Origin of the sequence: Methylobacterium sp. 092160098-2, assembly GCF_028920805.1 — a bacterium.
GTDB lineage: Bacteria > Pseudomonadota > Alphaproteobacteria > Rhizobiales > Beijerinckiaceae > Methylobacterium > Methylobacterium fujisawaense.
On the sequence record NZ_JAQPZJ010000001.1, the window covers coordinates 631,504 to 746,846 of the forward strand.

Consider the following 115,343-nt stretch of genomic DNA (forward strand, 5'->3'; position numbering starts at 1 on the left):
CGCGCCCTCCCGCCGCTCGCTCCTGCGCACCGGACTCGGCGGCGCGGCCGCCGTCGCGCTCGGTGCCCCTGCCGTGCACGCGGCGCCGCGCGATGTGAAGATCAGCATGCAGCGCTCGTCGGTGCTGTTCACCGTGCTCAAGGTGAAGGGCACGCTGGCCGAGCGGCTCGCTCCGCTGGGCTTCACGCCGACCTGGCACCTGTTCACCAGCGTGATCGAGCCGATGAATGCCGGCGCGGTCGATATCCATGCCGACGTGGCCGATGCGGTGCCGATCTTCACCCAATCGGCCAAGGCGCCCCTCACCTTCTACGCCCGGGAGCGGGGGGCGCCTTCGGCCGAGGCGATCATCGTGCCGGATGAGTCGCCGATCCGCACCATCGCCGATCTGAAGGGCAAGACGGTCGGCGTCTCGCGCGGCTCGGGCAGCCATTACGTGCTCGCCGCCGCGCTGAAGCGCGACGGCCTCACGCTCGGCGATATCACGCCCGCCTATCTTCAGGCGCCGGAAGGGGCCGTGGCCTTCGAGCAGGGCCGCCTCGATGCATGGTCGATCTGGGATCCGTTCCTGGCCTTCGCGGCGGCGAAGCGCCCGGTGCGGGTCATCGCCGACGGCAGCGGGCTCACGAGCTATCACCGGTACTACCTCGTCAACGATAGCTTCGCCGCCGCGCAACCGGAGGTGGTGGCGACTGTCTACCGCGCGCTCGCCGAGGCCGGCGCGTGGATGAAGGCGAACCCGGTGGAGGCCGTGGCGCTGCTGGCTCCGATCTGGGGCGACCTGCCGCCCGCCGTCGTGGCCGCCGCCAACAGCCGCCGCACCTATGCCGTCGAGCCGGTGGAGCGGGCGCAGCTCGGCGAGCAGCAGGCCATCGCCGACGTGTTCTACGAGGCGAAACTCATCCCCCGCCGGATCGACGCCACCGCCGTGCCGATCTTCGCGATTCCTCCCGGCCGGGGCTGACGCCATGACGGGTTCACCCCGGTTCGGCATCTGGGCCGCCGTCCACGGCTCCCGCGCCGCCCACCACGATCCCGACGAGCCGGACGATGCCAGCTGGGAGCGCAATCGGGCCCTGGTGCTGGAGGCGGAGGCGCTGGGCTTCGACGCGGTGCTGGTCGCACAGCACACGATGAACCCCTACGATCCGCAGCGCGATCAGCTGGAGGCCTGGACAGGAGCGGCGGCGCTGGCGGCCCTGACCCGGCGCATCGAGATCATCGCGGCGATCAAGCCCGGGCTTTACCACCCCGTGGTGCTCGCCAAGATGGCGCTGCAGATCGAGCATATCAGCGGCGGCCGCTTCGCCCTGAACCTCGTGAATGCCTGGAACAAGGCCGAGTTCGAGCGAGCCGGGCTGCCCTTCCCGGCCCATGACGAGCGCTACGCCTACGGCCGCGAGTGGATCGGCCTCGTGGACCGGCTGATGCGCGGCGAGCGCGTGACCGTCCAGGGCCAGCACTTCCAAGTGGAGGAGTACCAGCTCCGCCCGGCCGGGACCTTCCGGGCGCGGCCGAGGATCTATCTCGGCGGCGAATCCGAGCCCGCCCGGGCGCTTGCCGCCGACCATGCCGATGTCTGGTTCATCAACGGCCAGCCGCTCGCGGAGGTCGTGGCGCTGATCGAAGTCGTCGCCCGCCGCCCTGCCCCCAATGGCCCCCTGCGCTACGGCCTCTCGGCCTTCGTGATCGCCCGCGAGACCGATGCGGAGGCGCAGGCCGAGCAGGACCGTCTCCTCGACCTCGCCCAGCGCGACGCGGCCCTGCGCGCCGACACCCGGGCCCGCACCGATGCCGCGAGCGTCATGTTCGCCAAGACCGATGCGGCCGCCTCCCGGCATGTCGGCACCAATGGCGGCACCGCCGCCGGGCTGGTGGGCAGCTACCAGACTGTGGCCCGCCGTCTCCGCGACTTCCACGCTGCCGGCATCGACCTGTTCATGCTGCAGTTCCAGCCCTTCGAGGCCGAGATGCGCCGCTTCGCCGCGCAGATCCTGCCGCGCGTCCGCTGATCCGGAGAGAGTCGATGAGCGGCCGTCAATTGCACCTCAACGTCAATGTGCTGCATGCTGGCGTCTACCCCTCCGCGTGGCGGCTGCCGCAGAGCCAGCCGGATGCCTTCCTCGACCTCGACCACTTCGTGCGCGTCGCCCGCATCGCGGAGCGGGGCAAGCTCGACGCGGTCTTTCTGGCGGACACGCCCGCCATCAACGACCGGATCGACCACCGGCCCTTCAACGCCCTGGAGCCGACCGTCTTGCTCGCCGCGCTGGCCACCGCGACGCGCCATGTCGGCCTCGTGGCCACCGCCTCGACGACCTACAACGAGCCGTTCAACCTTGCCCGCCGCTTCGCAAGCCTGGACCTCGTCAGCCGGGGCCGGGCGGGCTGGAACGTGGTGACGACGGCCGATGCCGCCGCCGGACGCAATTTCGGCTTCGCCGGCGCTTCGGAGCACGGGGCACGCTACGCCCGGGCGCGAGAATTCACCGATCTCGTCCACGCTCTGTGGGACAGCTGGGAGGACGATGCGTTCGTCGGCGACAAGGCGAGCGGCCGGTTCATCGACACGGCGAAGGTCCATGCCGTCGAGCACCGCGGCGCGCATTACACCGTTGCCGGGCCGCTGACGGTGCCGCGGAGCGCGCAGGGTCGCCCGGTGACCTTTCAGGCCGGCGGATCGGAAGACGGGCGCGAACTCGCCGCCGCCACCGCGGACGCGGTGTTCTCCCTGGCGCAGACCGTTGAGGACGGCATCGCCTACGCCCGGGACCTGCGGGCGCGGGCCGCGCGATACGGACGCCGACCGGACGCGCTCGTTATCCTGCCGGGCCTCGCCACGGTGATCGGCGCGACGGAGGCCGAGGCACGCCGCCGCCAGGACGAACTCTGGGACCTCGTGCCGGTGGAATACAGTCTCGCTCGTCTTGCCGGGACGTTGCGCCTCGACCCGTCACGGCTCGAGCTCGACAAGCCCCTGCCGGAACCGCTCTCCCTGCCGCCCGACGCCAACCACACGATGTTCCTCGGCACGCTCGCCCTCGCGCGCCGGGACCGGCTGACGGTCCGCCAACTCCTGCGGGCGCTGGGCGGCGGCGTCGGCCACCGCATCGTCGTGGGCACGCCGGAGGCGATCGCCGACGACATCGAGGCCTGGTTCCGCGCGGGCGCGGCAGACGGCTTCAACCTGATGCCTGACGTGCTGCCGGATGGTCTGGAGACTTTCGTGGACGCGGTCGTCCCGATCCTCCAACGGCGCGGCCTGTTCCGCCGCGACTATACCGGCGCGACCCTGCGCGACCATCTCGGCCTGCCACGGCCGGCGAGCCGCTTCGCCGCCACGTACGCCGCGGCTTCGGCATGATCAAGTGCAGCAGCATCAGGCTGAGAGAATTCCGCTCTCGATCTTCCCGACGACACGAGAAGCAAGACCTACCAACATGCGAAAGTTCGACAGTCGATACTCTTGATGCCGCGGAGCACTGAGCGATAAGAATATAAGCATTATCGTTCAAGAATTTTCTTCGAGAAGCGTGCGCCGTGCCCCAATACTCCCGTCGTCTTTTCCTGTCTGGCGCGCTGGCCCTGAGCATGGCGCCGGCGCGCGCCGCGACGGCTCCCCTGCGTGTCGTGGCCTCGTCCGTACCGCATGCGGAGATTCTCGAGTTCGTCGCCGACAAGCTCGCCCCCGACCTGCCGCTCAAGACCATCGAGATCTCGGGCGATCTCCGCCCGAACGCCCTGCTGCGTGACGGCGACGCCGACGCCAATTTCTTCCAGCACGTGCCCTTCCTCCGCTCGGAGGAAGCCGCGATGGGGGTGCGCTTCGCCGTCGTCGCGGCGGTGCATATCGAGCCGCTGGGATTGTACAGCCGCCGGGCCAAGTCGCTCGCGGACGTGCCGGCCGGCGGGACCGTCGCCCTGTCGAACAGCGTGTCCAACACCAGCCGAGGCTTGTCGCTGCTTCAGGCCAACGGCCTGATCCGTCTGCGGGCGAAGGACGCGGGCGTGAACGCGACCTTGGACGACGTCCTCGAGAATCCGAAGAACTTCCGTTTCGTCGAGATCGCGCCGCCGCAATTGCCGCGCTCCCTCGATGACGTGGCGATCGCGGTGATCAACGGCAATTACGCACTGGAAGCGGGGCTGGAGCCCGCACGGGACGCGCTGGCCCTCGAACGCGCCGAGGGCAACCCGTATGCGAACGTCCTCGTCACGACCGAGGGTTTGGCGAAGGATCCGCGCATCCAGCGTCTTGCAACGCTGCTGACCTCGGCCGAAGTCGCGGCGTTCATCCGCAGCCGCTACCGCGGCTCCGTGATCCCCGTCCGGAATTCATGACCGACCACGGTTGCGGGACGACGGAGGTTCGGTGCGGGGGCAGTCCGGCCTCTGCCTCGGCGCCGGCGTCCGCGCCCAGAATGCGCCCAGGGAATTCCGGATCGGCTACCAGAAGTTCGGCCTCATCGTCGCCGCCCGGCAGCAGGGCCTGATTGGAAAGCGGCTCCTATCGCGACTTCGCATCGCAGGTCGCGGCGTCCGTCGGAGACCCATCGGGGGACCGGCGCGGTCGCCCCGTAGACCGCGACGTCTTCGGTAAGCAGAGCCGTCCTGCATGCCGGTGACCACGATCCCACCGTCTCCGCGCCCACCGATCGACTCCGATGGGCGGAGGGCTCTCGGAGTGACCGCATTCGATGCGGTGCGCGTCGTTCGCAAGGACATGCTCGGGTCGCAGGCGGCTCCGCGCATTGCCCAACCGATCGGGTTTTGATCTAAGCGCTGCAGGGTGGCCGCTCCGTGAGGAGCAGCGGATTTGCGAGCCCCGCGATCGTGCTGACGGGCGCCTCGCAGGCCCGGCCTTCGGCGTGGCCGGGGCGACAGGTGTGCTGCCCGGCTCGCAGCTCTCCAGCGGCACCGGCCGGGGGTGGGTATACCGTCCGTCAGCCGATTTCGGGCATGGATGGCGGCCTCCCATCGACCACACCAAACGGAAGGGCTGACGCCACGATGCGAACGATCGTTTATGCCGACGGCGGTTGCGACCCTAACCCCGGGCCAGGTGGTTGGGGGGTCGTCGTTGCGGCCCCGGACGGCACGGTCGAGCTGTGCGGCGGAGAACCCGGTACGACGACCAACAACCGCATGGAGCTGACGGCCGCGATCAAGGGTCTCGAGCATTTCCCGGCCGGAGCCGCGATCGAGATGCGGTGCGACAGCCAGTACGTCGTCAAATCCGTGACCGAGTGGATGCGCGGGTGGAAGGCGAAAGGCTGGCGCACGACGACGGGTGACGTGAAGAACGTCGACCTCATGAAGCGCCTCGACGAACTGAACGCGGCGCGCGACGTGAAATGGACCTGGGTCCGGGGGCATGCCGGCGACCGTCTCAATGAGCGCGCCGACGCTCTCGTCCACCGAGGCCGCCGCGAAGCGAAGCTCGGCAAACCCGAATCGCGGACCCATGCTGCGCCCATACCTGCCGCGACCCCCGCATCGGCTTCGCCGAGCCAGGGTGCGGACCTGCGCGTCGATCTCGCGCTGGGTCTCCAGATCACGCGCGCCGCAAAGGCGGCGGGCGTCACGCCCGACGCTCTGGTCGACGATGCGATCCGCTTCTACCTTGAGATCGGGCCTCGCGAGGTCGCACGCCTGCGATCAAGCCGGGCCTAGTGGCCGAGGCCGATCCAATTCGCCTTGTGGATGTGTCCGCGGATGAGCGCGATCGCGGGGTCCTTGAACTCGCCGACATGACGCCGGCTGCGACGGGCCTGCGCGACATTCATCCCGCGACGCTGCCGAAGCTTTACCTCGACTCGCAGGGGCACGGGGATGGTCGGCTACGGCGTGCAGGCGGCCGTCGAGACGGAGCGTCTGCTGTTCGCCGCCCGCGCGCTCAAGCGCGGTGACCCGGTCGTCCTCGGCAATCGGCCCGCCCGCAAGGTCGGCGGTCTTCGCGCGCCTATCGAGGCGGACGGTTGCTCCACCGACAGGCCGACTTTTTCGGCTTCAATCCGATCGGACTCGTCTTCGCCCCGCTCACGGCCAGACCACGCGCCGAAGCAGCCCGCACGGTCAGCGCCTCCTCGGACACCATCAGACGCCCGTCCTCGGGCGCTTCTCCACGGCCGAGTGCCGCAACCTTCCCGCGGCCGCAGGCTCCGATGCTGACGATCCGGCCAGATCAGATGAAGCGCTAGTCCGGCGCCGAACGCGGATGAAGCTCCCTGTATCGCGCGATGGCTGCCCGCGTGTTGAACAGCAGGCGATCCGGACCGAGTTCCTGATCGAGGCCAGCGCGCCGCACCATGTCGAGGACGCTCGGATTGAGGTCCACGAGCCAGACCGTCACGTCGGTCCGCCGTACGCCCTCCTGCAGCATCTGCAGCGCCGAATACTCGATGTCTGGCACACGGCTGAGGTCGAGGGCGACGACGCGCGGCGCACGGTCGGCGACGAGCGCCCGGATCCGATCGGCCACGTTCTGCGCGTTGGCGAAATAGAGGCGGCCTTCGGGACGCAGGATCAGAAGGCCCTCGAACGTCTCGTCGTCGGGGTGCTCGGGAGACAGGGGGCGCAGGACATCGGCCCCCCGCTTGCGGGCAATGATCGAGACCCGCGGATGGGCGGTCTGGAGGGCAAGGCCGAGGAGCGAGAGCACGATCGCCACGACAATGCCCTGGAGTGTTCCAAAGACGAGCACACCGAGTGCCGCCACAATCGCCCAGCGGAATTCCATGTGCCGTACGTGGTAGATGGCCCGGAACTCCTCCGGCTGAATGAGGCTGGCTGAGTAGACGATGACGATCGCCGCGAGGGTCGCCTGCGGCAGGAGACTGAGGATCGGAGCCAGGAACAGCATCGTGGCGAGAGCCGCCCCGGCCGTCACGAGCGAGGCCACTTGTGTCCTGCCGCCAGCGGCTCGGACGACACCGGTCTGAGACGTTCCGCCGCCGGCCGGCATGCCCCCGAGCAGGGCTCCCCCCAGGTTCGCCAAGCCCGTGGCGACCAGTTCGCGATTGGCATCCAGCGGCGGATCGCCGGGCCTCACGAACGCCCGTGCCGCGGCGATGCTCTCCGTGAAGCTCATCAGGGCGATGCCCATCGCGCCCGGCAGGAGTGCTTGAGCGAGCGCTGGGTCGGGCAAGCTGAAGGAGGGCAGGCCCTGCGGGATTGTCCCGACGGTCGACACGCCCGCGGCGCCGAGATCCAGCAGCCATGAGGCAATGAGGGCAGCCGCCACCGTGACCAGAGGGGCTGGCGCGTGCGGTTTGAGCCATTCCATCCCGACGAGCACGGTCAGCGTGGTCCCTGCGACGGCCAGGGTCGGAAGGGAGGTTGCGGGCAGGTGCTGAAAGAAGCTCACCACGTCCGCAAGGAAGGACTGTTTCGCGACGTGCAGCCCGAGGAGCTTGGGAGCTTGATCCAGCAGGATGACGGCTCCGATGCCGGCCTTGAAGCCCGTGAGCACCGGCAGCGAGATGAAGCTGGCGACGAAGCCCAACTTCAGCAGTCTGGCGGCGAGGAGCAGAACCCCGACCAGGGCCGTCAGCGTCGCCGTCGCGGTGGCGAGCTTCGCCGGATCGCCGTCAGGGACCACGCTGCCGAGTTCTGCCGCGGTCAAGATGGCCAGTGTCGTCGTCGAGCTGACGCTGAGCACGCGGGACGAGCCCAGGAGACCGTAGATGAGCGCGGGAACGAAAGCCGTATAGAGACCGACCGCTACTGGCAGTCCAGCCACGGTGGCGAAAGCCATCGCCTTGGGCAGGACGACGGCCGCAGCCGTAAGGCCTGCCACCACGTCGAGCCGAATCTCCCTTGGCGCGTCTTTCCGGACTGGATGTGGCGTCGAACCGAAGTCCTTCATGTGCGCTCCTCCGCGCTCGGCGTGGGCACGAGGATCGATTCTACCAGTGCTTCGGAGATTCCCGCACAAGACGCTGCGCAGCTTCGGCCGGATTCTTGTCTTGAGAACATTCCTCAATTGAGTAACGGATCGCGTTCGATCCGCGAAGTCGGGCGTGGTGAAGACCGAGATTGTCGCGCTGGCAGCCGACAGCAGCATCCGCCACGGCCCGCGTCGATGGTTCACCTCGGTCTCGACCAGGCCGATCCCCGTCTCGGCGAGGCGCTCGGTGTCGCGGTTGCCCACGTCTTGCGACCCTCGGCCGGACTGGCAGACGCGGCCGCCGCCGGATCGCGACCCGCGGTGCAGACCCTGCGCCGTCGGACGATGCCGGCCAGGCCCCTCCCCCGCATCTGTTGGGTTATCCGTCACCAATGGGACGTCCGTTGTCCCGCTCTCTGCTCTAACTGGGGCGATCTTCGTGCTCTCAGAGATAGCTCAATGCCGGCCATCTCCCGGATCGTTTCAGCCGTACCATCGAACGGCAGGCCATCCAGAGGGGAATGCTGACAGCGGCGGCGATGAGCCAGAGCGCCGCCGGTGAGCCAGCCTCGACCCGTCCCGAAGCCCCAACCAGACCGACCGTCGCGGCTCCATCATACAGGAGACGCAGGAGCGCAAGGTGGAGCAGGTAGAAGAACAGCGGCGCGCCGCCGAAGACGCGCAGCCAGCCGACGAGCCGCGCCGGAACCACCTCGAACAGCGTCAGCAGGCAGAGGCCCAGCCCGAGCGTCAGCAGCAGGAAATCGGCGGACGGCGGGTACTTGGTCAGATTGACGAAGGACAACGCGGTGGCGAGGGGCGTGCGGCCTGGCTGCCACGCCACCGGTTCGCCGTAACCGTTGAGCGCGCGCAGGACGAGGAAGGCGACGAGGGCGGCCGCCCCGAGCCCGGCGAGCCAAGCGCGACGGCGCGTTTCGTTGACCGCTCCCGTGAAAAGCGGCCCGAGTGCGTAGCCTGCCGCGATCACGCCGATCCAGGGCAGGAGCGGGTACGAAGTCCGGGCCACGCCGCCCCAGGGCAACGCGATCATCCCGCGCTGGTGCAGGATGGACCAGAGCACGTAGCCCGGCTCGTCTGCTTGGAGCACGAGCCCGTCGAGCAGGTTATGACCGAGCATGAGCGCCAGGGCTCCGGTCACGAGGAGAACCCGCGGCAGCCAGAGCAACGCGGCCAGCGCCATCATGCACAGGCCGATCACCCAGATCACCTGCAGATAAAGGATCGGCGGCCAGAAGCTGCCGGCCCAGGCGACATTGACGAGCGTCACTTCCAGCAGGATCAGGAGCAGCCCGCGCTTGAGCAGGAAGGCGGCGGTCGCTCGCGGACCGTGCTTCTGCCCATAAAGGCTGGCCGAAAGGCCGGTGAGCAGGATGAAGAGCGGCGCGCAGAGGTGTGAGGACGCCCGCGTCAGGAACAGGTCCGGCGGCGTCGCGGCGAGGTCCATGGGGTCTCGGACCTGCGCATGAAGGTAGAAGAACTCGCGCACGTGGTCGACGAGCATCAGGAGCATCACCAGCCCGCGCAAGGCGTCGATCGAGAGGATGCGCGGCGGGCGCTTCACGTCCGTGGTCGTCACGACTGGTCCTCAAGACGGCAAAGCAGATTTGGGCGCGCGGCCGGGGTCCAGACGGTGCCCCCGCGGAGCATGCAGAAGCCGCGACGGCTCAATCCGCCGGCAAATCCCACCGGGGTGTACGGCCGCTCGCGCACGAGAGCCGCCAGTCGCCGCTTCGACGCGTGCCTGGACCGTTGCGCGCGGAGCGACGCGGCTCGAAGTTCTGCATCGCCGGGCCGCGTCTCAAAATCCGGGCGGGCAGCCGACGTCGCGACAGCGCTCATACGGACCATATCGCGAAGCGGCGGAAGGCCAGCCCGGCCAGAGCCAATGCCACGCCCCACAGGGTGAGCGCACTGAGCGCGGCCTGCCATCGCGCTGCGTCTGCCGCCATCACAGTCGGAAAGCGCGGCACGGCATCGTAGGCGTCGAAATCGAGGCGCGCCGGGCAGCCTGCGCAGACGGCCGCCGGCCGCACCTCCTGCGCTAGGATGCGCGGTTCGAAGAAGGCGCGCAGGCTCCGGCGGTACTCGGAGGCTGCAGCGAGAAAGGCGGCGTGGCGGGCGGCGTCGGTGCCCGCCGCCGTGTCGAGCGCGAGGGCGAGCGTCGTCGCCGGAGACAGAAGAGCCAGGCGTGCGCTCCAGGCCGCGGCGCCCTCGGCGCGGGCCTGCATCCCTGCGCGGTAGGGGGCGAGCGTCGTCTCGTAGAACGCATCCCGGGCCAGCCGCTTGATTTGCGGCGTCTCGCGCAAGTCGGGTCGGTCCGTGGTGCCGGGCAACCGCGCCGTCAGCCATGTGGCTGTGACTTTCGCCGCCTCGTCGCCCCGGTAGAAGGCATCCTGAACTTGGCGGCTGGCGTCGATGGCGGCGATCCGCGAGGGGGGCGGCGCCAGTTTGTCCACCGCGAGACCAAGGAGGGCCGGCAGGACAACGGTCACGCAGGCCCAGGTCAGCACGAGGATCGTCAGCGACGCCACCGCCCCGCGCCAGAGGCTGGCGGCGAGGGCACAGGCGGCGACCCAGAGCACGACATAGGCGCAGAGCGCGGCGGCCAAGAGGGCGAGGGTCGTGGCCCAGCCCGGAGGGAGGTCCCGCCATCCCGCCAGCGCCAGGGCCAACGCCGTCCCCCCGATCACGGCGGCGACGAGGATGAGCGCTGCCGCGCCGAACTTCGCGCCCGCGACGATCCGGGGGTGTACGGGCTGGGCCGCGATGAGGCGGAGGATCCCGGCATCCTGCTCGGCGGCGAGGCGCGTTCCCGCGATGGCGATCACCGCCAGGGGAACGAGGTAGATGAGGACGAAGGCGAGGTCGAAGGGCCCGAGCCTCAGCGCGGCGGAGGATCCCAGTTCGTAGGCCGTGTCCTCGAAGACGGTGCTGAAGCCGAAGCTCGTCTTCATGACGGCGGGCTGGATCTCGCTCTGCCCCGCAGAGAGCACGGCCAGGGGTGTCGGCGGCTTCACGGCGTAGGCGGCGAGGAAGTAGTGCATGTAGCCGAAGGCGTGGGTCGGATCCTGCCAGTAATTAACCGTGATCGCACGCGGCACGGCGTAGCGGGCGGCGGCCTCCTTAGCGTCCCGGAGGGAGCGCGCGGCATCGTCCGAGGCTTGCGCCATCGCGGCCCGTTCGCCCGCCACACGCTGGGCACCGGTATGGCCCCCCAGGCAGAGGGCCGCCAGGAGCGCGGCGAGGATCGCCCAGGTCAGCCGCTCGCGAAGGATCAGGCCCAGTTCGGTCCACAGCAGTGGGAGAAAGCGCGATTGGCTCACGGGGCCAGCCTGCGGATCAGGGGGATGCTCCCGGCGGCGAGCAGCGCCAGCCACAGACCGAGCAGGAGGGCCGGGACCCGGATCTCGGCGAGGGACCGCGACAGCGGCAGGGACGCAAAGGCAAAGGGCGGAATTTCGCGCCACAATTCCGGCCCCGCCAGCATGGCGCGCCCGTCGCGCTGTGGGTTGTCGCGGATCTCGGCATTCATGCGCTCCGAGATCGCCCGCCGGTAAGCCTCGGCAGACCAGACGAAATGGGCGTGCTGAACGAAATCGGTCCCCGCAAGGCCTTCCGACACACGCTGGAGGGCGACGCGCGGCGAGAGCAGGCCCGCCCAGCCGAACGCGGCATCCCGCGTAGCCAGGGCCGCGAAGAAGGCCCCGAGTTCCCGGTCGTAGACCGCGAAGGCATGGTGGTCGTTCTCCACCATCATGATGCCACGCAGATCCACAGGGAGTTCCTGCGGATCGCTCACGCCGTAGCGGGCGAGCGTCGCCTGCGCTCGCGCATCGCTGGCTTCGGCGGATTTATGGGGACGCAGGTCCCCGTCGATCCGCAGCCGGGTCTCGCGATAGGACGGGGCGGGCGAGACCATCTCCATGCCTGCAGTCGCGAGCCGTGGCGCGACGAGGCACAGCGCGATCCAGACCGCGAGGGAGATCGTCAAGGCTCCTCGCGCCGTGCGGGCCAGCAACGAGGCGATCATCGCGATGAGCAGGAAGACGGCACCGTAGAGGGCCTGCACCGCGACCCAGACGAGGAGGCGCGGCCAAGCCTGCCAACCCGCGGTGCCGAGGCTCGCAATGGCCACGCCGCCGAGCGTGAGGAGGGGCAGGCAGACCAGGACCGCAAGGACGAGGTTCAGGGCGGCGAAGCGGGCGGCAAAGAGTGGGCCGGGCGGCGCGCCGTTGCCGAGGGCGAGGCGCAGGGTACCGCGCTCGCGATCCGCCGCGAAGGCGGCAAAGCCGAGGAGAAGCGCCACCAGGGGAACAACGAGGCCGACGACATCGGAGACATCGGAGAGGCCGGCCCGGTCGAAGGGGCCGGCATCCTGCACGGCGCGGTAGACCGCATCGTTGAACAGGTGCGCCTCGATCCGCACCATCCGGCCCGTATAGGGCTCGGTGCCGGGATCGAGGATTGAGAGGGGCGACGAGGGGCGAAACACCCACAGGCCGTAATGATCGGCGGAATGCGGGTTCTTGGCATCCTGCCCGAGCCAGCGGGCCCGCTCTGCGGCCGTGACCCGCGCGACCTCGGCACCGTAATCGCGGGCGGATTGCCAGGCGCCGAGGCCCGTGACCATCAGGAGCAGGACGAGCAGGCCGCCGATCCAGCGGACGCGCGCGTCCCGCCACAGCAGCGCCAACTCCGCGCGGACGCGCCTCACGTGACCGCCCCCGACAGGCGCGCGATGTAGAGGCGTTCCAGATCGGTGTGCGCCCAGCGCCTCGGATCGATCTCCTCGGCGACGCGCCCGCCCGCCAGCACGCCGACCCGGTCGGCCATCTCGCGCACGCGGTAGAGGTCGTGGGTCGCCATCAGCACCGCCGTGCCGCGCTCCGCCGCCGCCCGCACCGTCCCGGAGAAGGCCGCCGCCGCCGATGGGTCGAGGCCGGATGTCGGCTCGTCGAGCAGCAGCAGCCGGGTCTTTCGCGCGAGCGCGATGGCGATGCCGACCTTCTGGCGCATGCCCTTCGAATAGCCGGAGGCGGGCCGCGCCCAGGCCTCAGGCGCCAGCCCGGCCGCCGCGAGATGCGTCTCGGCCTCCGCCCGATCGATCGCGAGACCGGCGAGGGTCGCGAAGTAACGGAGATTCTCCAATCCCGATTGCCCCGGATAAAGGGCCACCTGCTCCGGGATGTAGGCGGTGCGCGCCCGGGCAGCGATGGGATCCGTCCCTGCATCGATCCCGCAGACCCGGACCTCCCCCGCATCGGCCTTCAGGAAGCCAAGGATGAGGTTGATCGTGGTGGTCTTTCCGGCACCGTTGGGACCGAGCAGGGCATAGACCTCACCCGCGCGCAGGGTGAGGTCGAGACCGCTGAGGGCGGTCCTGCCTCCGAACTGCTTGACGACGCGGCCGAGCGCCAACACCGGCTCAACCGCCATCAGAACCGCACCGTCACGGAGCCCGTGATGCGACGGGGCGAGCCCGGATAGACGCGGAATACGTTCAGTGAACTCTCATAGTAATCGGTGTCGAATATATTCTCGATGTTGAGCGCCACGCGGGCGTTGCCGAATTTGTAATAGGCCAGCGCATCGACCGCGATGAAGCCCGGCAGGGTGAAGCCGGACCCCGCCGCGTCGCCCGCCCGCTCGCCCACGCCGCGCACGCCGCCGCCGATCCCGAAGCCGCGCCACGCGCCTGCTGGCTCGTAGACCGCGAGCAGGCTGCCGGAGTGGCGGGGCACGTTGACCAGGGGGGCGCCGACCGGAAGCACGTTGTCCTTGGTAACGCGGGCATCGGCATAGACGTAGCCGGCCAGGAGCTTCAGTTCCGGCGTGATCTGTCCTTGAGCCGTCAGCTCAAAGCCCTGGCTGCGCACGGCGCCGGCCGCGAGGGAGAAGCCGGTATTCGCCGGGTCGGGCGTGAGCACGTTCTCCCGCTCCACGCGGAAGGCGGCGGCGGTGAGGAGCAAATTGCCGCCGAATAATTCGGACTTGGCGCCGACCTCGTAGCCGAGGCCGGTCTCGGGCGGCAGCGCCGTGCCGCGCGTGACGGCGGCGGCGTCGGTGCCGATATTCGGCCGGAAGCTCGTGCCGACATTGGTGTAGAAGGCGAGTTCCGGGATCGGCCGGTAGACCAGGCCCGCCCGGGGCGAGGCCGCGACCCGCGACTGGTCCACTTGGCTGCGCACCACGCGCTCGCGGAAGCTCTGCTCGAAGATGTCGAGCCGAAGGCCGATCAGCGCCCGCCATTCCGGGCTCAGGACGATCTCGTCCTGCGCATAGAGGCCGGTATTGGTGATGCGCTCGATATTGTTGCGTGGGATGGTGATCGGCGGCAGCGCCTGTCCGTAGACCGGCGAATAGATGTCGAGGGCGAAGGGGCTCGTGCGGAAGTTCGAGCGCAGATAGACCGTCCGGCTGTCGGTGCTCTCCCGGTCCATGCCGAGGAGGAGCGTGTGGCCGATGCCGCCCGTATCGAACCGCCCGATCAGGTCGGCCTGACCGACCGCCACGTCCCAGCGATAGTCGCGCACGTTGCGGTCGCGAAAGACGGTGCGGTTGTTGGCGGCGATTCCGCGGATCTCCGCCGATTCCCCTTCCAGATCGCCGGTGTTGAAGTAAGCGGCGAGCCGCATCTGCCAGTTCTCATCGAAGCGATGATCGACGCGGACCTGCAGCGAATTGTTGTTCTGGTAGGTGCTCTGACCGGGCTCGCCGAGGAACCGCGAGAGCGGCAGGAAGCCGAGCTGGCGATTGAGCGCGATCACGCCCCGGTCGAAGACGATGCGGTTCTTCACGAACTCGGTCTCGACCGTAACGCGTGTGTCCGGCGTGACCTGCCAACTCACCACTGGAGCCACGAGCAGCCGGTCGCTGTCCACGAAGTCGCGGAAGCTGCCGGCCCCCTGTGCGGCGAGATTGAAGCGATAGAGGACCGTCCCGTCCGCGTTCAGGGCACCGCCGGCATCGATGGTGCCGCGGGTCAGACCGAACGAATCGACCTGATTGCCGAACTCGACGAACCGTTCGGCGGTGGGTTGCTTGGTGATGAGGTTGACGAGCCCGCCGGGATCGCTGCGTCCGAACAGGGCCGCCCCCGGTCCCTTGAGCACCTCGATGCGTTCGATGTTCTGCGCGTCGGGCGGAGGCGGGGTCCCGCGATTGAGGGGGAAACCGTTCTTGTAGATCTCCGAGGTCGTCACACCACGAATGGCGTAACTGAAGATCGAGAGACCCCCGAAATTGTTCTGCTGGGCGACGCCGGGCAGATAGTTGAACGCCCGGTCTACGCGGGTGGCGGCGAGGTCGGTGATCGTCTCCCGCGGCGCCACGGACACGGCCACCGGCACGTCGATCTGCGGAGTGGCGGTGCGCGTGGCGCTGACGGCCGTGCCCGCTCCGTATCCCGGCGTCGGGCCGATCAGGCCGATGGTGCCGCGCCCGGAGGCCGTCGTGCGGCCGGCACCCTCCCCGACCTGCTCGACCGAGAGTTCCTCCAACGTCACGCTCTCCTGCGCCCGCACGTCCTCGATCGGAAGCCCGGCCGAGAGGACAGCGGCGAGCGCCAGCCGCCGACCGCGATGCGGAGTCCGCGGACGACGCGCTGATGGCGCTGAAAACCGCGCAGGCTCGCCGAGAGACGGACGTTCGGAGGTCGCCACCACACACTCGCTGTTGCCGGGTGGAGGCCACGGGGATACGGGCAGCGTCGCCCACGAGACGGCGACACCGCGCGCTCCGCCGGGGCACCCCGCCCGAGGGACGTCATCGTGCCGAAGGCAGGTCTCCTGGCTCACGGGTCAAAGCGCCCGCCGGACCTTCCCAGTGCAAGCACCAGTGGTCATCGGTGGCAGGCGCTCGCCGCTCACAGTTGCGGGGGCAGCTTCGGATTCGCTCCGAAAAGCGCACCGAATTCCCGTCTTAGCTCCGGGCCGGGACCCGAAGAACCTTGGCCGGACGATATTCGCCACCGGCGCGCATCCGGTCAACGGGCCTGACGAACTTTGTAACAGTGTTACGTTACGTGTGGCGCTATGGACACAGTCCGATCCCCAATGGAATGCACGGCTCTCACGTTGCGGTGATGGACCGGATTGGGCTCGGACGACGCGGGTCCGAATGAGATCGGCGGGCCGATGGCGGCTGGATATGCGCCATGCTGAACCGAACGGACGAGCGGTCATCGACGCCCTGTTTCATGCGCCGCTGGGCGCCGAGCGTCTCAGCTGAATGGAAATCCGATGGTCCGCTCTTGGCATCGTGTTGCTGACTGTCGAACGCGCGGCCCGAGCTCATGATTCGGCATACGGTCCTTCGGTGACCCGCTCCATCTCAGGGCCGGCCTTGCCGTCCAGCCGTGGATCGCGGCATGCGTCATCGCCGTGGTCGCGGTGGCCCCGTGCCAAAACTTCTCGTTCGGCACGAACCCGATACCCTGACCGGCTGGCTTTGCACCAGGCACATGCTCTCGATCGGTTCGGTTCAAAGCCAGCCGGTCAAGTCAGTCGTGCATTTGCGGTCGCTCGATCGCCCCTACATCTTCCGCTCGCGATGGATACGCTTCTTCTTCGGAAGTGCCTTGTGACGGCCGATGGTGACCCTGGCTTCCGACACCGTCGGTCCGGCCAGCGCCTTGCCCGGTGTGGGGCCAGCGGCCGTCGCGTCCGCGAACGTCGCGAAGGTCAACAGGGGTAAGGCGGCCAGCGCCGCGCGAAGAGCCCGGATCGTGTGCATAAGCGTTCACTCCTCTGTCTGTGGGCGCCGGGCCGTTTCCGGGGCCGGCCGGATGCGACGAGCGGTCTTCGGTGTGAAGGTGCTCCCCCGGAATCGGGCCGGTCCGACTGCGAAGTGCCGCGCCGATCATGCGCGTGAACCGGTGTGAAGAGGCTCGGGCAGAGGCCCATTTAGTCTGACAAGATATCGTCGATCTGCAACGCGCAAGACTGATAAATGGAACACATGCTGTATTTATATTAAATAAATATAAGACATAAATCAATATAGGCGCCTTGATTTTGATCAAGTTCTGCGAGCTCTGCCACGCGACGGAGCGTTCCGGCTGCGTCAGACGCCTTCGAGCAGTCGGTCGAGGTCGAAGGACGGACGCCGGCCTAGATCCGGCCCATGATCGGTCAGGAACGTCGCGGCGCTCCGGCGTCCCTCGTCCCGAAGCATCGTCAGGAATGCCCATTCCGCATTGAGCTTCGAGGACGAGCCCAGCTCGGCGACAACGTCGCTGGCGATGCGGTGCATGCGCATGGCCGCCCATCGTGCGCACTCGGAATTGTCCGTGGGCGCGACCTGCCGCAGCAAGGCCATCATCCGCAGTTCCTTGAGCAGGACCGCGTTGAAGGAGATCTCGTTGAGCCGGTTGAGGATCTCCCGGGCCGAGGTCGGCGCTTGTCTGCGCTCGACCGGATTGACCTGCACGATGATCGTATCGCGCGACTCGCATTCGCGGACCAGGGGGGTGATCGTCGGGTTTCCGGAATAGCCTCCATCCCAGTAAGAGGCACCGTCGATCCGCACCGCCTGGAACAGGGTCGGCAGGCATGCCGAGGCGAGGAGCACGTCGGCCGTGACCTCGGCGTTGCGGAACACCCGGCCCCGGCCCGTATGAACATCCGTCGCGGTGACGAAGAGCTTGATCCGGCTCCGTGCGATGCGCTCGAAATCCAGCCGCGAGTCCAAGATCTGTCTGAGCGGGTTGAAGTCGTGCGGATTGAGGTCATACGGGGAGAAGACCCGCGCCATCAGGTCCGCGGCCAGATACAGAGGCGCGGAATCGAGCGTCCAGCGGCCCAGTATCACGTCGAGCGGGCTGCGCTGCAGCGGGCTGAACCGGGCCGCGCGCGAGACGGCGTCCCAGAAGGTCTGGAGTGCCGCGCGCGCACCGGTGGCCCCGTCCCGCTCGTAGCCGTCGATGAGGACGGCTGCGTTCATGGCACCGGCCGACGTCCCGGAAATGCCGTCGATGCTCAGCCAGGGCTCCTCGAGCAGGCGATCGAGGACCCCCCATGTGAAGGCGCCGTGCGCGCCGCCGCCCTGCAGGGCCAGATCGATCAGGACCGGATCCCGCCCCCGCCTGCCCGCCGTGATCGCCTCATCCGACATGGGACCGATACCCTCATCCCGTGAGCACCTCTTCCGTCGCCCTGCCGCCATCCCGGACCGCGACCGGCTGCGGAGCAAGAGCGGCTTTCGCCGTCTACTCGGCGACCGCCTCGCCGGAATCGGCCCGATACGGGTCGGACTGCACGCGATTGGCGGCGCCGCGCACCTTGGTGCCGGGCAGGATCTCGAATCGCGGGTCGAACGTCACCATCGTGGCGGCCAGCCGGCTCAGGATGCCGGCGTCGCCCTCGACCTGCGCGGTCCCGTCGGCGATCTGCGCCTCCAGGGTCTTGGCGCCGATCATCGTCTGCTCAAGATCCGACCGGTTGATGGTCAGGGTGAGATCGGGCTTCTCGGCCTGGAACCCCGCGATGTTGGTCAGCGTCGCGTTTTCCAATTCGACGATGAACCGCTCGCCGTTGTCCGGCGTGATCAGGTTGATGGTGAAGCGCATCCCCTCCGCCTTGCGGCTGTCCATGCGGATGCCGAGAAAGTTCAGGAAGAGCTCGGTCGGCATCGCCCGCACCACGTCGGGGCTGCTCGAACTGGCCGTCGCGCCTTCCGGAATGCCGGAGCGCAGCTCGTAGGCGCCAGCCAGGAAGCAGTTGCGCAGGCCGGGATTCTCCTGCTGGTAGCCGATCTGCTCGAAGATGTCGGCGAGGAGGTCCTTGGCGGCCTGGTTCTGCGGCTCGGCCTGGACGAGCTTGTTCACGATCTCCTGGGCCAGCAGATACTGGCCCGCGTCGTGCAGCCGCTTTCCCCGGGCGAGGATCGTCTTTGCACCGCCCATCATGTCGACGTAGAGGGGGGCGCTCTCCGACGGGGCGAGCGGAATCAGCGTCGCCGGGTTGCAATCCCAGAATCCGAGATAGCGCTGGATCACGCCCCGGCTGTTGTGCTCCGGCGACCCGTGATAGCCGCGACAATGCCACGTCTGCTGTAGGCTCTGCGGCAGCGCGTAGACCTTGTGGATCTCGTTGATCGTCACGCCCTGGTTGGCGAGGTGGAGCACCTGATTGTTCATGTGGGCGTAGAGGTCGCGCTGCGCCCGCAGAACCGCCTGGATCCGCGCATTGCCCCAGCGGGGCCAGTGGTGGGAGGCGAACATTACCTCGGCCTCCCGGCCGAACCGGTACAGCGCCGCGTTGATGTATTTCGACCAGTTGAGCGGATCGCGCACCGGGGCGCCGCGCAGGGTGTAGATGTTGTGCAGGGACGCGATGACGTTCTCCGCCATCCAGAGCGCCTTCCGGTCCGGGATGTAGGTGTTCATCTCCCGCGGCGCTTCCGTGTTCGGCGTATTCTGGAAGACCATCGGGATGCCGTCGACCTCGAAGGTCTCGATCGGCTTCTCCACGTAGCGCGTCGGGGCGATCAGGCCTGTGGTGCCGGCCGAGACGCGCTGTCCCAGGCCCTGTCCGACATAGCCGTGCGGCGCCGCCGGCAGGAGCAGCCCGTACTGGTAGAACAGCCGCCGGTTCATGGCGTTGCCGGCGTAGACGTTCTCCGCCACCGTATGGACGAGGAAATCGGCCGGCGCGATCACCGGCACGGCGCCGGACCGCACGTCGTCCTCCTTGAGGATCCCGCGCACGCCGCCCCAATGATCGCCATGCGTATGCGAGTAGATCACGGCCGAGATCGGCCGCCCCTCGCCCACATGCGCCTGGAACAGCGCCCAGGCGGCGCGTGCAGTCTCCTGGCTGACGAGGGGGTCGAACACGATCCAACCCGTCCGCCCCCGCACGATGGTGAGGTCCGAGAGATCGAACCCCCGGACCTGATAGATGCCGGGGACGACCTCGTAGAGCCCGTAATTGTTGTTGAGACGCGAGATGCGCAGCAGAGACGGATGGATACTGTCGAATCCGTCCTGCTGCTCCAAGAACTGGAACTGCTGCATGTCCCAGGCGACGTGACCATCGTCGGCCCGGATGATCCCGTCGGCCATGGGGGCGATCAGCCCGCGCCGCTGCTCCTCGAAATCCGTGTCGTCCGCGAACGGCAGGCGCGTGCGGGCCTGCCGGAGCACGGCGCGGGTGAACGACGACGGCGGTTTGCCTTTCGGGTGGAAGTGCTCCGGACCGGCGGATGCAGCCGGGGATTCCCCGTCGTCCGCGGCACGCGCTTCCGCCAGGAGGCATCCGGCTGCGGAGAATGCGGCTCCGACAGCGGGAAGAGTCTTGATGAAGGCGCGGCGCGTCGACATCGGTCTGCTCCATCCCGGACGCGGTGGCTTGCCGTGGGACGACCGGGTCGCCGGGCGGCGGCGGCCGGATCCGGTCATCGGCGCACCAGTCAGCGCCAGGCGCAGACCCGTCGTCCGCGTCGCCACCAGCAGACCCTGCGGCGGCGCCGCCGCGGGACGACGACGACGGCCTGTGCTTTCTCGACGGGCGCGCCGCTCGGATCATCGAGGGGCTCGATTCTCAGGGGCGCGGCGTAGACGGCACCCGGCACCATGAGCAGGCCCGCAGCCGCCAGGGCGGCGGACGAGAAACTGCCCAGCACGGCACGACGATGCATCGGTTCCATTGCCATCCTCCGGCTCGTGGTCTGATGTCCCTGGCTCTGCCACCCGATCCCGTCCGCGCCGACGGAGATCGGCGCTCACCCCAGCGGCTCAACGGGTCGCCGACCCGCTTCCGGGCGATGCGAGCGCCGGCGCGACCGGCGGCGGGCCGAAGAGGCCGATCCACGCCCATGACAATCCCGCGGCTATCAGGTCGCAGGACACGAAGAGGCCGATCGCCCACAGGCCCGAATAGGGCCATTGCGCAATGATGGCGGCGCCCAGGAGCATCGAGAGCAGGGCGAACAGGATCACCGTGGCGCGCGACAGCTGCGTCGTGTGGACGATGGCCCAGAGCGCGCGCGCCACGCCGGAGGCGATCAGGGTGAGCCCGAGGACGAGCGTGAGGGCGAGCGACGCTTCGAGGGGGCGGAAGACGGCCCAAAGACCGCCGACGAGGTAGAGCAGGCCCGCGAAGAACCGAACGACGCGGGATCGCCACGCTTCGACCTCCGACGGCTTGGCGAGCGCCTCGGCGATCTCGGCGATCCCGGCCGCGATCAGGAGGACGCCGTACCAGAGCGTGCTGACGATCGTGAGGCTGACCACCATGAAGAGGCCCACGATGCCGAGGATCAGCAGCAGGCTGCCGACCGCGAGGAGCCATCCGCGGGCACGCCCCGCTCCGGTCTGCAGCGTTCCAAAGGTGACCGTTCCGCCCATACGACACCTCCCGTCGGACCCGTGGATGAGGAGGCGGTCCCCATTCCGTCCGATCACCTCCGATTGAATCGCCCGTTCGATCGGAACGGCGTTGATTCAAATCAAAGGCGCGGGTCCCCGTTCTCGACGGCCCGGGCGTCGATCGACGGCTCGGCATGCCCTGCGCAGCACGGGAGAAACTGGCGGATCGACCGAGGCGCCGCGCCGAAGAGACCGGTGCCGGCGACCAGACCCGCGATGCGAAATTGATCTAGCTCAAATCGAGGCCCCTCCCTTCGCGGCAGGATGCGGTCCGGCCCTGGATAATCCGATCCGCTCGGTCGGGCGGGCCACGGAAATGTCGCCTCGCCTGACCGCAGGAGGTTCCATGGATATCCGCAAGTGCGCGGCCGAGGCCATTGGCACGTTCTGGCTCACCTTCGCGGGCTGCGGGAGCGCCGTCATCGCGGCCGCGTTTCCGCAGGTCGGAATCGGCCTCCTCGGCGTCGCGCTCGCCTTCGGCCTGACTGTCGTCACCATGGCCTATGCCATCGGGCACATCTCGGGCTGCCACCTCAATCCGGCGGTGACCTGCGGACTCGCAGCCGGAGGCCGGTTTCCGGCCCACGACATCCCGGCCTACGTCATCGCCCAGGTCGTCGGCGGCCTCGTCGCCGCGGCTGTGCTCTACGCCATCGCCAGCGGCGCGCCGGCCTTCTCCGTCGAGAAGGGCTTCGCCGCCAACGGCTATGGCGCGCATTCGCCGGGGCAATACGCGCTGACCGCCTGCCTCCTGACCGAGGTCGTGCTCACCATGATGTTCGTCTTCGTCATCATGGGCGCGACGCACGGCAAGGCCCCGGTCGGCTTTGCGCCGCTGGCCATCGGGCTGTGCCTGACCCTCGTCCACCTCGTCGGCATCCCGGTCACGAACCTCTCGGTGAACCCGGCGCGCAGCACGGGACCGGCGGTCTTCGTCGGCGGATGGGCCCTGACCCAGCTCTGGCTGTTCTGGGTCGCCCCGATCTTCGGTGGGGTTCTCGGCGGGATTCTGTATCGCTGGCTGAGTGAGGAGCCCTCCGTCCAGGTGACCGGCATCTCTCCCCCGGCCCCGGCAGAGTGAGAGCACGAACCGCTCGCCGGGAATCAATCGATAACTTTGCTGAAGAACTATATTTGCTGTCTCTCTTCGCGACGGCGATCTTTGCGCGCGGCGCGCCATCGCGATGCGCTGAACGTGACTTGGCCGGACGACCCGGGATGTTCCTCCCTGCGCCGGCCTTCGCCAGTCGAATCGAAGGCCGGCGCGATCCTTGATCGGACACCGGGAACCGCGCCTCAGTGGCTCGCGATCTGTCACGCGACGGGACAGGCCCCCCGGTCCGAACACTTCGTGTCTTTCCGTCCGCCAGACGGATCGGTGCCGCGCGCGCTCAACTCCGGGATCTAGGATCGATCTCGAATCCGCGCCGCGGTGCATCCCATCTTGTCCGCTCAGGCCATGGCTACGATGCGGTCCTCGACGGCGCGCACGCCCGGCACCGACCATGCGGCGCGCTCGGCCGCATCGCGCTCCGCCCAGGCCGTCACGGCACCCTCCAGAATGACCCGGTCGCCCGAGACGGTGACCTTGATCGCGTCGGCCTCGAACAGCGCGCTCCGCCGAAACGCCTCCAGGATCTTGTCCTTGACCGCCCCAGGTGGAACGCGCGGTTCGATCGCGATCCGGTTGGTGACGCCAAGCACCCCTGAGAGCTGCCGCACGACGGCCTCGGCGGATCTCGACTGGTAACGCCAGGGCACGGCGCCCGTCAGGGTGATCCAGCCGCCGCTCACCGTGACCTGGATGGCGTCCTTCGGCAGATGCACCGACCAGTCGATGATCGCGAGCGCCCGGGCGGCGATCTGGTCGTCGGCCACCTTCTTCGCGTCGGCGTAGCGGACCGCGATCTCCTGCGCGATGGCGCGCACGCCCCGGACGCGGCGCACGGCGCGCTCCGCCTCCACCTTCTCGGCGTAGCTGCCGACATGGCCGGTGAGCGTCACCACCCCTTCGGAGACGGCGACGCCGATATCCCCGGCGTCCAGGCTGGGGTCGAAGTCGAGTTCGTCGAGCACCGCCCGGCGCAGGTCCTTGTCGGTCATGGCGTTCCTCCTGAGGCGGCGCGGGCCGCGCGGCTCCCGGTCAGGCGGCGCCGGCCGCCTGATCCATCAGAAGGCCCTCGCGTCGCGCTCGCTCGAGCACGAGCCGTGCGGCCACCCGGGCTCGGCCGGCGCGCAGCCTGCTGTCCGGATGGCCCTCGCGGAGCGCCTGGCGGGCACGGGCCCGGAACCAGTTGGCATTCGCGATCGCCGTGGCCCGGCGTTCGGGCTGATCGATTCCGCGGGCCTTTTTCAACGTTGCCATCGTCTTCAGCATTCCGGTTCGCGCGACACCGAGAGCCTGTCCATCGTGGCGCTGGCGGCGCTCTTCGTCTGTCGAAGCGGTGAAGCAGTCGACCGCGGCACACATTGATCAGGATCAACGCTGCCGCATCCGTCTCCGGCATCAAACTCTCAAGCCAGGAGGAGGATCGCGATGTCGCCATCGGATATTCGACTCGCTGTCGAAGCCCACAGAGAGGCCCTCGACGCATTGACCGGATTCTTGTCCGAGTTTCCTATGATTCCGCGATATCTTGTCGAGAATCATATCGCCTTCGAAGTTGCCCACCGCATCCGATCGGGCGTCAGATCGCGCGATCGTCTGGTGCGTTACGGGATCGAGGCGGTTCTGACGGACAAGTACTGAGCGGCGGACCGGAGCCGCATCAGGGGTGGACCGTGTCGGCGAACCCAGATTTGCTCAGGCGCGCGGCGGTTCAGGCTCGCCGCGCAGGGCCGCCACCGTTCCGGCGAACCGGTCAAGGAGGACGGCGCGGCGCAGCTTCAGCGTGGGGGTCAGGAGGCCGTCCTCGACAGTCCAGGGCGTCCGCAGCAGACGCACCGCCCGGACCCTGGCAGCGCGGGGTCCGTCATGCAGCGCCGCGGCGATCCGATCCAAAGCGGCCCGTCGGGCGCGCGCGTCATCGAGGGCGTCCTCCGCCGCGGGATCGAGACCCAGATCCTGCGCAAGCTGCGTCCACATCGCCGCATCGACCACCGCCAGGACCGACAGCCGCGCTTCGCCCTCGCCCAAAACCATGGCCTGACGGAACAGGGGATCGCGCAAGATCGCGGCCTCCACGGCCTCCGGCGAGATCTTTTCGCCGGTCGACAGGACCATCATCTGCTTCAGCCGGCCGGTGATGCACAGATCGCCGTCCTGCAGCGTGCCGAGATCGCCCGTATACAGCCATCCGTCACGCAGGACCTCGCCCGTGAGGTTCGGACGGCGCCAGTACCCGAGCATCACGCCTGGCGAGCGCACAAGGATTTCCCCCGAGGCCGCGAGGCGGATCTCCATTCCGGGGAGTGCGGGGCCGACCCGGCCCGGGCGCGTGGCGCCGAGCCGGAATCCCGTGACCGCCGAGGCCGCCTCGGTCAGGCCGTATCCCTCGACCAGGGGCAGACCGAGGCTGAGGCAGAACCGGGCGGTATCCTCCGGAAGCACGGCGCCTCCAGAGACCGCGAGCCGCAAACGACCGCCGAACGCGCGGCGGATGGGGCGCCCCACCATGCTGCGCAGCAGGAGGCCGAGTACGGTCCGGGCAAGGCCGAGCCGCCGTCCGTCCCGCCGGGCCGCGAAGAGCGCCCAGCCTCGGGCCAGGGCTGCGCGCAGCAGCCAGCGCGTCGGCGGCGTCCGCTCCGCCCGTTCCGTCACGCTGTGGCGCAGACGTTCCAGCACGCTCGGGACCACCAGCAGGATGGTCGGGCGTGCGAACAGGAGGTCCTCCTGGAGATTCGCCACCGATCGTGCGAACACGACGGGCGCTCCGAGGATCAGCGGCAGATAGCACCCGACCACACGCTCGAAGATGTGGGCGAGGGGCAGATAGGACAGGAACACGTCCCGATCCGAGCCGGGGTTGCGGTCGAGAACAGCCTGCGCGACCGCCAGCAGATTGCGGTGCGAGAGCATCACGCCCTTCGGGCGACCGGTCGTCCCCGACGTGTAGACGATCGTCGCGAGGGCATCGGGGTCGCGCCCGGCAGGAGTCAGCACGGATCCACGCGCCCCTGCGAGCCAGAACCGCAGGCTCTGCAGGCGCGGATCGGAAGGTCGGGTTCCTCGCGGCTCCTCGAGCGCGATCACGCGCTGAACTCCTGTGCGCAGCTGGGCGCGATCGCCGAGGCTGTCCCATTGCGCCGCCGTGCGGACGACGACGATGCGGGCGCCGGAATCCGCCAGGATGTCGACGGCGTTGGCGGGAGCGTCATCGGGAAAGAGCGGCACCACCACGAGGCCGAGCGAGAGCGCCGCATGATCGAACGCCACCCACTCGATCCCGTTCGGCAGCCAGAGCGCGACCCGTGCGCCCGGTTCGAGCGCCTCGCTGGCCAGGGCGGCCGTCCGTTCGGCGACCCGCTCGGCCATCTCGGCCCATGTGATCGCCGCGAAACGTCCCTCGGCAGGATCGTGTGCCACGTAGGCCACCGCCGTCGGCCGGCGGGTTGCCTGGGCTCGCAGAAGGCTGGGGATCGTGCCCGTCGAGGCGTCCGCTGGCGGCTTTGCGCAGATCCGTGTCTCGGAGCGGCCCGACATGATCATTCCGGAGCCGGCTCGACGGGCGGCGGCACCGCTTCCCGGGAGAGGTCCGGCTCGTTGCAGCGGGCGAGAATCGCCGCGCGCGCCCGATTGCGCAGGCGGATCGCGGCGTGGAAATCCTCGCCGTCCGGGGCGATCGGCGCTCCGACATGGACGTGGATCACGCTCCGCCGGGGGAACCACTGATCGGCCCGCAGCGCCGACCGCGTGCCCGTGATCGCGACCGGCACGATCGGGGCACCCGCGCGGCAGGCATCCAGAAACGCACCGGGGTGGAAGCCGAGGAGGCCCGGGGTCCGGGTAAAGGTGCCCTCCGGGAACGCGACCACCTGCTCGCCATCGCGGATGCGCCCGACGATCGCCGCCGCGTCGGCGATACCCGCCACGGTACCCCGGTGGACGAAGGCGGTTCCCAGCCGCCGCAGGAACGGCCCGGCGATGCGCTGACGGGCCAGCTCCTGCTTGGCGAGGAAGACCGGCGTCCCGGGCAGCACGGCCGCCAGCACGGCGCCGTCGAGATAGCTCGCATGGTTGGCGACGACGACGGCGCCGCGGCTGACGGGCTCGCCCGATACGGTCAACGGTGTCCGCGTGACCCGGAAGAAGACACGCAGGCCCGTCCGGAGGGCGGCGAAGCACCAAGCGCGCTTCGGCAGGACGAGCACCAGCGGCCATAGGATGGCACCGATGACGACGAGGGCGCCCCACCAGGACGCCGCATAGGCTGCCTCCGACCAGAGCCGCCCGATACGGCGCAGCCGCGCCGCGGCCCCCGCGACGGCGAGCCGGACCAGCTGCGTCCGCAGGGCGGCTTCCGGGCGGCCGAGTTCGCCTGCCGCGTAGAGCGACCGCGTCGCCGCGCGACGGATCTTCCCGCTCGACGTCTTCGGCAATGTGCGGGGCGGACACAGAACGATCACGTCGGGCGGCTGCTCGATCACGCCCGTCGCTTCCCGGGCCAGGGTGCGGCGCAGCTCCTCCAGGGCCGCGGCACCGGTGAGGCGCGTCTCGGCGGCGAGGATCAGCCGCTCCGTCCCGGTTCTCGGGTCGGGGCTCGCGAAGGCCGCGACACAGCCCTTTCGGACGCCGTCGACCGCACCCGCCACCTCTTCCAGCTCGTGCGGATGGATCTTCCGACCGGCCCGGATGATGATGTCCTTGGTACGCCCCGTCACGAAGACGTCGCCGCTCGCCAAATAGGCGAGGTCGCCGCTCTCGAGCCAAGCTCCGTCGAACAGGGCGCGGGTGATCTCCGGACGCCGGAAGTAGCCGGTCGTCGCGGAGGGACCGTTGAACTGCAGCCGCCCCTCCCGGCGCTCCGGCACCTCGCGCCCGGCCTCGTCCACGATCCGGATCTGATGGCCGCGCAACGGATGCCCGCAGGCGGCGAAGGCGACGGCCCCCGGAGCGCCAGGCTCAGCCGGCAGGGCCTCGCCGCTCCGCGACAGCGTTGCGCGGTCGATCCAGTCGATGCGCGGGCCCCGGCCGAGGGGCGGAAAGGTGAGGCCGACCGCGCATTCGGCGAGCCCGTAGACGGGTGTGACGGCCGACGGCCGGAGGCCGAAGGCCGCGAAGCGCTCAGTGAACCGGGCCAGCGTGTCCGGGCTGACCGGTTCGGCCCCGTTGGTCAGGACGCGCAGCGAGCTGAGATCGAGCCCCGCGAGATCCTCGTCCCGCAAGGTCTTGAGACACAGCTCGTAGGCGAAGTTCGGGGCGGCCGAGATCGTGCCGCGCTGGCGATGGATTGTCCTGAGCCAGCGCCCCGGATCGGCCAGGAAGGCCAGGGGTGAAAGGATCGCCGCCGGCGCACCGAAATAGAGGCTGCCCAGCCAGCAGCCAATCAATCCCATATCGTGGTAGAGAGGGAGCCAGCTCACGACAACGTCAGCCGACGAGGCCGCCACCGCTTCGCCCATAGCGCGGACATTGGCGAGCAGGTTGGCGTGGGTCAGCATCACGCCCTTCGGATCGCCTGTGCTGCCGGAGGTGTATTGGATCAGCGCAAGGTCCGCCCCCGTGGCCGGGACGGCCGCCGCCAGAGCGTCTTCCGTCACGAGATCCGCGGTGGTCGTCAGGACCCGCAAACTCTCGACGCCGTCGCGCAGCAGCCAGGCGAAGGGTTTGATCGCCGCATCGGTGATCAGGATCTGCGGCGCGGCGTTCGCCAGGATACCGACTTGACGCTGCAGGTGATCCTGGATCTGGGCGCGCCGGAACGGCGGGTAGAGCGGGACCGGGACCCCACCCGCCAGGATCGTGCCGAGGAAGGCCGGGAAGAAGTCGGGCCCGGTGGGCAGCATGAGGGCGACCCGGTCGCCGAAGGCGAGATCGAGCTTCAGGAGGCCGGCCGCGACCTGACGCGAACGCCGGTCGAGCGCCGCGTAGGTCAGAACGGTCTCGGTCCCGTCCTCCTGTTGCAATCGAAGATGGGGGCGGTCCGGGTGATTGCGGACGTGGAAATCGAGCACGTCCGCCCACGTGGTGGCCCGGTGCGGCTCGGCCGCCGTCGGCAGCGCGGCTGGTGGCGGGGACGCCGCCGAGGGCTCGCGCGCGGCGCCCGCAGCCTGGATCGCGGCCAGCAACGCGGCCGGCGTCGCTGCCTCGCCGATCAGCCTCTCCGGCAGCGACACCCGGAAGCTGCGCGACAGCCTCAGGATCAGCTCCGCGCGCCCCAGGCTGTCGAGGCCGAACTCCCGTTCGAGGTCGCTGTCGAGGTCGACCGCGATCGTCGCGCCCCGCTCCGGGTGCAGTTCGAGCAGGAGCGACCGGACCATGTCCAGGACAGCGGCTCCGGTGGGCTGCGCGACCGGATCGAACCGCTCGCTCGGCAGGCGCGCGACGTTCTCCACGAAGGACTCCGGGATGCCGGCGAAATGACCGGGCTCCAACCCGCATCCGCAACTCAGATAAGCCGTGTCCCGCCGCCGCGGCTTGATCTTCATCAACACGGGAACGCCGCATCGGATGTGCCTATGCAGCGATCGAGCGGGGAAAATGCTGTGTTCGAGTGTGAACCGACGAGCTTGGCCTGCCGAGGCGGCGCGTCCTCGGATCGCGCACGCAGCGAGACCTTCGCCGGATGAGATTCCGTTGACACGCGTCAAACGCGCGGTCGGGGTGCGGGTCTATGATCCGCGCCGTCATCCGGTGACCGGAAGAAGGCGTCATGTTCCGCTCTGTCCTCGTCATCGCCGTCCTGGTCGGATCGACCGCGGCGCTCGCGCGGCCCGGAAGCGGCGCCCTGCCCTTCGCGCATGTCGAGGCGCGTCGGACATCGACTTGCGCGTGCGGCCCCGTGCGAAGATCGCCCCGCTTCAGGGACCGGGCGTCGGTCTACCGCGATCGCGCCGCCTTCCAAGGCGGCGTGCGAAGCCGGACCATGGCCGGCGGCCGATTCGACACGGGCGCCCATGTTCCGATGATGGGCGCGGCAGACGGGTTCCAGCGCTGGAGGCGCTACGACGATTGCATCTGGGGCTACGCCGGTCTCCTTCCGCCGGCGCATTGCACCGACTTTTACGCCTTCTGAACCCGGCCGCGATCCGATCCGCACTGCAGTGGCCGGGATGCACGGTCGTGCATTCGTCGACCGGCCGTCACGGTTTCAGCGTCTTGAGGTAAGCCGTGAGGTCGGCGGCATCATCCGGTTCGAGCCGGAAGTCCGGCATCGCCGGATGGCGCCTCTCGACGCCCTCGATCAGGACGTCGGCGAGGTCGTCGACGGGAAAGCGCTCGGCCAACATCCTGAAGGTCGGGGCCGCCCGCATCGGGCTCGCGCCCCGGAGGCCGATGGCGTGGCAGCCTGCGCAATGCGCATGCGCAAACTTCCGCCCCTGCGGCGCCGAGGATTCCTCCGCCCCGATCGCTCCGGTGCAGAGCAGATCCAGGCCGAGGGCGACACCGACGGAGAGCAGCCGCCGACGCATCAGTGACACATCAGGCTGCAGATGGGTGCGCGGTCGAGGACATCGCGCGTGACGCCGCCGAAGATCCATTCCCGCAAGCGGGAATGGCCGTAGGCCCCCATGACGATCAGGTCGGCGTCCTGCTCCAGGGCGAACCGCATGATCGCGTCGGCATCCTGGCCGGCGGCGTGGAGGTGGTGGGCGGTGGCGCTCACGCCGTGCCGGGCGAGGTGAACCGCCAGATCCTCGGCGTTGCCGACGCGCACGTCCTCGCCGCGGGTCGCCACGAGCACCTGATCCGCCGCGCGGAAGAAGGGCAGCGCCGCCGACATCGCCCGGCGCGCTTCAGGACCGTCCTTCCAGGCGAGGACGATGCGGGCGGCCTTCAGATGGACGATCCGCGGCGGCACGATGAGGACGGGCCGGCCGGCTTGCATCAGGACGGGCCCCGGCGACACGCCCAGCGGACCTGGGTCCGGATCATCCGGCCCCTGCCGGCTCACGACGACGAGGTCGGCGGTGCTCGCCTGTTCGACGAGATGCGTCAGCGGATCGGCGAAGCCCGCGTGCCAGAGCGTGCGCAGCTCGCTGCCGGCGCTGTGTTCGAACACGTCGCGCGCCCGTTGCAGGATCCCGCGGACCCGGGTCGCATTCTGCTCGACGTCGTCGGCCGCCTCGCAGAGGTCCCGCACCAGGATGGGAACAGGCACCGTCTGGGCGGCCGCACCCGTGAGGATCGCTTCGAAGCGCCGCGCCAATCCGGCGGCGAGGCTGACCCGGTCCGGAGCGTCCTCGCTGAGGTCGAGGGCGACGAGGATGTTCGCGTAGCCCATGGCGCCCCTTCCCGTGCCGAAAGCGAGACACGACGGGTGGCCCAGAAGGCGCGTGGTCGCCTTGATCCAGCGCAAGATGCTGGGTCGTCCGGGTCTTGAGATGGATCAAGGCTCTGCGGAAACCGCGACCGCATTGTGGGTGGGTATTCCGTGCCCGGTCGCAGGATATCCGCATGTCGTACGCTAGCCTCATGGTCGCGGTCGATGACGGGCTGCACGCCGCGCAACGCATACGACTCGCTGCGGATCTCGCGCATCGCCTGGGCACGCGCCTCGTCGGTGTGGCCGCATGCGTGCCGGATTATCCGCGGGGCTATGGCGAGACCGCCGTGCCCATGGGCTCGGCCATCGAGGACATCCGCCAAGCCGCCCTTACGAGACTCGCAGGCTTCGAACAGATCTTCCGGGAGGCCGCCTGCCGCAGCGACCGCGTCGAGTGGCGCTCGGATCTCGACCATCCCGTCCGCTTTCTGGAGCAGCAGGCGCGGGCCGCAGACCTCGTCGTCGTCGGTCGCTACGCGCAGAACGAGGGAGTGTCCCTCGGGGCTGCGGTCGACCTCGGGGACGTTCTGATGGAGCTGGGCCGTCCGGTTCTGGTCGTACCGCCCGGCGTCGAGCGAATGGAGGCGAAGCGCATCGTCGTCGGGTGGAAGAGCTCTCCGCAGACCCGCAGGGCCGTATGGGACGCGATGCCGTTGCTCAGGCGTGCGGAGACGGTCCAGGTGGTGCGGGTCAACGATGGCGAGGACGCGTCAGAGATCGAGGATGTCGCCCGGTACTTGGCCCTCCACGACGTGAATGCGGTGCCGCGCCGAGTCGTGGCATCGGGCTGGACGGCGGCCGAGGAACTGCAGAGGGCAGCGGTCGAGGCCGATGCGGACCTGATCGTGACCGGGGCCTACGGCTACAGCCGTCTGCGAGAATGGTTCTTCGGCGGCGTGACCCGTGACCTCCTGGCCGACGCGTCGGTCTGCAGCCTGATGAGCCACTGACGGGAGGTGCGCCGATGGCGAACCCGGGCAACCCTGGCGATCCTGACACCGGCTTCCCGCCGCCATCTCCCGCGCGGACACCGGAGCCGCAGCAAGCCCCGCTGCCGGAGCCCCTGGGCATCCCCGACTCGGAGCCGGACGACGTGCCGCCGGCCAACGAGCCGCTGGGCATCCCGGGCGGAATGCCGCCCGAGATCGTGCCCTGACCGCGGACTCGTGCCTGACCGGCCCCGGAAGCCGGCGATCCCGGCCGTGTCCTGAAGCTCTTCCCGTGCGGAGCGATCCAGGCGCAGCGGTGCCGCCCGCCGCTGCGCTCGCCCAGGACGAGGCGGCGACGGCCAGGCCGGGCCCTGTCGTCCGATCAGGCGGCGATGCGCGCGGCCTGATCGCTGGTCGCCTCCTCCGAATCAGGCTCGGCGCGACCCTGGCTGGCGCGGAAATGGTCGAGGAGGCTGTCACCGAGGCCGTCGAGCACCCGATCGGTCGCGGCCTGCGTGGCCGGGTCCAGTTCCTCGGTGCGGTACCAAGCCAGGATCTGCTCCGGCAACGCGTCGAGGATCGCCCCCACGGGATTGAGCGGCTCGGCCACAGCCGGCACGTTGGCAACGGCTGTGACGATGACGGATTCGTCAGGACCGGCCTCGGCCACGAAGGCGGTCCGGCGCTGGCTTTCCAAGGCAGAACGCCACGCGGCGTCGGCGGCTTCGGATTCCCGGCGGGCCGTTTCCCGGGCGAGCGCCTGTGCGGCGATCGCGCGAGCCGCCTCGCGGGCCTCGTCCCGGGCGGCCTCGGCCTCGTAGCGGGTCAGCAGGGTGATGACCGGATGCATGTGCGGATCCGAGAGATCGCCGCAGGCCTCGATGGCGCATTCGATGATCCGCCGCGACAGACCGGTTCCCCGGGCGGGGAGTGCCCGGCCGGCGAGGTCCTGCCAGGCGGAGAGCGCCGCCTGCATCGCCGGCAGGAGCGGGTCGGGCAGACCCGCTCTGGCATGCAGGTCCGCGAACTGGCGCGGGTCGCGCATGGCCCGGACGATCGCGGCATGATCCTGACCCGAGAGGTCGGCCAGGGCGGCCAGGGCGAAGTCGATCCGGCCGGAGAGCACGGCTCGGAGAACGAGCCCTGCCGTCAGCTGCCGGGTCGTGCGCAGATGGGTCACGAGGCGCGACACCGCAGCCGCCCCCCGTCCTTCGCAGGCTTCGAGGGCCACGCGCTCGCCGGCCTCGCGGCTCATCCGGCCGCAACGCTCGGCGCTGAGCCAGCCACGGTCCGTGACGAACCCGGAGAGGGCCTGTGCCACCGCGATCCCGAGGGCATGGCGCACCTCGGGCGGCAGGTCGGCCCGGGCAAGCAGCGCCTCGCGCAGGGACGCCGCGTCTCCCCGCCGCTCGATCATGCGCAGCAACCGGCCAGCGGTGATCTTCGCCGTCGGATTGGCCGCCAGAACGACCAGCGTGTCCGTCTCGCCGATCTCGGCCAGGGCGCCCGAGACCGCGTGCGACAGGTGGTGCCGGGCGGCGATCACCGCGCGGGTCGCCTCATCGCCGAGGGCCGCGGCGTCCACGAGATCGGCATCGGTGAGGACCGGGGATCGGGCCAGGACCAGCCGCGCCACCTCCGGCACATCGCAGGAGAGGGCGACCACGAGGGGACGCGGGGCCCGTGCCGAGGCCGCGCAGGTCTCGGCGAGCGCCCGGCGTACGAGCGGCGATGGATCGTCCAAGAGCGCGAGCAGCGCCGTCTTGGCCTCCCAGGCCTCGTCAGCGTTGAGATCCCCGTACAGGTAGGCCCGCGCCAGAGACGCGGTCGCCTCGGCCCGGCCTCCGGCCGAAGCATTCTGCGTCCAGGCCAGGAAGTCGCGGATGATCATCGACCGCTCCGGGGGGCGAACAGGCTGGTCCTGTCGCCGGGCATGGGCACTGCGACCGCAAGGTCCGCGGGTCGGCGGGGCGGCAGCGGCGGATTGAGAAGAGGTGCGCCCGCGGGCGTCGCCGCCGGCTCGGGAAGTGCGCCCGTGACGGCAGGCTCCGCGTCGGCGACGCGCGACGGCAGCTCCGAATCGGAGCGCGGGAAGTAGGTCGGCGCCGGGTGCTGCGTCGGCGCGGCGGTGTTGCGGGACTGCCAGAGCCGCGCCGCGGCATCCGACGCCGCACCGCGCTGGTCCGTCTGGAACAGGCTGCGCAGATCCGAGCTCCCGCCGAACGCGGTCGCTGCACTGGCATAGGCCGACACGGCCTGCGGCGCGGCGGGATTATCCTGGCGCAGGCCGGTCAGGTCGGTGGCGGCCGCGCCCTGTGCGGCCGCCGAGAGGCTGGCATACAGTTCGGCAGCGCTACGCGGCCGTCCGGCGCGGTCGTAGAACAGCGCCCGGTTCGCGGCGGCCGCCTCCGGCAGGTCGAGGGCGGCGGAGCGCTCCGGGAAGGCGCGCGCCGTCGAGATCAGGGCCGCTGCCCCCTTCGCGCCCAGCACATGCGCCGCATAGAGGTCGCCTGCGGTCGGCTCGCGGCCGAGGGCGCTCGTCAGGGCGTCCGCATTCTGCTGGGTGAGGGCGCCGGCCAGCGTGGCGGAGATCTTGGGATCGCGACGCAGGTCGAGGATCGCCTGCCGCTGGCTCGCGTCGGGGACCGTATAGGTCCCGTCCGACTGTCGGGTGATGGCTTCGGCCTGGGCCTGCAGACCGAGCCGCGGCCCGGCATTCTTCATCACGCCGAGCCAAGTCTGCTCGATGAACTGGAACAGCCCGGTGGCGGAGGAGGTCCCCGCCTTGGCGGCGGGATCGAGGGCCGATTCACGCCGCGCCGTGGCGAGGAGATAGTCGAAGCCGACGCCGCTCGCCGTCGCGCCATCACGGATCGCCTGGACGACCGGCCCCGAGGCGGGCGCGGCCGGCAGGGACCGCGCCTGGGGCGGCGGGCTCTCCGGTGGGCTCGACGGCGTGGTGAACAGGAACATCCGGGCGCGCACGGGAGTGGGGACCGTCCGAACCTGCGCCCGCTATGGTAAACAAGTCCTCAATCGACGGTGCGCGGCCCGATCCTGTTTCAGGACCCGGTGAACTCCCCGGCGCCCTTCGGCCGGCGCATCTGGAACCGGGTGTCGGCCGTGACGTGGAAGTAGTCGAAGTATCCGCCACGCATGATCGGATGCATCGCCGCCGTATCGACCATGCCGTCGACCACGTAGCGTGGATCGATATAGATCGACACGACTTGGCCGATCACCAGGAAATTCTCGGCCTCGCCGCCCTCGAGGGGGACCAGCGGCACGGTCTGCAACCAGCGGCATTCCAACGCCGCCGGCGAGGCGGCCACCCGCGGTGGGCGAACCTTGTGCGAGGGCGCGGTCTCCAGCTTGGCGAAAGTGAACTCGCTCGTTCCGCGCGGCAGCGGCGCCGAGGAATCGTTCATCCCATCGCGCAGATCCCAGGTCGCGAGACTGCAGACGAATTCCTGCCCCTCCTCGGCGAAGGTCATCGCGTCCTTGCGGCCCGTGGAGGAGAACGCGACCATGTTGTCGGCCACGGCGTTGAAGAACGAGTAGGGCGCGAGGTTCACCGCGCCCGCACGGTTCATGGCGCTGATCCAGCCGATCGGGCGGGGCGCCACGATCGCCTTCAGCGGATTGTGCGGGAGGGCGCGCGCCTCCCGAGGCAGCGCGAGATCGTAATGCACGGCCGGTCCCCCTTCAGAGATAGGTGACGATGTCGTCGAGCGCCGGCCGCGGCCGGTCGGAGGGCACCTCGCGCGCCCGGCCGATATGAACGAAGCCCGCCAGTTTCTCGGCCGGCGCCAAGCCCAGTGCGTCGAGGACGCGACGGTCGTAGGCGAACCATTCCGTCAGCCAGGAGGTCGCGAAACCGGCGGCATTCGCCGCGATCACGAGGTTCATGGTGGCGGCACCGGCGGAGAGCACCTGCTCCCATTCCGGGATCTTCACATGCGGCCCGGCTCGCGAGACCACCGCGACGACCACCGGCGCGTGGGTCAGGCGCGCCCGCTCCTGCGCGAGCCGCTCCGGCGAGGCGTCCGGATTGTCCGCCGCGAAGGTCGACGCAATGATCTCGCCCGCCCGCGACCGCGCCTCCCCGCCGATCACGATGAAGCGCCAGGGCGCGAGCTTGCCGTGGTCGGGCACGCGGGAGGCCGCGGTCAGGATCGCCTCCAGCTGCGCGCGATCCGGGCCCGGCTCGTCCAGCAGCGGCGGCGGCACCGAACGTCGGGTCTTCAGGAGATCGAGGGTGGCGGTCATGCGCTCCGTCCCGGTATCGCGTCCCGTGGGGGATGTGACATGCGCGGGCCTCCGGTGGAAGTGCGGCCTTGCCACCGCCATGGTCCGGAGGCACAGGCAGCCCCGGACGATCCGGCGTCCGAGCTGGGGCGAAAGGTTGAGAGAGGCCGACCGATGCGCATGAGGCTTGCCGCGACGGCGCTGGCGATTCTCGCTGCCGGCCTGCTGCCCGCATCCGCCCAGCAGGACCCGTTCCAGAACCGGCTCGGCGGCGCCCTCCCGTCGCCGTCGATCACCACGCCGAACCTGCCGCCATCCCTGCCGGCGGCCGAGCCGGAGGCGCAGCTGTCCCTGTCGGCGCTTCTGTCCGGGCCGGGCACACCCCTGCGCCAGGGGCTGGCATGGCGCATCTACGAGGACCGGGGCGACGGCACCCGCCCCGCGATCGTCGCCCGTTCCAACGAGGCGGAGCCGCATTTCAACCTCGCCCCGGGCACCTATGTGGCGACCGTGACCTACGGTTTCGCCAGCGCCTCGAAGCGGCTCGTGATGGGTGGCCAGCCGACCACCGATACGCTGCGGGTGGCAGCCGGCGCACTGAAGCTTGCGGGCGCCGTGGGTGACCAGAAGATCCCGCCCGGCCAAGTGATGTTCTCGGTCTTCGTGCCGGTGGGGACCAATTCCGAGGGCCGCCTCGTCCGCTCCGGGATCAAGACCGGCGAATTGCTGCGCCTGCCCGAGGGCACGTATCACGTGGTCTCGACCTATGGGGAGTCGAACGCGATTCAGCGCGCAGACCTCCGGGTCGAGAACGGCAAGGTGACGGAGGCGACCCTCAACCACCGCGCCGCCACCGTCACGCTGAAACTCGTGGCCGCTCCCGGGGCCGAGGCCTTCGCGGGCACCGCCTTCTCGGTTCTCACCCCCGGCGGCGACACGATCCGCGAGGCCATCGGGGCGTTCCCGCAGGTGACCCTCGCCGAGGGTGATTACGTCCTGATCGCGCGCCATGACGGGCAGGTCTACACGCGGGAATTCAAGGTCGAGAGCGGCCTCGACCGCGACATCGAGGTCGTGGCCAAGTCGGGCTGAGAGCGCCGGATCGGCTTTCAGGCGAAGCGCCGGGCCAGGGCTACGCAGGCGGCCACGGCCAAAGCGGCGCCGATCATGGCGGGCTCGATCCGCTCGCCGAGGACCAGCGCGGCGACGCCGAGGCCCAGGAACGGCTGCAGCAACTGGAGCTGGCCGACCGCCGCGATGCCGCCGCGCGCCAGGGCCCGATACCAGAACACGAAGCCGATCAGCATGCTGAACAGCGCCACGTAGGCGAGGCCCGCCCAGGCCGGCAGCGGGATCGTGCCGGGCTCGGCCGGACAGAGCGCCAGGGCCAGCGGCACGCTGACCGGCAAGGACAGGACCGTGGCCCAGGCGATCACCTGCCATCCGCCGAGCCGGCGCGCCAGGACGCCGCCTTCGGCGTAGCCGAGCCCGCAGAGCACGATCGCCGCGAGCATGAAACCATCCCCGGGACCGGGCGGTCCATCGAGGCCGCGCGCGGCGAAGGCGACCGTGACGAGCGCACCGGTGAGCGAAAACAACCAGAAGACGGGCGATGGCCGTTCGCCCGAGCGCAGCGCACCGAACAGCGCGGTGACCAGGGGCAGCAGGCCGAGGAACACCGTTCCATGCGCGGCACCGACGGTCTGCAAGGCCAGGGCGGTAAGCAGCGGAAACCCGACCACGACCCCCGCGGCCACGATGGCGAGCGCCGGAACGTCGGCCCGGCGCGGGCGCGCTTGGCGCAGGGCCAGAAGGGCCGCCGCACCGGCGAGGCCGGCGAGCGCCGCCCGTGCCGCACTGAGGAACAGGGCGTCCATGCCGGTCAGGGCGAGCCGGGTCGCGACCAGCGAGGCGCTGAAGATGGTGATCCCGACGAGACCATCCATCCAGGCGCCCGGTGCCGACCTCCGCGCCCGATCGAGCGAGGCGTCTGCCATGCATGTCTCCCGCAAACTCACGTCGGCCTTCGCTTGCCGCGACGGGCACCGGTGGGCCAGGAACGATCCCGCCGCCGCCGGGCATTCTGTCCCGGTCACGCGTCAGTACAGTTGCGCAAGGGGTTCGACGGGCGACTCACGACCAGGTGTCCGCGGACCGCGCGGGCACCTCGCGAGGGCTCCATGTTCCGCGCATTAACATTTCCGTGCGGGGGCGGAACGATGCGGCGTCATCGTCCATTTCCAGCCACCCATACCGGGACACTGGAGTTATTCATGCGCCGCCTCGTCCTTACAGCCCTCGCCGCCGCCACCCTCGCCGGTCCCGCCTTCGCCGCCAACGAGGCGCCCGCGACGGTGGCGCCGAAATTCGAGGCTGTCCCGCAGGACGCCGTGCTCAGCTACAATCTGATCGGTCTCAACGTCACCGACGCGCAGAACAACACGGTGGGCGAGATCAAGGATCTGGCCATCAATCACGACAAGCTTGTCGGCTACATCGTCTCGGTAGGCGGCTTCCTCGGCATGGGCGAGCACTACGTGGCGGTTTCGCCGAGCTCGATCGCCATCGGCTACGACGCCGACGCGAAGAAGTGGAAGGCCGTCATCGGAGCCTCCAAGGATCAGCTCAAGGCCGCGCCGGAATTCAAGTACGACGGCAAGTTCAAGCGCTGAGATCCAGATCTCAGACGAGGCCGGGCAGAGCGCCCGGCCGACCATTCGGGTCTCGCGGTGGAACGATCGCGGGACCCGTCGTGGCGGCCGAGGCACAACGCAGCGCCGGGCCGCCATGACACGATCGACGACAGCGCTGCCCGTCCCGACCGCACGAGGCGGAATGACAGGCTATCGCGACGGTGCGGCGGTGTCGCCCTGGGAGGGGCGGTCAGGCGCCCGGCGAAGCGGTTCACCGGGGCTTTCCAGAGCCTGACGCGCCAAGCAGGCGACCAAAGCGTCGCGTTTGGCCTGACGAAGCACGATCCGGGCGGCGGCCCGTGCGTTGGCGGCGCGCAACTCGGCGCGCGGGCCTCCATCGCGAAGGGCCCGCCATGCCAGGGCACGGAACCATCGGACGTTGGCCAGGGCCGCGGCGCGCCGGCTGAGCGGCCCACCGACATCGAGCGGCTTCTCCAGTGTCACGGACGCCATGGGCTCAATCCTGAAGTGCGACTCGCCGCTTGTCCGAACAGAGACAAGAGATGGCGAGTTCCGAGGAGCTGGGCAATAGTCCAAACGGTCATAACTTTCGGCCGACGCGCGAAGACTGCGCATCCGTGATATTTTCCGGACCCGCACCGTCTCGGCTTCGACGGCCCGGGTAAGACGCGGCCTTCTTTGACGCGGGCCGGTCGGGAACACCCCAGCGCGTTAAGGACTTCACGGAGCTGGGAGCCGGAGCGACGGCAATCCGGTCCGGTGGATGCCGCAAGAGGGCAGCGTGCCGACGATCTTCGATGCCCATACCTTCGCCCTTACCGCGCATGCCGGTCAGCTCGACAAGTGTGGCGAGCCCTGCATGCGGCACCTGGAGCGCGTTGCGAACGCGGCCTTGGCCCGAGCCGGTCACGCCCGACTCAGCGACGGACTCGACATTGACCCGATGCGAGTGATGCAGGCGGCGCTCCTGCACGATGTGCTGGAGGACACGTCACGCACGACGACAGATCTTCAGGCGGCCGGTTTCGAGGCGGATATTATCAGAACGGTCACGCTTCTCACGAAGCCCGCCTGCCGGATCGCCTATTCGGAACGAATTGCGGCCCTGATCGGATTGGGTGATCTCGCGGCACTGCTGATCAAGATGTCCGATACGGAGGACAATCTTCGTCCCTCCCGGATACCGCCCGATGCCGCCTTCCTGCGCGAGCGCTACGCCGACGCCTTCGCGCGTCTGAAGTCGGCTGCGGCGGTGATGGGATACACAGGGCGCTGAGGCCGGGGGCAAACGGGTCGCGTTGTGATCCGCTTCCGACATCTCCGTGCCGCTGAACTGCAACGCCGCGATCCGCCGCCCAGAGTGGACGGAAAGCTGAAGGGTGAGGTCCCGGCGGCCGGGCTTGGCCTTCGCCGGTCAGGGTGCCCTTCCCGCCACCTGGGCTGCCGGCGGCACCGTCTGGCGTCTGAGGGAGATCGACTCGGAACTGATGATCGTCCCCCGGATTGCATCGTCTGCGGATGCTACCCCCCGCTTTGGCCGCGGAGGACGTCGCCGTATCAAAGCGGCGGGAGCAAAGTTCCGAGCGACGCAGGCTTCGGGCCAGCGGTCCTCAGCACTGAAGCCGAGCGCTGTCGGTCCCATTCCATGCATTTGCAAGAAGGAAGTTCCATGCCGTCGATCAGTCGTCTCTCGCTGGTAGGATTCATGCTGATCGGCCTCGCGGCCTGCGACGACAAGCAGGCGCAGAACAATACACCGACGAAGCCCGACACCACGAAGATGGAACCGCAGACCGATCAATCCGCACCGAACCCGCCGAAGCGCTAGAACCGTTCCCGATCGCCTCGCGATCAGGAGCGGCTCAAAGCCTTCGTCCTAAGGCGCCTCTTGCGCCGAACCGGCGTTCATTGCGGCGGCGCGTCCGCGCGCCGGCAGCCCGCGATCGTAACGGGGCCGACCGATGGACGGTCCGAGACATCTGCGGTCATGCCCGGTCCGATGTGGCCGCGGAGCCCTCCGGGCCGGAGGCGGTGGTTAAGGTAGGATCGCCGGAAGGCTCAGCCACGAACGGGGCGGCTGCGCCGAAGCTCAGGGCGGCTTGGACGAGGATGTCATCGAGCGTATCGGCAGCCCAAAGCGCGCCGTCGAATACGGACCACAGGATCTGGCGCATCGGTCTCCTCCCGCCGCATCCCGGGACGACGCCGCTCCCCGGCGTCGTCCCGGGATGCGGCGCTCATTCGGTTCGCAACTGCATGCTCAGACGAAGTGCATCGGCAGGGCACGATCGAGGACTTCGACGTAGGTTCCGGCCAGGACCGCGATGGTGGCCAGGGCGGCGGCGGCGGCAAGGGTGAGACGCGCAGTGAGGGTCATTGGAAGTCTCCATCGGATCCGCGACTGTCTTCGCGGTGTGATCCCGATGTAAGCTCAAGCTTTGCGGGCCGAAGTGCTCCCGCACACCCGAAAACGGATCGCGTGACCGTCGCGCGGCTCAGGGGAGTGGCAGTCCCGTCGGGAGCGTCGCGGGGCCGGAACGATCGCCGACGGCATCGACGGCGCGGTTCAGAGGGCCGGCGTGGCGTTCCCGCCCGTCGGGATCGTCTCCCTCTTACACAAGCCTCCCCCTGCGACGGCGTCTGGGTGACCTTCTCAGGATGTCCGCCACCGCGACAGCGCCAGCCCCGACGAGGGCGCAAGGACGGATCGCCGGCCAGACCCACCATGCGCCCGATGGGCATGCCGAACGGCAGGTGGCTCTGATAAGCAGTCCGGGCGGAGACACGCGGCCGCGTCACCGACCCTCGCGCAGGTCGGACCGGCCCGAAGCGAACGGGATCCAAAACGCCATGGCAGGGATCGTCGAGATGCAGAACAGCCCCCGGGTCGGCCGCATCCCCGTCGCGGTCATGCAGGCCTGTCCGGCGATCTGGATCAACCCGGCGGTGGCCGACAGTGCGTCCGTCCTCCCGGATCTGGCGCTGGGCAGAGCCGACGTCGACGGTGCGGTGACACGCTGGCAGCGCTTCGCACCGTTGCTGACGCGCCTCTTCCCGCAAGAGGTGTCAGGCCGGATCGATTCACCGCTGATCCCGCTGGCGGCCGGCTTGTCCGACACCATTTTGTGTGGAGCGGGGGGCCGTGTGCTGGTCAAGGCGGACCATGCATTGCCGGTGACGGGCTGCATCAAGGCACGCGGCGGCGTCTACGAGGTCCTGGCCTACGCCGAGGCGCTGGCCGCGCAGGCCGGACTTCTCGTCGAGGGCCGATCCTATGCGGCCTTCGCGGACACGGAATTTCGCGACCTGTTTGGCCGTCACATCATCGCGGTCGGCAGCACCGGCAATCTCGGCTTCAGCGTCGGACTGATGGGACGGGCGCTCGGCTTCGCGGTGGAAGTTCACATGTCGCACGATGCCAAGGCCTGGAAGAAGGAACGCCTGCGGGAACTCGGCGCCCGCGTGGTCGAGCATCGCGGCGATTACGGTGCGGCGGTCGCGGCGGCGCGCAACGCCTATTCCGGACGCGGCGATGCGCATTTCGTCGACGACGAGGATTCGGTCGAGCTGTTCCTGGGCTATGCGGCCGCGGCCCTCGACCTGGAGCGCCAGCTCGCTGCAGCCGGGATCCCGGTTGGGCCGGCCCATCCCCTGTTCGTCCATCTGCCCTGTGGCGTCGGAGGCGCGCCGGGTGGTGTCGCCTTCGGCCTGAAGCTGCTGTTCGGTGATTCCGTGCATCCGGTCTTCGTCGAGCCCGTGGCGTCGCCCTGCATGCTGGTTCAGCTCGCGGCGGGGCTCGAACGGCCGGTGAGCGTCTACGATGTCGGTCTCGACAATCGCACCGCCGCCGACGGGCTGGCGGTCGCCTCCGCGTCCATGCTGGTCGCTCGCACCCTCGAGAAGCTTGTCCGGGCCGTGGTCACGGTCCCCGACGATGCGTTGTATCGTTGGCTCAAGATCCTCTGGACGGAGGCGGGTATCCGCCTGGAGCCTTCCGCGGCGGCCGGCTTCGCGGCGGCGGGACGTTTTGCACAGACCATCCCGGCGGAGACGCGCGCCGCCGCAACCCACGTCATCTGGACGACCGGTGGTGCGCATCTCCCGGCCGAGGAGTTCGAGGCGGCGCTCGCCCGCGGCTGAGGGGCCTTCCCCGGGGCGGATGCCGACGTCGCACGCCCCTTCGAACAGGGCTCTACGATCAGTGCCGGGTGGATACGCTCTCCGTCCCCGACCAGGGTGCCGCGAGAAAGACGGCGTCCACCACTCTGACGCAGTCCGCCGCCTCGCCGCGCTCCCGAGACGCGACGATCATTCCATCAGATCGGTCAGGGCCCCGATCTCGTCGTCATTCTTCCAGACCGTCTCGCAACCGATCACCTTCTCGGTGGCGTCGATCGTCAGCTGGAATTCAGCGGGAACCCGCTCCGTGCCGACCAGCCGGAGGCGCACGCCCCAGCGGGACATGTCATGGACCACACAGGGTATCGTCGGGTGACCCGCGACCGCGATGCGTCCGTGCAAGTTGACTGATACGCGCCGGGCGCTTCGCTCTTCGATCATGACAGCTCGACCCCAAACAGGGTCAAGCTAGTGGCGAGGGCTCAAAAAGGTCTTCACGGATTCATTCGAATTGCCGGAATGGGCCTGCCATGACGGCTGCGGCCCGCCGCCGACCTCACGCACGCAGAGGTCTAAGGATAGGCGTGCCGGCGTGCGCGTTCGAAGGCATCCGCGCACGCCTTGTCGAAGAGCCTGCACGGCGCCGGCGCATCGCCGGGTTCCGCCAACATCGGCTGACCGCGGATGTCTCCGGCTGAATGCACTTGAGAATATCGCGACCGCGGATCGAAATAGGGATCCGACGTGTAGCTGCTCATGAACGCGCCCCCTGCCGCCATCTCGCTTTCCGCATGCGCGGACCCGACCAAGCGCAGCAGCGTCAAGGCCAGGATGAGGAGCCCCAGGTATCGTCCGCCCACCGGCTTAACTCCTCGTCGAGCCTGACATCATCAGCACAGACGCCGATCGATCGGCGTCTTCATCCCGCCCCGGAGCGGCGGTGACGGGGGCCGCTCAGGTGTCCGAGAGGTTCGCTCGCCGCCATGGCACGGGGTGAGCGCACAGGCCGCAATCCGGCCGAAACGAGGCCCTGCGGTTCGATCACGCGAGACATCGGAGCCACCCCGGCACCCCGGGTCGCGTGGCACGGGCAGCCCCGCGATACGCGACAATGGCACCGGATCGGTCGGAGCGGCGCCAGAATGATCGTGCAGGATGTGCAAGAGACGCAATTAAATAAGTCTTCTGGCAGTAAAAATTCAATTTTTTTCCAAAATACCTTTTAATTTTCGACCGGCGCGCCGCCATCGGCGTCCGGTGCCGCAGCACATCGCCGGTATGGAGCCCGGCGATCCTTAAGAGAGCTGGGGCGTTTTTAATTTCTTGAAATCCGCTTTAGATTGTCGTGTCGAATTCATTCGAAGAGTGTTTCAGCGAAAGCTATATCTCTTCCGCGCCGGGCATTCGCCCTGTGTTCTCTCTGAAAACGAGGCGTGATCTGCTCGATGTTCCCGCGGCCCGGCCGCACGGGACGGGGGCCGGATCATGATGGAAGATCCGACAGGTCACATGGAACTCGTCCGGTTCGCCCTGAAGTTTCGCAAGAGCTTCTATGTTCTTGCCGTCCTGATGTTCCTCGCGGGCGTCGGCTCCATTGCCGTGGCCCCCAAGGACGTCCTTCCCGCCGTCGACATACCGGTTGTGGTCGTGGTGTGGACCTACAACGGCCTCGATGCCACCGACATGGTCCAGCGGATCACGAATTACAGCGAGTTCTCGCTGTCGAGTAACGTGAACAACATCAGGCGGATCGAATCGACCTCGATCCAGGGCACCGTGACCGAGCGGATCTACTTCGATTCGGCGGTCAGCATCGATCTGGCGATGACCCAGGTCGACTCGGCCATGAACGCGATCCGCTCGCGCATGCCGCCGGGCGTGCAGCCCCCCGTCATCATGCGCTTCTCCGCCTCCTCGGTGCCGGTCATCCAGATGGCGCTGTCGTCATCCAAGCTGCCGCTCACCAAGGTCTTCGACTACGCGCAGTACCGGACCCGCCGGCGGCTCGCCGAGGTGCCGGGCTCCACGCTGCCGTCGCCCTATGGCGGCGCACCGCGTCAGGTCATGGTCGATCTCGATCCCGCCAAGCTGCGTGCGATCGGCATGACGCCGCTCGATGTCCTGAACGCGGTCCTCAAGCAGAACCTCGTGGTGCCCTCCGGGCTCGCGAAGATCGGGACGCAGCAATACACCGTGCGCCTGAATTCGAGTCCGCAGCTGGTCGATCAGCTCAACCGCATTCCCATCAAAGTCGAGAACAACCAGCCGGTTCTGCTGCGGGATGTCGCCCATGTCCGGGACGGTTCGCCGCCGCAGATCAACATCGTCCGCGCGGATGGGCACCATTCGGTCCTGCTGCAGGTCCTCAAGAACGGCGCGGCCTCGACCCTGGACGTCGTGAATGCCGTCAAGGGCGCCCTGCCCGACATCCACGCGGCCGCGCCGAAGGGCATGACGATCACGCCGCTGTTCGATCAGTCGGTCTTCGTCTCGGACGCCATCTCCGACGTGGTGCGCGAAGCGGTGATCGCGGCCGGCCTCACAGGCCTCGCGATCCTGCTGTTCCTGGGGTCGTGGCGCTCGACCATCGTGGTGCTCGTCTCGATCCCCCTCTGCATCCTCACCTCTCTGTCGATCCTGGTCGCCCTGGGCCAGACCATCAACGTGATGACCCTGGGCGGCCTCGCCCTGGCGGTGGGTATCCTGGTGGACGATGCCACCGTGGCGATCGAGAACACCTACCGCATGTTTGAGGAGGGCTTCTCGTTCAGGCGCTCCGTGGTCGAGGGCGTCGCCGGCATCGCCAAGCCGGCCCTGATCTCGACGCTGGCCATCTGCTCGGCCTTCTCGGCGGTCTTCTTCCTCACCGATGCGCCCCGCTACCTCTTCGTCCCGCAGGCCGAGGCGGTGGTCTTCGCGATGCTGACCTCGTACCTGCTGTCTCGGACGCTGGTGGCGATCCTGATCGACGTCCTCGTCGCACCGGAATACGCGCAGCATCACGGCGGGTCGGAGCCGGGAACCGAAGAATCCGCGGCGCCCCGACGCCGCTCGGTCCTCGGGCGCGTGCTCGGCTTCGCGGTGCGGCCGCTCGTCTGGGCGTTGCGGTATCCGGTGCGTGGCGCCCTCGCCTTCCGGGCGGCCTTCGAGCGGGGCTTCGCGCGGTTCCACGCCGGCTATGTTGGACTGCTCTCCGCCGTAATCAGCCACCCGGCCCGCGCCCTAGTCGGCGTGATGGCCGTCTTCGCGGTGACCGCGGCGATCTTTCCCTTCGTCGGGCAGGATTATTTCCCGCAGATCGAATCCAGCCAGATGACGCTGCACATCCGCACGCGGCCCGGCGAGCGGATCGAGCAGGCGGAAAAGACCTTCGCGCAGGTCGAGGACGTCGTCAGGCAGGTCGTCCTGAAGGACGAACTCGGACTCATCCTCGACAATATCGGCCTACCGGCATCGAACTACAATTTCGCGTTCATGGACGCCTCCTTCGTCGCCTACAACGACGGGCAGATGCTGATCAACTTGAAGGGCGAGCACAAGCCGATTTCCTTCTATGAAAAGCGCCTGCGCAAGGTTCTGCACGAGGCCTTCCCGGACGACATCTTCTACTTCCAGCCATCCGACATCATCACGCAGATCCTCAACTTCGGAACCGTCGCCCAGATCGACGTTCAAGTGTCCGGACGTCACGACGACAAGGACTTGGCCGTGGCGCGGGATCTCGTCCGCCGCATCGCGGCGGTCCGAGGCGCGGTCGATGTCCACCTGCACCAGATCGTCGACGCGCCGCAGATGTACGTGAATGTCGACCGGAGGCTGGCGTCCGAAATGGGGGTCAGCGAACAATCCATCGCTCAGAATCTGAACGTCTCGCTCTCCGGCTCATTCCAGGTCAGCCCGAACTTCTGGGCCGATCCGAAGTCCGGGATGCCCTATCAGCTCTGGGTCCAGACGCCGGAATGGCGCAACGCCGATATTCATCAGCTGATGAATACGCCGGTCTCCGTCCATGCGAACGGGCAGGACAAGCCGGGCATTCCGATCCTGCTGTCGAACATCGCCACGATGCAGCGGCAGCCGGAGCAGACGGTCATCAACCACGTCAACCAGCAGCCGACCCTCGACATCCTCGCCAACGTCCAGAACGCCGATCTCGGCAGCGTGCGCACCGCCGTCGACCGGATCGTCGCCGACGAACAGGCTCAGCTCCCGGCGCCGGACAGGATCCTGGTCCGCGGCCAGATCGAGAGCATGGAGAGCGCGTTCTCGCGGATCGAGCTCGGGCTCGGCATCGCCCTGGTGGCGGTCTACCTGCTGCTCGTCCTGAACTACCAGACCTGGGTCGATCCCTTCGTGGTCATCGCGGCGCTTCCGCTCGCCTTCTGCGGCATCGTGATGAGCCTGTTCATCACCAGCACGGCGTTCTCGATCCCGGCCCTGTTCGGGGCGATCATGTCGGTCGGCGTCGCGAGCGCGAACTCGATCCTGCTCGTCACCTTCGCCAAGGAGCATCGGGAAGCCACCGGCTGCTCGGCCCGCGAGGCCGCCCTCATGGCCGGGCATACCCGCCTGCGGCCTGTGCTGATGACAGCGTCCGCCATGTTCCTGGGCCTGATCCCCATGGCGATCGGCGCCGGCGAAGGCGCCGAGCAGAACGCCGCCCTCGCCCGCGCGGTGATGGGCGGGATCGGGATGGGAACCGTGTCGACGCTGCTGTTCGTCCCCCTCCTCTACACCCTGCTCCGGCGTCAGCCGATCAAGCCCCTCGAGGATTATTGATGACTGCTTTCACCGACCCTCCCGAGGCCGGCGCCGAGCCTGCCGCGCGGGCGCACCAGCACGCGCTCGAGGTCGATCCGCTGCGGCGGGACGAGGCCGGGGAGACCCTGGCCCAGGCCGCGCCACCGCCGCCGCGCAAGCGGCCCTTCCTGGTGGCGTTCCTCGCCCTCGGCAGCGCCCTCGGGCTCGGCGCGTGGCACCATTGGGACGTGTATCGGGCGTCGCTGGAGACCCAGGCCGAAGCCGTGGACTTCGTGCCTACGGTCCGCACCGGCCCTGCGACCGTGGATGACGGGCCCATGCGCCTGACCCTGCCGGGGCAGACCGAGGCGTTCGACCATGCCGACATCTTCGCCCGTGCCACCGGCTACATCGCCGAACGCAAGGTCGATATCGGCTCGCGGGTGAAGAAGGGCGATCTGCTCGTCCGCATCGCCGCACCGGACCTGGATCAGCAGGCCCGGCAGGCCGAAGCCCAGCTTGGTCAGTTCAAGGCCCAACTGGCGGTGGCGCAGGCGGACGTGGAGCAGGCCAAAGCCAACGTGACGCTGGCGAACGTCACCGACGCGCGCACCGCGACCCTGGCCGGTCAGGGCTGGGCGTCCAAGCAGAATGCCGACCAGACCCGCGCCGGCATGCTGACGGCTACGGCCTCCCTTGCCGCCGCGCAGGCGAAGGTGAAGGTCGCGGAGGCCAACATCACCGCGCAGCAGGCCACCCTCGAACGGCTCCGCACCCTGACGACCTTCGAGAACGTGGTCGCGCCCTTCGACGGCATCATCGTCGCCCGCAAGGTCGACGTCGGCGACCTCGTCCAGGGCGATGCCGGCAGCGGGACGCCGCTCTTCTCGATCGACAGCATCGATGTCCTGCGCGTGACCGTGCAGGTGCCGCAATCGGCGGCGGTGGGCATCCATGATGGCGTGAAGGCGCGCGTTCAGGTTGCGCAGATGCCGGATCGCACCTTCGCGGGCACGGTGTCGCGCAGCTCGGTCGCCCTCCAATCTTCGGTCCGGACGCTCGACACCGAGGTGGACGTCGCCAATCCGGAGGGAACGTTGCGACCGGGCCTCTACGTCGCCGTGACCTTCGAGGTCCCGCGCATGCACCCGCGCGTGGTCATCCCGTCCGAGGCGCTCATCTTCGACGCAGGCGGAACGCAGGTCGCCGTGGTCGGCACGGACGACATTGTGCATCTCCGGCCGATCACGATCGCGCGGGATCTCGGCACCCGCCTCGAGCTGCGCAGCGGCCTCAGCAGCGGTGAAATGGTCGTCCTCAACCCGCCTGCCGACCTCCGGGAAGGCGGCCGGGTCAATCCGAAAGGCCCCACCGCTTCCCGGATCCCCACAGCCAAGCTCTCCGAGCAGGCGAGCGCGGAGTGAGGCGCATGGTTCAGATCCCGCGCTCACCTGTAAGCTTTGCCGAACCGACGATGCAGAGCGATAGCCCCGAGCCGTCCCCATTTGACTCCGGAACCGAAGAGGATATTTCCGGCACCTCCTCCGAGCTGCAGGAGACCAAGCAGAGCCGACGAATACAAAATAAGAAGGAAAAACGGATGGCCAGCGTATTGGTGGTAGAGGACGACCGGCGGGTCGCGGCCGAGATCGGATCGGCACTCGCGGAATATGGATTTCAGGTTGACGAGGCCCCAAGCGGCAGTATCGGATTACGCAAGGCCCTCGACGGTAAATTTGACGTGATCGTTCTGGACCGGATGCTTCCGGAGATTGACGGCCTGTCGCTGCTGACCAAGCTGCGCGCCGCCAAGGTGTCGACGCCGGTCCTGATCCTCAGCGCCCTCTCGGCCGTCAACGAGCGCGTCGACGGCCTGCGCGCCGGCGGCGACGACTACCTCGCCAAGCCGTTCGAGTTCATCGAACTCACCGCCCGCGTCGACGCGCTGGCCCGCCGCAAGATGGCCGCCGAGGCGGTCAACGAACTCGTCGTCGGCGATCTCCGCCTCGATCTGATCGACCGCGTCCTCTACTGCGCCGAGCGCGAGATCGAACTCCTGCCCAAGGAATTCGCGATCATCGAGTTCCTCATGCAGAACGCCGGCACCCTCGTCAGCCGGAAAATGATCTTCGAATCCGTCTGGGGCTACAGCTTCAATCACCAGTCGAGCGTCATCGACGTCCATATCGGCAAGATCCGGAAGAAACTCGATCCCGACGGGCTCAACCCCCGCATCCATACCGTGCGCAACACAGGCTTCATCCTCCGTGCGCCTGCTTGAAGTCCGGCGCACGAGCGGCTTCCGGGTCGCCTGCCTGTTCTTCGCGACCTTCGGAACGGCGTCGCTCGCGCTGTCGGCCTTCCTGTACGTCGACACGCGCAGCTACGGCCGCAAGGCCGCGTTCGAATGGGTGGGATGGGAGTCGAAGCATCTTCTGGGGCTGTCCCCGCGCGCGCTGCGCGAACGGATCGACGCCTCCGAGGATTTCGCCGAAGGCGGCCGCCCGCTGGTGCTGTTCGGGCCCGATCAGACGCGCCGGGCCGGCGCACCGATCCCTTTCCCGGTCACGGCGCCGGTTGGCCGGCCGTTCATCCTGTCACAGCCGACGGATCACGGCACCCGCGCGCTGTTCAGCCAACTCACTGAGCTGCCGAGCGGCGAGTATGTCCTCGTCAGCCGGTCTGCCAAGGACCTGGAGACCCTGGAAAAGGCGCTGGTCGAGACCTTCGTCTGGGGCATGATCGCCACCATCGTCATCGGTCTGATCGGCGCCGTGGTCTTCGGGGCCGGCTCCCTGCGGCAGAACGATGCGATCACCAAGGCGGTGGAGCGCATCATGCGGGGCGATCTGAGCGAGCGACTGCCGACGCGCGGCGTCTCGGCCGACCTCGCGCACCTCACGCGTGTGGTCAACGACATGCTGGATCAGCTTCAGCGGCTGATGCTGGAGATCAAGGGTGTCAACGAGAACATCGCCCACGACCTGCGGACTCCGCTGACCCGGGTGGTCGGCACGCTGGAACGGTCGCTGCGCAAGGCCGACAGCGTCGAGGCCTTCCGGGCCTGCAACGAGGACGTGCTTGCCGAGGTCAAGTCGATCGTCGTGCGCTTCTCGGCGCTGCTGCGGATTTCGGAGATGGAGGACCGGCTGCGCCGATCGGGCTTCACCGAGGTCGATCTCGGGCGATTGCTCGAGGACGCCGTCGAGTATTACGAGCCGCTGGCCGTGGAGCGCGGCATCCGGATGCGCTGGGAGCGGCCGGACGGGCCCTGCCTCGTGGAGGGTGATCGCAGCCTGATCTTCGAGGCGGCGAGCAACTTGATCGACAACGCCTTGAAGTTCACTCCGGCCGGCGGAGAGGTCGCGGTCACGCTGCTCCAGCATCCGGCGGGCATCCGCGTCGTCGATACCGGCTGCGGCATCCCGGCGGACGAACTCAACGCGGTGCGGGCGCGGTACCGTCGCGGCGCCTTGAAGACCGACAAGAGCGGCTTCGGGATCGGCCTGAGCTTGGTCGATTCCATCGCGCGGCTCCACAGTGCCACCTTCGACATCGCCAGCGACGGCGCTGGCTGCTGCGTCACCTTCCGATGGGCCCGCACGGTCGCGAACACGCCGTCCATCGACCTTGTCCCCGCCCCCGCCCTGTAGCGCCGCCGCGCCCGGCCTCTCCCGTCATGAGGAGCGCCGGGCGCGCGGAGCCTCCGATGCGGCGTCTCAGTAGGACGACCGCCCATGTCGACGCTCGCGGGTGTTGTAGCGGCTCCACTGAGGATTGGCCGGGACCGTCCCGATCGAGGCGGGCCGCTGAACGGCCGCGCTGTAGCCGGTCGCGCCTTCCCACATGCCGCCGGCTTTGTCGTTGCCCTCGGAGGCGGACCACGCGTCGAGACCGCTGCCGTTTGTCCGGATGATGAGGCTCGGATCGATCGACGGACCTCCATCCTGCGCGAACGCCGGAGCCGCGATCAGCATGACGCCCATGGAACAGGCCAGGACAATGCTCTTCATGATAATCTCTCGTCTTTGTTCTGTCGCGAACCGGCGACGTGAGTAATCCATGCAGCACAGACGGTTTAAATGCTATATTTTATTGCAGAATAATTCTTTCGCTCTTTGTTTAGGCTTCAATCTTGAAAGGATTTTTGAATTTTTGACCTTGGCGAAGGCGGAGTGCGGCGCGAGCGGCGTTCGAGCCCGCCGCGCCGGGATCGCGGACGCGGCCCTCTGCATGGGGTTTGCTGGCATTTGGCTCGGTGAACGAAGCGACGGCTTTTCGGGCCGACAACGCCCGACGGTTGCGCAACACGCCTGTGCGGCTTGAGACGCTGTGCGGGGTGGCGCTCGAAGACCTGCAAAACCCGCTCTTTGACCCGGGAGATGGCGCAGGAGATCGCTCACCTAGATGCCGGCCGGCGTCGAACATGAAAAAGCCGACCGGTTGCCCGGTCGGCAGAGTCTTTTGGGTCTGAAGCTTTGGATCAGGTCGGCCTTGCCCTGGTACCCGGGCCCGCCGATCTGAAACCGTAGCATCTGCTCGACCGGAGGCGAAGCGAGCCGCCGAAGAGCTGTATTGGTTGTAGCTCTTTCCGCGGCAGTATCAATTAAAAGAAGTTTTATTTGCCGAACAAAACCGAAAATTCCCAATCGTCTTCCGGTCAAACAGAAGCCCAGCCGAATGGCTGGGCTCGAAATTTCTTGTTGTGAGTGGTTGCGCGCGTCGCTGGCGCTCAGAAGTCCCGCTGCACACGGAAGCGGAACTGGGCCGCGTCCTGAGAACTCACGTAGCGCAGCGCGTTCTTCGAGATGTCGGGCGTCACACCATTGTTGAGGGCGGTGCGAATGTACTCACCCTCGACCCCGATATCCAGGTCCTTTACCGGGGTCCAGATCAGGCTCGCGCCGGTGATGATCTGGTTGTTTCCTCTCAAGACAGGGCTTGTGGCGAAGGCCAGGGCATTGGACGCGCTGGCGCCGGCCGGCGCGAAGCCGAAGCCCAGGAGGCCGAGGGCATTGCGGCCCTTCGAATTGTAATCGATCTGAGCGTAGCTTCCGAAGAAGGCCGACCGCCAGGCCGGTGACCAGTAGTGAAGCATCGACGCGACGGCCGAAAATGACGTCGACAGCTCGAGACGGCCCGTGGTGGGGTTGAGGACCGCATCGGCGTAGTATTGGGCGAACGAGCCGCCACCCACGGGCGCTGCGCCGAGGGCATCGTACGGAGCCGTGTAGTTCGAGATGCCCGTATAGGCGATGGCACCCTGCCCGTAGGCGCCCTGAAGGTACAGCGTATCGCCCGTCGCGATGAACGGCAGATTGACCTTCAGGCCGCCCTGGACCGCCCATCCATAGGCGTTCGACGCGCGTCCCGTGGGCGATATGCCGAGACCGGTGGTGGCCGTGGTGATGCCCCCCACCGTGCTTCCGGCATCGCCCGCATTGATCTCGTGGACGGCGGCCGACACCTGGGCGGATCCCCAGGCCTGATCGATGCGTGCCACGCCGATGAAGTCGGGCATCCGGCTTTTCTGGGTCACATCGACGAAAGCCACGTTGCCGGGACCGACCACGATCGGCGCGAGGAAGGTCGCGGGCGTGAACGGGTTGAAGGCGTTGCTGTAGCCCGCGAACCCGCCGCCCGCCGTGAAGGCGCCGACAGCGGCCCCCGTGCCGAAGATCGGGAAGCGGCGATAGACCGGGTCTTCCATGGAGGCCGTCAGGGTGACGCCGTTCCCGAGCGTCGCCGAATAGGCGAGCAGGTTCGTGCTGAACGTGTCGGATCCGGCCGTTCCGCCGATCAGCTCGAAGTCGTGGGCATAGAAGTCGAAGAACGAGGAGGCGCGGCCCGCGGTCAGGCCGGCGAACTGAATGAACGCCTTGTCGGCGTTGATGTAGGTTTGCGTGCGCCCGAACGCGTCGGCGCCGAGTCCGGCGATCGCCAAGCTCTCGCGCTGCCGGGATCCGGAGGTCAGGAACGGGCCGCTGCGGTTGCCGACGTCGACCCGCAGGAAGGCTCTGAGGGTTCCGTAATCGGTCTGGGTCCGCGCATCGAGGTTGATCCGCATCAGGCCCAGATATCCGGTCAGGTCGCGGCCACCGCCGGTGCGGACTTTGCTGGTCTGATATAGGAAGTCATACCGCGCCCTGCCGGATATGCGGAGGCAGGTATCAGTGCCGGGAATATAGAAAAAGCCCGCTCCGTACGCGTTGCATACACGCACAAATTCGACTGGCGCTGACTTCAGGGTCGGCAAATCTGCGGCTTGTGCGCCTGCAATCGGAAGCATCAGAGCTGAAGAGCCCAGTAACAGCGCCTTGATTTTGGTCATGGTGTCCCCTCATCCGACGCCGTGGCCATGGAGGTGCCAGCGTCAACCCAATGATCCGCGTTCACGCGCGTGCGGGATGACCGGCACGATGCGACGTCGCAGTGTTTTGGAGATTTGGCCGGCCTATCGATCGGCAGCTTGACCGTATCTATCAAGTAATGATTTTACAAATAAATTAGACTTGTATTTTTCAACTACAATTCGGTTCCTTAAATTTGTTTTTGTATCTGAATCTTGAAACGACGACGAAGCGCGGGGCTTTGCGGTTGCGACGTTTCCGCGGCCAGGCAAGGTCCTACTCAGGGGGAAGCCGCGGACGGGATCGCCGATCGTCCGGGTGAGCGGCGGCGCCACGGCGCCTGTCCGTCGTCGCGATGTCACGCGCAACCATCGAAACGGATCGCCGTCCGCGCCCCGCGTTCCCGCCGGCGGCCCCATCGGTCCGGGGAGACCGAAAGCCTCTGCAATCATGCTCTCGAGGGAGGCGCTGACGCTCCTGAGCGTGCATTGATCGAATGCCGTGCCGATCTCGCTCGATGGCCGGCCCGCCCTACCAGCCGGACGGAGCAGGCCGGCAGGATGCGACATGGATCCGCCGGCCATTGCCCGCGGGCATCAGCGGACCCCGAATGGAAACGATGGCGCGGCCGATGCCATCGGTCGCCGAACCACGATGGCCGAACCGTTTCGCCACGGGGGATTCGGTCGATCGCTCAGGACGGCGCCGTTAAGCATATCCGCGAGGAATCTCGGATTTGAAAGCTCGGCCATATCGCCGGGTGTGGTCTATGATTTACAAAGTCCTAACGCAGGTCGGATAAATTGCACCGATTGAGCGGAGGATCGAATGTCGGAACCGCTGACCCTCGCGCCCCATCGGCCTCGTGGCGCCGCGGCAATGTCCGAACCGGGCGTGCGCCTCGACCGGCATCCCCGCTCCGATACCGGCACGATCCTCATCCATTGGATCGTCGCCGGCGCGATGGTTGCGAGCCTGCTCACGGGCTTGCGCATCTCGGCCGACGCTCCTGTGGCGCGCACCGCGAAATTCCTGGCCCCGTTTCTGCCGCAGGGCGAAGTCTGGACCGTGCACTTCGTGGCTGGTCTCACCCTGTTCTTCGCGATCACGGCCTATGTCGTCTACCTCGTGCGCGGACGTCTCACGGATCGCAATGGCCTGTCCCGGCTCCGCGCGATCCGCGTCAGCGGCCGGAGCAAGGCGGCGCGGAAGGCGCGGTGGGGTGGCGTCAACGTCGCCCTGCACTGGCTGATCTATGCCGTCACCCTCGTCCTGACCGGCACCGGCATCGCGCTCTATCTCGGCTATGGCGGCTGGGTCGTCTGGCTGCACGCCACCTGCGCCCTGGGCGCGCTGGCCTACATCGCCATCCACACCCTCGCGCATTTCATGTATGGCGGGCTGTGGCAGCTCCTGCGGCTCTTCCGCCCCGCGCCCCTGGCGGACGGGGCGACCCGCCGCCGTCGGCCCTTGCTGGCGGCCGCAATCGTCGGCCTGCCCGTGGTGGGTTTGCTGGCCTGGGCAGATCTGACGGGTCGCTCCACCCTCGTGGTCGACAAGGTTTCGGTCGGCCCCGACCTGTCGAAGCTCCTCGACGATCCCGTCTGGCGCACCGCCCGACCGGTTTCAGTCCGGACGATGCAGGGCGCCAATTTCGGCGGCACCGGCGAGACCACCGTGGAGATCCGCGCGGTGCGCGATGGGGCGAACGTCTACTTCGCTTTTCGGTGGTGGGACCCCTCCCGCTCGCTGAAGCGCGTCCCGATGATCAAGAAGGCCGACGGCTGGCATCTCCTCGACGCGGACGCCGCCAAGGCGGACGTGACCGGATACTACGAAGACAAGCTCGCCGTGATCTTCTCGCGCTCCGATGCCTTCGGCAGCGGCGGCTCGACCCATCTCGGTGCCCGCCCCCTGCCGGACGCCCCCGCGCCTCTGAACGGCCGCGGCTACCACTACACCACCGACGGCAGCTACATCGACATGTGGCAGTGGAAGGCGGCCCGGGGCGGCATGCTGGGCGTCGTCGAGGACATGCATATCGGGCCGCCCACCGAGCCGACCGCCGCGGAGCGGGCTGTGAAGGGCCGCTACCAGGCGGGCTATTGGGGCGATCCCGGCACAAGCACGTACCGCTACAATTTCCGCTTCGAGGGCCCCGGTGGCTACGAAGGCGCCGTCGAGCCGCTGCGGCTGCCCAAGGACTGGCGGGCCACCGTGGCCAGGCTCGGGACCATCGATCTGGGCCTCGATGCCAGTACCGCGCCGGGTTCGGCTTGGTGGATGGTCGAGAAGACCGAGACGGTTGCCTACTCGGCGGCCGGCGACGCAGAGATACCGGTCGGGACCGTCATGCCGGGTGTACTCATGACAGACGGCTATTCGGGCGATCGGGCCGGAATCTCGGCGGCGGCCGACTGGGCTGACGCCCATTGGACCCTGGTGGCCTCGCGCAAGATCGCGACCGGCAGCAAGTACGACGTCGATTTCCTGCCCGGCAGCAAGTTCTTCCTCTACGTCTCGGCCTTCGATCACACGCAGACCCGCCACACGCGGCACATGCGGCCGGTCGAAGTCCTGCTGCGCTGACGCGGGATCGCAGCATGACCGATCGCGTCTCCCTCGTCGTCAATGGCCGGCCCATCAGTGCCGGCGCCGGACAGACCCTCCTCGACGCGGGTCTGGCATCCGGCCAAGCGATCCCGCACGATTGCGCCACCGGCCAGTGCGACACCTGCCGGGTCCGGATCCATTCCGGCTCGGTGGACGATGCCGGGACCCGCATCGGCGACACCGTCCTGGCGTGCCGGGCGCGCCTGACCGCGGACATCGCCATCGAGTTCGACGAGGTTCCCGACGTTGCGCGGCGGGCCGGCATCGTGGACAGCGTGGTCGAGCTCACTGCCGAGATCGTCGAGGTCACGGTCGCGTTGCGCAAGCGGCTGATCTATCTCCCGGGACAGTACCTTCGCGTCTCCTTCGCCGGCCTGCCCGCCCGCGACTACAGCCCGACCCTCCGCGTGGACGGATCCGGCGAGCTGAACGAATTGATCTTCCAGATCCGCCGGCAGCCCGACGGCGTGGTGTCGCCGCAGCTCGGCGGACGGATCGGACCGGGAACCGCCGTGAAGGTCGAGGGTCCGTTCGGAGCCGCGTTTCACAGGTTGGGGCGCGGCCGTCTCGTCGTCGTTTCGTCCGGCGTCGGCTTTGCGCCCGCCTGGGCCGTCGCCCGAGCGAGCCGCCTGCGCGAGCCGGAGCGCGACCTGCTCGTCGTGGCCGGCACGCGCGAGCCGCAGAATCTCTACATGCGTCCGGCCCTGGAATGGCTGCGCGACCGGGGGGCGGTGACGATCTTGACGTGCAGCGGTCGCAACCCGCCCTCCGACGCCCGAGCCGGCAGGCCGACCCTCCATCTGCCGAGGCTCACACGGGAAGACACGGTTCTGGCCGCCGGCGCCCCCGAGATGGTCGCGGCGGTGCAGTTCCTGGCGGCCGCGACCGGTGCGACCTGCTACGCTGATCCGTTCTACGCCGCGACACACAAGCCGGACCGGAGCCCGCCGTCCGACACGAACTTCCTCCAGCGTTTTCTCCAGCGCGTGGCAGGTAATCGGACCGCGAAAACGGATCCGGTCGCCTAGCAGATCGTCAACCACATCTTCAAAGCAACCTAGTTGGTGACTCGAGGTTAAGCATTCGAGACGCATTCTGCGGCAATGGACCCCATATTCGCGAACGTTCGAAGCGCTACCGCGCTCGCCATTCTCCTCCTCACCGCGTCGACCGGCGTCCGGGCGGAGGATCTGCCGATCGTGGGTACGGGCGACGGGATCGAGATGCTCCAGGCCGTCGCCGATTCCTACAATGCGGAGCATGGCCAAGCCCGCGTCTCGGTTCCCCCGAGCATTGGCTCCGGGGGGGCCGTGGCGAGCGTGGGCGGTGAGCGCCAGAAGCTCGGGCGGGTCGCGCGTCCGCTCACCGAGACGGAGAAGGCGCAGGGCCTCGTGGAGGTGCCGCTCATCCGAATTCCGTCGGCCATCTTCGTTCATCGCGGTGTCGGCGTGGCGACGTTGACGAGCGCGCAGGTGGCCGCGGTCTTCTCGGGCGGGATCGACAACTGGAGTGCCCTCGGCGGGCCCGATCTGAAGATCCGGGTGGTCCGCCGCGAGGAGACCGACAGCACGCTGTCGGTGCTCCGGGCGACCATGCCGGGCTGGCGTGATCTCGTCCTGACCAGCCGCTCGAAGACCGCGACCACCACGCAGGACGCGATCGCGACCGTTCGGGATACGCCCGGCGCCATCGGATTCGGCCCTTTCTCTCCGAATCTGGCAAGCGATTTCACGGTTCTGTCGATCGACGGCAGGGCGCCGCGTGACCCGGGCTATCCCAGCGCGGTGACCTTGGCGCTCATCTACAAGACCGCCACGAAAGACGCGGAGGCGTCGGCGTTCCTCGCCTTCGCCACGTCGGATCGCGCCGGGCAGCTGATGGCGGAGCGGGGCGGCGCCCCGCTCAAGCCGTGACGGGCACCGTCTTCTCGCGATCCCTGCGCGCGCGCCTCGTCGGTGCGACGCTCTCGACGGCCGCGATCGCACTCGCGGCTCTCGTTTTCCTCGTGGTTCTCCGCTCCGAGCAGACGTTGCGCGAACAGGCGCAGGAAGTCACGACCTGGTCCGAAACCCAGCTCTCCGATCGCCTCCTGAGCGATGCCAAGCTCGCCGCGGCCCGGCTCGCGATGCAGCGCGAGGATGTCGAGCGCCGCTTCGCCACCATGGCAAAGCGCTGGGATGTGGTGAAGGCTGTGTTCTCCGGCAACACGGTGGCGGCGTCGGAGCTCATGCGGCCCGCCCTCGCCCTGGCGGATGTCGACGGGGCGATCGCCTTCGACGTCAACCTGCGCGCCCTCACCGCCGACCGCGTCGATGCGGATCTCCTCGCCGCCAATGCGGCCTTCGGGACGACGTCCGTCGCCACCGCGTTGCGCGCCGTGATCGCCGGGAACGACCGGGAGCACGCGAACGGGTTTGTGCTGTCCCTGCGCTGGGACGACGGCCTCGCGAAGGCGCTCGCCGCCGAAGAGTCCGGTGCGGTCGCCGATGTCTTCGGCCAGCCGCTGTTCGACGAGTTCGGCGACGTGATCGGCGGACTGGTCGGTTATCGCGTCCTGCGACCGCACGAGCCGACCCTGACCGCCTTCGCATCGCTGAGCGGACGCGACGTGCTGATCCTGTCGGGGCAAAGCCTCCTCTCCTCGGCCGGTGCCGACGTCGCCGACGCGCGGCTCGGCGACATCTCGGGCGCGGATCTGCACGCCGTCGTCGGGGCCGAGAAGGTCGCGCGCTGCCTTCCTCTGCCTCCGGATCTCCGTCTCTGCGTCGCGGCGCCGCTGCGTGAGTTGCAGCAGCTCACCGGAAAGGTCGTCGGCATCGGCGAGGAGAGTTCCCGCTCGCTCCTCAGGACGCTCAGCGTCGTCGCGGGCCTGACCCTATGCCTTGTCGCCCTGGTCCTGCTCATCCTGTCCAGCCGGATCACCCGTCCGCTGGTGCGCATCACGCAGACGGTGTCCGAGGTGGCGCGCGGGAACTGGCACGTCAGCGTGCCCGATATCGACCGCGCGGACGAGGTCGGCGACATCGCCCGCGCCGTCGTCGTGCTCGAACATTCCCTGTCGGAGCGGGATCAGCTGCGCGACGACGTCTTCCGGCAGAACACGATCCTGACGGAGCGCGAGCGGCAGCTGCAGGAGCAGAACGAGCGGTTCGATGCGGCCCTGAACAACATGTCCCAGGGCCTGTGCATGTTCGGCGCCCATGGTCGCCTCAAGGTGTTCAACGCGCAGTTCTGCCGGATCTACAATATCGCTCCGGATGCGCTCGAAGCCGAACCGACGCATGCGGATGTCCGCCAGCTGGCCGGTCTTGCGGATTGGTCGGGTCCGGAGAGCCGCCCGCACCGGCGGTCTCTGACCAGGACGCTCGCGGACGAGCGATGCGTCGAGATCACCGTCGAGCCCATGGCGGATGGCGGCTGGGTGGAAACGCATGAGGACGTCACCGCGAGCGTGACGGCCCAAGCCCGGATCGCCCATCTCGCGACCCACGACGCCCTGACGGGTCTCTCCAACCGCGCCCTGCTTGCGGATCGCTTGGCCGCGGCCTTGGCAGGCCATGCGCATGACGGCCGGGCGGTGACCGTGATCTGCCTCGACCTCGACGACTTCAAGGGGATCAACGACACCCTGGGCCACCCGGCAGGCGACGAGTTGCTCCGGCAGGTCGGTCGACGGCTGACCATGCTCTGCCCGCCCGGCGGCACCGTCGCGCGGCTCGGCGGTGACGAATTCGCCGTGGTCCTCTCGGAGGCGGATTTACCGGCCGGCGTTCTCGCGCTGGCGGATGAGGTCCTCACCCAGCTCAGGCGGCCGTTCATCCTCGCCGGACAGTTCGTGTCCGTCGATGCGAGTCTCGGGCTCGCGGTCTCCGCGGCGGACGATGCCGACGGCGACGATCTCCTGCGTCGCGCCGACGTCGCCCTCTATGCCGCCAAGGCCGACGGTGGCCGGCGCGTCCGCGTCTTCGAGCCGGAAATGGAGGAACGCCAGAATCAGCGACGCTGGCTCGAACGGGAGTTGCGGCTGGCGATCGGGACCGACCAGATCGCGCTGCATTATCAGCCGCTGTTCGATCTGGCGACGAACGCGGTGACCAGTTTCGAGGCTCTGGCCCGCTGGCATCACCCGGAGCGGGGCATGATCTCGCCCGGGGAGTTCATTCCGGTCGCCGAGGCGACCGGGCTGATCGACGCCCTCGGCGCTTACGTCCTCCAAAAGGCCTGCGCGGACGCGATGGGGTGGCCAGGCAAGCAGCGTGTCGCCGTCAACATCTCGCCGATCCAGTTCCGCGAAGGCAATCTCGACCGGTTCGTCGAGGAGGTCCTGCGCACGACCCGACTGCCGAGCCAGCGGCTCGAACTCGAGATCACCGAATCCGTGATCCTGAGCCAGGATCAGGCGAGCTTCGATATGCTGACCCGCCTGCGCCGCCTGGGCGTGCGGTTCTCGATGGACGATTTCGGGACCGGCTACTCATCCCTGAGCTCGCTGAACACCTTCCGCTTCGACAAGATCAAGCTGGATCAGTCGTTCGTCCGGAATCTCTTGGAGAAGGACGAGGCGGCTGCCATCGTCCACGTCGTTGCCGAACTCGGTCGCAGCCTGAAGATCACCACGACGGCCGAGGGCGTCGAGACGCCGGAACAGCTGGCCCGGCTGCGGGCGAGCGGATTCTCGGAGGTTCAGGGCTATCTGCTGAGCCGGCCGATCCCGGCGGCCGACGTACCCGACTTCATCAACACGCAGAACGCGTTGAACGCCGCGGCCTGAAGGCGCCCTGTGTCTGACGGCCCTCAGCGCTCGGGCGGTTCGCGCGCGCAACGGGGCGATATGGCCCGCTCCGGCTCAGTCCGTCACCCGTTCCACCCGCGACAGCAGACAGCCGGGCCGGGCGGTGTGGATGTTGACGAAGAGTGTCCGCGGGTCGTCGAGGGCGCGTCGAAGCGGCTCCGCGACATCGCCGCCTGGGCAGACCTGTCCGAGATCGTACAGACAGAGGTGACCGGCGTCGTAGGCCCGAACGGAGACGAGCGGATTCGCACGAACGATGGGCGCGACCGCGTCGACCGTTTCCGTATACGGGCACTCCCTCTCATGCAGGAAGATCGGGCTCGGGGTCCAGTAGATGCCGAGCGGCTGCAGGAGATCGTAGGATCCCAGCAGCATGCTCTCACCGGCTTTTGCAAGTTTGAGACAATGTCGGCAGGGAAATTGACCGCTCGCCGTCGCCATGATCCGCCGGATCGGGTTGCCCCGGTCATCGAAGCCCGTGCGACGGAAGCGGTCCGCCGTCGCCGTCTCGATCGGAACACATCGAAACCTGGTCATCTCTCTTCCTCCGCCACCTGCCGTACGGCGCGTCGCAGAGGTGCCGCATCCCGCTTCTTGCTGTGCAATCAGGTCCGCCGAGCAGGTCCCGTGGGGACGATCGGTGAAGGCCCGTGTGCCAGACGGCGACGCGGGCATCCGCGCGCGCTTCAGGCGGGATCCGGATCGCCCGCGTCGAGCGCGTGGCGATAGACCTCGACCGCGCCCTTGCCCTTGAGCGTCACCGCGCCGATCGGCCGGACGCTCCGCCGGTCGGGCAGGCGCAGAAACGCCGCGTGCGACAGATGCAGCGCGGTTCCCTCGCCGAGGCCCGACAGGCGCGCCGCGACGTTGACCGTGTCGCCCCAGAGATCGAACGTGAACTTCGTCCGGCCCACGATCCCACCGACCACCGGCCCGATATGGAGTCCACCGCGGATCCGCCAGCCGGGCTCTCCGGCCGCCGCGACCGCCACCATGTCGGCGGCACATCGGATCGCGGCCGTGACCGGATCGGCATGTTCCCGCAGCAGGTTCGCCGTTGCCATGAAGGCATCGCCGATGGTCTTGATGTTCTCGAGACCCCGCGCCTGCGCGACGACCTCGAACGCTTCGGCCAGGCGCTGGATCTCCGCGACGACGACGTCCGGTGTCTGACCATGGCACCAGGTCGTGAAACCGACGAGGTCGACGAACAGGACGGCGACGTCGCCGAACAGGCGCGGCTTGACCTGTCCGGTCTCCATCAGTTCCGACACGGCCGAGACCGGCAGGATGGCATGAAGCAGTTCGTCGGCCCGCTTGCGCTCACGCTCGATCGTTCGCAGGTGTGCAATCTCGCGATCATGGGCGCGCTTCCGCTCCAGGCACGAGCGGATGCGAGCTTCCAGGATCACCGGCTCGAAGGGCTTCGGGAGGTAGTCGAAGGCGCCGAGTTCGATGCATCGGACGATGCTGCCGATCTCCATCAGCGCGGAGATCATCACCACCGGCGTGTGGCGCCATGCCTCGTGGGCCTTCATCCGTTCGAGCACGGCATAGCCGTCGAGAGCCGGCATCATCACGTCGAGGAGGACGAGGTCGAACGGCTCCTCGCTCAGTCGGTCGAGGGCGGCTCGTCCGTTGGCCGCACGGACGCTCGTGTGGCCCAGGATTTCCAGTTCCTGTTCCAGCAGGTCGAGGTTGAAGGGCTCATCGTCGACGATGAGGATGCGGGCTGGCTCCACAGGTTCTTCTCCCTCCGGCGCGAGACTGCGGCCGGATCGGCCGGGCTCAATCGAGCCAGTGCCGCAACTTGGCGAACAACAGGTCTTCGTCGACGGGCTTGGTCATGAAGTCGTCGCAGCCGGCCGCTCGCGCCCGATCCTCGTCGCCCGTCATCGCGTTGGCGGTGATCGCCACCACGGGGATGGCGGCGGTGGACGTGTTGGCCTTGATGCGGCGTGTCGCCTCCCAGCCGTCGACGAGCGGCAGCAACAGATCCATGAGGATGATGTCGGGCCGGTGGGCGATCGCCATCTCGACCCCGGCAGCGCCGTCGACCGCGATGACAAGCTCGTACGTGTCCTCGAGCAACTGAGTCAGCAGATCACGATTGAGTTCGACATCCTCGACGATAAGTATTCGCTTCATGCGTTGATCCCCGAGGGAGCGGACCGGCGCGCAGGGCGTAGCCGACGGCTCATCGGTCACCGTCGGCCGCCTCGAGCTCCAGGACCGGCAGCACGCGCCGCACCTCGCGGACCAGGGCGGCGCGGTCGAGACCGCTCTTGTCGATCAGTCCGAGTACCCGCTCCCGCAGCATGTCGCGCTCGGCCGTATCCAGGGATGCGGCTGTCAGGACCACGACGGGGATCGTCCGGCCGACCGGATCGGCCTGGAGGGCGTCCAGGAAGGCGAGGCCGTCCATCCGCGGCATCAGCAGGTCGAGCAGGATGACGCTCGGGCGGGCCTGAGCGATACGCTCCAGGCCGGCCGCCCCGTCCGCCACCCAATCGACGGTGCATTGCTCCGCGTTGAGCAGCTGGCGCACGAGGTCGGGAACGTTGGGATCGTCGTCGATCACGAGGATGCGCTCGTTGTCGGGGGCGATCCGCGCGAGGGCGCCGATCAGGGCTTCCCGCTCGAACGGCTTCACGATGTAGTCGGTCGCTCCGAGGCGGAAGCCCAGCTCCTTCTGGTCGACGATCGAGATCAGCACGACCGGGATGTCCCGCGTCAGCGGATCGGTCTTCAGCGCGTGCAGCACCTGCCAGCCGTCGGTGCCGGGCATCATGATGTCGAGGGTGATGGCACGCGGTTGCAGCTCCCGCGCCTTCAGAAGCCCGTCCTGGCCGCTCGATGCGCCGATGACCGTGTAGCCGGCATCGGCGAGGTTCTCCTGCAGCAGGTAGACGACGTTGGGATCGTCGTCGATCGCGAGCACGAGCTTGGCGCCCGACCGGGACACCGGCGTTACCGGGAGCGCCGGCCTCGGACTCGGCGGTCCCTCGGCGGCGCCGGCGATCCGCATCGGGATGCTGAGGGTGAAGGTCGACCCCGCCCCTTCCCGGCTCTCGACGCCGATCTTTCCGCCGAGCAGCCGGGCGAGCCGGTGGCTGATCGCCAGACCGAGGCCCGTGCCGCTGTGGGAGCGCGTGGCGCTGTTGTCGACCTGATGGAACTCCTCGAAGATCGCATTCAGCGCGTCGGCGGGAATGCCGATGCCGGTGTCGATCACGGCGAATTCGACACTCTCGCCAACCGGACGGACGCGCAGCGTCACCGATCCGGCCTCGGTAAACTTGATGGCGTTGCTGAGCAGGTTGATGAGGATCTGCCGCAGCTTCTCCTCATCGGTCCGGAAGGTCGCGGGCGTATCCCGGACATCTCGAACGAGCTGCACGCCCTCGTTCTTGACGAGGGGCTCGACCGTCCTGAGGCAGAGGTCGAGGACCGGCTCCAGCGTGAAGTCGGACGGTTTCACCTCCATCCGTCCCGCTTCGACCTTGGCGAGATCGAGGATGCTGTTGATCAGCGAGAGAAGGTGCTCTGAACTCGCCAGGATCTTCTCGAGGTTCTCGAACTGCTTCACCGGCAGGGCGTCCTTCGCCCGGCGCATCACCAGCCGGGTGAAGCCGATGATCGCATTGAGCGGCGTGCGCAATTCGTGGCTCATATTGGCCAGGAAGCTGCTCTTGGCGCGGCTGGCTTCCTCGGCCGCCTCCTTGGCCTGTCGCAGACGTTCCTCGGCCTGCTTGCGCTCGATCACCCGCCCCAGCTGCGCGCCGATATTGCTCATCACCCGCAGCAGCGACGCGTCCGGCGGCGATGCATCGCGGGCGAAGAATTCCAGCACCGCCACCACCTCGCGCCCGACTGTCACGGGAAAGCCGAAGCCCGCCCGGATCCCGTCCTGCGCGGCCGCCGGGGCGCGGGGGTCTCCGGCCAGCGTCGGATCGCCGAGGGTCCATTCGGGAGCCCCGGAGAGCAAGACGCGACCGGCGAGGCCCGTTCCCGGACCGAGCGGCGTCCCGGCCGTCGCCGCGCGCAACTGGGCGAACCCTTCTGGCGTGTCGCAATGCCAGATCCCCGTCGGCAGGAGGGCCCGGCTTCCGTCATCGGCGCGGGTGTAGGCGTGGCCGAGGGGCCAGCCGGCATGGTGGGCGACGCGTTCCAGACAGAAGCGCAGGGCCTCCGCCACCGTCGGCGCCTCGTTGGCGGCTGCGGCCGCCGCCTGGAGCAGCTCGACGAAGGCGGTCTGCTTCTGAAGCGCCAGCTCGGCTTCCTTGCGCTCCGTGATGTCGCTCCACGACTCGACCACCTCGACGGGCCGACCGTTCGGATCGCGCAGGAGGCGCTGCTCGTCCCGGACCCAGCGATAGGTGCCGTTCGCGTGCAGGAACCGGTATTCGATGACGTTGTGACCCTGATCGAGCAGATGCGGGAATTCGCCGAGGACGCGCTCCCGGTCTTCGGGGTGCAGCCGCTCCAGCCAGAATTCCGGTCCGGCCAGATAATCGCCGGGCTCGTAGCCGAGGAGATCGCGTACATTCTCGCTGATGAAGGTCGGCGCGTTGCGGCCGCCCACCTCGAAACTGCAGATCATCGACGGTGACGCGGTCAGCAGGTAGGTCAGCCGGCCCTGCGTCGCCCGGAGCGCCTGCTCGGCACGCTTGATCTCGGTCACGTCGGTGTAGACGGCAACGACGCCGCCGTCGTTGATCTTGCGCTCGCTGACCTGAACCCAGCGGCCATCGACGCGCTGCTGGAGGAGCGGCCCGCGCGGTGCGCGATAACGGGCGATCCGCTCCGCCAGCCACGCCTCGACCGTCGTGCCGTCTGCGCGCACGATGCAGGTCTCGGCGACGGCTCGGGCGATGGCCACGAACGTCACGCCCGGGACGATGATCGCCGACAGGCCGGGATGGAAATCCTGGAAGTGCCGGTTGCAGAAGACGAGGCGGTCGTCCGAATCGAACAGCGCGAACCCCTCGGAGCTGCTCTCGATAGCCTCGATGAGCTTGTGCCTGGCGACGCCGTCCTCGGGCGATCCGGCTGTCCGGATCGCGGCCCCCAGCGCATCCGCAGACGTCTCGAACGGGGACCCGGCCGGCGTGTGAGACATGGCTCGGACCACCCTGACAACGACGCTTCGAGGGCGCCGCGGCTTGCCGCGTGAGGCCGGACACACGCGTTGTCCGAAGCCTGGCTATTCATTATTCGACACCGTTACATGGTCCAATTGTCGGATCAAGCGGCGTCAGAACTGCTGTCGCGTTGCGGGGAACGATGTGCCCACAGGTGTGGCAACTCGAAACAGACCGTCGATTTCAGCCGGTCCGTCACGGCCGCCGATCATCCGTGCCCGCCCCGGACGCATCGGTGCCATGTCTGGGCGAGGCGTCGCGTCGCGTCAGGTACAGTGTATCTTCCGTGAAAACGGAGGAAATAATGGCCTACAAGATCACTTTTCGTAAGGGAAAGCGCGAGAGCTTTACCAAGCTCTGGCCGTGCGACCTTGAGGCGGCGACGGCCTACGCGCTGGCGCAACTGCCCATCCAGCATCGGGAGAAGGGTGCGACGTCGGTGAGCGTGATCTGCGAGCGGACCGGCGACGTCGTGTTCAGTTCGACCGAGCAGCCCGAGACCGAACCGGCATAGGGCCGGTCGCGAGACGGACGATGCAGAGGTCGGCATCCGCTTCGATGCGGATGTCCGGCCGCGGGCGCGGACGAGCCGCACCGGGAAGGGCCGAATCATGGCTTCAGACGCATCCCGGCCGCAGGGGCCGACGGTTACGTCTTCCGCATGCGCCGACCTGGAAGTCGGCCCGTACAGCTCGCCGCCCTGCTTCCTGCACGAACTCGATCCGAGCTTCCCCGGCTTTGCCACGGCGCCGACGGCACAGCCGCAGACCACGGCCGCCGACGACGGGACGCCTGACCTCGCAGTCGCTCGCGATCCTGATGACATCCCTACGCCGGATGCTCTGCAGCCGTCTTGGATCCTCACGGCCGACGGGGACGTGATCGCGCCACCGGACACATGCCCGGATGGAGCCCCCCCATGCAGATCCTCCGCCATATCCTCGCCGAATGTCGGGCCGACCGCGTCTTCGCGCTGATGATCGTCACGCTCGGCGCTTGGTCGGCCATCTCGGTCCTGCTGCTGGCTCTGAACATCCCCGAACCCTTCACCGCTCGATGAGCGCCTCGGTTACGGCGCTCGATTTGGACGACCGGCCCTCCGGAGCGCCGTCCTGTCCCGCACCCGGGCGATCGCCGCAGATTGGCTTGGCCGCGCCCTGCGCCTGCCCCATCGTGCCCGTCGCCGGGCGCTGCCACGCTTGTGGGTTGATCTATGGCGGCATTCGCGGCGAGGCCGCGGGCGTGATCCGGCTGGATCGGGCGCTGTGGCGTGCGCTCTGCCCCGGCGCCGCGCGGCTGACGATGCCGTCAGCCTGCGGCGCGTTGCGTGCGAGCTTCGTCGGACGCGCACGATCCTAACGCGACCCTTATAAGTTCCGCCCCGGTCCTCGCTCGAACCCTAACGCGGTTTGAGGCGACACTGATGGTCGGCCAAGGCCGGGTGCGGAACCTCCGCGGCCGGTCCGCCGAACCGGACCTGACCCCCATGCTCGACATCGTCTTCCTCGCCGGAGCGCTCGCCTTCTTTGCCGCCGCGGCCGGCTACGCGGCCGCCTGCGATCGGCTCTGAGAGAGTCCGCCATGACCCTCGACCTCGCCCTCGGCGCCTGCGTGACCGCCGGCCTCCTCGTCTACCTCACCTACGCCCTCGTCCGCCCCGAGCGGTTCTGAGCGGCCCTGACGGATCTCCCCCATGAACCTCAACGGCTGGATCCAGATCGCGCTCTACTGCGCGGTCGTTCTGGCGCTCGTGAAGCCCCTCGGATCGTACATGACCCGGGTCTTCACCGGAGAGCGCACCCTCCTCTCACCCGTGCTCGGCCCCGTCGAGCGCGGGCTCTACCGCGTGTCCGGCATCGATGCCCGCCAGGAGCAGCACTGGCTGGCCTATACGGGCGCGGTCATCCTGTTCCACGTGCTGGGCTTTGCGGTGCTGTACGCGATCCTGCGGCTGCAGGCGGTGCTGCCGCTCAATCCGGCCGATCAGACCGCGGTGGCGCCGGATCTCGCGTTCAACACGTCGACCAGCTTCATCACCAACACCAACTGGCAGTCCTACGGCGGCGAGACCACGCTCTCGTACCTCTCCCAGATGCTGGGGCTGACGCACCAGAACTTCCTGTCGGCGGCGACCGGCATCGCGGTGGCGGTGGCGCTGATCCGCGGGTTCGCCCGCGCCTCGTCGGGCACGATCGGCTCGTTCTGGGTCGATGTGACCCGCGCCACCCTCTACGTGCTTCTGCCGATCTGCGTGCCTTACACGCTGTTCCTCGTCTGGCAGGGCATGCCGCAGACGCTCGGCGCCTACGTCGACGCCACGACCCTGGAGGGCGCGCACCAGACCCTCGCGCTCGGACCGGTGGCGAGCCAGGTGGCGATCAAGATGCTCGGGACCAATGGCGGCGGCTTCTTCAACGCCAACGCCGCGCACCCGTTCGAGAACCCCACCGCCCTGTCGAACTTCGTCCAGATGGTCTCGATCTTCGTGATCGGCGCCGCGCTGACCAACGTCTTCGGCCGCATGGTCGGCGACGAGCGCCAGGGCTGGGCAATCCTCGGCGCCATGGGGATCCTGTTCCTCGCGGGCGTCCTCGTCACCTACTGGGCCGAGGCCCACGGCAGCGCCGTCCTGAACAGCTTCGGGCTGACCGGCGGCAACATGGAGGGCAAGGAGACCCGCTTCGGCATCGCCGCCTCGGCGCTGTTCGCGGTGATCACCACGGCGGCCTCCTGCGGCGCCGTCAACGCCATGCACGACTCGTTCACGGCGCTCGGCGGCCTGATCCCGCTGCTCAACATGCAGCTCGGCGAGATCATCATCGGCGGCGTCGGCGCCGGCCTCTACGGCATGCTGATCTTCGTGATCGTGGCGATCTTCGTGGCGGGCCTGATGGTCGGCCGCACCCCCGAATACCTCGGCAAGAAGATCGAGGCGAAGGAGGTGAAGATGGCCATGCTCGGCATCCTCTGCCTGCCGCTGATGATGCTGGGCTTCACCGCCCTGGCGACGGTGGTGCCGGCGGGCCTCGCCGGCCCGGCCAATGCCGGCCCGCACGGCTTCTCGGAGATCCTCTACGCCTACACGTCGGCGGCGGCCAACAACGGCTCGGCCTTCGGCGGGCTGACGGCCAACACGCTGTTCTACAACAGCACCCTGGCCATCGGCATGCTGGTCGGCCGGTTCTTCGTGAAGATCCCGGTCCTGGCCATCGCGGGCTCGCTCGCCGCCAAGAAGACGGTCCCGGCCTCGGCGGGCACGTTCCCGACCCATGGCGGCCTGTTCGTCGGGCTGCTGGTCGGCGTGATCCTCATCATCGGCGGCCTGACCTTCTTCCCATCCCTGGCGCTGGGCCCCGTGGTCGAGCACCTCGCGGGCGCGGCCGGCCAGACCTTCGCGACAGGGGGCTGAGATGCCGCGCGCCCTCCCCGCCCGGCGCGTCGCGCGCCACCACCTCGTGCTGCACCGGCAGCCGCACCGGCGCGACCGCGCCGGTGCCCCGCCCCTGCGGACGTCGGACCTCGTCCTGGCGCTCCTCGGCGTCGTCCTGCTCGGCGGCTTCGCCCTCCTGGCCGCCTACGCACTGACGGCCGGCAGGCTGGCCCTCTGATCCCAAAAGCGCCCGGCGCGCCGCGCCGGGCTCCCCACCCCTTCCGGACATCTTCCATGTCGCGTCAGACATCATCCCTGTTCAGTGCCGCCCTGATCGGGCCGGCCCTCATCGGCTCCGTCAGGAAGCTCGATCCCCGCGCCATGATCCGCAACCCGGTCATGTTCGTGGTCGAGGTCGTGGCGGCGCTCACCACGGTCCTGTTCGCCCGCGACCTCGTCACCGGCGGCAGCGACCTCGCCTTCTCCGGCCAGATCATCCTCTGGCTGTGGTTCACCCTGATCTTCGCCAACTTCGCCGAGGCCCTCGCGGAGGGGCGCGGCAAGGCCCAGGCCGACAGCCTGCGGCGCACCCGCACCGAGATGACGGCCAAGCGCCTCAAGGGGGCGGGCCCGGCCTATGAGACGGTGCCGGGCACCGCCCTCAAGGTCGGCGACGTCGTGCTGGTCGAGGCCGGCGACCTGATCCCCTCCGACGGCGAGGTAATCGAGGGCGTGGCCTCCGTGAACGAGGCCGCCATCACGGGCGAATCCGCCCCGGTGATCCGCGAATCCGGCGGCGACCGCTCGGCGGTGACCGGCGGCACGCAGGTTCTCTCGGACGAGATCAAGGTCCGCATCACCGCGGCGGCCGGCTCGACCTTCGTCGACCGGATGATCGCCCTGGTGGAGGGCGCCTCGCGGCAGAAGACGCCGAATGAGATCGCCCTGAACATCCTGCTCGCCGGGCTCACCATCGTGTTCGTCTTCGCGGTGGCCTCGATCCCGAGCTTCGCGAGCTACGCGGGCGGTTCGATCCCCGTGATCGTCCTCGTCGCCCTGTTCGTCACGCTGATCCCCACGACGATCGGCGCGCTGCTCTCGGCGATCGGCATCGCCGGCATGGACCGGCTGGTGCGCTTCAACGTGCTCGCCATGTCGGGCCGCGCCGTCGAGGCCGCGGGCGACGTCGACACCCTGCTCCTCGACAAGACCGGCACGATCACGCTCGGCAACCGGCAGGCCACCGAGTTCCGCCCGATCTCCGGCGTGAGCGCGCAGGAGCTCGCCGACGCGGCGCAGCTCGCCTCCCTGGCGGACGAGACGCCGGAGGGCCGCTCGATCGTCGTGCTGGCCAAGGAGAAGTACGGCATCCGCGCCCGCGACATGGCGGGTCTCAACGCCACCTTCGTGCCGTTCACCGCGCAGTCGCGCATGTCGGGCGTCGATCTGGAGAGCGCCTCGATCCGTAAGGGCGCGGTCGACGCCGTGATCGCGTCCCTGTCCGGCCAGCCCGTGGCGAGCCGGGGCTCGAACGCCGCCCTCGCCTTCCAGCCGGCTCCGGAGACGGGTGCCGTCAAGGAGATCCGCGCCATCGCGGAGGAGATCGCCAAGGCCGGCGGCACGCCCCTCGCGGTCGCGCAGGACGGGCGGCTGCTCGGCGTCGTCTACCTGAAGGACATTGTGAAGGGCGGCATTCGCGAGCGCTTCGCGGAGCTGCGCCAGATGGGCATCCGCACGGTGATGATCACCGGCGACAACCCGATGACTGCGGCTGCCATCGCGGCGGAGGCCGGCGTCGACGATTTCCTCGCCCAGGCCACCCCGGAGGACAAGCTCGCGCTAATCCGCAAGGAGCAGGCGGACGGCAAGCTCGTCGCCATGTGCGGCGACGGCACCAACGACGCCCCCGCCCTCGCCCAGGCCGATGTCGGCGTCGCGATGAACACCGGGACCGTGGCGGCCCGCGAGGCCGGCAACATGGTCGATCTCGACAGTGACCCGACCAAGCTCATCGAGATCGTCGGCATCGGCAAGCAATTGCTGATGACCCGCGGCGCGCTGACGACCTTCTCGATCGCCAACGACGTCGCCAAGTACTTCGCCATCATCCCGGCGATGTTCCTGGGCCTCTATCCGCAGCTCCAGGCGCTCAACATCATGGGCCTCGCCTCGCCGCAGAGCGCGATCCTGTCGGCGATCATCTTCAACGCGCTGATCATCGTGGCGCTGATCCCGCTGGCCCTGCGCGGCGTGACCTACCGGGCCGTCGGCGCGGCCGCTCTGCTACGCCGGAACCTCCTGATCTACGGGCTCGGCGGCGTCCTCGTGCCCTTCGTCGGCATCAAGGCCATCGACCTCGCCGTCAGCGCCCTCCACCTCGTCTGAACCGGTCCATCGGAGACCCGCCATGCTGAAACAGCTTCGCCCCGCCCTGGTCCTGCTCACCGCGCTGACCGCGATCACCGGCCTCGCCTACCCCCTCGCGATGACCGGCCTCGCCGGCGCCATCTTCCCCGCCAAGGCCGCCGGCAGCCTGATCGAGCGCGACGGCACCGTCATCGGCTCCAGCCTGATCGGCCAGACCTTCACCGGCGCCGGCTACTTCCACGGCCGGCCCTCCGCAACGACGGCGCCGGACCCCGCCGACGCCTCCAAGACGGTGCCGGCGCCCTACAACGCGGCCAATTCCTCGGGCTCGAATCTCGGCCCGACCAGCGCGGCGCTGGCGGAGCGGGTGAAGACCGATGTCGATGCGCTGAAGGCCGAGAATCCGAGCGTCCCGGTGCCCGTCGATCTCGTGACGACAAGCGGCTCCGGCCTCGATCCGGACATCTCGCCCGAGGCCGCCTACTTCCAGGTTTCCCGCGTCGCAAAGGCGCGCAACATCCCGGAGGACAAGCTGCGCGACCTCGTGACCGCCCGAATCGAGGGGCGCACCCTCGGCATCCTGGGTGAGCCGCGCGTCAACGTCCTGGCGCTGAACCTCGCCGTCGACGATCTCGCCCGTCGGTGATGGACACGTCCGATCCCCGCCCGCATCCTGAAAAGCCGCGTCAGCGGCGCCGAAGGGGATGGCCGGGGGTCGCGCATCCGGCCGGAGCACCGCGAGGCCACCGGCTGAGAGCGAGGGCCGGATGGCCCGAGACAGACTGCTCCTGAGACGAGGTTCATGCCCGAGACCACCCGCGACCCGACCCGCCCCTCGCCCGACGCCCTGCTCGAAGCGGCGCGCCGGGAGGAGCGGACGCGCGGGCGGCTCAAGGTGTTTCTCGGGGCCGCCCCGGGGGTCGGCAAGACCTACGAGATGCTGACCATCGGCCGGGCCCGGCTGAAGGCGGGGATCGACGTCGTGATCGGCGTGGTCGAGACGCATGGCCGGGCCGAGACCGAGGCCCTGCTCGACGGCTTCGAGACGATCCCCCGCCGGTCGGTGCCGTATCACGGCACCGTCCTTCAGGAGATGGACCTCGACGCCCTCCTCGCCCGCCGGCCGGCGCTGGCGCTGGTCGACGAGCTGGCCCACACCAATGCCCCGGGCTCGCGCCACCCGAAACGGTACCAGGATGTCGAGGAGCTTCTCGATGCCGGCATCGACGTTCTGACGACGCTCAACATCCAGCACGTCGAGAGCCTCAACGACGTGGTCGCCTCGATCACCCGTATCCGGGTGCGCGAGACGGTGCCGGACGGCGTTCTCGACCGCGCCGACGACATCGAGGTGGTGGACCTCAACCCCGACGACCTCATCCAGCGCCTGAAGGACGGCAACGTCTACGTCCCGACCCACGCCGAGCGGGCCCTGAAGCACTACTTCTCCCGCGGCAACCTGACGGCGCTCCGCGAGCTGGCGCTGCGGCGCACCGCCGACCGGGTCGACGACGAGCTGCTCGGCCACATGCGGGCCAACGCCATCGCCGGCCCCTGGGCGGCGGGCGAGCGCGTGCTGGTCTGCGTGAACGAGGACCCCCGCTCCGCAGGCCTCGTGCGCTACGCCAAGCGCCTCGCCGACCGCCTGCATGCGCCCTGGACGGCGCTCTCGATCGAGGGGGCCCGCGCGGCGACCTTGAGCGAGGCCGAGCGCGACCGGATCGCCGAAGCGTTGCGGATCGCCGACCGGCTCGGCGGCGATGCCGTCACCCTCCCGGGCGGCCGCCGGATCGCCGACGACGTGCTCGACTACGCCCGGTCCGCCAACGTCAATCACATCGTGGTCGGCAAGGCGAACCGGTCATGGCTGTTCGAGCTGCTCAACGGCTCCGTGGTGCACGATCTCGTGCGGGGCAGCGGCGCCATCAGCGTGCACGTGGTCCCCGGCGAGGCCGTTCCGGACACGACGCAGCCGCGCCGCCCCGTCGCGGTCGCCCCGTCGCGGTCGGGCTTCGAGGCGCGGCCCTACGCGGTCGCGCTGTCGGCCGTCGCCGCGGGACTCGGCGCCGCCATCCTCGCTCAGCCCTATGCCGGCGTCGAGAACGCCGACCTCTTCCTTCTTACCGCCATCGTCGCGGTGGCGGTGCGCTGGGGGCTCGGGCCGGCGCTCGCCGCGGTGGTGGCGGCCTCGCTCGCCTACAACTTCTTCTTCCTGCCGCCGGTCTACACGCTCACCATCGCCGACCCGACCAACGTCGCGGCCTTCCTGCTCTTCACCCTGGTGGCGGTGCTGGTCTCGAACCTCGCGTCCCGCGCCCGCCGCGTGGCGGTGGTCAGCCAGGGTCGCGCCCGGGCCACCGAGCGGCTGTTCGGCTTCTCGCGGAAGCTCGCCGCCTGCGGCACCCTGGACGACGTGCTCTGGGCCACCTGCGCCCAGGTCGCCGCGATGCTGAAGGTCCGCGTCGTCCTGCTGCTGCCCGACGGTCAGGCCGTCACGGTCCGGGCCGGCTACCCGCCCGAGGACATGCTGGACGAGGCCGATCTGGCGGCGGCGCAATGGGCCTTCGACAACGACCGGCCGGCGGGCCGCGGGGCCGACACGCTGCCGGGGGCCAAGCGGCTGTTTCTGCCGATGCGGACCGGGCGCGGCACGATCGGGGTGATCGGCCTCGATTCCGACGGCACCGGACCGATCCTGTCGCCGGAGGGCCGCCGCCTCCTCGACGCCCTGGCCGACATGGGCGCCCTCGCCATCGAGCGGGTCCGGCTCGTGGAGGATCTCGACCGGGCTGAGCGCGCCGCCGAGACCGACCGCCTGCGCCAGGCGCTGCTCACCTCGATCAGCCACGACCTGCGCACGCCCCTCGCGTCGGTGCTCGGCGCGGCCAGCACCCTGCGCGACCTCGAATCGGCCCTTCCGGCAGACGCGAAGGCCGAGCTGCTGGCGACGATCATCGAGGAATCGGAGCGGCTCAATCGCTTCATCGCCAACCTCCTCGACATGACCCGGCTGGAGGCTGGCGCGGTGGCACCGAACCTCTCGGCGCAGGACGTGGCCGAGACCGTCGACACGGCCCTGCGCCGCACCCAGAAGATCCTCGCCGCGCATCGCGTCGCCGTGGAGGTGGAGCCCGACCTGCCGGCCCTGGCGCTCGACCCCGTCCTGTTCGAACAGGTTCTGGTCAATCTCCTCGACAACGCCGCCAAATACGCGCCCGAGGGCTCGACCGTCACCCTGCAGGTCCGCCGCGCCGACGACCGGGTCCGGATCGCCGTGCTGGACGAGGGGGACGGCCTGCCCGAGGCGGATGTCGAGCGGGTGTTCGACAAGTTCTACCGCGTCCGGAAGGGCGATCGGGTCAGGGCCGGCACCGGGCTGGGGCTCGCCATTTCCCGGGGCTTCGTCGAGGCGATGGGCGGCACGGTCACGGCCGGAAATCGCCGGGACCGGAGCGGGGCCTGCTTCACCATCAGCCTTCCCGTGCCCGCCCGAACTGCGCCCAAGGACATCGCCGCATGAGCCCCACGGTCCTGGTGGTCGACGACGAGCCGCCGATCCGCAAGCTCCTGCGCATGGGCCTCGCCACGCAGGGCTACGCCGTCCTGGAGGCGCCCGACGCCCGGACCGCCCTGGCGCTGCTCGGGCGCGAGGGGGTGGACCTCGTGATCCTCGACCTCGGCCTGCCCGACATGCGCGGCCACGATCTGTTACGGGCGGTCCGGGCGAGCCATCCCGATCTGCCCGTCGTCGTGCTGTCGAGCCGCGACGACGAGGGCGGCAAGGTCGAGGCGCTGGATCTCGGCGCCAACGATTATGTGACCAAGCCCTTCGGCATGGCGGAGCTGCTGGCCCGCCTGCGGGCCGCCATGCGCCACCAGCTCGCCGCGCGGGGCGAGCGGCCGATCTTCCGCGTCGACAACCTCTCGGTCGATCTCGTCCGCCGGATCGTGAAGGTCGACGAGGCCGAGGTGAAGCTGACCCCGCGGGAATACGACTTCCTGCGCGTCCTGGTGCTGCATGCCGGCAAGGTGCTGACCCATGCGCAGCTCATGCGCTCGGTCCCGTCCTCGTCCGATCCGCAATATCTGCGCGTCTACGTGCGCCAGCTTCGCCAGAAGCTGGAGGCCGATCCCGAACGGCCGCGCCTCCTGCTGACCGAGACCGGCGTCGGCTACCGCCTGCGCGCGCCCGACGACGAGCCGGTCCCGCATCCCCGCGCCGCCGACGGCGCCGCGACCCACTGATCTCGAGGATAGCCCGATGCGTCCCTGCGCCCGCGATTTCGCGCGATGACCGTGGACCAGATCCTCGTGCCGGCCGACGCCCTCGTCGGCCTGCGCATGGCCAGCAAAGGCGCCTTGCTCGAGGAGCTGGCACGCCGTGCGGCCGGCGCCCTCGGCCTGAGCGCGGGGGCGATTTATCCGGCGCTCATCCGGCGCGAGACCCTCGGCTCGACCGGGATCGGAGACGGCATCGCCCTGCCGCATGCGCGCCTCGACGCGATAACGCGCCCGTACGGGATCCTCGCCCGGCTCCGTGAGCCGATCGATTTCGAGGCGGTCGACGACCGGCCGGTGGACCTCGTCTTCCTGTTGCTGCTCCCCACGGCCGCCGAGGGCGAGCCGCTGAACGCTCTGGCCTGCGTGGCACGGCGCCTGCGCGATCCCGAGGCCGCCGCGGCCATGCGTGCGGCACGGGATGCGGCGGCTCTCTATGAGGCGGCAATGCGCCGGTAGCCGTGCTGCCCGGCCGTCAATGCGCCCCGCCCGTCTCGACGAATTTGAACAGGAACACCGCCGCGATCACCCAGACGATCGGCTTCACCTCCCGGGCCCGGCCGGCGAGCAGCTTCAGCGCCGCGTAGGTGATGAACCCGCAGGAGACGCCGGTGGCGATCGAGTAGGTGAAGGGCATCAGCAGGGCCGTCACGCAGGCCGGCACCACCTCCGTGAGATCGTCCCAGTCGAGCTCCACCAACTCCCGCAGCATCAGGCAGGCGACGTAGAACAGCGCCGGTGCCGTGGCGTAGGCCGGGACGGCACCGGCCAGAGGGGCGAAGAACAGGCAGGCGAGGAACAGAACCGCCACGGTGGCGGCCGTCAGCCCCGTGCGGCCGCCCTCCTCCACGCCGGAGGCGCTCTCCAGATAGGCCGTGGTGCTCGACGTGCCGAGAAGCGCGCCCGCGAAGACCGAGACGGAATCGGCCATCAAGGCCCGGTCGAGGCGGCGCATCCGCCCGTCTGTCAGGAGCCCGGCGCGGTTCGCCACGCCCATCAGCGTCCCGGTGGCGTCGAACAGCTCGACCAGGAACAAGACCAAGATGACGTTGAGCAGGCCCGCCGAGAGCGCCCCCGGAATGTCGAGGGCAAAGAGCGTCGGGGTGATGGAAGGCGGGAGGGCGACGACACCCTGGAAGGTGTTGCCGGCGAACACGAAGCTCAAAGCCGTCACCGTCAGGATGCTGGCGAGCAGCGCCGCCCGAACCTTCCGCGCGGACAGGACGGCCACCATCAGGAAGCCGACCACCGCCAGGATCGTCTCGGGCTTGTGCAGATCGCCGAGGGTGACGAGGGTTGCGGGGTTCGCCGCCACGAGGCCGGCATTCTTGAGCGCGATGATCGCCAGGAACAGGCCGATCCCCACCGTGATGGCGATGCGCATGGAGCGCGGGATCCCGTCGACGATGAGCGCGCGCAGCCCGGTCAGGGTGACGATCAGGAAACACAGCCCCGAGATGAACACCGCCCCGAGGGCGGCCTGCCAGCTGAAGCCGAGTTGCTGGACCACCACGTAGGTGAAGTAGGCGTTGAGCCCCATCCCGGGCGCGAGGGCGATCGGGTAATTGGCGTAGAGCGCCATGATCAGCGAGCCGAGCGCCGCCACGAGGCAGGTCGCCACGAACACCGCGCCCCGCGGCATGCCGGCATCCGCCAGGATGCTCGGATTGATGAAGACGATGTAGGCCATCGTCAGGAAGGTGGTCAGCCCCGCCAGCACCTCCGTGCGCACGCTGGTACCGTGCTCGGCGAGGCGGAAGGTGCGCTCCAGAAAGCCGGGTTTGGCCGCCGGCGTGGCATCCCGCGGGCGATCCATCACGAGAGCCCGGTCCCGCCGGCCGCCACGGCCCGGTAGATCCTGTCGGGGGCGAAGGGGGTCGCGGTCAGCCTCGCGCCGGTCGCGTCGCGGATCGCGTTGCCGAGCGCCGCCGCCACCGGGTTGAAGGGCGACTCGCTCATCGACTTGGCGCCGAGGGGGCCGACGCTGTCGTACGTGTCGGCGAACAGGACCTCGGTGTCCGGCACGTCGGCGCAGGCGGGGATGTGGTAGTCGCGGAATGTCTGCGTGATGAGGCTCCCGTCCGTACCGACGCGGACCTCCTCGTAGAGCGCTGCGCCGATCGCCTGCGCGACGCCGCCCTCGACCTGTCCGCGGCACTGCATCGGGTTGATGACCCGCCCAGCATCGGCGGCGTGAACGCTCCTGAGGATGCGCACCAGCCCGCTCACGGGATCGACCGCGACCCGGAAGGCGTGGACGTTGAACGCCACCGAGCGCGGGCTGCCGTCGGCCCGGCCGGCCGCGTCGAGCGGTCCGATCGCCGCGAGCGTCACCGGCCCGGCCGGCGTCTCGACGACATCCCCCGCCACGCGGCAGGAATCCGGGGACGCACCCGCGATTTCCGCCGCCCGCGTGCGGATCCGGACCGCGAGCGCCTCCGCGGCGCGGAGCGTCGCCAGACCCGCCACAACGGTCCCCGTGCTGCCATAGGCGCCGGTATCGTGGCCGACGCCATCGGTGTCCGCGCCCGCGATGCGAACGCGCTCCGGCGCGACGCCAAGCGCCGAGGCCGCGATCTGCCGATGCACCGTGCTGGTGCCGTTGCCGAACTCCGCCGTCCCGACGCGCACGGTAAAGTGCCCGTCGGCGTCCAGGCCGACCCGCGCATCGGCATGGTGGCCGCGCGGGGGAATCGTGTCGATCATCGCCATCGCCATGCCGGTTCCGCAGCGCCAGCCGGCCTCCGGCTCCGGTCCCGGATCGGCTTGCAGCGCCTCCTCGACCAGGGTCAGGCACTGGTCGAGGCCGTAGCTGCCGAACACCACGTCGTGGGGCTCCAGGCTGTTCGACACCAGGGCGTCGCCCGGCTTGACGGCGTTGTGCCGCCGCAGCGCGAAGGGGTCGAGGCCGAGCCCGCGGGCCACCTCGTCAAGGGCGGATTCCAGGGCGAAGACGGTCTGGCTCAGCCCATAGCCCCGGAAGGCCCCGGCCGGCAGCGTATGGGTGTAGACGGCGCGGCCATCGACCCGCTTGTTCGGGCAGACATAGGCGGCCAGCACCTCGTTGCAGGCGTGATGGATCACGCCGCCGGCGTGGTTGCCGTAGGCGCCGGTGTCGGACAGGACGTCCAGGCTGAGCGCCGTCAGCGTGCCGTCGCGCCGGGCGCCGACCTTCACATCCACCCGCATCGGATGACGCGTCGTGGTTCCGACGAACTGTTCCCGGCGGGTCAGCTCCCAGCGGACCGGTCGGCCGGTGTGCAGGACCGCCAGGGCGACGAGATCCTCGGTGAGCATCTCCTGTTTGCCGCCGAAGCCGCCCCCGACCCGGGCGCAGACCACGCGCACCGCGTCCTTCTCCAGGCCGAACAGGTCGGCCAGCGCGTCCCGGGTCAGGAACGGCACCTGGGTGCTCGTGCGCAGCGTCAGGCGGCCGTCCTCGGCGCGCCATCCGATGCAGCCATGGGTCTCCATGGCGGCGTGCTGGACGCGCTGCGACCGGAACGTCCCGGCATAGACGAAGTCGGCTTCGGCCAAGCCGGCCTCCACGTCGCCGATCGCGCCGTGGACCTCGCCGGCGAGGTTGGGGTGGCGTCCGAGGGGCGGCGCATCATCGCCCGGGCCGTCGCGGGGATCGTGGACCCGGGGTGCGTCGGGCTCCAGGGCGCGGTCCGGATCGAGGAGCGCCGGGCGGACCTCGTAGGTGACCTGAAGGGCCCGGCAGCCGGCCTCGGCGGCCGCTTCAGACTCCGCCACCACGGCGGCGACGCGCTGGCCCACGAAGCGCAGGATCGGGTCGAGCACCCGCGTGTCGGACGCATCGTCCCGCGGATCCTCGTGGCGGCCGGTGGAGAACCGGCGCGTCGGTGCGTCCGCATGGGTCAGCACGGCCACGACCCCCGGGACGGCGCGCGCTGCCGCGGCGTCGATCGCCACGATCCGGGCATGGGCATGGGGCGAGCGCAGGACCTTGAGATGGAGCGTGTCGCCGACCGGGGCGTCCAGGGTGAAACGGGCGCGACCGGACACCACCAGCGGCGCGGCCGGCGCCGGGCAGTTCCGCCCGACCGGATCTCCACAGCCGCCGCGCTCCACGGACCTTGCGCTGCCCGCGATGGCCTCGCGGACGGCGCGGTAGCCGGTACAGCGGCAGAGATTGCCCTTGAGGGCGGTGCCGAGATCCTGCTTCTGCCCCTGGTCGAGCCTCGCCGCCGTCATGATCATGCCCGGCGTGCAGAACCCGCACTGGAAGCCCTGGGCGTCCAGGAAGGCCTGCTGCATCGGATGGAACTCGGCGGGCTCGGGATCGTCGGGATGGCAGGGACCCGCCAGGCCTTCGATCGTCGTTACGCTCCGGCCCTCGGCGCGGAATGCCGGGACGAGGCAGCTGTGGACCGGCTCGCCGTCGAGATGAATCGTGCAGGCGCCGCAATCGCCAGCGTCGCAGCCCTTCTTGACACCGAACCAGCCCGCCTCACGCAGATAGGTCCGCAGGCACTGTCCGGCCCGCGGCGAACCCTCGTGCATCGCGCCGTTGATCATAACCTTCATGACGCGGCTCCCGGCGACGGCGCCGCGTCGAGCGACGCGCGGATCTCCTCGGCGAAGTGCCGGGTCATGTGGCGGCGCCAGTCGGGCCGGCCGTGGACATCGTCGTGATAGAGGGCATCCGGAATCGCAGCGTCGAGGGCACGCGTCAGCGCATCCGGACTCGGCCACTCGTCGAAGGTCAGGCGGAGCGGACGCGTCACCGAGGCCGTGACGGTCAGCGCGAAGGCGCCGTCCGCGGCGCGCGTCCCGATGAGCAGCGCGCCGGAACGGCCGTTCGGGCTGAGGCTGACGCGGCGGAACGCCGTGCGGCGCGCAAGGGCAGCGGCCGGCATCGAGAGGCTGCGGAGGACTTCGCCCGGTCTCAGGGCATTGCGCTGCGGACCGAGGACGAAGTCGATCACCGGGACGTGGCGCTCGGTCCCGTCCGCGGACCAGATCGTGCAGGTCGCGTCCAGGGCGGTCGCGAGGGCGATCATCGGGCCGGCCGGGAGGGCGAGGCAGACATTGCCGCCGACCGTGGCCACGTTCCAGATCTTGAAGGAGCCGAGCAGCGCCCGACAGCACTGGCCGACCAGGGGCGCCGCGTTCCAGCCCGGCGGCAATTCCAGCCGGTCGAGCTGCGCGATGGTGCAGGTCGCAGCCAGCGTGAGGCCGCCTGCGTCGATCGTGTGCGGCGGCCAGCCGAGGGTCGCGAGGTCGATGAGGCGCCGCATCCCGACCTGCGGCTCGGAGAACAGCCACGTGCCGCCGCCCAGGCAGGCATCGCCGTCCTGCCAGGCGGGCAACTCGATCCGGCTGCGCGGACGCAGGACGGTCTCGATGGTGTTGAGGTCCATACCCCCTCGCCGGTCCGGCGCCGGTTCGGTCCGGCCCTTCACTATGCCGGCCGATATGAGGCACCGGTCAAGCCGCGGCGGTGCCGGGGAACCTTGGCGCCCCCGCCCGCCTCGGCCTAGGATGAATCAGAATCGCGTGAGATGGCCGGCTGCGGCCCGCTCGGAGATCCCCATGGCCCTGACGGCATCGCGCTACGGCAAGGAGCGGGTTCGTGTGCTGCGTCTCGCCCGCGACGGCGAGCACCATACGCCGCGGGAGCTGACGCTGTCGGTCATGCTGACCGGCCGCTTCGAGGCCGCCTGGACCACGGGGGATAACCGCGCCGCCATCGCCACCGACAGCATCAGGAACATCGTCAACGTCACGGCGGCGCAGAACCTGACTCTCGACGCGGAAGCCTTCGTCGCCGCGGTCGCGCAGGTCCTGCTCGAGACCTATCCGCAGATCGAGGCCGTCGCCATCGAGGCAGAGGAGATCCGCTGGCTGCGTCACGCGATTGCGGGCGCGCCGCACGGGCATACCTTCACGCGGGACGGGAACGGCACCGGCTTCGTGGCGCTCACCGCCAGCCGAGCCGGTTCGACGCTGCGCTCCGGTCTGCGGGGCTACACCTTCATGAAGACGACCCAATCGGGCTGGTCGGGTTTCGTTGCGGACCGATACCGGACGCTGCCGGATACGACGGATCGCATCGCCGCCACCAGCATGGATGCGACCTGGACCTGGGCGTCGCCCCCTGCCGATTGCAGCGAGGCCAATGCCCGCATCCTCCAGACGCTGCTCACGGTGTTCGGCACGACCTACAGCCGCGGCATTCAGGACAGCATGTACCGGATGGGTGAGGCCGCGCTCGACGCCGTTCCGGAACTCGCCGAGATCGGCTTCGTGATGCCCAACAAGCATTACCTGCCGATCGACCTCACTTCCTTCGGCCTCGACAACGCTGGAACCATCTTTCTGCCGACGGATGAGCCTGCCGGTCGCATCGAGGCGACGATCGGCCGGACCGCCTGACGTCCCTCGACGCGCGACGGGCCTGGAAACGGCGCCCGTCCGTCGGTGCTCCCCGGCGACAGCGGGACCGCCGCCTGCAGGGCGGATACCGGTTGCTCCGCGCCGGGGCAGAGCACGGCGCGTCAGTCCGCCGGAAAAGCTCACGCTGCGCACAACGCAGGATTGTCCAAGATCAAGCCCTGAAACGTAAGGGCACAATCTCTGGGCGATGACTCGGGGTTTATTGAACAGTCCGTTCTCGCCGGTCATCGCGTGTGATTCTGATGTTGAGAGGCGGGCCCTTAACGGCACTGAAACGGTCCGCGCCTATGAAAGATGCCGATTGGCTGGGGCGTCGGTGACAACCCGAGGTCGTTTGGGACGACAAACGACGCCTGGACTAGAAAAAAGCCAGCTTCGACCGTGCTGTTGTGCGCTTCTGCCGCACCGCGGTCGTGATATGTGGAGGATCAATGTTCGAGGGACTCAGGACTCGGAACGACCAAGCCGCAAAACTTGCAGCTTTGAGCCGATCCCTTGCCACGATTGAGTTCGCGCTCGACGGCACAATTCTGGACGCCAACGAGAACTTTCTCGCGGCCATGGGCTACACGCTCGCGGAAATCCAGGGCCGTCACCACAGCCTGTTCGTCGAACCGGCCGTGCGAGAGAGTGAGGACTATCGCCGTTTCTGGGAGAGCCTGCGGCACGGTACGTTCGAGAGCGCCGAGTACAAGCGCCTCGCCAAGGGTGGCCGCGAGGTCTGGATCCAGGCAACCTACAATCCGGTGCTCGACGCGGGCGGCAAGCCGGTGAAGATCGTCAAATTCGCCACCGACATCACGGCGCAGAAGCTGCGAACCCTCGATCTCGAAGGACAGATCACCGCGCTGCATCGCTCGCAGGCCGTCATCGCCTTCTCCCTCGACGGCACCATCGTCACCGCCAATCCCAATTTTCTGACCGCGGTGGGTTACGAACTGGACGAGATCGTCGGACGCCATCACAGCCTGTTCGTGAGCGAGGCCGAGCGCACCAGCGAGGCTTACCGCCTGTTCTGGGCTGCGTTGGCGCGCGGCGAATTTCAATCCGGGGCCTTCAAACGCACCGGAAAGGGCGGTCGCGAAATCTGGATCCAGGCGACGTACAATCCCATCACCGACGTGGACGGGAAGCCGATCCGCGTCGTCAAATTCGCCACCGACATCACTGCGCAAGTCCATGAACGGCAGCAACGCGCGGCCGCGCAGCGCGCGATCGGTGATGAACTCGACGCCATTGGCGCCGCCGTGGCGGACGTCACGCGCCAAGCCGACGAGGCGGTCACGCGCGTCGGCCGCGTGTCGAGCGACATCCAGTCGGTCGCCATCGGCGCGGAAAAGCTGTCCGCGTCAGTGGACGACATGAATCGGCAGGTGAATCACGCGGCGGATGTCGCGGGACAAGCCGTGGAACAGGCGCAGCGCACCGGTCAGATCGTGACGGGGCTCAGCGAAAACGCCACCCAGATCGGCGATGTCCTCGGCCTCATCTCCGGGATCGCTGCCCAGACCAATCTGTTGGCTTTGAACGCGACCATCGAGGCGGCGCGGGCCGGCGCGGCCGGACGCGGCTTCGCGGTGGTGGCCACGGAGGTGAAGACCCTCGCCGCCCAGACCGGCCGGGCGACGGACCAGATCCGACTCCAGATCGCCTCCACCCAGTCGGCGACCCGTGAGGCCGTCGACGCCATCGATGCGATCCAGGGAACGATCCATACGTTGAACACGGTATCGTCCACCCTTGCGGCTGCGGTGGAAGAACAATCCGTGGTCATGCGGGCAATGTCCGGCAGCATGCAGACCGCAGCGCAGGATGTGTCCGCGATCTCGGCGGGCATGAACACGATCGCGCAGGCCAGCGCACGCGCAGACCGGGCGACGCGTCAGGTCCGGGAAGCTTCGCGCGCCTTCGGCTGAAGGTGGAAGGGCCGGACGTCGCGCAGGTCAAACACTTCCGCCGCTATCCGCACGCGCGTCGGCACTCGCGTACGACGGACCGCCCATCCGGAGCCGGACGAAATTGGTGGCTCATTCGATATCGTGCGCCGCAATGAGCTGTAGTTGAAGCAATTTGGTCAAACGACTTTGCAGAACGAAACCTTCGGGCTCGCGCGCCGGTCCGACCAGCCGGACTTCGAGCGTCGACGGCAATGTCGCGGATGACGAGACAGCTCAACTGCACCGGCTGTCCGCACGGCAACCGGCGGTGCGGGCTGATCGGGTCTGAGCCCCGGTGCGTCTCGCGTCTGAAGAGCGTGCCATAGGGCAATGCCGGCGGCCGCCCAGAGGGTGGGCCATACGCCACGCGCCGGGCCTCGGCTGCACACTTGTCCCGGGCCGGCTTACCCGGCGGCAGGCCCTCGCCTACCCGTCACCGCAGTTCATGAGCGGGAGATGGATGCGTGGTGGAGCGAACCTTGCGCAAGGCAGGTCGGCTGAAGCGGTTATGGCCGGGGCGGGCATCGCCCCTTCCGCCGGCGCCGCGTTTGCCGACCCCGGGTAACCTCCCTGAACCGCCCCCGCACCGCGGATTTACGGCATCGGAATTGATCGCGATGGCGCGCCAAGCTCGGGCTGCGGACAATGAGGCGGATCCGGCGAAATCGGCGAGCGTTTCTTGACGTCACACACGGTTCGCCGGGAGATGATCCATGGGATTGGTCGCCTTCATCGTCTTCGTGTGCCCGTGGATGGGCTTGGCCGGCCTGTTGTGGATGCGCGCCCAGCAGACCAAGCCGCTCTGACCTCGGTGCAGACGCAGCCTCGCCCGGCGTTGGCGGGGTAGACTGAGCGACGCATCTGCGGCGCTCGGCAGGCGGCGCGGCCGATCCGGCATGCAAGCGATGTGCGGATGGGATCGGCGGCGTGCCGCAGCGCGACGCGCGGCGTGTGCCGCCCACAGGCAGATCAGATTTGCGACGCGCGACACTCAATCTGCGGAGATCGTCCGCCCGCAAATGAGACGGTCATCTGAAGAGTAATAGATGCTAATATCATTATATTTTCTTGTTATGTCTATATTTTACCAGGCAATTATGCTTTACTATAATCTTCATCAAGTATAACAACTGTTTATATACGGGCGTTGATTTTGGAGAGATTATTGCATAGAAGATAGTCCAATGATCTTATCGGAAACCATTGGATGCATGTGCGTCTGTCATTTCTTGGGCTGCGGCGTGAATTAAGCGTTCGATTGATCGTTATTGCATTTGCCGTGACGATGTTCAGTGTTCCGATTGGTATTGGATTGGTCTCGGCAGTCCGGATCGGCATCGTCGAAGCAGCGAGTCGCACCCTGGCCGGTGAGATCAAGGCCACGACCCAGCTCGGCACCATCAAGCAACTGAGTCAGGAGCTTCGGACGCTTGCGGTTCTGGCGCACGCTGCGCCGACTGAGGAGGCCCGTCGTGAAAGCTTCGTCAAGATCGACGCGGCGCATCGATCGCTCTCGGCCGCCTGGAGCGCGTATCTTCCGACCGTTACGGCGCCTGATGATCAAAAGCTGGCGCAAACTCTGCGCGTAGCTTGGCAGCACGTCCTCGCTGTCGGGGCCGAGGCGGCCGCCCTCGACCGGGCCGGGGAACGCGAACTCGCCGACCAGGTCCTCTCGACGGTGCTGGAGGCCGATGCGGCAGCGCTTCTGCAGGCGGTCGACGCGTTGCTCATGAACCGTCAAGGCAGGATCGCCGAAGAAGCCAAGACCGTCGATACAACCGGCCGGATGGCGTGGTGGGCGCTCGCCATGGCCGTGTCGGCCTCCGCACCGATCAGCCTCGGGCTGGCGTGGATCGTCCTGCGCCATGTCGTTCGACCGGTGTCGGCGATAACCGCCACCCTGCAGCGATGGGCGGAGAACGGGTCCACGGTTCCGATTTCCACCCTGATGCAGGAGGTCGAACTCGGCGCGATGGCGGGGGCTCTCAGGGCCTGTGAGAACAGGATTCGGCACGCCGAACGCCGCGAAGAGGACGCTGCCCGAGTGCAGGCGCGCCGTGAACAGCAACGCCGTGACGCGTTTCGCAACATGACGGAGCAGTTCGAAGCCGAGATCGGCGGGGTTGTCGAGACCGTGTCATCCGACTCGGCGGAGCTGCGCGCCACGGCCGAGAGACTCTGCGAGATGGTCACGTTGACGACGAGCCACGCGGCGACGATGGCTGCCGCAGCGGAACAGGCTCAGTCCGACGTCCGGCGGATTGCCGCCGCTACCGGGGCGTTCAACTCTGCGGCCCACGAGGTCAATCGCCAAGCCGAGATCACGGCGTCCCTGGCGGGTGGCGCGGCGGTGGAGGCGGAACAGACCCTCTCGCGTGTTCAAGCCCTCAGCGGCGCCGCGGACCGGATCGGCGATGTGGTCCGCATGATCACCAAGATTGCCGCCCAGACCCATCTCCTCGCCCTCAATGCCGCGATCGAAGCCGCGCGGGCCGGTGAGGCAGGGCGCGGATTCGCGGTTGTGGCCGCCGAAGTGAAGACCCTGGCGGGACAGACCAAAGAGGCCACCGAAGTCATCGGCCGGCACGTGGCCGAACTGCAGGGATCGACTGTCGAGGCGACGTCGGCGATCGCAGGCATCACCGCCCGAGTCGCCGACATGAGCCGGGCGGCGGCTTCGATCGCCGTCGCCGTCGAGCAGCAGGGCGCTGCAGCGCGGGAGGCCGTCCAGATCGTCATCCCCTGTACCGCCGACGCTGTGGAACCCGGCTTCGACGTCCCGGGAGCAACCGGTCCGGCCGCGGAGGCCGACACGGTCGCGGCCGGCATGTTGGCCGCGGCCCGCAGCTTGTCGCGGGACGCCGAACGTCTGGGCGGCGAGATCGCTGGCTTTCTCGACAATCTCCGCGCGGCCTGACGCGGGGCACGGAACGACCGGAACGGAGCGGGCGTCATGGACCGGACAGATCGGGCGCAGATGCGCTCGCGCCTGCGACGAGCCGCCTGGGCCGGGGCTCTCGCCGTCATCGTCTGCGCGAAACCGGCGTCTGCCACCACGATCGCCGTTCTGATGACTCCGCCGGCGGCCCTCACCCGCCTTCTGCACGACAGCCTGAAGGAGCACGCGGTGTCGCGCGGGATAACGGTGCATTTCGACTATGCGCCGGAAGGCGCGGGCGCGCAGCAGATCGTGCAGGCCCGGCGCGTCATCGCCGAGAAGGTCGACGCGCTCGTGGTGAGCCCTGTCGACTCGTCGGCTTGGGCCGCGATCATCCATCTGGCGCAAGAGGCGGATGTTCCGCTGGTCGCCGTCAACGGCGCACCCCGTTCGGCTTGGTTCGCCGGACGAGTCGCTTTCGTCCAGCCGGATGACCTCGTCGCCGGGCGGTTGCAGATGCGCAAGCTTGGGCAGATGCTGGACGGGAGGGGCCGCGTGGGGATCCTTGCGGGCTGCACGTCGCACCCCGGGTCGACGCCTCGCGCCGAGGGCGTGAAGGAGGTCCTGGCCGAATCCCCGGGCCTCCGGCTGGTCGCGGAGGCGGCGGTGGACTGCGACCGTTCGGCGGCCCGAGCCGCGGTGGCCGATTGGCTCGCCCGGAAGCCGACCATCGATGCGATCGCAGCCGTCACCGACGAGATGGCGATCGGTGCTGCCGAAGCCGCGGAGGCGGCCGGAATTCCGGCGGGCCGGATCCTGATCGGGGGCGTGGATGCGACCGCCGCCGGGATGCAGGCCATGCAGGACAAACGGCTTGCCGTAACGATCCACCAGGATGCGAGCTTACAAGGCCGTCGTGCGATCGATGATGCCCTGGCTTTGATCCGGCATGAGCCGGTGCCGCAATTCGACTGGGTGCCGTCCGAACTCGTCACGGACCGGATGTCGACAACCCACTTCTCCCGCTAGAACCGGCGCGGACCTCTCCCGTCCGGTGTCGCGTGGCGTACCGGCAGGCCGCGCCTGCGGAGCATGGACGCGGCCCGCACGGTCATCCGCTCGGGTCGCGCGGATGATCCGGCTCCGTCTGGCGACGTGCGGATGACCGATCCCCGACGACGAAGCATCGCCGCAGGCCCGTCAATGCGCCATCAGGCAGCAGACATTGGTCGCGTGAAGGATGTGGCGTGTCGCGCCGCCGAAGATCCATTCCCGCAGGCGTGAGTGGCCGTACGCGCCCATGACGATCAGGTCAGCCTGCTGGTCGTGAGCAAAACGCAGGATCTCGTCGCCATCGCTGACCGTCGGAGACAACAGATGCGTGGCGACGGACGCGCCGTGGAGCGCGAGATGAGCGGCCACCTCGTCCGCGCCTTCCAGGCGGGCGCCTTCGCCCGCCGTGGCGACGAAGACCCGATCCGCCGAGCGCAGGAACGGCAGGGCCCCGGCTACCGCCCGTCGCGCCTCCGGCGAATCCTTCCAGGCCACGACGATGCGCCGGCCCGGCTCCCCTCTGACGCGCGGGGGAACGACGAGGACCGGCCGTCCGGCCTCCATCAGAACCGGCGCGATCGCCACGCCGAACGGCCCGGGGTCGATCTCGCTCTCGCCGGCCCGGCCGACGACGATCAGGTCGGCGGCACGGCCCTTGTCCACGAGATGAGCGGACGGCCGGTCGAGGCCGCCACACCAAGCGGTCCGCGGTGCCGCGCCTGCGCAGCGCGCGAAGATCGCCTGCGCCTGCTCAAGGTCCACGAGGACTTCGGCCTTGAGGCGCTCGTGCTGGGCCTGCGCGTCGCGGATGTCATGGGCAAACAGGGGGGCCGGCACCTCGGCGGCGGCCGCGCCGGTCAGCGTCGCATCGAAGCGGCGCGCCAAGGCCGCCGCCAGCCGCACGCGGTCGGGCGTCGATTCCGCGAAGTCCACGGAAACGAGGATGTTGGCATAGGACATGGCGGTCTCCGCGCGACCGACACACGGCCCCGACCAGAGCCGTATGGTCGGTGGGAGTGGCCGCAGCCTTGATCCAGCGCAATCGGCACCGCACCGGCTTGTCGGATTCGCGCGCTCCGGCCTTGAGCTGAATCAACGCGGCAGCGCTCAAGCTGCGGCACATCCGGCCCGTTCGTCCCCTGGGAGACCGTGATGTCCGCTCTCGAACTGCCGAGCGCAGTCGATCTCGCGCGAGCACAATTCGCGCTCACCGTCGTCTGGCACTTCCTGTTCCCGGCCTTCACCATCGGACTCGCGAGCTATCTCGCGGTCCTCGAAGGCTTCTGGCTCAGGACCGGCGAGGCCGTCTATCTGGATACCTATCGGTACTGGCTCCGCGTCTTCGCGGTCGCCTTCGCGATGGGCGTCGTCTCCGGCCTGGTCATGAGCTACCAGTTCGGCACCAACTGGTCGGTCTTCGCCGACCGGACGGCGCCGGTGCTCGGCCCCCTGCTCGGCTACGAGGTTCTGACGGCCTTCTTTCTGGAGGCGGGCTTCCTCGGCGTCATGCTGTTCGGCCTGGAGCGGGTCGGCAAGGGGCTGCACTTCCTGGCGACCTGCCTCGTCGCCTTCGGCACGCTGACCTCCGCATTCTGGATCCTATCGGCCAATTCCTGGATGCAGACGCCCACCGGCCACGCCATCGGGCCGGACGGGCGCTTCGAACCGGCCGACTGGCTGGCGATCATCTTCAACCCGTCCTTCCCCTACCGCTTCGCCCACACGGTCACGGGCGCCTATCTCACCACCGCGATGATCGTCGGGGCGGTGGGGGCGTGGCATCTGCTGCGCGACCGGAGCAATAGCCAGGCGCGGCTGATGTTCTCCATGGCCATGTGGATGGCCACCGTGGTGGCTCCGGCCCAGCTGGTGATCGGCGACCTGCACGGCGGCAATTCCTACGCGCACCAGCCCGCCAAGGTCGCCGCCATGGAGGGACATTTCGAGACCGAGCGCCGCGCCCCCGCGATCCTGTTCGGCTGGCCCGACGCGAATGCGGGCGTGGTGCAGAATCGGATCGGCATCCCCGGTCTCGCCAGCCTCTATCTGACCCACGACCTCGACGGCGAGGTTCGCGGTCTCAGGGACATCCCGCGCGATCAGTGGCCGACCAACCTACCCCTGGTGTTCTGGTCGTTCCGGATCATGGTTGCGCTCGGCCTTCTGATGATCGCCCTGGGTCTAGCCGCGCTCTGGCTGCGCCGTCAGGGGCGGCTGTACGACACGCCGTGGCTTCACCGCTTCGCCGTCGCCATGGGGCCGTCCGGATTGATCGCCGTCACGGCCGGCTGGACGGTCACGGAGGCGGGCCGTCAACCCTTCACCGTCTACGGCGCGCTGCGCACCGTCGACAGCGTCTCCCCGGTGGCGGCCCCGGCGGTCGCGGCCTCCCTGGCGGCCTTCGCGGCGGTCTACCTCGCCGTCTTCGGCGCCGGCATCTGGTACCTCCTGCACCTGTTCAACCAGACGCCGCACGTCCATGAGCCCGGGCCGCCCCCGGGGCAGCCGATCCGCACCGCCGGCATCACGCCCGCGCCCGCCCTGGTCTCCGGCACGCCCGGCGCCGGCCGTCCCCTCGCCCAGCCCGCGGAGTAGGCCCGATGTCCCTCGATCTCACCCTCATCTGGGCGTTGCTCATCGCCACGGCCGTGTTCCTCTACGTGGTGATGGACGGCTTCGACCTCGGGGTCGGCATCCTGTTCCCCGCAGTTCGCGGCAAAGCGGATCGGGATCTTATGGTCAACACCGTCGCCCCGGTCTGGGACGGCAACGAGACCTGGCTGATCCTCGGCGGCGGCGGTCTGTTTGCAGTGTTCCCCCTCGCCTACGCCACGATCCTGCCGGCGCTCTACATGCCGCTGATCCTGATGCTCCTGGCCTTGGTCTTCCGCGGTGTCGCCTTCGAGATGCGGTTCCGGGCGGCCACTCTCCGAAGCCAGCGCGCCTGGGATCGGTCCTTCTCGTGGGGCAGTTACGTGGCGACCTTCTGCCAGGGCATCTGCCTCGGTGCCCTGGTCCAGGGCATCCGGGTCGAGGGCCGCGCCTATGCGGGCGGCTGGTGGGACTGGCTGACCCCGTTCTCCGTGCTGACGGGCATCGCCCTAGTGGGCGGGTACGGCCTGCTCGGCGCCTGCTGGCTCATCTGGAAGACCGAGGGTGAACTCCAGCTCCGGGCCTATCGGCTGGCACGCCAACTCGGCTTCGTCACGCTGGCGGCCATTGCGATCGTCTCGGCCGCCATGCCGATCCTGAGCGACGCGTTCCGGGCCCGGTGGCTGTCCTGGCCGAATATCGCGCTGGCTGCCCCGATTCCCGCCCTGGTCGCCGTGCTCGCTTGGCGCTTCTTCGTCGCCCTCGAGCGACGCGCCGAGGTGACGCCGTTCCTGTGCGCCCTGGGTCTGTTCCTGATGTCGTATATCGGGCTCGGGGTCAGCCTGTGGCCGATGATCGTACCGCCGGCCATCTCGATCTGGGATGCGGCGACGCATCCCAGCAGCCAAGCTTTCCTGCTGGCCGGTGCCGTCGTGCTCGTGCCGATGATCCTGGTCTATACAGCCTACGTGTACTGGCTGTTCCGCGGCAAGGTCGCGGCGGGAGCACCGGGCTATCACTGAGGCCGGCGCAGGTCGCATCACGACGGCACTGGTAGGATGGGCCGACGAGTCTCGGAACCGGCCCGTGCTCATTGGCCAAGCGAAGCCGATCGGGGCCTCGGCGGCTCCGTCGGCTCGGGCGCATCACGGCCCGGCATGGGCCCCTTTGATGAATCGCGCGACGTCGTCGGCGACCGGGAACCGGAGACTGAACGGAAAGCTGAGGGCATGAACGATCTGGCCATGGCCCAGGCCGGGATAGATCTTCATAGTCTCATCGCCGGCGAAGGCCCGCATGGCTCCGTCGAGCGCCAGGGTCCCGGCCGGGTTGACGTCGAGATCGGCCGCGCCCGCGGCCAGCAGCATCGCAGGATGCCTGTCCGAAGCATGATTGATCGGCTGCAGAGTGGGATCGCTGCCGACGAAGACCTCACGATCCAACGGCTCCATCAGCGCCGCGCTCGCATAGGGGCCCGCCAATCCGACAATGCCGGCGAGCTTCGCTGGGCTTGAGCCGGCCTGCTCCAGCCATGTTGGATCGAGACCCAGCATGGCGGCGGCCCACGCGCCGGAGGAATGGCCTACGACCACGACACGCCTTGAGTCGCCGCCATATTCGGCCGCGTGGGCGATGGTCCAGGCGACCGCGGCGGCATTGTCCGCCAGGATGTCTGACAGTCCGACAGCCGGAACGTGGCGGTAGTCCGGGATCACGGCAACGAAGCCCCGCCGCGCGAAGGCGGCGCCGACATACGCGACCTCATCCTTGGACCCGGTCCGCCATCCCCCGCCATAGAGGAAGACAACGACCGGACGCGCTCCCCGCGCGGCCGACCGATAGATGTCGGCGCGGTGCTCGATCCCGTCCGCGTAGGCCACCCCCTTGGTCACATGCACCTCGAAGGGCGCAAGCACATTCAGAACTGCGAGGGTCAGACCGACGATCTTATCGCCCAGATAGCTCAGCATGGGATCGATTTCCGCGAACGTCGGAGGGGGGCGTGTGTCGGTCTGCGGGCCGGTCCCGGGCCCGGCAGGATGTAGTCTACGTCAGCTCGATCACGCCGAGGCGGTCGGTGACTTGGACCGGCACGCGCCTGTCCGCCGGAAGGTTCGCGACGGTGACCGATCCGTCGTCTTCGAAGCGATGCAGCCTGACTTGCCGCGGCCGGCGCGACAGACGGATCTCGGCGGGACGCGCCGGCGCATCCGGAAGCGGGATCCGGTTGCGCCGATCCCAGCCGTCGAGACCGAGCCAGATCGGAATGAGCGTCGCCCCGTCCTGTCGTGCGAACCGTGCGAAGACGAGATCGGGCACTGCAGAGGACAATGTGACGTCGCGATCGGCCGCAACGGCGGCGACCGTGCCGGCATTCGCTCCGAACAGTCGGACGAGGCTGCGAACCGCCCGGAAGGCGGGGGTCGGCCGGCCGTCGTGAGCGAGGAGGCCGAAATGGCTTTCGGGGTCGGCGTCGCCGCGATCGAAGCTGGCGATCAGCTCGTAGAGGTAGGTGCGGCGTACCCCCTGCAGATAGCTCCAGAGCAGCATCCGCGGAAGGTACCGGGCCCGGAGACCGGCCGAGATCGGCAGATGGGCGCTGCCGGTGGCAAGCGCCGTGTGGTAACCATTCTCGGTGGCCAACACCGGAGCATCGCCGAAGACCGGACGGGATGCCGCCATGAAGCGGGCGAGGCTGCCGGCGCCATCGGTTTCCGGGGGCTCCGCGCCGGGATAGGCGTGGATGTTCGCGAAATCGATCACGGCCGCAAGATTCTGCGCCGCTGCGACGTTGCCCTGGATGTAGCTCGGCCCGGCGACCCGGACGGTTCCGGCCCGGGCATCCGCCCGCACGACGCGGAACAGGGCGGCTTGGTGCGCGGCCGACTGCTCCGCCAAACCGGGCCGCGTTCCTACCGGGGGCTCGTTGCCGCCTTCCGCCACGACGAGTCCCGCGCCAGCCCAGCCTGCGATCTCGGCGAAGCGCTCCGGCGCTACCCGCGGCCCCGGCGAGAGCCCGTCATAGAAGATCAGGCTGAAGCGGTAGCCCCGGCCGGCCAGATCCGCGATCCGTTCGAATTGTCCAGCCGGCTCGTCGCCGGTGAGCACGATATCGTCGCGCAGATGGCGGACGCCGAGATCGTCGAGGGCTTCAATGCAGGCCGCAAAGCGCTCGACATACGGGCTGCCACGATGGCCGAGATGCACGTTCACGCCGATGGAATCGATCAGCGCCTCGCACCGATGCAGCGGCTCCGCCGCCGTGGCACGCCCTGCCGCCAAGGTACCTGTCGCGAAGGTGCCCGTCGCGAGGGATCCCGCTGCCAGGGCGAGCGCCGAACGGCGCGTGAGCCGTGTCATGTCCGGCCCGCCAGGGTGAGGACACGGCCGGGCTTTGCGGAAACCGCCGTGCCGGAGCGCGTCGCCTTCGACCTTTGCACCGCCTGCAGAAGGTCGTGCAGAGCCTCGGCGAGCCGGGCCTGGGCCTCACGGGATCCGAAATTGTGGTCCACGCCCGGAACGACCGTCACGGGCGCGCCGAGGCGGCGGTCCGCCTTCCCGGGCGAGCGTCCCAGGTGGCGGCGGAGCGCCGCAAGACCGGGATCGCCGGCACTGTAGAGCAGGCGGATCTCGCCACCCCGGCGGCGAAGGGCCGCGATCCGCCGGGCGGGTGATCCGCCGGGCGGCCCGGGGCGTATGGCCCGGCGCATCCGGCGGAACGCGGCATCGATCCCGCGCCGGGCCAGCACCGCGGCGATCGCGCCGATCCGAATCTCGCCGCGGATCAGCCGGCGCCACGTCGCGCCCCGCTTGAGCAGGGCCGCGTAGGTGGAGGCGCTCCCGAAGGTTTGCCGGATAACCTGGTCGAGGTCCTGATCCGGATCCCAGTCGAAACAGTAGAGGTTGAGCAGGAGGGCCCCGTCCACCCGGCTGTCCCGGCAGAGGGCGTGCAAGGCCGCGTAAGCGCCGCTGCAGCCGCCGACAAGCAGGATCGGGCCGCCCGTGCCGGCGATCTGGTCGACGGCCGAGATCACATCGGCGAATCCGTCCGCCGCGAAGAGCGGCTTGCGGCCGTCCGCTCGATCGGCGCTGTCGCCGATGCCCCGCTGATCGAACCGAAACGAGCCGATTCCCTCGGCGGCGAGACGCCGGGCGAGATCGGTGGTCTGGCGTCCCCATCCGGAATGCACGCTCATGCCGGTGGAGACGAACACGATCGTGGGCGCATTCGCGTCGGCCCGGTCCGGACGGCACCGGATGCCGAACAGGCCCCGGGCGAACCGCACCGGCTCCTCCTCCCAGCCCGACCCGGTCAGATGCGGCGAAGCCAGGGCGCCGACGGCCGTTCCGCTGCGCGTCAGGCCGCTGTCTCCCGCGCCCGCGGTCGCGAAGGCGATGACGCGCGCGAAATCCGCCGCCGGGACATCGGAGAAGATCGGGTCGCCGACGAGTGCGGCGAGACCCGGGAACGGCCCTGTCGCGACCGTGGAGCCGAGGGTTTCGAGGCGGGCGGCCAGGGTCCTAGTCTCGGGTGCCAGGAGCAGCGCGCGCCGCGCCGGCGCCCGTTCGAGACGTTCGAGGTTGAGGGTGGCGAGCTCACTGAGGACAACCGTTTCCATCCGGAAGCCACCGACGGTGAGGCTGTCGGCCTCCTGTGGTGGGACCGACCCGTCCGGCAGGCGCCCGATGGTCTGCGCCCGCAGCCGCATCTCGCGCAGATAGGCGCGCCCGGTCGTGACCGGTGCCAGCAGCACGAAGCCTTCCACGGCCTCATCCTGGGCCGCCAGGGCCGCGAAGGTGGCGCCCAGGCGCAGACCGATGAGGACGATCTCCGTCACGCCCGCCGTCACGCGCAGGAACTGGACGGCTCGCCGGATCGCCGCGACGCAGGCCAGGACCCGTGCGGCTTCGGGATCGGCCGAGTCGCCCTCCCCCGGGTAGTCGAAGCGCAAGGTCGGGCAGCCCGCCGCGGCGAGGCCTTCGGCCAGCGAACGCCAGGGTCTGTGCGCGGCCATCTGCTCGAAACCGCAGGTCCCGCAGAGGACGACGCCGCGCCGTCCGGCGGCCGGATGAAGCCACCCGAACAGACCATCGAACGTCACCGGCACCGCGGCGTCGGACTCGACCTCAGGCGTCATGACCGAATTCCACGATCTCGCTGCTGTTGATCGCCCGCACGCTCCCGCGCGGCAGCCGGGCGGCGTCCGCGAAGGCGACGATCCGGCTCGATCCCGGCGCGAGATGGAATCCGCTCTCGACCGGCCACACTCCGGAGGCTTGTACTTGGACGCTGCAGGCGAAGCGCGCGGTGCTGATCCGCAGACCCGGACCCTCCCCGGTCGCGACCGGTTCGGCCCGCAGGCCGACAGCCTCACGGAGGACTGGTCGCAGGCCAGGGAAGTGGAAGCTCTCGGCGATCACGCGGCCGTCGGCATCGCTCAGCCGGGCATGCGCGAGATCGTGGATCCGTGGCCCAAACCGGTAGCTGTCCGTGGTGTCGAAGAATCGGCCGAGAACGGCGGCGGAAGAAAGCGTGAGGGCCGCCCGCGGGCCGGCCGTAAGGACCCGCTCAGCCCGCGCTGCGATCCGCCCCCCGACATCGCACAGGGTCAGCGTCAGCGTCAGGTCCTGGGCCGCTGCCGTCTCGTTGAGGACGTGAACGTGAAGGCCGTCGAGGCCCTCGTCGGTGAGAAGGACCTGGACCGGACGGAAGGCGCGCTTCAGCGCATACCAGGCCGATTTCGGCCTCTGCGTCCAGTCGATGACGCCCCAGCCGGCGCCGGGTCCGAGGTCGCGCAGCATCAGGACGAGGCCGCCGGCTGTCGGCGAGCGCGGACGGCGCCACTCCGCGAAGGTCGCCTCCATCACCTCGGCCACCGCAGCACGGCCGAGTTCGAGGTAGCGGTCCGGATCTTCGGCGCGCAGCGCCGCCGGATCGACGCCGTAGAGCAGGGCGACATAATGGTCGCGCACCGTCTCGAAGTCCCAGTCGGCCCCCCGGTCCCGAGGGATGCCGGCCGGCCAGAGCGGATCGGCCGGTCCGGTCGGTCCCGGCGTGCCGGGTTCGGGCGGATTGGCGAAGGCGAGGCATTCGCTGGCGAAGCCAGGTTCTGCCCGGCGGGCATCCTCCAAGGGCCGTCGATAGGCGCCGACGCCAAAATAGTGGGTGCAGCCCCCGCGCGGCGAGAAGGGCAAGTCGCCGCCGGAGGGCGAGTTTGGCACGACGATGAGATCGGGTCGCAGATCCGCCGCGCGCGCCGGCAAAGTCGTCGCGCAGAAGGTGTCGGCCCAGACGGCCCGGGGCGCGCCGAGCATCGCCGCCTGCTGCCAGACTTCGCTGCCCCCGCACAGCACGCAGAGCGACGGCGCGGTCTGCGTCCGCTCGAGAAACCCCGTCAGCTCGCGGTCGAGTTGGGACGCGAAAGCCGGGTCCGCGTGCGGATAGTCGAAATTGGCGAGCATCAGGTCCTGCCAGACCAGAATGCCGAATTCGTCGCACAGATTGTAGAAGTCGGAATCCGGATAGAGCGTCGTGCCCGGGACGCGCAGCATGTTCATGCCGGCCTCACGGGCGCGCATGAGCAGCGTTCGGGTCCCGTCGGAGCCCAGCCCGACGAGATCCGGCGGCGTCCAGACGGCGCCCCGGCAGAAGACCGGCACGCCGTTCACCGCCAGCGACAGGCCGTCCTCGAACGGACGGGTGAGCGTCAGGCTTCGGAAGCCGACGCGGCCGAGGTCGAAGCGTGCGCCGTCGACGCGCACCTCGACCGGGTAGAGGTTCGGCACGCCGTGGGTGTGCGGCCACCAGGGCGCGATGCCGGGAAGCGCCAGCGCGCCTGCGAACAGGCCCGGCTCGACCTCGGTCAGAGAAGCCTCACCCCCGCCGCACGCGAGGATGACCGAGTCGGTCCGCCCGTCGATTCGCAGGCGCACGGCCAGGTGGCCGATGTCGCCTTCGAGGGTCGAACGCACATCCGCGGCCGCCATGCGGGGTCGGACCGGCCCGACAATCAGCGGTCGGAAGGGGCCGACGTGGTCGATCTCCGGGCACCAGCCCGGCATGAAGCCGAGGACGCTGGTTCGCACATGGCGCAGCGATCCGGGCGTGATCATCCGGGGCCGCCAGCGCCCGCGCTTGGCCGGTCGGTCGAGTTCCTCCCGGAGCGCACGGAAGCAGAGCGCCAGCTCGGAGACGCCGCCGAGCTCGACATCGACGGTGTGCGCCTCGAACATGGAGCGGGCGCGGAGGATCGGCGCGCCGTCGAGCCAGACCTCGGCCAGGGTGGCGAGCCCTTCGAATCGAAGCCGAGCCGGGCCCGCCCCGGCGATGCGCGACCGGTACCAGACATCGCGATCGTGGATCGGCTCCGGCGCGGCCTCGCTCCAGCGCCCGGCGGCCCGCAGGGCGGCGGCGGCGGTGCCCGGAACGGTGGCGGGGATCCAGCCGGTCACGGCGTCGAGGTCAGCGGGGCCCGCACAGGCGCCCGGCGGCGTGACGGCGAGCATCCAGGGCCCGAACTGGACCTCCGGCGCACGCTCGTCGACGCAGCGGATGCGGGCCATCGCGGCTCTCAGCGGTCCAGCGCGCGGTCGAGGTCGGCGAAGACGCGGTCGTAGGTCGCCGCGAGGCGGTCGAGACGCAGTGCCAGTCCTTCGGCCGAGCGACGGTGGAAGGCGCGGGCAAGCTGGAACTGGAAGGCCTTCGCCTCGCGGCTCACATCCGCGGCGGCCGCGGCCGCTGGCGCGAACCCACCGGCATCCCGCGCCTCGAGCCACGAGAGATGACTGGCGAGCATCTCGAAATTGGCGCCGAGCTGGCGCGTCGTATTGAAGGCGTAGGCGTGGAACACGCTGAGCGGCCGGCACACCAGATCCCCGGCCGTCGCCGCCAATGCGTCGCGGAACGCCAGGACAGGATTGCGGCGGGGCGCCCGGGCGCGATGCCGGACGAGCAGCGCGCGGGCGGCCCCCGGCAGGTCCGCGGAACTCAGGGGCGAGGCGACCGACTTCACGAACTCGGCGTAGGGCGGCAGCAGCGCCGGCGCAAAGATCCCGGCATAATCCGCCCCCGACAGCCGGAAGCGCCCGGCATTGTGAAGATAATCGAGTTCCTGGGTCACCGGGTCGAGGGCCAGGATACCGATCGTGGTCTTGGCGTGGTCCCGGCCGTAGGTCGTCCCCTGGGTATCGGGCAGATAGATCGCGTCGACTTCGACCAGCACCGGGCGGCCGGCCTCCGCCTGACGCACGGCATGGGCCTCAAGGCCCCCGTAGACCGCGAGTTCCAGCACCTCCAGCCCGTAGAGCCGCTCGATGTCGCCGGGCGGCGGCTTGAAGAAGGTGAACTGGTCGCCCTCGAAATCCTGCCGCAGGGTGAAGCCCAGCATCGCCTCGGGCACGAGGCCGCGTCCGTGCAGGAGCTCGATCCAGAGGTCGACGTAGCAGTTCGTCTCCGGCCAATCGCGGCCGGACCCGTGGAGCGGGTGCTGGACGTAGGGTCCCGCGGCTCCGAGACCCTCCGGCCGGCGCAGAGCGGCGGTCACCGCCTCAACCCCACAGCTCGGCGCGGACGGCCTCAGGCCAGGCGGCGAGATCGAGCCCGTGGTGGCGCAACAGCGCCAGGGTGATCCGCTCCAGGCCGAAGCCGACGCAGGCCGTATGGGCGACCGTGCCATCCGCCTGATGCAGGTCCCAGGTGCTGCCGAAATGGTCCTGGTGATAGTTGAAGCTGAGACAGGCGGTCGGCTTGTCGACGCTGTTGACCGGGACGTTCAGTTCGAACTTGAGGCCCTGCGCCCGCTGGTTGTTGGCGAGCATCCGGCCGGCGCGTCCGAAAAACGGGTCGTTGGCCGCGTCGATGGCGAGCGGAAGACCGAGGTCGTGCATCATCGCCGTGCCGCGTTCGAGCCACGACTCGCGGAAGGCCAGAACTTGATCGGGACTGCCCATGCGCACGTATTCGCGCATGCGGAAGAGCTGCATCCGGGTCGGCTCCAGCGAGGGCTCGCGCCTGAAGCAATAGGATTGCAGGTCGAAGAGGCGGCCCGCGGCGGGCAGCGCCCCCCGGGCGGCAGCCACCGGATAGACCGGGTAGCAGGCCGCGGGCGTCAGGACGACGTCGGTGGCCTCCTGCTGGCCGGTCCAGTCGGTCCCGGCCTCCAGACAGGCGAGGATCTCGGCATGGCCGCGGGCGTCGCCGCAGAAGCTGTGGACGGTGCCGGCGAGGTTCGGGAACCCCTTGAGGTACCCGCTGCGCTCGAAGGCCGACCGGCTCATCGCGGGCGGGAAGCGCAGCACCTCGGCCCCCTCGGCGGCGCCGAGACGCGTGATGATCCGGTCGAGGGCGTCGACGACGCTCTCGAAGCCGCCGCTGCGGCCGTAGAGGCCGTCGACGCCGGTCCGGACCAGCAGCCCGTGGTCGAACAGGCGGTCGAGGAACGTCGGACCGCCGGCCGGCTCGTCCTCAGGGAGGACGTCGCCGGCGGGAGAGGAGATCGATTCCATCACGCACTCATGAGCTGGCCGCTGCCCTTCTGCACGAGCAGGAGCTTGGCGGTGTTGGCGAGGATGCGATCGTTGCCGATCATCAGCGGTGCGGAGAGGACGTCGCGCAGCGGCCGTCCCAGGCTGAAGGGCGTGTCGTTCCTGTATCCGGCGAGACCGACGATCGCGAGCGCACCCCGCACGATCTCGACCGCCATGTCGGAGACGGTGACCTTGAGGTTGTTCAGCATCACGCAGAAGCCGACGGAGCCGATCGTGTCGGCGTCCCCGTGCGCATCCTCGAAGCGGCGCAGGGCCGACACGATGGTGCCCCGCATGGCCTGGTGGGCGTTGGAGACCTCGGCCAGCCTCAGGGCCGTGGGCGGGACCTGCCCGGGCCGCCGTCGGGCCTCGGCCTGCACGAAGGCGCGGGCGCGGTCCACCGCGTAGGTCGCGATCCCGTACCACACGCTGCTCCACAGCAAGTGCGACGAGGCCAGCATCGACTGGGCGGCGATCTCCGCGAACGGCTTCGGCAGGATCTGCTCGACCGGGACGTTCCGGGCCTCCAGGCGGAAGCCGTCGCTGCACGTCCCGCGCATCCCGAGGGTGTCCCAATCCCCCGTGCGCACCAGGGAGATCTGATCGGCCATCAGCGCGACGAGGACCTGATCGGACGTCGCCGCGTCCGGATGGCGCCGGGCCGTGGCGAGGATCAGATCGGCCCGGGCGCCGTAGGAGATCACCGACGCGTCCTTGCCGAGGGCGAAGACCTCACCGGTGGTCTCCACGGCGCAGAGGCTGTTGCGCAGGTCGCCGCCGATGCCGGCTTCGGTGGTCGAGGAGGCGACCAGCAATTGCTCGCGGGCGATCCGCTCCATCAGGCGGCCATGCCACGGGCTGTCGAGCCCGTGGGTCACGAGGCTCGACACCTTGATGTGGTGCATCGCGAACACCATCGCGGCCGCGCTGCAGGCCTGGCCGAGCGTGCTGCACAGCTCGGCGATCTGGACGAGCCCAGCCCCCTCGCCGCCAAACTGCCCCGGGATCTGAAGACCGAGGAGGCGCTCGGCCTTCAGCGCCGCCACCGCCTCTTCGGGGAAGCGGCCTTCGCGATCGACGGCGTCGGCGTGACGCGCCGCCACCGCCGCCACCCGCTCGGCGCGCGCGGCAAACGTGCTCATGCGGCTTCCTGCTGGATCAGCGTGGAGACGGCCTCGCGAATCGCGCGGATGGACGAGAACGACTTGCGGTTCAGGAGTTCATCGGGGAACTCGATGTTGAAGCGCTCCTCCAGCGCCAACATCAGCTGCACCGAGCCGAACGAATCCAGCCCGCGATCGAACAGGCTGTCATCCTCGGAGAGCTGGTCGGCCTTGCCGGCGAAGGCTTCGTTCGATCCTAGGATCTCACGGATATCCTGAGCGATGTTCAAGGCGGAACTCCCTATTCCAGTCATAACGACGCTATTGAACGGATCGGTCCGCCGTCAAATTATCTATTGATTAATAGTAAATAGCCGTGTGCGTGTTGCGATACGGGGATGCGCGCGGCGTATTCAGGCAGCTCACGCGGCCCGAGCGCTATATTGGCCGCCGCTACCTTTACGATCACTTTCCGGCTCTTTATTTCGCGATCGCCTCTCCCGCCAATTCGCGGATTCAGCAACTTACGCGCTTAAATACGCGGCGTGACGTCAATCCGGGATGAGGAGCCATTTAGGACGATTCGGGACTCGTCGTGACGTGGCGGGGCCATCGTGGCCATAAGGTTGCGGCTTCGCCTGTCCCGGGCGGAGCCCCAGGCATCAGCCGGCGCGCGATGATCGACAATCTTCAAATTCTGCGTGCCGTCGCGTCATACCTTGTCTTCCTCACGCATTACGGCCTGTATATCGGACCGGTTTTGCCGCGACCGGATCTCCTGGCCTTCGGCGCCTTCGGCGTGGACGTCTTCTTCGTCCTGTCCGGGTTCATCATGTTCGTGAGCACCAGCGGCCGCCGTGAGAGCCCCGGTGGGTTCCTGCTCCGCCGGGCGTCGCGCGTCGTCCCGGTCTACTGGCTCGTCACGATCGGCCTCGCGCTCATCGCGCTGACCGGCCTGAAGCCCATCGGGGTCATGGAGGTCCGGCCGGACTACCTCATCCAGTCGTTGCTGTTCCTGCCGTTTTCCCGCGGAGGCTTCATCGAGCCTCTGAATTCCGTCGGCTGGACGCTCAACTACGAAGTGTTTTTTTACGTGATCTTCGCGGGCCTGCTGCTGGTGCCGAAGCCCGCCGTCCGGGCGCTGGGCGCGGCCGCAATCTTCCTCGCGTTGATCCTGCTCGGACTTCTGCCCGCCTCGGGCCTGTACTGGGCCTACTACACGAAGCCGATCATCATCGAGTTCGCCGCCGGCATCGGCCTGGGCTACGCCTATCTGCGCCTCGGCATCCCGCCCGCGGGCTTCCCGGTCAGGCGCTTAGCCTGTGCCGCCCTGTCCGCGGCGGCGCTGCTCGTCCTCGGCGGCCAGATCGCCACCACGCTGCTCGACGCCAGCCCCGAATTGTCTGGATTCGCCCGGCCGCTGGTCTGGGGCTCCGCGGCGGTCCTTGTCGTCGGCGCGATGCTGCTTCTGGAGCAGGGCGGCGTCGCGCTGAAATCGCGCTGGCTGCTCTCGCAAGGCAATGCCAGCTACTCGTTCTACCTGGTCCACAACCTGCTGCTTCACAGCGCCGCCAAGCTCGCAGCGCTCCTCGTCGCCCCCGGATACGCGCGTGCCGCTCTCATCTTCGCCATCGCGTTTCCGGCATCTGTGGCCGCGGGTGAGGTGCTGTTCCGATATGTCGAGACCCCTCTGATCGCCGGCCTGCGACACCGGCTCCATCGACGGACGCGTCCTGCCTCTCAGCCGACGCCGATCGCCTCGTAGCCTGCGCCACGCAGGATCTCCGCGGCGCAGGCCGCGACCGGCTTGCGCTGCCAGTGCATAGACCGAAGCCACGCGCTGACCGTGCAGAGAATGCCGATAATTAACGTTACTAATTCATAAAAATTAAGTTTACACTCGGTATTACACATCTGAACAGGGCCTATTTCCAACTGTTGTCGAGGCGGTGACCCCTTTTTTAGGGCCGATGTCTCCATTACTCTTTCCAGCGCGCCTTTGCTCGCTGTCACAGGCGGGGGCGGCAGGACAGTATTGATTGGTCCCGCGTCTGGCGTGCCGACGAGGAAGCTGTGATGCGTGTCGCGATTGTTCACGACTGGTTGTATATCGTCGGTGGCGCCGAGCGTGTCCTCGAGCAGCTGCTGCGGATCTATCCCGACGCGGATGTCTTCGCGCTCTTCGATTTCCTGTCCGAAGAGGATCGGGAGCGGCTGGGCTACACGCAGGCGCGGACAAGTTTCATCCAGCGCATGCCCTTCGCGCGGACGCGGCACCGCAACTACCTGCCCCTGATGCCGCTCGCGATCGAACAGTTCGACCTCTCGGCCTACGATCTCGTCATCTCCAGCAGCTACGCGGTGGCCAAGGGCGTCCTGACCGGACCCGACCAGCTGCACGTCTCCTACATTCACTCGCCCATGCGCTACGCCTGGGACATGCAGCATACCTACCTGAGGGAGAGCGGCTGCGACGCCGGGATGAAGAGCCTGCTCGCCCGGCTCATCCTGCACCGGATGCGGGTCTGGGACTTCCGCACCGCGGCCGGACCCAACGCGATCGTGGCCAATTCCGCCTTCGTCGCCCGGCGCATCCACAAGGTCTACGGCCGCACCGCCGAGGTCATCCACCCGCCCATCAATCTGCCGAGCCAGCGCTACGACGGGCCGCGCGGCAACCGCTTCCTCGTGGCCAGCCGGCTCGTCCCCTACAAGAACGTCGAGGCCGTGATCCGCGCCTTCGCCCTGCTTCCCGATCTCGAACTCGTGGTGGCGGGCACCGGGCCGGATGCGGCACGGCTGCGGGAGATCGCCGGGCCCAACGTGTCGTTCTCCGGCTTCGTCTCCGACGGGGAATTGCGGCGCCTCATGGCCACGGCCCGGGCCTTCATCTTCGCGGCCGAGGAGGATTTTGGGATCATCGTGGTCGAGGCCACGTCGGAGGGCACGCCGGTCCTCGCGCTGGGCCGCGGCGGCGCCCGCGAGACGGTTCAGGTCCGCGGCCCGCAGCGCACCGGGATGTTCTTCGACACGCCGGAGCCGCAGGCCATCGCCGATTGCGTGGGCCGGTTCCTGCAGCAGGAAAGCCTGTTCACCCGGGAGGCCTGCTGGGCGCAGGCCGAGATGTTCTCGGCCGAGCTGTTCCGAAGCCGCTTCGCGAGCTTCGTCGGTCAGCAGATGGCTCTCCATCAAGCCGCCTGCGAGACGCGCCCGCGGATCCTGCCGCGGCTCGAAGCCGTCGGCTGAGGACGCGCCGCATGTCCTTCCTGACTGTCGATCTGGCCGACCGGGCGCCGGTCCGCGCCCTCCCCCAGGAGCCGGTGCGCGGCGGCCCGCTGGCCGCCGCCCTCTCCCGGATCTGGCATCGCCGCTACCTGTTCGCAGCGGTGTTCGTCGGGATCCTCGGCCTCGCCGTAACCGCCCTGCTGATGATCCAGCCGCAATACGTGGCGAGCGGCTCGGTGATCGTCGCCGAAGCGGAGCCCGGGGCGAACAACGCCTCCATGGCCTGGATCCAGAAGATTGGCGATCCGGCCGATATCGAGAGCCAGATCCTGGTGATCCGCTCGCCCCGGCTGCTGCGTCTCGCGATCGACGACGGCCTGATCGCGGCCGTCATGGCCGAGTGCCGCTCTGCGGCGACCCGCGGGCATCCCGACGAGATCAGCGCCAAGAAGGAAGCGGCCTGTACGAAGCTCACGACGGATCGCAACGCTCTCGTGGAGTATCTTCAGAAACGCTACACGGTCCTGAGTTCGGGCCGCTCGCGCATTATCACCATCGGTTACAAGTCGCCGCTGCCCGAGACGGCGCAGACGATGGCCAACGGCCTGATCAACGCCTTCCTGGAGGATCAGCGCGAGACGCAGGCCTCGAGCCGGAAGGCGGCCGCCGACTGGCTGCATGCCGAGATCAGCCAGCTCGATGCATCGATCCGCGCGGACGAGACCCGGATCCAGACCTTCCGCCGTCGCAAGGGCCTGCTGAAGGGCTCGACGGCCCCGATCAGCGCCGAGCGACTGACCAGCATCAGCCAGCAGCTTGCCGCTGCGGAGACGGCCAAGGCGGATGCCGCCGCGCGTCTCAGCGAGATCGAGAACAAGGGCGCTCGCGGCGCCGACAGTGCCCCGGCGGTGCTGGCCAGTCAGACCGTCGTATCACTGAAGCAGCAACTCAGCGGCGTCAGCGCGCAGCTTGCCAACCAGAGCACGCTGCTCGGGGCGAGCCACCCGGTCATCCGGGCGCTCGAGACCGAGCAGGCGAGCCTGCGCACGCGGATCGAGCAGGAGGTCGGCAACGTGGCGAAGGGCTTGCGCAAGTCCTACGAGGCGTCGAACGCCCTCGCCAAGTCGCTGCGCGCCCAGCTCGAAACCGCCAAGACCGACGCCGCCGCCGCCATGGATGACGAGGCCTCGATCGAGGGCATGGTCCGCAACGCGGAGATCAAGCGCACCCGCTACGCCGATCTGGTGAAGCGGGCGGGCGAGCTGGAGACCGAGCGGCGCATCCTCACCGGCAGCACGCGGCTGGTCAGCCTCGCCGAGCTGCCCCAGGAGCCGTTCTCGCCGAAGGCCGTGCCGTTCCTGGCGGGCGGCTTCGTGCTCGCGGGCGTCCTCGCCGCCGCTGCCGCGCTGCTGCGCGACTACACCGACCGACGGGTGCGCAGCTCCGCGCAGCTCATGGCCGGCACCGGCGCCCCGGTCTTCGCGCAGCTGCCCAGCCTGGAGCCAGCCGGGCTGGTGGGACGCTTCTCCGAGCGTCAGCGGGCGCTCGAACTCCCGGAGGCCCTGGCGCGGGCGCGGGTCGATCCGGTGATGCAGAACGTCCTGCGCAACCTGCACGCCCATCTCGTCCTCGCAGGCTCCGGCAAGTCCCGCGTCATCCTGGTGACCTCGGCGAAGCCGCGCGAGGGCAAGTCGTTCACGGCCTTCGCGCTGGCCGGGATCGGCGCCGCCGGCGGGCGACGGGTCCTCGTCGTCGAGTGCGACCTGCGGCGCCCGAATTTCGAGGCGTCGCTCGGGCTCGGCCGCGGGCCGGGCCTCGGCGGCGTGCTCCGCGGCGAGATCGACCCGGCCGAGGCCGTGGTCCCGGCCGGGCGCTTCGACGTCATCCCGGCGGGGACGCCGACGGCCGACTCAACCGAGCTTCTGATGAGCGACCGGATGGCGGGCTTTCTCGACTGGAGCCGCCGCTACGACCTTGTCCTTCTCGATACGCCGCCCACCAGCCTTCTGATGGACGCGCCGACGCTCGCCCGCCACGTCGACGGCGTGCTCTGCTGCGCCCGCTACGGCCGCTCGCAGCTCTCCGACACCGTCGAGACCGTGGCGAACCTGCGCCGCGCCGGCGGACACGTGCTCGGAATCGCGATGACGATGGTCCGGCCGGGCACTCAGCCGACCTACGATGTCATGCCCCTGCCCGATCCACGCACGGCCGCGGGCGCCCGATGACAGACGTCCTTCCCGCCGCGACGCTTCCGGAGCGTGGCTCCATCGACCGGGTTTTGGCCGCCCGGTCCGGGATCGCCGCGCGTCCCAGCGTTCTGTTCGTCAGCCACACCGGCACGATGTCGGGAGCGGAACTGGTGCTCCGCGACGCCGTCCAGCCATGGGCGGGTTCGACCGCCTTCCTGTTCGAGGACGGCGCCCTCACCGACGCCCTGCGCGGGCAGGGTCTGGAGATCCGTCTTGCACGGCGTCGGACCTCCCTGGCGGCTCTCCGGCGGGATGCCTCGCCCCTGAGCGCCCTTCCGGTGCTGGGCCGGCTCGGCGCCCTGGCCCTGGAGATCGCGCGGGCGGCGCGCGCCTGCGACGTCGTCTACGCGAATTCGCAGAAGGCTTTCCTGCTGTCTGCCTTCGCCGCGCGCTGCGTCGGACGCCCCCTGGTCTGGCACCTGCACGACATCCTCGACAGCGCGCATTTCGGGCGGGCCCAGCGCATCGCCCAGGTGTGCCTCGCCAATCTCTGCGCGACCCGGGTGATCGTGCCGTCCGAAGCCGCAGCGCGGGCCTTCGTTCAGGGCGGGGGACGTCGATCCCTGATCCGTATCGTGCCGAACGGCCTCGACCTCGACCGCGACCCCCGGCCCGCCGCGGCGCTGCGCGCGGAACTCGGCCTGCCGGCGGGTCCGCTCGTGGGCGTGTTCAGCCGCATCGCGCCCTGGAAGGGACAGGACGTGCTGATCGAGGCGCTCGCGCGCCTGCCCGGCTTCCACTGCATCGTGGTGGGGGCGCCGCTCTTCGGCGAGGATGCCTACGCGGCGCATCTGAGGGACCTTGTGGCCAAGTACCGGCTGTCGGACCGGATCACGTTCCTCGGCCAGCGCGACGACGTCCCCCGACTGATGCAGGCGGTCGACGTGGTCGTGCACCCCTCGGTCGATCCGGAACCGTTCGGCCGCACCCTCGTCGAGGCGATGCGCGTCGGCGTGCCGGTGGTCGCCACGGATGCGGGTGCCTCTGCGGAGATTCTCGACGGCGGCGCGGCCGGAACGCTGGTGCCGCCACGGCGACCGGACCGTTTGGCGGCCGCCCTGTCGGAGCTGCTCGACAATCCCGACGCCTTCGCGCCGCGAACCGATCTCGCCCGGGAACGGGCACTGTCCCGCTACGGAGCGGACCGGATGCAGCGCGCGCTCGCCGACATCATCCTCCAGGTCGCCGGCCGCGCCTGACAGGCCGGCAATCCCTCCCCTCTCGCCCGGAGCCGTCAGAACCGCAATGCCGCGCGTCCTCGTCAACATGCCGAGCCAGCATGCCGGTCGGCCGTCGGGCGTCGCCCTCGTCGCCTTCCGGGTGATCGCCGGCCTGATCGCGCGCGGCACCTTCACGGTGGTGCTCCGCTCTCCCTGGCGCCGCGACCAGCTGCCGGCGGCGATCCGCGACCGTGTCGAGGTCGTGACGGTGCCGCGGCCGCGGATCATGCTGCTCGACGTCCTGCGCCAGAGCCTCGTGGTCCCGCGGCTGTGCCGGGCCCTGGACATCGACGTGGTGCTGAACGCCGACCCCTACGGTGCGGCCTTCGGCGGTCGCGCGCGGGTGAGCGTCGTGCACGATCTCTATTTCCGCACGCTGCCCGAGCGCATCCGCTCCCGCGAGGCCCTGACCACCGATCCGATCTTCCGGCTGGTGCTGGGCAACAGCGCACGGGTGATCACCGTGTCCGAGGCGACCCGGCGCGATCTGGAGCACCATTATCCCCGGCTTCGCGGACGGGCGCAGACCGTGCCCTCCGCGGCGTTGCTGGATCCCACGCGCGACGGGCCCCGGGCCGGAATCCCGGCCGGGCCCTTCGTGCTGGCGGTCGGCAACGCCCTGTACAACAAGAACTTCGCGACCCTCGCCCGCGCCGTGGTCGGGCTCGGCCGGCCGGGGATCGGGATCGTGCACGTGGGCGAGGATCCCGACGAGGCGATCGCCGCCTCGCTCGGCGGCGCCCCGGTGCCGCTGACGCGCCTGTCGCGGATCGACGACGACCAGCTGGCGGGCCTCTACCGCGCGGCCTTGTGCCTGTGTGTCCCGTCCTTCGCCGAGGGGTTCTGCCTGCCCGTGCTGGAGGCGCAGGCCCTCGACTGCCCGGTTCTCTGCTCGGACCGCTCCGCGACGCCCGAGATCGCCGGAGCCGGTGCCCTGACCTTCGATCCCGCCGACGCTGCGGCGCTGACCATGGGCCTGCGCCGCCTGCTCGACGAGCCGGGGCTCCGGGCCACGCTGATCGGGCGCGGCCGCGACAATGTCCGTCGCTACGACTGGGCCGAAACCGCCCGCCGCTACGAGGGCCTGCTGCTCGACGCGCTCCGGGACGGCGCTCCGGCGCGCCCCGCTCGGGAGGTGCCGCATGCGCATCCTGCACCTTAGCTCGCTCTATCCGCCCGAGCAGGTCGGGGGCGCCGAACTGATGGTCGAGACACTCGCCCGGACCCAGGCGGGCCTCGGCCATGACGTTGCCGTCGTCTGCGCGGCACGGGCGCAGGGCGAGCCGGTCCTTCAGGACGGCGTCACCGTCTATCGGACCGGGCACGGAACGCCCTTCCACATCCTCGACTGGCCTGAACGCGGGCGGCTCGACCGCCTTCGCTACAAGCTCGCCGCGCAGTGGAACCGACCCACGCTCGACCGGATGGCGGCGGCGGTCCGGGATTTCGAACCCGATCTCGTGAACACGCACTCGATCTCCGAGCTGCCGCCGGCGCTCTGGCCGATGCTTCGGCAGCTCGGACTGCCGATCGTGCACACGCTCCACGACTTCACCAGTCTCTGCACCAACGGCGCGATGGTGCGGGACGGCCGGCCTTGTGACGGTCAGCATCTCAAATGCCGCCTCTACGGTGGGATCCACCGGCGCTGTCAGCGCGCCGTGACGGCTCTGGCCGCCGTGGGCTCAGACATCCTCGAGCGTCATCTCGATGCCGGCTTCTTCAACGACGTGCCGCCGGCGCTTCGCCGGGTGATCTGGAATCCGATCCCGCCCGGCCTGCCGCCGGCACGGCGTCCGCGGGTTCCGGGGGCGCCGGTTCGGTTCGGCTATCTGGGTCGGATCGAGGCCGCCAAAGGCTTCGACACGCTCCTCGAAGCCTGCCGGAGCCTGCCGCGGGCAGGCTGGAGCCTCTCCGTTGCCGGCCGCGCCGTGGACGGGCTCGACCGCTACCGCGCCCGGGCCGAGGGCCTGCCCGCGACCTTCCTGGGCTACGCGGAGCGCGACGCCTTCCTGGATGGCATCGACTGCCTCGTCGTCCCCCCGATCTGGCCCGAACCCTTCGGCCGGACGGTGGCGGAAGCCTACGGGCGCGGCGTCCCGGTGATCGGAACCGCAAGCGGCGGCATCGGCGAGCAGGTCGGACCGGGGCCGTGGCTGGTGCCACCGGGCGATGCCCCGGCACTCGCCGCCGCGATGGCCCGGATCGTCGCGGAGCCCGCCCGCCTCGCAGAGGGGCTCGCCCGCGCCGCCCGCATCCGCGCCGGCACCGACCCGGTCGTCGTCGCGGCCGCCTATCTCGACCTCTACGCCGCGACCCGCGACGCGGCCCGCCCCGAACTGCCTCTCGAGCTTTCCGCGCGCGCGGAGCGCCCGCACCTCAGCGAGTGCCGTCCATGATGACCCCGACCCTGCCCTCGACCTATGCCCGGATCCTCACCGAGGAGCCGCGCTCCCAGGGCCAGGACCGGCCGAGCGATCAGGGCGCCGCACGCGCGGTGACCGGCCCCTTGCGGATCCTGCACCTCAGTGCCCTCTATCCGCCCTACATCGTGGGCGGCGCCGAGCGCTCGGTGGAGCACCTCGCCGAGGAACTGGTCGCCGCCGGCCACACGGTGGCAGCGGCCTGCATCGCCCGGGAGCCGGAGCCCAAGAGCGTACGCGGCGGCGTCACCGTCTACCGCATGGCGCACCACAACGATTTCTGGCTGGAGGACTGGCCCAAGGCGACCCGGTTCGGCCGCGCCTGGGCCAAGCTCAAGCAGCAATGGAATTTCGCCGTCGCGGCCGAGTTCGGCCGCGTCCTCGACGATTTCCGGCCCGACATCGTCAACACGCACTCGCTGCTCGACGTCTCGACCCTGGTCTGGCGCGAGGCGGCCAAGCGCGGGATCCCGATCGTCCACACGGTCTGCGAGTACGACCTGATCTGCGGCAACGCCGCCATGTTCCGGGACGGCAAGCCGTGCGACCGCTGGCATCTGGGATGCAAGGTCGTGAACGCCGCCAAGCAGATCACCAACCGGTCTGTGGACGCGGTCGTCTCCGTCGGCACCGAGATCCTCAAGACCCATGTCGATCACGGCCTGTTCGCGCATCTCGCGCCCGAGCGGCGCCGGGTGATCTTCTATTCCTGCACGGTCCCGGATGGGGATCCCGCGGCGCGGCGGCAGATCGACCGGACGGACCGGCCGATGACCTTCGGCTATCTCGGTCGGATCAACACCGAGAAGGGGGTCGGCACGATGATCGACGCCTTCCGCCGGATCGGCCCCGGCGACTGGCGCTGCCTCGTCGCCGGCCAGGCGATGGACGACTCCATCGCGCGTTTCACCGCGCAGGCCGAGGGCCTCCCCATCGAGTTCGTCGGATGGGCCAAGCCCGCCGACTTCCTCAGCGCCATCGACGTGCTCATCGTGCCCTCGTTCTGGGCCGAGCCTTCGCCGCGGACGATCTACGAGGCCTACACGATGGGCGTTCCGGTGATCGGCGCAGCCTCGGGCGGGATCCCCGAGCTGGTTGGTGAGGACAACGCCGAATGGCTGTTCACGCCGGGCGACGATGCCGATCTCGCGGCGCGGCTACGAAGCGTGATCGCCCGGGGGCGCAAAGACCTCCCGGACGAGCGCGCCTTCCAGCACGTGATCCGCGAGTCGACGTCCGAGCGCGTCGCCGAGAAGTATCTCGACCTCTATGCCGAACTCGTCGCCGAGCGCCGGGCGACCCGCCCGTGAGCGCCGCCGCGCCGGTGCTTTCGGAAGCCGCCGCTGCCGAAGAGGAGCCTGGGCTCGCCTCCGGCGCGGAGGTGACGCGCCGCTCGTTCGACGCCGCGCGCTGGGTGGCGGTCGCGTCCGTCGGCAACGTCGTCCTGAGCTTCGGGGTGTTCCTCGTGCTCGCCCGGCTGATCGGACCCGCCGAGTTCGGGATGGTGGCGATCGCCGCCGTCTTCATCGACATCCTGCAGATCGTCGCCCGCTGCGGCCTGCCCGACGCGGTCGTCCAGCGGGCAGACCTCGACGAGGACTTCGCCGCCACCGCCTTCTGGGTCATGCTCGCCACCGGCGCCCTCTGTGCCGTGGGGCTGGTCGCATTGTCCGGGCCGATCGCCTGGATCTTCGAGCTTCCGGCGCTGCAACCGGTCCTGTGCGCGCTGTCCGCCTGTTTCGTCATCACGGCCGCGGGCGCGATCCACGAGGCGCGGCTCCAGCGAAGCTTCGGCTTCCGCAAGCTCGCCCTGCGGGCGCTGGGCGCCAACATCCTCGGCGGCGCCGTCGCCCTCGTGCTGGCCCTCGACGGCTACGGTGTCTGGAGCCTCGTGGTTCAGCGCCTCGTCGCCGCGACGGCGACCACGCTCCTCACCTGGGTCGCGGCCCGCTGGATTCCGCCGCTGCGGCTGCACCTTGCCTCCGTGCGCGAGCAGATCGCGTTCGGCTCGCGGCTGTTCTGCACCTACCTGCTGCTCGTCGCCTCGATCCGGAGCCAGGAGGTGATCGCCGCCTATTTCCTGTCCGCGGCCGATGTCGGCTACCTGCGCCTCGCGTGGCGCTGCATCGACCTCGTGAGCCAAGTGGCGGTCATCCCGCTGACCACGGTCGGATTGACCACCTACGCGCGCCTGCAGGATCGGCCGGGCGAGCTGGCGACGGCCTTCTATGGCTTCACCGAGGCCTCGTCCTTCCTGGCGGTGCCCGCCTTCTTCGGCATGGCGGCCGTGGCCCCGACCCTCATCCCCTTCCTGTTCGGCGATCAGTGGCACGACGCGGCGCCGGTGCTCCGGATGCTGGCGTTCCTGGCCCCCGAATTCGTCGCCACCTCGATGCTGTGGATGATCTTCACGGCGCTGGGGCGGAACGGCATGGCCCTGCGGCTCGCGGGTGCGCAGTTCGGCCTCGGCGCCGTGGCGGCCGTCGTGACCGCGCCCTTCGGCCTCGCGGCCCTCGTCGCCGGGCACGTGGTGCGGGCCTACCTGTTCTCGCCCGCGATCGTCGCCAGTGCCGGGCGCATCGTCCCGGTGACGAATGGGCGCCTCGTCCGGATCCTGACGCCGATCACGCTCTGTGCCGGCGCGATGGCCGGGCTCGTGTTGCTCGTCCAGAGCCCGCTCGACGCCGCCCTCGGGGATCGGGTCGGCCTCTTCGCGGCAATCGGCACCGGAATCGTGGCCTATCTGGGTCTCGCCTGGTTCCTCATGCGGGACACGCTCCGCACGGCGCTCGGCTTCTTTCTGCGTCGCGCCGCCTGATCTGCACCCTCCGCCAACCTTTCTGGACGACATTGTCCGCCGAAGGTCGCGGCCGGCGGAGACGGCTCATCGGCGGCGGGTGCGCGTTCAGACGGTGCGGGACCATGACGGGACAGGCGGTGCCCATCGGAACAGGTGCGCCGGCCGCGTCCCTGCTGGCGGATCGCGTCGCGGTGTTCCTACTCGGCGCGGCCCTGAACTTCAACGTGTTGACCTCGACTTTCGGGCTGCCGTTTCAGCGCCTGTCCGACCTTCTCCCGTTTTTGCTCATCCCCTGGCTCGGGCTGCGCCGCGCCGTCATCGCGGAAGCTTTACGTCAGGCCGCGCCGCTCGCCGGCATCCTGGCGCTCGTCGCGGCCTCGCTGGTGCTGAAGGCGCACAAGCAGGCCGGCGACGTCTACCTGACCCTCGTCCTCCTGCTCTACGTGGTCCAGGCGTTCATCCTGCTGGTCATGTTCCGCGACCGGCGCGTCGAGGACGCGTTCTGCGTCGGCCTGCTCGCCGGCCTGCTCGCCTCCCTCGCCGTGCTGCTGCTCGCCGCTTCGGGCCTGCAGCTCGAAAAGTTCGGGCTCGCGGTCCCCACGGACGGGCTCGACGAGGAATTGAAGCTGTTCGTGCAGGACAAGCAGGGTGGCCTCTGGGCCTCGGGAAACGAGACCGGCCATGTCTTCGCCCTGGGCGGGGCGGCGGCCCTGGTGCTCAGCCTGCGCTATCGCCTGAAGGCGATCTATCTCGCCTATTTCGCGGCCCTGCTGGCGAGCTTCCCCTTCACCAACAACCGCGCCGGCCTGTTCATGCCGCTGCTGTTCCTCGGCCTGCTGATGCGGCGGAACCTCAAGGCGCCCGCCGTGCTGGCCGTGTTCGGTGTGCTCGGTCTTCTGCTCGTGGCCTGGGCGGTGACGGGGGAGATCCCTCTGCCGGGAACCCTGTCCCAGGCGATCGAGCGGCGCTTTGCCGAGGATCGCAACGTCACGGGCAATTTCGACGAGCGGTTCCTGTCGGGCGTGACCGCGCTCCAGCTCGTCGTTGAATACCCGTTCGGCGTCGGCGAGGTCGCCAGGCGGGAGGAACTTCAGGCGCTGACCGGCCTCGTGACGCCGCATAACGGCTTCGTCTCGCTGGCGCTTCAGAGCGGCATCGCGGTGGCGCTGCTGCTCCTCTCCGGCCTGGGCCGGATCCTGCTGGCGCCCGCCGCCTTCGGGCCGTTTCTGACCTACAGCGCCCTGTTCCTCATCCCGTCGCTGATGTTCGAGGAGCTGTCGGTCAACCAGTATTTCCTCTTCTTCATGGGCTTCATCCTGGCATCCCTCGCCCTGCCGCCCGACCGCGCGACATCCGCGACCGGCCAGCGACCCTGAGGGCCGGCCGCGCCGCCGCGATCTGCGACGGCGCGGCCGCTGCCATCACCGCATGACGAAGGGGTTCTCCGGCGCGTCGCGGCTGGTCGAGATCCAGACGCTCTTGGTCTCCAGGAACTCGCGGATCGACTCGATGCCGCTCTCGCGGCCGATGCCGGAGCGCTTCATGCCGCCGAACGGCATCATGTAGCTCACCGCCCGGTAGGTGTTCACCCAGACGGTGCCGGCC

General features: G+C 69.0%; 95 protein-coding genes, 1 pseudogene and 1 riboswitch (2 of these 97 only partly in view). Of the genes and pseudogenes, 50 read left to right on the forward strand and 46 right to left on the reverse strand.

All coding sequences use genetic code 11. The annotated features are described in order from the left end of the window. The 6 genes and pseudogenes from PQI07_RS02860 to PQI07_RS02885 all read left to right on the forward strand — a co-directional run. Positions 1–964: the 3' portion of an ABC transporter substrate-binding protein gene (locus PQI07_RS02860; protein WP_091955193.1), read on the forward strand. Its footprint begins 26 nt before the window's first position; only the last 964 of its 990 coding nucleotides appear in the window; the start codon falls outside the window, past its left edge; its stop codon occupies positions 962–964. 4 nt (positions 965–968) lie between these two features. Beyond that, positions 969–2,012, forward strand: a complete 1,044-nt coding sequence (locus PQI07_RS02865) for an LLM class flavin-dependent oxidoreductase (protein ID WP_043755204.1) — start codon at positions 969–971, stop codon at positions 2,010–2,012. A 14-nt stretch (positions 2,013–2,026) separates the two neighbouring features. Further along, a complete protein-coding gene (locus tag PQI07_RS02870; protein ID WP_274925988.1) occupies positions 2,027–3,364 on the forward strand; it encodes an LLM class flavin-dependent oxidoreductase in 1,338 nt (445 codons plus the stop codon). A gap of 176 nt (positions 3,365–3,540) precedes the next feature. Next, positions 3,541–4,341 carry a MetQ/NlpA family ABC transporter substrate-binding protein gene (locus PQI07_RS02875; protein WP_236952827.1) on the forward strand — a complete coding sequence of 267 codons (801 nt, stop codon included), beginning with the start codon at positions 3,541–3,543 and terminating at the stop codon, positions 4,339–4,341. Positions 4,342–5,010: 669 nt separating this feature from the next. After that, positions 5,011–5,673, forward strand: a complete 663-nt coding sequence (gene rnhA, locus PQI07_RS02880; protein ID WP_043382104.1) for a ribonuclease HI — start codon at positions 5,011–5,013, stop codon at positions 5,671–5,673. Between the two features lie 219 nt (positions 5,674–5,892). After that, a pseudogene (locus PQI07_RS02885) lies at positions 5,893–6,178 on the forward strand (IS630 family transposase); the annotation flags it as partial. A gap of 18 nt (positions 6,179–6,196) precedes the next feature. On the opposite strand, the gene PQI07_RS02890 reads toward PQI07_RS02885, so the two are convergent. The 11 genes from PQI07_RS02890 to PQI07_RS02940 all read right to left on the reverse strand — a co-directional run bounded on the left by PQI07_RS02890 (position 6,197) and on the right by PQI07_RS02940 (position 21,257). Continuing rightward, positions 6,197–7,867 (reverse strand): SulP family inorganic anion transporter, encoded by a 1,671-nt coding sequence (locus PQI07_RS02890; protein WP_274927671.1) that lies wholly within the window; start codon positions 7,865–7,867, stop codon positions 6,197–6,199. Positions 7,868–8,333: 466 nt separating this feature from the next. Then, on the reverse strand, positions 8,334–9,485 hold the full coding sequence (locus tag PQI07_RS02895; RefSeq protein WP_274925989.1) for an acetyltransferase domain-containing protein: 1,152 nt from the start codon (positions 9,483–9,485) through the stop codon (positions 8,334–8,336). A gap of 259 nt (positions 9,486–9,744) precedes the next feature. Then, entirely contained in the window at positions 9,745–11,232 is a 1,488-nt protein-coding gene (locus tag PQI07_RS02900) for a DUF3526 domain-containing protein (protein ID WP_274925990.1), read from the reverse strand. Continuing rightward, positions 11,229–12,623: a DUF3526 domain-containing protein gene (locus tag PQI07_RS02905; protein WP_274925991.1), complete on the reverse strand. Its 1,395-nt coding sequence runs from the start codon at positions 12,621–12,623 to the stop codon at positions 11,229–11,231. Before PQI07_RS02905 ends, PQI07_RS02900 begins: the two co-directional genes overlap by 4 nt. Further along, on the reverse strand, positions 12,620–13,345 hold the full coding sequence (locus PQI07_RS02910; RefSeq protein WP_274925992.1) for an ABC transporter ATP-binding protein: 726 nt from the start codon (positions 13,343–13,345) through the stop codon (positions 12,620–12,622). Before PQI07_RS02910 ends, PQI07_RS02905 begins: the two co-directional genes overlap by 4 nt. After that, positions 13,345–15,432, reverse strand: a complete 2,088-nt coding sequence (locus tag PQI07_RS02915) for a TonB-dependent siderophore receptor (RefSeq protein ID WP_236961649.1) — start codon at positions 15,430–15,432, stop codon at positions 13,345–13,347. The genes PQI07_RS02910 and PQI07_RS02915 overlap by 1 nt, the downstream gene beginning before the upstream one ends. Before the next feature lie 236 nt (positions 15,433–15,668). Beyond that, positions 15,669–15,875, reverse strand: a riboswitch (cobalamin riboswitch). A gap of 566 nt (positions 15,876–16,441) precedes the next feature. Beyond that, on the reverse strand, positions 16,442–16,642 hold the full coding sequence (locus PQI07_RS02920) for a hypothetical protein (protein WP_075381581.1): 201 nt from the start codon (positions 16,640–16,642) through the stop codon (positions 16,442–16,444). A gap of 330 nt (positions 16,643–16,972) precedes the next feature. Continuing rightward, entirely contained in the window at positions 16,973–18,022 is a 1,050-nt protein-coding gene (locus PQI07_RS02925; protein ID WP_274925993.1) for a patatin-like phospholipase family protein, read from the reverse strand. Positions 18,023–18,116: 94 nt separating this feature from the next. Beyond that, positions 18,117–20,231, reverse strand: a complete 2,115-nt coding sequence (locus PQI07_RS02930) for an alkyl/aryl-sulfatase (RefSeq protein ID WP_274925994.1) — start codon at positions 20,229–20,231, stop codon at positions 18,117–18,119. A gap of 89 nt (positions 20,232–20,320) precedes the next feature. Then, positions 20,321–20,557 (reverse strand): hypothetical protein, encoded by a 237-nt coding sequence (locus PQI07_RS02935; RefSeq protein WP_274925995.1) that lies wholly within the window; start codon positions 20,555–20,557, stop codon positions 20,321–20,323. 88 nt (positions 20,558–20,645) lie between these two features. After that, positions 20,646–21,257: an HdeD family acid-resistance protein gene (locus PQI07_RS02940; RefSeq protein ID WP_043350331.1), complete on the reverse strand. Its 612-nt coding sequence runs from the start codon at positions 21,255–21,257 to the stop codon at positions 20,646–20,648. Between the two features lie 367 nt (positions 21,258–21,624). Between PQI07_RS02940 and aqpZ the strand changes: the two genes are divergently transcribed. Next, positions 21,625–22,359, forward strand: coding sequence for an aquaporin Z (gene aqpZ, locus PQI07_RS02945; protein WP_043350328.1), 735 nt, complete (start codon positions 21,625–21,627; stop codon positions 22,357–22,359). 371 nt (positions 22,360–22,730) lie between these two features. Here aqpZ and PQI07_RS02950 read toward each other — a convergent pair whose 3' ends face one another. Both PQI07_RS02950 and PQI07_RS02955 read right to left on the reverse strand, forming a co-directional pair. Then, positions 22,731–23,381, reverse strand: a complete 651-nt coding sequence (locus PQI07_RS02950; protein ID WP_274925996.1) for a BON domain-containing protein — start codon at positions 23,379–23,381, stop codon at positions 22,731–22,733. Positions 23,382–23,421: 40 nt separating this feature from the next. Next, a complete protein-coding gene (locus PQI07_RS02955) occupies positions 23,422–23,655 on the reverse strand; it encodes a hypothetical protein (protein ID WP_236952824.1) in 234 nt (77 codons plus the stop codon). A 159-nt stretch (positions 23,656–23,814) separates the two neighbouring features. On the opposite strand from PQI07_RS02955, the gene PQI07_RS02960 reads away from it, so the two are divergent. After that, entirely contained in the window at positions 23,815–24,027 is a 213-nt protein-coding gene (locus PQI07_RS02960) for a hypothetical protein (RefSeq protein WP_179697936.1), read from the forward strand. A 54-nt stretch (positions 24,028–24,081) separates the two neighbouring features. On the opposite strand, the gene PQI07_RS02965 is transcribed toward PQI07_RS02960, so the two are convergent. After that, positions 24,082–25,926, reverse strand: coding sequence for an AMP-dependent synthetase/ligase (locus PQI07_RS02965; RefSeq protein ID WP_446720938.1), 1,845 nt, complete (start codon positions 25,924–25,926; stop codon positions 24,082–24,084). After that, positions 25,923–28,811 (reverse strand): AMP-binding protein, encoded by a 2,889-nt coding sequence (locus tag PQI07_RS02970; protein ID WP_274925998.1) that lies wholly within the window; start codon positions 28,809–28,811, stop codon positions 25,923–25,925. Before PQI07_RS02970 ends, PQI07_RS02965 begins: the two co-directional genes overlap by 4 nt. Positions 28,812–29,089: 278 nt before the next feature. Between PQI07_RS02970 and PQI07_RS02975 the strand changes: the two genes are divergently transcribed. Further along, positions 29,090–29,452 carry a hypothetical protein gene (locus PQI07_RS02975; RefSeq protein WP_075381576.1) on the forward strand — a complete coding sequence of 121 codons (363 nt, stop codon included), beginning with the start codon at positions 29,090–29,092 and terminating at the stop codon, positions 29,450–29,452. Between the two features lie 67 nt (positions 29,453–29,519). On the opposite strand, the gene PQI07_RS02980 is transcribed toward PQI07_RS02975, so the two are convergent. Together PQI07_RS02980 and PQI07_RS02985 are read right to left on the reverse strand one after the other, a co-directional pair. Further along, entirely contained in the window at positions 29,520–29,849 is a 330-nt protein-coding gene (locus tag PQI07_RS02980; protein WP_274925999.1) for a c-type cytochrome, read from the reverse strand. Further along, the gene (locus PQI07_RS02985) at positions 29,849–30,661 is read right to left on the reverse strand and encodes a universal stress protein (protein ID WP_274926000.1); all 813 of its coding nucleotides are present in this window, start codon (positions 30,659–30,661) and stop codon (positions 29,849–29,851) included. Before PQI07_RS02985 ends, PQI07_RS02980 begins: the two co-directional genes overlap by 1 nt. 173 nt (positions 30,662–30,834) lie before the next feature. Here PQI07_RS02985 and PQI07_RS02990 point away from each other — a divergent pair, with 173 nt between their 5' ends. Beyond that, a complete protein-coding gene (locus tag PQI07_RS02990) occupies positions 30,835–31,653 on the forward strand; it encodes a universal stress protein (protein ID WP_053608952.1) in 819 nt (272 codons plus the stop codon). Positions 31,654–31,667: 14 nt separating this feature from the next. Then, a complete protein-coding gene (locus tag PQI07_RS02995; RefSeq protein WP_274926001.1) occupies positions 31,668–31,859 on the forward strand; it encodes a hypothetical protein in 192 nt (63 codons plus the stop codon). A 155-nt stretch (positions 31,860–32,014) separates the two neighbouring features. Here PQI07_RS02995 and PQI07_RS03000 read toward each other — a convergent pair whose 3' ends face one another. The 4 genes from PQI07_RS03000 to PQI07_RS03015 all read right to left on the reverse strand — a co-directional run bounded on the left by PQI07_RS03000 (position 32,015) and on the right by PQI07_RS03015 (position 35,901). Next, positions 32,015–33,523 carry a DUF2336 domain-containing protein gene (locus PQI07_RS03000; RefSeq protein ID WP_274926002.1) on the reverse strand — a complete coding sequence of 503 codons (1,509 nt, stop codon included), beginning with the start codon at positions 33,521–33,523 and terminating at the stop codon, positions 32,015–32,017. Beyond that, positions 33,520–34,605, reverse strand: a complete 1,086-nt coding sequence (locus tag PQI07_RS03005) for a lytic transglycosylase domain-containing protein (RefSeq protein ID WP_274927672.1) — start codon at positions 34,603–34,605, stop codon at positions 33,520–33,522. Before PQI07_RS03005 ends, PQI07_RS03000 begins: the two co-directional genes overlap by 4 nt. Before the next feature lie 89 nt (positions 34,606–34,694). Next, complete coding sequence (locus PQI07_RS03010; protein WP_179697929.1) at positions 34,695–35,324, reverse strand: flavin reductase family protein; 630 nt, start codon at positions 35,322–35,324, stop codon at positions 34,695–34,697. Positions 35,325–35,337: 13 nt separating this feature from the next. After that, entirely contained in the window at positions 35,338–35,901 is a 564-nt protein-coding gene (locus PQI07_RS03015) for a nitroreductase family protein (RefSeq protein ID WP_179697928.1), read from the reverse strand. A gap of 153 nt (positions 35,902–36,054) precedes the next feature. Between PQI07_RS03015 and PQI07_RS03020 the strand changes: the two genes are divergently transcribed. Then, on the forward strand, positions 36,055–36,972 hold the full coding sequence (locus PQI07_RS03020; RefSeq protein ID WP_043755151.1) for an RgsD C-terminal domain-containing protein: 918 nt from the start codon (positions 36,055–36,057) through the stop codon (positions 36,970–36,972). 17 nt (positions 36,973–36,989) lie between these two features. Here PQI07_RS03020 and PQI07_RS03025 read toward each other — a convergent pair whose 3' ends face one another. After that, entirely contained in the window at positions 36,990–37,877 is an 888-nt protein-coding gene (locus tag PQI07_RS03025; protein ID WP_051976049.1) for a DMT family transporter, read from the reverse strand. A gap of 276 nt (positions 37,878–38,153) precedes the next feature. On the opposite strand from PQI07_RS03025, the gene PQI07_RS03030 reads away from it, so the two are divergent. Continuing rightward, positions 38,154–38,552, forward strand: coding sequence for a PRC-barrel domain-containing protein (locus PQI07_RS03030; protein ID WP_043382150.1), 399 nt, complete (start codon positions 38,154–38,156; stop codon positions 38,550–38,552). 171 nt (positions 38,553–38,723) lie between these two features. Here PQI07_RS03030 and PQI07_RS03035 read toward each other — a convergent pair whose 3' ends face one another. Then, the gene (locus tag PQI07_RS03035) at positions 38,724–39,026 is read right to left on the reverse strand and encodes a hypothetical protein (protein WP_274926003.1); all 303 of its coding nucleotides are present in this window, start codon (positions 39,024–39,026) and stop codon (positions 38,724–38,726) included. Between the two features lie 289 nt (positions 39,027–39,315). On the opposite strand from PQI07_RS03035, the gene PQI07_RS03040 reads away from it, so the two are divergent. Beyond that, positions 39,316–39,810: a phosphohydrolase gene (locus tag PQI07_RS03040; protein ID WP_274926004.1), complete on the forward strand. Its 495-nt coding sequence runs from the start codon at positions 39,316–39,318 to the stop codon at positions 39,808–39,810. A 393-nt stretch (positions 39,811–40,203) separates the two neighbouring features. Further along, positions 40,204–40,362: a hypothetical protein gene (locus tag PQI07_RS03045; protein WP_164706327.1), complete on the forward strand. Its 159-nt coding sequence runs from the start codon at positions 40,204–40,206 to the stop codon at positions 40,360–40,362. Between the two features lie 157 nt (positions 40,363–40,519). Here the strand turns inward: PQI07_RS03045 and PQI07_RS03050 are convergent, their stop codons facing one another. After that, positions 40,520–40,708, reverse strand: a complete 189-nt coding sequence (locus PQI07_RS03050; protein WP_274926005.1) for a hypothetical protein — start codon at positions 40,706–40,708, stop codon at positions 40,520–40,522. Positions 40,709–41,384: 676 nt separating this feature from the next. Between PQI07_RS03050 and dsdA the strand changes: the two genes are divergently transcribed. Next, on the forward strand, positions 41,385–42,674 hold the full coding sequence (gene dsdA, locus PQI07_RS03055) for a D-serine ammonia-lyase (RefSeq protein ID WP_274926006.1): 1,290 nt from the start codon (positions 41,385–41,387) through the stop codon (positions 42,672–42,674). Positions 42,675–42,842: 168 nt separating this feature from the next. Here dsdA and PQI07_RS03060 read toward each other — a convergent pair whose 3' ends face one another. After that, positions 42,843–43,094, reverse strand: a complete 252-nt coding sequence (locus PQI07_RS03060) for a PilZ domain-containing protein (protein WP_274926007.1) — start codon at positions 43,092–43,094, stop codon at positions 42,843–42,845. A gap of 131 nt (positions 43,095–43,225) precedes the next feature. Continuing rightward, positions 43,226–43,513 (reverse strand): hypothetical protein, encoded by a 288-nt coding sequence (locus tag PQI07_RS03065; protein ID WP_274926008.1) that lies wholly within the window; start codon positions 43,511–43,513, stop codon positions 43,226–43,228. Positions 43,514–44,162: 649 nt separating this feature from the next. Between PQI07_RS03065 and PQI07_RS03070 the strand changes: the two genes are divergently transcribed. From PQI07_RS03070 to PQI07_RS03085, 4 genes are all read left to right on the forward strand, one after another. Beyond that, positions 44,163–47,432: an efflux RND transporter permease subunit gene (locus PQI07_RS03070; RefSeq protein WP_274926009.1), complete on the forward strand. Its 3,270-nt coding sequence runs from the start codon at positions 44,163–44,165 to the stop codon at positions 47,430–47,432. Then, positions 47,432–48,817, forward strand: a complete 1,386-nt coding sequence (locus PQI07_RS03075; protein ID WP_274926010.1) for an efflux RND transporter periplasmic adaptor subunit — start codon at positions 47,432–47,434, stop codon at positions 48,815–48,817. The genes PQI07_RS03070 and PQI07_RS03075 overlap by 1 nt, the downstream gene beginning before the upstream one ends. A 176-nt stretch (positions 48,818–48,993) precedes the next feature. Continuing rightward, on the forward strand, positions 48,994–49,674 hold the full coding sequence (locus tag PQI07_RS03080; RefSeq protein WP_043347627.1) for a response regulator transcription factor: 681 nt from the start codon (positions 48,994–48,996) through the stop codon (positions 49,672–49,674). Further along, positions 49,661–51,046, forward strand: a complete 1,386-nt coding sequence (locus PQI07_RS03085) for a sensor histidine kinase (RefSeq protein ID WP_274926011.1) — start codon at positions 49,661–49,663, stop codon at positions 51,044–51,046. The genes PQI07_RS03080 and PQI07_RS03085 overlap by 14 nt, the downstream gene beginning before the upstream one ends. 66 nt (positions 51,047–51,112) lie before the next feature. Here the strand turns inward: PQI07_RS03085 and PQI07_RS03090 are convergent, their stop codons facing one another. Together PQI07_RS03090 and PQI07_RS03095 are read right to left on the reverse strand one after the other, a co-directional pair. Then, on the reverse strand, positions 51,113–51,406 hold the full coding sequence (locus PQI07_RS03090) for a hypothetical protein (RefSeq protein WP_274926012.1): 294 nt from the start codon (positions 51,404–51,406) through the stop codon (positions 51,113–51,115). A 719-nt stretch (positions 51,407–52,125) separates the two neighbouring features. Then, complete coding sequence (locus tag PQI07_RS03095; RefSeq protein ID WP_274926013.1) at positions 52,126–53,724, reverse strand: porin; 1,599 nt, start codon at positions 53,722–53,724, stop codon at positions 52,126–52,128. An 847-nt stretch (positions 53,725–54,571) separates the two neighbouring features. Here PQI07_RS03095 and PQI07_RS03100 point away from each other — a divergent pair. The 4 genes from PQI07_RS03100 (at position 54,572) to PQI07_RS03115 (ending at position 61,127) form a co-directional block, all read left to right on the forward strand. Next, positions 54,572–56,332, forward strand: coding sequence for an ethylbenzene dehydrogenase-related protein (locus PQI07_RS03100; RefSeq protein ID WP_274926014.1), 1,761 nt, complete (start codon positions 54,572–54,574; stop codon positions 56,330–56,332). A 14-nt stretch (positions 56,333–56,346) separates the two neighbouring features. Continuing rightward, a complete protein-coding gene (locus PQI07_RS03105) occupies positions 56,347–57,384 on the forward strand; it encodes a 2Fe-2S iron-sulfur cluster-binding protein (RefSeq protein ID WP_274926015.1) in 1,038 nt (345 codons plus the stop codon). A gap of 75 nt (positions 57,385–57,459) precedes the next feature. Next, positions 57,460–58,269 (forward strand): PstS family phosphate ABC transporter substrate-binding protein, encoded by an 810-nt coding sequence (locus PQI07_RS03110; RefSeq protein WP_274926016.1) that lies wholly within the window; start codon positions 57,460–57,462, stop codon positions 58,267–58,269. Next, positions 58,266–61,127 (forward strand): putative bifunctional diguanylate cyclase/phosphodiesterase, encoded by a 2,862-nt coding sequence (locus PQI07_RS03115; RefSeq protein WP_274926017.1) that lies wholly within the window; start codon positions 58,266–58,268, stop codon positions 61,125–61,127. The genes PQI07_RS03110 and PQI07_RS03115 overlap by 4 nt, the downstream gene beginning before the upstream one ends. Before the next feature lie 75 nt (positions 61,128–61,202). On the opposite strand, the gene PQI07_RS03120 is transcribed toward PQI07_RS03115, so the two are convergent. The 4 genes from PQI07_RS03120 to PQI07_RS03135 form a co-directional block, all read right to left on the reverse strand. Beyond that, on the reverse strand, positions 61,203–61,589 hold the full coding sequence (locus PQI07_RS03120) for a DUF1203 domain-containing protein (protein ID WP_236961654.1): 387 nt from the start codon (positions 61,587–61,589) through the stop codon (positions 61,203–61,205). A gap of 245 nt (positions 61,590–61,834) precedes the next feature. Then, a complete protein-coding gene (locus PQI07_RS03125; RefSeq protein ID WP_043755123.1) occupies positions 61,835–62,890 on the reverse strand; it encodes an adenylate/guanylate cyclase domain-containing protein in 1,056 nt (351 codons plus the stop codon). Between the two features lie 46 nt (positions 62,891–62,936). Continuing rightward, positions 62,937–63,296 carry a response regulator gene (locus PQI07_RS03130; protein WP_274927673.1) on the reverse strand — a complete coding sequence of 120 codons (360 nt, stop codon included), beginning with the start codon at positions 63,294–63,296 and terminating at the stop codon, positions 62,937–62,939. A 49-nt stretch (positions 63,297–63,345) separates the two neighbouring features. Beyond that, positions 63,346–66,270, reverse strand: a complete 2,925-nt coding sequence (locus PQI07_RS03135; RefSeq protein WP_274926018.1) for a response regulator — start codon at positions 66,268–66,270, stop codon at positions 63,346–63,348. A 326-nt stretch (positions 66,271–66,596) separates the two neighbouring features. On the opposite strand from PQI07_RS03135, the gene PQI07_RS03140 reads away from it, so the two are divergent. The 11 genes from PQI07_RS03140 to PQI07_RS03190 all read left to right on the forward strand — a co-directional run bounded on the left by PQI07_RS03140 (position 66,597) and on the right by PQI07_RS03190 (position 76,766). Beyond that, on the forward strand, positions 66,597–66,806 hold the full coding sequence (locus tag PQI07_RS03140; protein ID WP_043755118.1) for a hypothetical protein: 210 nt from the start codon (positions 66,597–66,599) through the stop codon (positions 66,804–66,806). 405 nt (positions 66,807–67,211) lie between these two features. Continuing rightward, positions 67,212–67,352 (forward strand): hypothetical protein, encoded by a 141-nt coding sequence (locus tag PQI07_RS03145; RefSeq protein ID WP_164706328.1) that lies wholly within the window; start codon positions 67,212–67,214, stop codon positions 67,350–67,352. 363 nt (positions 67,353–67,715) lie between these two features. Next, entirely contained in the window at positions 67,716–67,862 is a 147-nt protein-coding gene (locus PQI07_RS03150) for a hypothetical protein (protein WP_158498429.1), read from the forward strand. Positions 67,863–67,873: 11 nt separating this feature from the next. Beyond that, on the forward strand, positions 67,874–67,963 hold the full coding sequence (locus PQI07_RS03155; RefSeq protein ID WP_020091582.1) for a K(+)-transporting ATPase subunit F: 90 nt from the start codon (positions 67,874–67,876) through the stop codon (positions 67,961–67,963). Between the two features lie 22 nt (positions 67,964–67,985). Further along, positions 67,986–69,701, forward strand: coding sequence for a potassium-transporting ATPase subunit KdpA (gene kdpA / locus PQI07_RS03160; protein WP_043354149.1), 1,716 nt, complete (start codon positions 67,986–67,988; stop codon positions 69,699–69,701). Position 69,702: 1 nt separating this feature from the next. After that, the gene (locus tag PQI07_RS03165; RefSeq protein WP_043354148.1) at positions 69,703–69,900 is read left to right on the forward strand and encodes a hypothetical protein; all 198 of its coding nucleotides are present in this window, start codon (positions 69,703–69,705) and stop codon (positions 69,898–69,900) included. Between the two features lie 56 nt (positions 69,901–69,956). Then, a complete protein-coding gene (gene kdpB, locus PQI07_RS03170; RefSeq protein ID WP_274926019.1) occupies positions 69,957–72,047 on the forward strand; it encodes a potassium-transporting ATPase subunit KdpB in 2,091 nt (696 codons plus the stop codon). Positions 72,048–72,069: 22 nt separating this feature from the next. Beyond that, complete coding sequence (locus PQI07_RS03175) at positions 72,070–72,675, forward strand: K(+)-transporting ATPase subunit C (protein WP_274926020.1); 606 nt, start codon at positions 72,070–72,072, stop codon at positions 72,673–72,675. Between the two features lie 156 nt (positions 72,676–72,831). Continuing rightward, positions 72,832–75,549 (forward strand): sensor histidine kinase, encoded by a 2,718-nt coding sequence (locus tag PQI07_RS03180; RefSeq protein WP_043755114.1) that lies wholly within the window; start codon positions 72,832–72,834, stop codon positions 75,547–75,549. Then, positions 75,546–76,274 (forward strand): response regulator transcription factor, encoded by a 729-nt coding sequence (locus PQI07_RS03185; RefSeq protein WP_043356449.1) that lies wholly within the window; start codon positions 75,546–75,548, stop codon positions 76,272–76,274. The genes PQI07_RS03180 and PQI07_RS03185 overlap by 4 nt, the downstream gene beginning before the upstream one ends. A gap of 45 nt (positions 76,275–76,319) precedes the next feature. Continuing rightward, entirely contained in the window at positions 76,320–76,766 is a 447-nt protein-coding gene (locus PQI07_RS03190; protein ID WP_274926021.1) for a PTS sugar transporter subunit IIA, read from the forward strand. Positions 76,767–76,782: 16 nt separating this feature from the next. On the opposite strand, the gene PQI07_RS03195 is transcribed toward PQI07_RS03190, so the two are convergent. From PQI07_RS03195 to PQI07_RS03205, 3 genes are read right to left on the reverse strand one after another with little or no spacing between them, the layout of a single operon-like run. Further along, positions 76,783–78,123, reverse strand: a complete 1,341-nt coding sequence (locus tag PQI07_RS03195) for an NCS2 family permease (protein WP_274927674.1) — start codon at positions 78,121–78,123, stop codon at positions 76,783–76,785. Then, the gene (locus tag PQI07_RS03200) at positions 78,123–80,858 is read right to left on the reverse strand and encodes a molybdopterin-dependent oxidoreductase (protein WP_274926022.1); all 2,736 of its coding nucleotides are present in this window, start codon (positions 80,856–80,858) and stop codon (positions 78,123–78,125) included. The genes PQI07_RS03195 and PQI07_RS03200 overlap by 1 nt, the downstream gene beginning before the upstream one ends. Continuing rightward, complete coding sequence (locus PQI07_RS03205) at positions 80,855–81,694, reverse strand: FAD binding domain-containing protein (RefSeq protein WP_179697908.1); 840 nt, start codon at positions 81,692–81,694, stop codon at positions 80,855–80,857. Before PQI07_RS03205 ends, PQI07_RS03200 begins: the two co-directional genes overlap by 4 nt. A 172-nt stretch (positions 81,695–81,866) precedes the next feature. Between PQI07_RS03205 and pucL the strand changes: the two genes are divergently transcribed. From pucL to PQI07_RS03225, 4 genes are all read left to right on the forward strand, one after another. Then, a complete protein-coding gene (gene pucL, locus PQI07_RS03210; protein WP_274926023.1) occupies positions 81,867–82,709 on the forward strand; it encodes a factor-independent urate hydroxylase in 843 nt (280 codons plus the stop codon). A gap of 452 nt (positions 82,710–83,161) precedes the next feature. After that, positions 83,162–84,646: a methyl-accepting chemotaxis protein gene (locus PQI07_RS03215; protein WP_274926024.1), complete on the forward strand. Its 1,485-nt coding sequence runs from the start codon at positions 83,162–83,164 to the stop codon at positions 84,644–84,646. A 1,228-nt stretch (positions 84,647–85,874) separates the two neighbouring features. Next, complete coding sequence (locus PQI07_RS03220; protein ID WP_274926025.1) at positions 85,875–87,584, forward strand: methyl-accepting chemotaxis protein; 1,710 nt, start codon at positions 85,875–85,877, stop codon at positions 87,582–87,584. A 60-nt stretch (positions 87,585–87,644) separates the two neighbouring features. Beyond that, positions 87,645–88,574 carry a substrate-binding domain-containing protein gene (locus PQI07_RS03225; RefSeq protein WP_274926026.1) on the forward strand — a complete coding sequence of 310 codons (930 nt, stop codon included), beginning with the start codon at positions 87,645–87,647 and terminating at the stop codon, positions 88,572–88,574. 171 nt (positions 88,575–88,745) lie between these two features. Here the strand turns inward: PQI07_RS03225 and PQI07_RS03230 are convergent, their stop codons facing one another. Then, positions 88,746–89,558, reverse strand: a complete 813-nt coding sequence (locus PQI07_RS03230) for a universal stress protein (protein ID WP_075381549.1) — start codon at positions 89,556–89,558, stop codon at positions 88,746–88,748. A gap of 192 nt (positions 89,559–89,750) precedes the next feature. Here PQI07_RS03230 and PQI07_RS03235 point away from each other — a divergent pair, with 192 nt between their 5' ends. Both PQI07_RS03235 and cydB read left to right on the forward strand, forming a co-directional pair. Further along, positions 89,751–91,193 (forward strand): cytochrome ubiquinol oxidase subunit I, encoded by a 1,443-nt coding sequence (locus PQI07_RS03235; protein ID WP_274926027.1) that lies wholly within the window; start codon positions 89,751–89,753, stop codon positions 91,191–91,193. 5 nt (positions 91,194–91,198) lie between these two features. Further along, complete coding sequence (gene cydB, locus PQI07_RS03240) at positions 91,199–92,212, forward strand: cytochrome d ubiquinol oxidase subunit II (RefSeq protein WP_274926028.1); 1,014 nt, start codon at positions 91,199–91,201, stop codon at positions 92,210–92,212. 123 nt (positions 92,213–92,335) lie between these two features. Here cydB and PQI07_RS03245 read toward each other — a convergent pair whose 3' ends face one another. The 8 genes from PQI07_RS03245 to PQI07_RS03280 form a co-directional block, all read right to left on the reverse strand. Beyond that, the gene (locus PQI07_RS03245) at positions 92,336–93,160 is read right to left on the reverse strand and encodes an alpha/beta hydrolase (RefSeq protein ID WP_053608979.1); all 825 of its coding nucleotides are present in this window, start codon (positions 93,158–93,160) and stop codon (positions 92,336–92,338) included. A 76-nt stretch (positions 93,161–93,236) separates the two neighbouring features. Next, positions 93,237–94,550, reverse strand: a complete 1,314-nt coding sequence (locus PQI07_RS03250) for a glycoside hydrolase 5 family protein (RefSeq protein WP_274926029.1) — start codon at positions 94,548–94,550, stop codon at positions 93,237–93,239. Continuing rightward, positions 94,547–96,328 (reverse strand): alpha/beta fold hydrolase, encoded by a 1,782-nt coding sequence (locus PQI07_RS03255; RefSeq protein WP_274926030.1) that lies wholly within the window; start codon positions 96,326–96,328, stop codon positions 94,547–94,549. The genes PQI07_RS03250 and PQI07_RS03255 overlap by 4 nt, the downstream gene beginning before the upstream one ends. Then, on the reverse strand, positions 96,318–98,753 hold the full coding sequence (locus tag PQI07_RS03260) for a glycosyl hydrolase 2 galactose-binding domain-containing protein (protein ID WP_274926031.1): 2,436 nt from the start codon (positions 98,751–98,753) through the stop codon (positions 96,318–96,320). The genes PQI07_RS03255 and PQI07_RS03260 overlap by 11 nt, the downstream gene beginning before the upstream one ends. Before the next feature lie 8 nt (positions 98,754–98,761). Continuing rightward, a complete protein-coding gene (locus tag PQI07_RS03265) occupies positions 98,762–99,733 on the reverse strand; it encodes a DUF1839 family protein (protein ID WP_043755094.1) in 972 nt (323 codons plus the stop codon). A 4-nt stretch (positions 99,734–99,737) separates the two neighbouring features. After that, positions 99,738–100,694: an amino acid--[acyl-carrier-protein] ligase gene (locus tag PQI07_RS03270; protein ID WP_274926032.1), complete on the reverse strand. Its 957-nt coding sequence runs from the start codon at positions 100,692–100,694 to the stop codon at positions 99,738–99,740. Further along, a complete protein-coding gene (locus PQI07_RS03275; RefSeq protein ID WP_043353391.1) occupies positions 100,694–101,857 on the reverse strand; it encodes an acyl-CoA dehydrogenase family protein in 1,164 nt (387 codons plus the stop codon). The genes PQI07_RS03270 and PQI07_RS03275 overlap by 1 nt, the downstream gene beginning before the upstream one ends. Further along, positions 101,854–102,108 carry an acyl carrier protein gene (locus PQI07_RS03280; protein WP_043353394.1) on the reverse strand — a complete coding sequence of 85 codons (255 nt, stop codon included), beginning with the start codon at positions 102,106–102,108 and terminating at the stop codon, positions 101,854–101,856. The genes PQI07_RS03275 and PQI07_RS03280 overlap by 4 nt, the downstream gene beginning before the upstream one ends. A gap of 386 nt (positions 102,109–102,494) precedes the next feature. On the opposite strand from PQI07_RS03280, the gene PQI07_RS03285 reads away from it, so the two are divergent. Next, complete coding sequence (locus PQI07_RS03285; RefSeq protein ID WP_274926033.1) at positions 102,495–103,583, forward strand: acyltransferase family protein; 1,089 nt, start codon at positions 102,495–102,497, stop codon at positions 103,581–103,583. Here the strand turns inward: PQI07_RS03285 and PQI07_RS03290 are convergent. Next, a complete protein-coding gene (locus PQI07_RS03290; protein ID WP_148311211.1) occupies positions 103,559–103,915 on the reverse strand; it encodes a hypothetical protein in 357 nt (118 codons plus the stop codon). The genes PQI07_RS03285 and PQI07_RS03290 overlap by 25 nt on opposite strands. Here PQI07_RS03290 and PQI07_RS03295 point away from each other — a divergent pair. The 8 genes from PQI07_RS03295 to PQI07_RS03330 all read left to right on the forward strand — a co-directional run bounded on the left by PQI07_RS03295 (position 103,895) and on the right by PQI07_RS03330 (position 115,114). Then, positions 103,895–105,064, forward strand: a complete 1,170-nt coding sequence (locus tag PQI07_RS03295; protein ID WP_274926034.1) for a glycosyltransferase — start codon at positions 103,895–103,897, stop codon at positions 105,062–105,064. The genes PQI07_RS03290 and PQI07_RS03295 overlap by 21 nt on opposite strands. Positions 105,065–105,075: 11 nt before the next feature. Continuing rightward, positions 105,076–107,271, forward strand: coding sequence for a GumC family protein (locus PQI07_RS03300; protein WP_274926035.1), 2,196 nt, complete (start codon positions 105,076–105,078; stop codon positions 107,269–107,271). Then, positions 107,268–108,494 carry a glycosyltransferase family 4 protein gene (locus tag PQI07_RS03305; protein WP_274926036.1) on the forward strand — a complete coding sequence of 409 codons (1,227 nt, stop codon included), beginning with the start codon at positions 107,268–107,270 and terminating at the stop codon, positions 108,492–108,494. The genes PQI07_RS03300 and PQI07_RS03305 overlap by 4 nt, the downstream gene beginning before the upstream one ends. Positions 108,495–108,540: 46 nt before the next feature. Further along, positions 108,541–109,677, forward strand: coding sequence for a glycosyltransferase family 4 protein (locus tag PQI07_RS03310; protein ID WP_274926037.1), 1,137 nt, complete (start codon positions 108,541–108,543; stop codon positions 109,675–109,677). Further along, on the forward strand, positions 109,658–110,914 hold the full coding sequence (locus tag PQI07_RS03315; protein ID WP_274926038.1) for a glycosyltransferase family 4 protein: 1,257 nt from the start codon (positions 109,658–109,660) through the stop codon (positions 110,912–110,914). The genes PQI07_RS03310 and PQI07_RS03315 overlap by 20 nt, the downstream gene beginning before the upstream one ends. Positions 110,915–111,024: 110 nt before the next feature. Continuing rightward, entirely contained in the window at positions 111,025–112,248 is a 1,224-nt protein-coding gene (locus tag PQI07_RS03320) for a glycosyltransferase family 4 protein (protein ID WP_043382296.1), read from the forward strand. Then, entirely contained in the window at positions 112,245–113,756 is a 1,512-nt protein-coding gene (locus tag PQI07_RS03325; RefSeq protein WP_274926040.1) for a lipopolysaccharide biosynthesis protein, read from the forward strand. The genes PQI07_RS03320 and PQI07_RS03325 overlap by 4 nt, the downstream gene beginning before the upstream one ends. Positions 113,757–113,875: 119 nt before the next feature. Then, entirely contained in the window at positions 113,876–115,114 is a 1,239-nt protein-coding gene (locus PQI07_RS03330) for an O-antigen ligase family protein (RefSeq protein WP_274926041.1), read from the forward strand. Positions 115,115–115,159: 45 nt separating this feature from the next. On the opposite strand, the gene PQI07_RS03335 is transcribed toward PQI07_RS03330, so the two are convergent. Beyond that, positions 115,160–115,343: the 3' end of an aldehyde dehydrogenase gene (locus PQI07_RS03335; protein ID WP_274926042.1), read on the reverse strand. Its footprint extends 1,298 nt past the window's final position; only the last 184 of its 1,482 coding nucleotides appear in the window; its start codon lies beyond the right edge, outside the window — the gene reads right to left on this strand; the stop codon is at positions 115,160–115,162.

Excerpts from the sequence above, each read along its gene's own strand:
- PQI07_RS02960 (WP_179697936.1), top strand. The coding sequence starts at position 23,815 with ATGTCGCCATCGGATATTCGACTCGCTGTCGAAGCCCACAGAGAGGCC.
- PQI07_RS02870 (WP_274925988.1), top strand. The coding sequence starts at position 2,027 with ATGAGCGGCCGTCAATTGCACCTCAACGTCAATGTGCTGCATGCTGGC.
- PQI07_RS02995 (WP_274926001.1), top strand. The coding sequence starts at position 31,668 with ATGGCGAACCCGGGCAACCCTGGCGATCCTGACACCGGCTTCCCGCCG.
- PQI07_RS03035 (WP_274926003.1), bottom strand. The coding sequence starts at position 39,026 with ATGGCGTCCGTGACACTGGAGAAGCCGCTCGATGTCGGTGGGCCGCTC.
- PQI07_RS02930 (WP_274925994.1), bottom strand. The coding sequence starts at position 20,231 with ATGTCGACGCGCCGCGCCTTCATCAAGACTCTTCCCGCTGTCGGAGCC.
- PQI07_RS02910 (WP_274925992.1), bottom strand. The coding sequence starts at position 13,345 with ATGGCGGTTGAGCCGGTGTTGGCGCTCGGCCGCGTCGTCAAGCAGTTC.
- PQI07_RS02985 (WP_274926000.1), bottom strand. The coding sequence starts at position 30,661 with ATGGGCTACGCGAACATCCTCGTCGCCCTCGACCTCAGCGAGGACGCT.
- PQI07_RS03105 (WP_274926015.1), top strand. The coding sequence starts at position 56,347 with ATGACCGATCGCGTCTCCCTCGTCGTCAATGGCCGGCCCATCAGTGCC.
- PQI07_RS02955 (WP_236952824.1), bottom strand. The coding sequence starts at position 23,655 with ATGCTGAAGACGATGGCAACGTTGAAAAAGGCCCGCGGAATCGATCAG.
- PQI07_RS03175 (WP_274926020.1), top strand. The coding sequence starts at position 72,070 with ATGCTGAAACAGCTTCGCCCCGCCCTGGTCCTGCTCACCGCGCTGACC.
- PQI07_RS03165 (WP_043354148.1), top strand. The coding sequence starts at position 69,703 with ATGCCGCGCGCCCTCCCCGCCCGGCGCGTCGCGCGCCACCACCTCGTG.
- PQI07_RS03060 (WP_274926007.1), bottom strand. The coding sequence starts at position 43,094 with ATGATCGAAGAGCGAAGCGCCCGGCGCGTATCAGTCAACTTGCACGGA.
- aqpZ (WP_043350328.1), top strand. The coding sequence starts at position 21,625 with ATGGATATCCGCAAGTGCGCGGCCGAGGCCATTGGCACGTTCTGGCTC.
- PQI07_RS02975 (WP_075381576.1), top strand. The coding sequence starts at position 29,090 with ATGTTCCGCTCTGTCCTCGTCATCGCCGTCCTGGTCGGATCGACCGCG.
- PQI07_RS03275 (WP_043353391.1), bottom strand. The coding sequence starts at position 101,857 with ATGAGCACGTTTGCCGCGCGCGCCGAGCGGGTGGCGGCGGTGGCGGCG.
- PQI07_RS03145 (WP_164706328.1), top strand. The coding sequence starts at position 67,212 with ATGCAGATCCTCCGCCATATCCTCGCCGAATGTCGGGCCGACCGCGTC.
- PQI07_RS02990 (WP_053608952.1), top strand. The coding sequence starts at position 30,835 with ATGTCGTACGCTAGCCTCATGGTCGCGGTCGATGACGGGCTGCACGCC.
- PQI07_RS02965 (WP_446720938.1), bottom strand. The coding sequence starts at position 25,926 with ATGATCATGTCGGGCCGCTCCGAGACACGGATCTGCGCAAAGCCGCCA.
- PQI07_RS03225 (WP_274926026.1), top strand. The coding sequence starts at position 87,645 with ATGCGCTCGCGCCTGCGACGAGCCGCCTGGGCCGGGGCTCTCGCCGTC.
- PQI07_RS03215 (WP_274926024.1), top strand. The coding sequence starts at position 83,162 with ATGTTCGAGGGACTCAGGACTCGGAACGACCAAGCCGCAAAACTTGCA.
- PQI07_RS03230 (WP_075381549.1), bottom strand. The coding sequence starts at position 89,558 with ATGTCCTATGCCAACATCCTCGTTTCCGTGGACTTCGCGGAATCGACG.
- PQI07_RS03015 (WP_179697928.1), bottom strand. The coding sequence starts at position 35,901 with ATGACCGCCACCCTCGATCTCCTGAAGACCCGACGTTCGGTGCCGCCG.
- PQI07_RS03305 (WP_274926036.1), top strand. The coding sequence starts at position 107,268 with ATGACAGACGTCCTTCCCGCCGCGACGCTTCCGGAGCGTGGCTCCATC.
- dsdA (WP_274926006.1), top strand. The coding sequence starts at position 41,385 with ATGGCAGGGATCGTCGAGATGCAGAACAGCCCCCGGGTCGGCCGCATC.
- PQI07_RS03030 (WP_043382150.1), top strand. The coding sequence starts at position 38,154 with ATGCGCCGCCTCGTCCTTACAGCCCTCGCCGCCGCCACCCTCGCCGGT.
- PQI07_RS03220 (WP_274926025.1), top strand. The coding sequence starts at position 85,875 with ATGCATGTGCGTCTGTCATTTCTTGGGCTGCGGCGTGAATTAAGCGTT.
- PQI07_RS02920 (WP_075381581.1), bottom strand. The coding sequence starts at position 16,642 with ATGCACACGATCCGGGCTCTTCGCGCGGCGCTGGCCGCCTTACCCCTG.
- PQI07_RS03150 (WP_158498429.1), top strand. The coding sequence starts at position 67,716 with ATGGTCGGCCAAGGCCGGGTGCGGAACCTCCGCGGCCGGTCCGCCGAA.
- PQI07_RS03110 (WP_274926016.1), top strand. The coding sequence starts at position 57,460 with ATGGACCCCATATTCGCGAACGTTCGAAGCGCTACCGCGCTCGCCATT.
- PQI07_RS03130 (WP_274927673.1), bottom strand. The coding sequence starts at position 63,296 with ATGAAGCGAATACTTATCGTCGAGGATGTCGAACTCAATCGTGATCTG.
- PQI07_RS03245 (WP_053608979.1), bottom strand. The coding sequence starts at position 93,160 with ATGCTGAGCTATCTGGGCGATAAGATCGTCGGTCTGACCCTCGCAGTT.
- PQI07_RS03260 (WP_274926031.1), bottom strand. The coding sequence starts at position 98,753 with ATGGCCCGCATCCGCTGCGTCGACGAGCGTGCGCCGGAGGTCCAGTTC.
- kdpA (WP_043354149.1), top strand. The coding sequence starts at position 67,986 with ATGAACCTCAACGGCTGGATCCAGATCGCGCTCTACTGCGCGGTCGTT.
- PQI07_RS03205 (WP_179697908.1), bottom strand. The coding sequence starts at position 81,694 with ATGGACCTCAACACCATCGAGACCGTCCTGCGTCCGCGCAGCCGGATC.
- PQI07_RS03140 (WP_043755118.1), top strand. The coding sequence starts at position 66,597 with ATGGCCTACAAGATCACTTTTCGTAAGGGAAAGCGCGAGAGCTTTACC.
- PQI07_RS03100 (WP_274926014.1), top strand. The coding sequence starts at position 54,572 with ATGTCGGAACCGCTGACCCTCGCGCCCCATCGGCCTCGTGGCGCCGCG.
- PQI07_RS03255 (WP_274926030.1), bottom strand. The coding sequence starts at position 96,328 with ATGACGCCTGAGGTCGAGTCCGACGCCGCGGTGCCGGTGACGTTCGAT.
- PQI07_RS03000 (WP_274926002.1), bottom strand. The coding sequence starts at position 33,523 with ATGATCATCCGCGACTTCCTGGCCTGGACGCAGAATGCTTCGGCCGGA.
- PQI07_RS02950 (WP_274925996.1), bottom strand. The coding sequence starts at position 23,381 with ATGACCGACAAGGACCTGCGCCGGGCGGTGCTCGACGAACTCGACTTC.
- PQI07_RS03120 (WP_236961654.1), bottom strand. The coding sequence starts at position 61,589 with ATGGCGACGGCGAGCGGTCAATTTCCCTGCCGACATTGTCTCAAACTT.
- PQI07_RS03135 (WP_274926018.1), bottom strand. The coding sequence starts at position 66,270 with ATGTCTCACACGCCGGCCGGGTCCCCGTTCGAGACGTCTGCGGATGCG.
- PQI07_RS03295 (WP_274926034.1), top strand. The coding sequence starts at position 103,895 with ATGCGTGTCGCGATTGTTCACGACTGGTTGTATATCGTCGGTGGCGCC.
- PQI07_RS03080 (WP_043347627.1), top strand. The coding sequence starts at position 48,994 with ATGGCCAGCGTATTGGTGGTAGAGGACGACCGGCGGGTCGCGGCCGAG.
- PQI07_RS03285 (WP_274926033.1), top strand. The coding sequence starts at position 102,495 with ATGATCGACAATCTTCAAATTCTGCGTGCCGTCGCGTCATACCTTGTC.
- PQI07_RS03185 (WP_043356449.1), top strand. The coding sequence starts at position 75,546 with ATGAGCCCCACGGTCCTGGTGGTCGACGACGAGCCGCCGATCCGCAAG.
- PQI07_RS03025 (WP_051976049.1), bottom strand. The coding sequence starts at position 37,877 with ATGGCAGACGCCTCGCTCGATCGGGCGCGGAGGTCGGCACCGGGCGCC.
- PQI07_RS03235 (WP_274926027.1), top strand. The coding sequence starts at position 89,751 with ATGTCCGCTCTCGAACTGCCGAGCGCAGTCGATCTCGCGCGAGCACAA.
- kdpB (WP_274926019.1), top strand. The coding sequence starts at position 69,957 with ATGTCGCGTCAGACATCATCCCTGTTCAGTGCCGCCCTGATCGGGCCG.
- PQI07_RS02890 (WP_274927671.1), bottom strand. The coding sequence starts at position 7,867 with ATGAAGGACTTCGGTTCGACGCCACATCCAGTCCGGAAAGACGCGCCA.
- pucL (WP_274926023.1), top strand. The coding sequence starts at position 81,867 with ATGGCCCTGACGGCATCGCGCTACGGCAAGGAGCGGGTTCGTGTGCTG.
- PQI07_RS03310 (WP_274926037.1), top strand. The coding sequence starts at position 108,541 with ATGCCGCGCGTCCTCGTCAACATGCCGAGCCAGCATGCCGGTCGGCCG.
- PQI07_RS03090 (WP_274926012.1), bottom strand. The coding sequence starts at position 51,406 with ATGAAGAGCATTGTCCTGGCCTGTTCCATGGGCGTCATGCTGATCGCG.
- PQI07_RS02935 (WP_274925995.1), bottom strand. The coding sequence starts at position 20,557 with ATGGAACCGATGCATCGTCGTGCCGTGCTGGGCAGTTTCTCGTCCGCC.
- PQI07_RS02865 (WP_043755204.1), top strand. The coding sequence starts at position 969 with ATGACGGGTTCACCCCGGTTCGGCATCTGGGCCGCCGTCCACGGCTCC.
- PQI07_RS03095 (WP_274926013.1), bottom strand. The coding sequence starts at position 53,724 with ATGACCAAAATCAAGGCGCTGTTACTGGGCTCTTCAGCTCTGATGCTT.
- PQI07_RS03300 (WP_274926035.1), top strand. The coding sequence starts at position 105,076 with ATGTCCTTCCTGACTGTCGATCTGGCCGACCGGGCGCCGGTCCGCGCC.
- PQI07_RS03250 (WP_274926029.1), bottom strand. The coding sequence starts at position 94,550 with ATGACACGGCTCACGCGCCGTTCGGCGCTCGCCCTGGCAGCGGGATCC.
- cydB (WP_274926028.1), top strand. The coding sequence starts at position 91,199 with ATGTCCCTCGATCTCACCCTCATCTGGGCGTTGCTCATCGCCACGGCC.
- PQI07_RS03045 (WP_164706327.1), top strand. The coding sequence starts at position 40,204 with ATGCCGTCGATCAGTCGTCTCTCGCTGGTAGGATTCATGCTGATCGGC.
- PQI07_RS03020 (WP_043755151.1), top strand. The coding sequence starts at position 36,055 with ATGCGCATGAGGCTTGCCGCGACGGCGCTGGCGATTCTCGCTGCCGGC.
- PQI07_RS03075 (WP_274926010.1), top strand. The coding sequence starts at position 47,432 with ATGACTGCTTTCACCGACCCTCCCGAGGCCGGCGCCGAGCCTGCCGCG.
- PQI07_RS03195 (WP_274927674.1), bottom strand. The coding sequence starts at position 78,123 with ATGGATCGCCCGCGGGATGCCACGCCGGCGGCCAAACCCGGCTTTCTG.
- PQI07_RS02940 (WP_043350331.1), bottom strand. The coding sequence starts at position 21,257 with ATGGGCGGAACGGTCACCTTTGGAACGCTGCAGACCGGAGCGGGGCGT.
- PQI07_RS03155 (WP_020091582.1), top strand. The coding sequence starts at position 67,874 with ATGACCCTCGACCTCGCCCTCGGCGCCTGCGTGACCGCCGGCCTCCTC.
- PQI07_RS03270 (WP_274926032.1), bottom strand. The coding sequence starts at position 100,694 with ATGGAATCGATCTCCTCTCCCGCCGGCGACGTCCTCCCTGAGGACGAG.
- PQI07_RS03315 (WP_274926038.1), top strand. The coding sequence starts at position 109,658 with ATGCGCATCCTGCACCTTAGCTCGCTCTATCCGCCCGAGCAGGTCGGG.
- PQI07_RS03005 (WP_274927672.1), bottom strand. The coding sequence starts at position 34,605 with ATGTTCCTGTTCACCACGCCGTCGAGCCCACCGGAGAGCCCGCCGCCC.
- PQI07_RS03180 (WP_043755114.1), top strand. The coding sequence starts at position 72,832 with ATGCCCGAGACCACCCGCGACCCGACCCGCCCCTCGCCCGACGCCCTG.
- PQI07_RS02980 (WP_274925999.1), bottom strand. The coding sequence starts at position 29,849 with ATGCGTCGGCGGCTGCTCTCCGTCGGTGTCGCCCTCGGCCTGGATCTG.
- PQI07_RS03070 (WP_274926009.1), top strand. The coding sequence starts at position 44,163 with ATGGAACTCGTCCGGTTCGCCCTGAAGTTTCGCAAGAGCTTCTATGTT.
- PQI07_RS03050 (WP_274926005.1), bottom strand. The coding sequence starts at position 40,708 with ATGCGCCAGATCCTGTGGTCCGTATTCGACGGCGCGCTTTGGGCTGCC.
- rnhA (WP_043382104.1), top strand. The coding sequence starts at position 5,011 with ATGCGAACGATCGTTTATGCCGACGGCGGTTGCGACCCTAACCCCGGG.
- PQI07_RS02925 (WP_274925993.1), bottom strand. The coding sequence starts at position 18,022 with ATGTCGGATGAGGCGATCACGGCGGGCAGGCGGGGGCGGGATCCGGTC.
- PQI07_RS03190 (WP_274926021.1), top strand. The coding sequence starts at position 76,320 with ATGACCGTGGACCAGATCCTCGTGCCGGCCGACGCCCTCGTCGGCCTG.
- PQI07_RS03200 (WP_274926022.1), bottom strand. The coding sequence starts at position 80,858 with ATGAAGGTTATGATCAACGGCGCGATGCACGAGGGTTCGCCGCGGGCC.